At 69.4% G+C, this 87,399-nt stretch carries 83 protein-coding genes; 33 read left to right on the top strand and 50 right to left on the bottom strand.

Features of this window, described 5'->3' with window-relative positions; translation table 11 throughout:
• The coding region (locus tag QZX79_RS10860; RefSeq protein WP_294568295.1) for an SDR family NAD(P)-dependent oxidoreductase at positions 1 to 626 on the bottom strand (626 nt) is incomplete at its 3' end.
• A gap of 405 nt (positions 627 to 1,031) precedes the next feature.
• Here QZX79_RS10860 and QZX79_RS10855 point away from each other — a divergent pair.
• Together QZX79_RS10855 and QZX79_RS10850 are read left to right on the top strand one after the other, a co-directional pair.
• Entirely contained in the window at positions 1,032 to 2,114 is a 1,083-nt protein-coding gene (locus tag QZX79_RS10855; protein ID WP_294568294.1) for an acyl-CoA desaturase, read from the top strand.
• A gap of 162 nt (positions 2,115 to 2,276) precedes the next feature.
• Positions 2,277 to 2,507, top strand: a complete 231-nt coding sequence (locus tag QZX79_RS10850; RefSeq protein ID WP_294568293.1) for a zinc-ribbon domain-containing protein — start codon at positions 2,277 to 2,279, stop codon at positions 2,505 to 2,507.
• Positions 2,508 to 2,531: 24 nt separating this feature from the next.
• On the opposite strand, the gene QZX79_RS10845 is transcribed toward QZX79_RS10850, so the two are convergent.
• Positions 2,532 to 3,377, bottom strand: coding sequence for a CoA ester lyase (locus QZX79_RS10845; RefSeq protein WP_120166385.1), 846 nt, complete (start codon positions 3,375 to 3,377; stop codon positions 2,532 to 2,534).
• A 135-nt stretch (positions 3,378 to 3,512) separates the two neighbouring features.
• Between QZX79_RS10845 and QZX79_RS10840 the strand changes: the two genes are divergently transcribed.
• Together QZX79_RS10840 and QZX79_RS10835 are read left to right on the top strand one after the other, a co-directional pair.
• On the top strand, positions 3,513 to 4,517 hold the full coding sequence (locus QZX79_RS10840) for a helix-turn-helix domain-containing protein (protein WP_294568292.1): 1,005 nt from the start codon (positions 3,513 to 3,515) through the stop codon (positions 4,515 to 4,517).
• A 137-nt stretch (positions 4,518 to 4,654) separates the two neighbouring features.
• A complete protein-coding gene (locus QZX79_RS10835; RefSeq protein WP_294568291.1) occupies positions 4,655 to 4,816 on the top strand; it encodes a hypothetical protein in 162 nt (53 codons plus the stop codon).
• A gap of 163 nt (positions 4,817 to 4,979) precedes the next feature.
• Here QZX79_RS10835 and QZX79_RS10830 read toward each other — a convergent pair whose 3' ends face one another.
• The 5 genes from QZX79_RS10830 to QZX79_RS10810 all read right to left on the bottom strand — a co-directional run bounded on the left by QZX79_RS10830 (position 4,980) and on the right by QZX79_RS10810 (position 11,422).
• Complete coding sequence (locus QZX79_RS10830; protein WP_294568290.1) at positions 4,980 to 6,884, bottom strand: cation:proton antiporter; 1,905 nt, start codon at positions 6,882 to 6,884, stop codon at positions 4,980 to 4,982.
• Complete coding sequence (locus QZX79_RS10825) at positions 6,881 to 8,353, bottom strand: ATP-binding protein (RefSeq protein WP_294568289.1); 1,473 nt, start codon at positions 8,351 to 8,353, stop codon at positions 6,881 to 6,883. Before QZX79_RS10825 ends, QZX79_RS10830 begins: the two co-directional genes overlap by 4 nt.
• Entirely contained in the window at positions 8,350 to 10,050 is a 1,701-nt protein-coding gene (locus tag QZX79_RS10820) for an FAD-dependent oxidoreductase (RefSeq protein ID WP_294568288.1), read from the bottom strand. The genes QZX79_RS10825 and QZX79_RS10820 overlap by 4 nt, the downstream gene beginning before the upstream one ends.
• Positions 10,051 to 10,304: 254 nt before the next feature.
• A complete protein-coding gene (locus QZX79_RS10815) occupies positions 10,305 to 11,060 on the bottom strand; it encodes a MerR family transcriptional regulator (protein WP_294568287.1) in 756 nt (251 codons plus the stop codon).
• Between the two features lie 104 nt (positions 11,061 to 11,164).
• Entirely contained in the window at positions 11,165 to 11,422 is a 258-nt protein-coding gene (locus tag QZX79_RS10810; protein WP_294568286.1) for a hypothetical protein, read from the bottom strand.
• 195 nt (positions 11,423 to 11,617) lie between these two features.
• Here QZX79_RS10810 and QZX79_RS10805 point away from each other — a divergent pair, with 195 nt between their 5' ends.
• A complete protein-coding gene (locus QZX79_RS10805; RefSeq protein ID WP_294568285.1) occupies positions 11,618 to 12,031 on the top strand; it encodes a helix-turn-helix domain-containing protein in 414 nt (137 codons plus the stop codon).
• Here QZX79_RS10805 and QZX79_RS10800 read toward each other — a convergent pair.
• Complete coding sequence (locus QZX79_RS10800) at positions 11,993 to 13,207, bottom strand: CdaR family transcriptional regulator (protein ID WP_294568284.1); 1,215 nt, start codon at positions 13,205 to 13,207, stop codon at positions 11,993 to 11,995. The two genes, QZX79_RS10805 and QZX79_RS10800, sit on opposite strands and share 39 nt — an antisense overlap.
• 310 nt (positions 13,208 to 13,517) lie before the next feature.
• Here QZX79_RS10800 and ald point away from each other — a divergent pair, with 310 nt between their 5' ends.
• Positions 13,518 to 14,630: an alanine dehydrogenase gene (gene ald, locus QZX79_RS10795; RefSeq protein ID WP_294568283.1), complete on the top strand. Its 1,113-nt coding sequence runs from the start codon at positions 13,518 to 13,520 to the stop codon at positions 14,628 to 14,630.
• Here ald and QZX79_RS10790 read toward each other — a convergent pair.
• Together QZX79_RS10790 and QZX79_RS10785 are read right to left on the bottom strand one after the other, a co-directional pair.
• Complete coding sequence (locus QZX79_RS10790) at positions 14,627 to 15,658, bottom strand: Gfo/Idh/MocA family oxidoreductase (protein ID WP_294568282.1); 1,032 nt, start codon at positions 15,656 to 15,658, stop codon at positions 14,627 to 14,629. The two genes, ald and QZX79_RS10790, sit on opposite strands and share 4 nt — an antisense overlap.
• A 75-nt stretch (positions 15,659 to 15,733) precedes the next feature.
• On the bottom strand, positions 15,734 to 16,333 hold the full coding sequence (locus tag QZX79_RS10785; protein WP_294568281.1) for a TetR/AcrR family transcriptional regulator: 600 nt from the start codon (positions 16,331 to 16,333) through the stop codon (positions 15,734 to 15,736).
• A 94-nt stretch (positions 16,334 to 16,427) separates the two neighbouring features.
• Between QZX79_RS10785 and QZX79_RS10780 the strand changes: the two genes are divergently transcribed.
• Complete coding sequence (locus QZX79_RS10780) at positions 16,428 to 16,991, top strand: NAD(P)H-dependent oxidoreductase (RefSeq protein WP_294568280.1); 564 nt, start codon at positions 16,428 to 16,430, stop codon at positions 16,989 to 16,991.
• Between the two features lie 84 nt (positions 16,992 to 17,075).
• Here the strand turns inward: QZX79_RS10780 and QZX79_RS10775 are convergent, their stop codons facing one another.
• The 3 genes from QZX79_RS10775 to QZX79_RS10765 all read right to left on the bottom strand — a co-directional run bounded on the left by QZX79_RS10775 (position 17,076) and on the right by QZX79_RS10765 (position 18,504).
• Positions 17,076 to 17,267, bottom strand: a complete 192-nt coding sequence (locus QZX79_RS10775; RefSeq protein ID WP_120166358.1) for a hypothetical protein — start codon at positions 17,265 to 17,267, stop codon at positions 17,076 to 17,078.
• A gap of 41 nt (positions 17,268 to 17,308) precedes the next feature.
• Positions 17,309 to 18,277, bottom strand: a complete 969-nt coding sequence (locus QZX79_RS10770; RefSeq protein WP_294568279.1) for a lantibiotic dehydratase C-terminal domain-containing protein — start codon at positions 18,275 to 18,277, stop codon at positions 17,309 to 17,311.
• Between the two features lie 86 nt (positions 18,278 to 18,363).
• Positions 18,364 to 18,504 carry a hypothetical protein gene (locus QZX79_RS10765; protein ID WP_294568278.1) on the bottom strand — a complete coding sequence of 47 codons (141 nt, stop codon included), beginning with the start codon at positions 18,502 to 18,504 and terminating at the stop codon, positions 18,364 to 18,366.
• Positions 18,505 to 18,936: 432 nt separating this feature from the next.
• On the opposite strand from QZX79_RS10765, the gene QZX79_RS10760 reads away from it, so the two are divergent.
• The 3 genes from QZX79_RS10760 (at position 18,937) to QZX79_RS10750 (ending at position 22,584) form a co-directional block, all read left to right on the top strand.
• On the top strand, positions 18,937 to 19,905 hold the full coding sequence (locus QZX79_RS10760) for a LuxR C-terminal-related transcriptional regulator (protein WP_159620536.1): 969 nt from the start codon (positions 18,937 to 18,939) through the stop codon (positions 19,903 to 19,905).
• 82 nt (positions 19,906 to 19,987) lie between these two features.
• Positions 19,988 to 21,172 carry an FAD-dependent oxidoreductase gene (locus QZX79_RS10755; protein ID WP_294568277.1) on the top strand — a complete coding sequence of 395 codons (1,185 nt, stop codon included), beginning with the start codon at positions 19,988 to 19,990 and terminating at the stop codon, positions 21,170 to 21,172.
• A gap of 89 nt (positions 21,173 to 21,261) precedes the next feature.
• Positions 21,262 to 22,584, top strand: a complete 1,323-nt coding sequence (locus QZX79_RS10750; protein ID WP_294568276.1) for a PLP-dependent aminotransferase family protein — start codon at positions 21,262 to 21,264, stop codon at positions 22,582 to 22,584.
• Positions 22,585 to 22,641: 57 nt separating this feature from the next.
• Here the strand turns inward: QZX79_RS10750 and QZX79_RS10745 are convergent, their stop codons facing one another.
• The 6 genes from QZX79_RS10745 to QZX79_RS10720 all read right to left on the bottom strand — a co-directional run bounded on the left by QZX79_RS10745 (position 22,642) and on the right by QZX79_RS10720 (position 29,161).
• Positions 22,642 to 24,171: a dihydrolipoamide acetyltransferase family protein gene (locus QZX79_RS10745; RefSeq protein WP_294568275.1), complete on the bottom strand. Its 1,530-nt coding sequence runs from the start codon at positions 24,169 to 24,171 to the stop codon at positions 22,642 to 22,644.
• A 9-nt stretch (positions 24,172 to 24,180) separates the two neighbouring features.
• Positions 24,181 to 25,155, bottom strand: a complete 975-nt coding sequence (locus QZX79_RS10740) for an alpha-ketoacid dehydrogenase subunit beta (RefSeq protein WP_294568274.1) — start codon at positions 25,153 to 25,155, stop codon at positions 24,181 to 24,183.
• Positions 25,155 to 26,336: a pyruvate dehydrogenase (acetyl-transferring) E1 component subunit alpha gene (pdhA, locus tag QZX79_RS10735; RefSeq protein WP_294568273.1), complete on the bottom strand. Its 1,182-nt coding sequence runs from the start codon at positions 26,334 to 26,336 to the stop codon at positions 25,155 to 25,157. The genes QZX79_RS10740 and pdhA overlap by 1 nt, the downstream gene beginning before the upstream one ends.
• Positions 26,337 to 26,465: 129 nt before the next feature.
• Complete coding sequence (locus tag QZX79_RS10730; RefSeq protein ID WP_294568272.1) at positions 26,466 to 27,596, bottom strand: histidinol-phosphate transaminase; 1,131 nt, start codon at positions 27,594 to 27,596, stop codon at positions 26,466 to 26,468.
• 9 nt (positions 27,597 to 27,605) lie between these two features.
• Positions 27,606 to 28,874, bottom strand: coding sequence for a hypothetical protein (locus QZX79_RS10725; protein ID WP_294568271.1), 1,269 nt, complete (start codon positions 28,872 to 28,874; stop codon positions 27,606 to 27,608).
• Positions 28,871 to 29,161, bottom strand: coding sequence for a hypothetical protein (locus tag QZX79_RS10720; protein WP_294568270.1), 291 nt, complete (start codon positions 29,159 to 29,161; stop codon positions 28,871 to 28,873). Before QZX79_RS10720 ends, QZX79_RS10725 begins: the two co-directional genes overlap by 4 nt.
• A gap of 142 nt (positions 29,162 to 29,303) precedes the next feature.
• Here QZX79_RS10720 and purB point away from each other — a divergent pair, with 142 nt between their 5' ends.
• On the top strand, positions 29,304 to 30,737 hold the full coding sequence (gene purB / locus QZX79_RS10715) for an adenylosuccinate lyase (protein ID WP_294568269.1): 1,434 nt from the start codon (positions 29,304 to 29,306) through the stop codon (positions 30,735 to 30,737).
• A 43-nt stretch (positions 30,738 to 30,780) separates the two neighbouring features.
• On the opposite strand, the gene QZX79_RS10710 is transcribed toward purB, so the two are convergent.
• From QZX79_RS10710 to QZX79_RS10695, 4 genes are all read right to left on the bottom strand, one after another.
• Positions 30,781 to 31,302 carry a 2'-5' RNA ligase family protein gene (locus tag QZX79_RS10710; RefSeq protein WP_294568268.1) on the bottom strand — a complete coding sequence of 174 codons (522 nt, stop codon included), beginning with the start codon at positions 31,300 to 31,302 and terminating at the stop codon, positions 30,781 to 30,783.
• A 4-nt stretch (positions 31,303 to 31,306) separates the two neighbouring features.
• The gene (locus tag QZX79_RS10705; RefSeq protein WP_294568267.1) at positions 31,307 to 32,215 is read right to left on the bottom strand and encodes an FHA domain-containing protein; all 909 of its coding nucleotides are present in this window, start codon (positions 32,213 to 32,215) and stop codon (positions 31,307 to 31,309) included.
• 12 nt (positions 32,216 to 32,227) lie between these two features.
• Positions 32,228 to 32,488, bottom strand: a complete 261-nt coding sequence (locus QZX79_RS10700; RefSeq protein ID WP_120166332.1) for a hypothetical protein — start codon at positions 32,486 to 32,488, stop codon at positions 32,228 to 32,230.
• A 117-nt stretch (positions 32,489 to 32,605) separates the two neighbouring features.
• Positions 32,606 to 33,589, bottom strand: a complete 984-nt coding sequence (locus QZX79_RS10695; protein ID WP_294568266.1) for an aldo/keto reductase — start codon at positions 33,587 to 33,589, stop codon at positions 32,606 to 32,608.
• Positions 33,590 to 33,664: 75 nt separating this feature from the next.
• Between QZX79_RS10695 and QZX79_RS10690 the strand changes: the two genes are divergently transcribed.
• On the top strand, positions 33,665 to 35,155 hold the full coding sequence (locus QZX79_RS10690) for an FAD-dependent oxidoreductase (protein WP_366484908.1): 1,491 nt from the start codon (positions 33,665 to 33,667) through the stop codon (positions 35,153 to 35,155).
• Between the two features lie 112 nt (positions 35,156 to 35,267).
• Positions 35,268 to 36,344, top strand: a complete 1,077-nt coding sequence (locus tag QZX79_RS10685; protein WP_294568265.1) for a phosphatase PAP2 family protein — start codon at positions 35,268 to 35,270, stop codon at positions 36,342 to 36,344.
• Positions 36,345 to 36,467: 123 nt separating this feature from the next.
• Here the strand turns inward: QZX79_RS10685 and mscL are convergent, their stop codons facing one another.
• Both mscL and QZX79_RS10675 read right to left on the bottom strand, forming a co-directional pair.
• Positions 36,468 to 36,890, bottom strand: a complete 423-nt coding sequence (gene mscL, locus QZX79_RS10680; protein WP_294568264.1) for a large conductance mechanosensitive channel protein MscL — start codon at positions 36,888 to 36,890, stop codon at positions 36,468 to 36,470.
• The gene (locus QZX79_RS10675; RefSeq protein WP_120166324.1) at positions 36,883 to 37,446 is read right to left on the bottom strand and encodes a TetR/AcrR family transcriptional regulator; all 564 of its coding nucleotides are present in this window, start codon (positions 37,444 to 37,446) and stop codon (positions 36,883 to 36,885) included. Before QZX79_RS10675 ends, mscL begins: the two co-directional genes overlap by 8 nt.
• Before the next feature lie 62 nt (positions 37,447 to 37,508).
• On the opposite strand from QZX79_RS10675, the gene QZX79_RS10670 reads away from it, so the two are divergent.
• Positions 37,509 to 39,062 carry an MFS transporter gene (locus QZX79_RS10670; RefSeq protein ID WP_294568263.1) on the top strand — a complete coding sequence of 518 codons (1,554 nt, stop codon included), beginning with the start codon at positions 37,509 to 37,511 and terminating at the stop codon, positions 39,060 to 39,062.
• Positions 39,063 to 39,174: 112 nt separating this feature from the next.
• Entirely contained in the window at positions 39,175 to 40,785 is a 1,611-nt protein-coding gene (locus QZX79_RS10665) for a peptide chain release factor 3 (protein WP_294568262.1), read from the top strand.
• Positions 40,786 to 40,916: 131 nt separating this feature from the next.
• Here QZX79_RS10665 and QZX79_RS10660 read toward each other — a convergent pair whose 3' ends face one another.
• The 11 genes from QZX79_RS10660 to QZX79_RS10610 all read right to left on the bottom strand — a co-directional run bounded on the left by QZX79_RS10660 (position 40,917) and on the right by QZX79_RS10610 (position 52,289).
• On the bottom strand, positions 40,917 to 41,555 hold the full coding sequence (locus QZX79_RS10660) for a DUF3105 domain-containing protein (RefSeq protein WP_120166318.1): 639 nt from the start codon (positions 41,553 to 41,555) through the stop codon (positions 40,917 to 40,919).
• A gap of 81 nt (positions 41,556 to 41,636) precedes the next feature.
• Positions 41,637 to 42,281, bottom strand: coding sequence for a DUF305 domain-containing protein (locus tag QZX79_RS10655; RefSeq protein ID WP_294568261.1), 645 nt, complete (start codon positions 42,279 to 42,281; stop codon positions 41,637 to 41,639).
• Between the two features lie 168 nt (positions 42,282 to 42,449).
• Entirely contained in the window at positions 42,450 to 43,751 is a 1,302-nt protein-coding gene (locus QZX79_RS10650; RefSeq protein WP_294568260.1) for an ADP-ribosylglycohydrolase family protein, read from the bottom strand.
• A 145-nt stretch (positions 43,752 to 43,896) separates the two neighbouring features.
• Positions 43,897 to 45,177, bottom strand: a complete 1,281-nt coding sequence (locus QZX79_RS10645) for an ABC transporter substrate-binding protein (RefSeq protein WP_294568259.1) — start codon at positions 45,175 to 45,177, stop codon at positions 43,897 to 43,899.
• Between the two features lie 68 nt (positions 45,178 to 45,245).
• On the bottom strand, positions 45,246 to 46,007 hold the full coding sequence (locus QZX79_RS10640; RefSeq protein ID WP_294568258.1) for a ThuA domain-containing protein: 762 nt from the start codon (positions 46,005 to 46,007) through the stop codon (positions 45,246 to 45,248).
• Positions 46,008 to 46,050: 43 nt separating this feature from the next.
• The gene (locus QZX79_RS10635) at positions 46,051 to 46,863 is read right to left on the bottom strand and encodes a sugar phosphate isomerase/epimerase family protein (RefSeq protein ID WP_294568257.1); all 813 of its coding nucleotides are present in this window, start codon (positions 46,861 to 46,863) and stop codon (positions 46,051 to 46,053) included.
• On the bottom strand, positions 46,860 to 47,906 hold the full coding sequence (locus QZX79_RS10630) for a zinc-binding dehydrogenase (RefSeq protein WP_294568256.1): 1,047 nt from the start codon (positions 47,904 to 47,906) through the stop codon (positions 46,860 to 46,862). The genes QZX79_RS10635 and QZX79_RS10630 overlap by 4 nt, the downstream gene beginning before the upstream one ends.
• Before the next feature lie 59 nt (positions 47,907 to 47,965).
• On the bottom strand, positions 47,966 to 48,877 hold the full coding sequence (locus tag QZX79_RS10625) for a carbohydrate ABC transporter permease (RefSeq protein ID WP_120166306.1): 912 nt from the start codon (positions 48,875 to 48,877) through the stop codon (positions 47,966 to 47,968).
• A complete protein-coding gene (locus QZX79_RS10620) occupies positions 48,874 to 49,797 on the bottom strand; it encodes a carbohydrate ABC transporter permease (RefSeq protein WP_294568255.1) in 924 nt (307 codons plus the stop codon). Before QZX79_RS10620 ends, QZX79_RS10625 begins: the two co-directional genes overlap by 4 nt.
• 1 nt (position 49,798) lies before the next feature.
• The gene (locus tag QZX79_RS10615) at positions 49,799 to 51,088 is read right to left on the bottom strand and encodes an ABC transporter substrate-binding protein (protein ID WP_294568254.1); all 1,290 of its coding nucleotides are present in this window, start codon (positions 51,086 to 51,088) and stop codon (positions 49,799 to 49,801) included.
• Positions 51,089 to 51,146: 58 nt separating this feature from the next.
• Complete coding sequence (locus QZX79_RS10610) at positions 51,147 to 52,289, bottom strand: Gfo/Idh/MocA family protein (RefSeq protein ID WP_294568253.1); 1,143 nt, start codon at positions 52,287 to 52,289, stop codon at positions 51,147 to 51,149.
• Positions 52,290 to 52,425: 136 nt separating this feature from the next.
• Here QZX79_RS10610 and QZX79_RS10605 point away from each other — a divergent pair, with 136 nt between their 5' ends.
• From QZX79_RS10605 to QZX79_RS10575, 7 genes are all read left to right on the top strand, one after another.
• Positions 52,426 to 53,640 carry an ROK family transcriptional regulator gene (locus QZX79_RS10605; protein WP_294568252.1) on the top strand — a complete coding sequence of 405 codons (1,215 nt, stop codon included), beginning with the start codon at positions 52,426 to 52,428 and terminating at the stop codon, positions 53,638 to 53,640.
• A 113-nt stretch (positions 53,641 to 53,753) separates the two neighbouring features.
• The gene (locus QZX79_RS10600; RefSeq protein WP_120166296.1) at positions 53,754 to 54,101 is read left to right on the top strand and encodes a metal-sensitive transcriptional regulator; all 348 of its coding nucleotides are present in this window, start codon (positions 53,754 to 53,756) and stop codon (positions 54,099 to 54,101) included.
• A 33-nt stretch (positions 54,102 to 54,134) separates the two neighbouring features.
• Complete coding sequence (locus QZX79_RS10595) at positions 54,135 to 54,359, top strand: heavy-metal-associated domain-containing protein (protein WP_120166294.1); 225 nt, start codon at positions 54,135 to 54,137, stop codon at positions 54,357 to 54,359.
• Positions 54,356 to 56,593, top strand: coding sequence for a cation-translocating P-type ATPase (locus QZX79_RS10590; RefSeq protein ID WP_294568251.1), 2,238 nt, complete (start codon positions 54,356 to 54,358; stop codon positions 56,591 to 56,593). Before QZX79_RS10595 ends, QZX79_RS10590 begins: the two co-directional genes overlap by 4 nt.
• Positions 56,594 to 56,720: 127 nt before the next feature.
• On the top strand, positions 56,721 to 57,848 hold the full coding sequence (locus tag QZX79_RS10585; RefSeq protein WP_294568250.1) for a glycosyltransferase family 1 protein: 1,128 nt from the start codon (positions 56,721 to 56,723) through the stop codon (positions 57,846 to 57,848).
• Positions 57,849 to 57,863: 15 nt separating this feature from the next.
• On the top strand, positions 57,864 to 59,222 hold the full coding sequence (locus QZX79_RS10580) for a UDP-glucose/GDP-mannose dehydrogenase family protein (protein ID WP_294568249.1): 1,359 nt from the start codon (positions 57,864 to 57,866) through the stop codon (positions 59,220 to 59,222).
• Between the two features lie 14 nt (positions 59,223 to 59,236).
• Positions 59,237 to 60,055 (top strand): SGNH/GDSL hydrolase family protein, encoded by an 819-nt coding sequence (locus QZX79_RS10575; RefSeq protein WP_294568248.1) that lies wholly within the window; start codon positions 59,237 to 59,239, stop codon positions 60,053 to 60,055.
• 1,378 nt (positions 60,056 to 61,433) lie between these two features.
• Here the strand turns inward: QZX79_RS10575 and QZX79_RS10570 are convergent.
• On the bottom strand, positions 61,434 to 62,405 hold the full coding sequence (locus tag QZX79_RS10570) for a DMT family transporter (protein ID WP_294568247.1): 972 nt from the start codon (positions 62,403 to 62,405) through the stop codon (positions 61,434 to 61,436).
• A gap of 110 nt (positions 62,406 to 62,515) precedes the next feature.
• Here QZX79_RS10570 and QZX79_RS10565 point away from each other — a divergent pair, with 110 nt between their 5' ends.
• Positions 62,516 to 63,058 (top strand): ABATE domain-containing protein, encoded by a 543-nt coding sequence (locus QZX79_RS10565; protein ID WP_294568246.1) that lies wholly within the window; start codon positions 62,516 to 62,518, stop codon positions 63,056 to 63,058.
• 112 nt (positions 63,059 to 63,170) lie between these two features.
• On the opposite strand, the gene QZX79_RS10560 is transcribed toward QZX79_RS10565, so the two are convergent.
• The 4 genes from QZX79_RS10560 to QZX79_RS10545 all read right to left on the bottom strand — a co-directional run bounded on the left by QZX79_RS10560 (position 63,171) and on the right by QZX79_RS10545 (position 66,581).
• The gene (locus QZX79_RS10560) at positions 63,171 to 63,767 is read right to left on the bottom strand and encodes a DM13 domain-containing protein (RefSeq protein ID WP_294568245.1); all 597 of its coding nucleotides are present in this window, start codon (positions 63,765 to 63,767) and stop codon (positions 63,171 to 63,173) included.
• A gap of 325 nt (positions 63,768 to 64,092) precedes the next feature.
• Positions 64,093 to 64,473, bottom strand: coding sequence for a hypothetical protein (locus tag QZX79_RS10555; RefSeq protein WP_294568244.1), 381 nt, complete (start codon positions 64,471 to 64,473; stop codon positions 64,093 to 64,095).
• Between the two features lie 61 nt (positions 64,474 to 64,534).
• Positions 64,535 to 65,155: a hypothetical protein gene (locus QZX79_RS10550; protein WP_294568243.1), complete on the bottom strand. Its 621-nt coding sequence runs from the start codon at positions 65,153 to 65,155 to the stop codon at positions 64,535 to 64,537.
• Between the two features lie 76 nt (positions 65,156 to 65,231).
• A complete protein-coding gene (locus QZX79_RS10545; RefSeq protein ID WP_294568242.1) occupies positions 65,232 to 66,581 on the bottom strand; it encodes an MATE family efflux transporter in 1,350 nt (449 codons plus the stop codon).
• 208 nt (positions 66,582 to 66,789) lie between these two features.
• Between QZX79_RS10545 and QZX79_RS10540 the strand changes: the two genes are divergently transcribed.
• Positions 66,790 to 67,923 (top strand): thermonuclease family protein, encoded by a 1,134-nt coding sequence (locus QZX79_RS10540; RefSeq protein ID WP_294568241.1) that lies wholly within the window; start codon positions 66,790 to 66,792, stop codon positions 67,921 to 67,923.
• On the opposite strand, the gene QZX79_RS10535 is transcribed toward QZX79_RS10540, so the two are convergent.
• The 4 genes from QZX79_RS10535 to QZX79_RS10520 all read right to left on the bottom strand — a co-directional run bounded on the left by QZX79_RS10535 (position 67,904) and on the right by QZX79_RS10520 (position 71,611).
• On the bottom strand, positions 67,904 to 68,722 hold the full coding sequence (locus tag QZX79_RS10535) for a glycerophosphodiester phosphodiesterase family protein (RefSeq protein WP_294568240.1): 819 nt from the start codon (positions 68,720 to 68,722) through the stop codon (positions 67,904 to 67,906). The genes QZX79_RS10540 and QZX79_RS10535 overlap by 20 nt on opposite strands.
• Positions 68,723 to 68,829: 107 nt before the next feature.
• Positions 68,830 to 69,402 carry an MOSC domain-containing protein gene (locus QZX79_RS10530; protein ID WP_294568239.1) on the bottom strand — a complete coding sequence of 191 codons (573 nt, stop codon included), beginning with the start codon at positions 69,400 to 69,402 and terminating at the stop codon, positions 68,830 to 68,832.
• A gap of 9 nt (positions 69,403 to 69,411) precedes the next feature.
• Positions 69,412 to 70,806 (bottom strand): FAD-binding oxidoreductase, encoded by a 1,395-nt coding sequence (locus QZX79_RS10525; RefSeq protein WP_294568238.1) that lies wholly within the window; start codon positions 70,804 to 70,806, stop codon positions 69,412 to 69,414.
• Between the two features lie 139 nt (positions 70,807 to 70,945).
• Positions 70,946 to 71,611 (bottom strand): hypothetical protein, encoded by a 666-nt coding sequence (locus QZX79_RS10520; protein WP_294568237.1) that lies wholly within the window; start codon positions 71,609 to 71,611, stop codon positions 70,946 to 70,948.
• Between the two features lie 252 nt (positions 71,612 to 71,863).
• On the opposite strand from QZX79_RS10520, the gene QZX79_RS10515 reads away from it, so the two are divergent.
• The 4 genes from QZX79_RS10515 to QZX79_RS10500 all read left to right on the top strand — a co-directional run bounded on the left by QZX79_RS10515 (position 71,864) and on the right by QZX79_RS10500 (position 75,383).
• Positions 71,864 to 72,844, top strand: a complete 981-nt coding sequence (locus tag QZX79_RS10515) for a DUF1996 domain-containing protein (protein WP_294568236.1) — start codon at positions 71,864 to 71,866, stop codon at positions 72,842 to 72,844.
• A 226-nt stretch (positions 72,845 to 73,070) separates the two neighbouring features.
• Positions 73,071 to 73,625: a sigma-70 family RNA polymerase sigma factor gene (locus QZX79_RS10510; protein ID WP_294568235.1), complete on the top strand. Its 555-nt coding sequence runs from the start codon at positions 73,071 to 73,073 to the stop codon at positions 73,623 to 73,625.
• A complete protein-coding gene (locus QZX79_RS10505; protein ID WP_294568234.1) occupies positions 73,612 to 74,337 on the top strand; it encodes an anti-sigma factor in 726 nt (241 codons plus the stop codon). Before QZX79_RS10510 ends, QZX79_RS10505 begins: the two co-directional genes overlap by 14 nt.
• Before the next feature lie 170 nt (positions 74,338 to 74,507).
• Positions 74,508 to 75,383, top strand: coding sequence for an alpha/beta fold hydrolase (locus tag QZX79_RS10500; protein ID WP_294568233.1), 876 nt, complete (start codon positions 74,508 to 74,510; stop codon positions 75,381 to 75,383).
• A 103-nt stretch (positions 75,384 to 75,486) separates the two neighbouring features.
• Here QZX79_RS10500 and QZX79_RS10495 read toward each other — a convergent pair whose 3' ends face one another.
• Positions 75,487 to 76,527, bottom strand: coding sequence for a M14 family zinc carboxypeptidase (locus tag QZX79_RS10495; protein WP_294568232.1), 1,041 nt, complete (start codon positions 76,525 to 76,527; stop codon positions 75,487 to 75,489).
• 60 nt (positions 76,528 to 76,587) lie between these two features.
• The gene (locus tag QZX79_RS10490) at positions 76,588 to 77,184 is read right to left on the bottom strand and encodes a hypothetical protein (protein ID WP_294568231.1); all 597 of its coding nucleotides are present in this window, start codon (positions 77,182 to 77,184) and stop codon (positions 76,588 to 76,590) included.
• Positions 77,185 to 77,460: 276 nt separating this feature from the next.
• On the opposite strand from QZX79_RS10490, the gene QZX79_RS10485 reads away from it, so the two are divergent.
• Both QZX79_RS10485 and QZX79_RS10480 read left to right on the top strand, forming a co-directional pair.
• On the top strand, positions 77,461 to 78,939 hold the full coding sequence (locus QZX79_RS10485) for a glyceraldehyde-3-phosphate dehydrogenase (protein WP_294568230.1): 1,479 nt from the start codon (positions 77,461 to 77,463) through the stop codon (positions 78,937 to 78,939).
• 131 nt (positions 78,940 to 79,070) lie between these two features.
• Positions 79,071 to 79,919 (top strand): class I SAM-dependent methyltransferase, encoded by an 849-nt coding sequence (locus QZX79_RS10480; RefSeq protein ID WP_294568229.1) that lies wholly within the window; start codon positions 79,071 to 79,073, stop codon positions 79,917 to 79,919.
• Between the two features lie 33 nt (positions 79,920 to 79,952).
• Here the strand turns inward: QZX79_RS10480 and QZX79_RS10475 are convergent, their stop codons facing one another.
• Positions 79,953 to 81,761: a hypothetical protein gene (locus QZX79_RS10475; protein WP_294568228.1), complete on the bottom strand. Its 1,809-nt coding sequence runs from the start codon at positions 81,759 to 81,761 to the stop codon at positions 79,953 to 79,955.
• Positions 81,762 to 81,956: 195 nt separating this feature from the next.
• On the opposite strand from QZX79_RS10475, the gene QZX79_RS10470 reads away from it, so the two are divergent.
• Positions 81,957 to 82,313 carry a hypothetical protein gene (locus QZX79_RS10470; protein WP_294568227.1) on the top strand — a complete coding sequence of 119 codons (357 nt, stop codon included), beginning with the start codon at positions 81,957 to 81,959 and terminating at the stop codon, positions 82,311 to 82,313.
• 183 nt (positions 82,314 to 82,496) lie between these two features.
• Positions 82,497 to 83,471, top strand: a complete 975-nt coding sequence (locus QZX79_RS10465) for a DMT family transporter (RefSeq protein ID WP_294568226.1) — start codon at positions 82,497 to 82,499, stop codon at positions 83,469 to 83,471.
• On the opposite strand, the gene QZX79_RS10460 is transcribed toward QZX79_RS10465, so the two are convergent.
• Together QZX79_RS10460 and QZX79_RS10455 are read right to left on the bottom strand one after the other, a co-directional pair.
• Positions 83,437 to 84,555, bottom strand: a complete 1,119-nt coding sequence (locus tag QZX79_RS10460) for a glucose-1-phosphate adenylyltransferase family protein (protein ID WP_294568225.1) — start codon at positions 84,553 to 84,555, stop codon at positions 83,437 to 83,439. The two genes, QZX79_RS10465 and QZX79_RS10460, sit on opposite strands and share 35 nt — an antisense overlap.
• 104 nt (positions 84,556 to 84,659) lie before the next feature.
• Positions 84,660 to 85,805 (bottom strand): ROK family transcriptional regulator, encoded by a 1,146-nt coding sequence (locus QZX79_RS10455; protein WP_294568296.1) that lies wholly within the window; start codon positions 85,803 to 85,805, stop codon positions 84,660 to 84,662.
• A gap of 186 nt (positions 85,806 to 85,991) precedes the next feature.
• Here QZX79_RS10455 and QZX79_RS10450 point away from each other — a divergent pair.
• A partial coding sequence (locus QZX79_RS10450; protein ID WP_294568224.1) for a sugar ABC transporter ATP-binding protein occupies positions 85,992 to 87,399 on the top strand: 1,408 nt, incomplete at its 3' end.

Below are 87,399 nucleotides of genomic sequence, written 5' to 3'. Positions count from 1 at the left end.
AAATAGTCGATCAGCGTCGGTGAGGGCTCGTAGGCCTGGATCGAAGTGCTGTTGACGATCGAGGAACCCGGTGGAAGGAACTTCAGGGCCTCCCGCGTGATCCAGAAGAAGGACTGGATGTTCGTCTTGTACGTGTGCTCGAGCTGCTCGTCCGTCAGGTCCTCGAGGGACTCGACCGCCACTTGCTTGGCCGCATTGTTCACGAGGATGTCGAGGCCGCCCAGCTGCTCGGCGGCCTGCTGCACCATGGAGCGGCAGAAGTCAGCGTCCTTGACGTCGCCGGGGAGCTTCACGCCCTTGCGCCCGCTTTCCTCGATCAGCCGGATCACGGTGTCGGCGTCGGGCTCCTCCTCCGGCAGGTAGCCGATGGCGACGTCGGCGCCCTCCCGCGCGAAGGCGATGGCGACGGCGGCACCGATTCCTGAGTCCGCGCCGGTGATCAGGGCCTTGCGGCCCTCGAGCCGACCGGTGCCGCGGTAGGAGGTCTCCCCGCGGTCGGCGTGGGGCGCGAGGTCCCGGTCCAGTCCTGGCTCCGGCTGGTCCTGCTTCGGCGGAGCGATGCTTTCGAACCGCGTCACAGGGTTCTGGAACGTGTACTGGTCACTGGTTGCAGAATGTGGATTCATTTTTCCTCCGTTGCCGGTTGGGTCCCGGGCCTCCGAGGTGACCCGGACGAAGGCGTTCGCCAGAAGCTAAGCCTGCTTACTACCTTAGGCCGCCCGGCGGGAGGGAGACAAGCAGGCCTAGAAGACGGCGGAAAAGAACCCTGCTCCCACGCTGAGGATCAGGGCCACGACGAGGAGCCAGACGATGGGGGTGCGGTACTTGGCAATGGCGCGCATAGCTCCCCAGTCTAGTGCCCGCCGCGCCGCCGGCACCGCGCCGGCGCACCTCTAACAGCCGGATGGGACAAACGCAACCAAAGTGAATTGGCACACGCTTTACACAGGGAGTACGCGTAGAGTGAAGGAATCTGCGGGGCTCGCCCCCATCGAAGGCTGGGAAGCCGACCCGACCCCCCAGGGATATTTATGAGCGTCACAGCCGCCGGCCGCAAAGTCCGGATCGCCAAACCAAATGACGTTGTTGCGTCCTATTCGGTCCTCCTCAAGCAGGTTCGGAAGGAGGGGCTGCTGAACCGGCGCCGGCGCTTCTATGTCTCGGTGTTCATCCTGCTAGCCCTGGCCATGGGCGCGGCCTGGACCGGCTTCGCCCTGCTGGGCGACACCTGGTTCCAGCTGCTGATCGCCGCGGTGCTCGGAGTGGTCCTGACCCAGACGGCCTTCCTTGCCCACGAGGCCTCCCACCGCCAGATCTTCAAGACCCGCGGCGCCAACGACTGGTCCGGCCGCGTGCTCGCCGCCGGAGTGGTCGGCATCAGCTACGCCTGGTGGATCGATAAGCACACCCGCCACCACAACGACCCCAATACCCGCGGCAAGGACCCCGACATCGAGGTCGACACCATCTCCTTCCTCGAAGAGGACGCCGCCAAGGCCCGGGGCCTGCAGGCCTGGATCACCCGCCGGCAGGGCTACCTGTTCTTCCCGCTGCTCACCCTGGAGGGCCTGAACCTTCACGCCCGCTCCTTCGTGACCCTGTTCCGCCGCGGCACCGTCACCGGCCGCTGGGTCGAACTGGCCCTGCTCGCGGCCCGCTTCACCGCCTACCTCGGCATCCTCTTCTGGTTCCTCCCGGTGGGCATGGCATTCGCCTTCCTCGGCGTGCAGATGGCCGTGTTCGGCGTCTACATGGGCGCCTCGTTCGCCCCGAACCACAAGGGCATGCCGATCGTGCCCGAGGACAGCAAGCTCGACTTCTTCCAGAAGCAGGTCCTCACCTCGCGCAACATCCGCGGCGGAGCATTCGTGAACAACGCCTTCGGCGGCCTGAACTTCCAGATCGAACACCACCTCTTCCCGGACATGCCGCGCCCACACCTGCGCCGTGCCGCCGTGATCGTCCGCGAGCACTGCGAACGCCTCAAGGTCCCCTACACCGAGGTGGGCCTGGCGGCCTCCTACGGGGCCGTGGTCACCTACCTCAACCGGGTCGGCCTCTCCGCCCGCGACCCCTTCGACTGCCCCATGGTCAATAAGTACCGCCGGCAGTAACCTCAACCTTCCAAGGACGTCCCGCACCCTGGTGCGGGGCGTCTTTGGGTTAAGGCACCCGGACAGGCGGCGGCAAGTCAATCATCAGCATGCTTCCTATTTCCTTCGGACTGCGGGTAGCGTTGAGCCCTCGGACCAACCCCGCGCCATCGAAGGAGCACAATGTTTTTCCTGTTCGGCCTCACCACCCGCGAGCGCGTCCTGTTCTCCCGCTCCGCCAGCTGCCACTTCTGCGGGCGCTTCGCCCCGCAGCAGGTTATTCAGCGGGCAACGAAGTTCACGGTGTTCTTCATCCCGCTGCTGACAGTGCGCAAGAGCCGTTCCATGGTGTGCACCAACTGTGGAGGGGCCTCGCCGCTCAGCGCGCAGCAGCAGCGGGCCATGGCCGCCTAAGACACCGGACGGCGACCCGGCGGCTCAGGCGTTCCAGAGTCCGTAGGAGTCGGCGAGCGAGGAGATCTTCTGCGCCCGCGCCAGCCGCGGAAGGTAGGAGCCATCCCCCACCACCGCGCCGGCGGCATGAGCGCTGAGCAGCTCCACGGCCCACTGGATCTCCGACTCGCTCGGCGAGAGCGCCCGGTTGATGGTGTCGGTCGCGTCAGGAGAAAGGCACAGCTTGCCGGTCATCCCCATTGAGGCGGTGACCTTGCTCGCCTGCAGCAGCTCATCACCGAACGCCCCGACGGTGGGGCCGTCGATGGGGCCCGGAAGCTGACCTACGCGTGATGCGACCACAAGCTTCGACCGTGCATAGGCGAGTGCGAGAGGGTCGTCCGAGGCGCCGGTGTCGCGGCGGAAGTCGCCGACCCCGAAGGCCAGCCGGAACGTTCCCGGAGCACTCGCGATGGCCGTGGCGTTTTCAATGCCAAGCGCCGATTCCACCAGGGCGAGGACCGGGGTTCCGGCCTTGAGGCGCATGGCGGTATGGGTCACCTGCTCGGGCTTCTCCGTCATGGCGAGCATGACCCCCCGCAGCCCCGGGAGCCCGGAGAGCGCCGCGAGGTCATCGGCCCAGTAGTCGGTTTCGATCCCGTTGACGCGCACCCAGGCGGTCATGCCGCTGGACAGCGCCTCGACAACCCGGTCCCGCGCCTCAACCTTCGCGTCGGCGGGCACCGCGTCCTCCATATCGAAAATGACGGAGTCCGCCTCGGAGGCAAGCGCCGGAGCGAAGTTGGCCTCCGAGGCCGCTGAAGCCAGCAGCCAGGATCGGGAAAGTTTGGCTGGGAGCGCGGCGGCGCGGCTGTTTCGAAGGGAGGCCATAGGGAAACACTACTGAGGGGAACGGCCCATTATCCAACGGGGACGGAACCGCCCCGGAAAATCCCCCGCGCCGGGGGCTGTTCATCATCGGTCCGGCTGCGGCGGTACGGGTCCGGCGTCGGTAGGCTTTCTGCCATGGCAAAGGATGAGACCGTTCTCGACCTGCTCGGAATCGACGGGGCCAGCGAACGCATCTACCACCTTGTGCTGCGGCAGGGGGCGGCGAGCGTCCCCGTGGTGGCGGAACAACTCGGAATCTCCCACGCGGAGGCCGAGGACCGCCTCGATAAACTGCGCGGGATGGGCCTTGTCGCCCGGCGGGCCACCGCGGACGGCGACTACGCGCCGGTCGATCCCCGCTTCGCCCTGCGGATCCTCACCGACCGGCACAGCGACGGCCTGGCCCGCATCCGCGACCACATCGGCGTGCTGGCGGACCAGTTCGACGCCGGCCGCTCGAGCCCGGCCGACGCGCCCCAGACACAGGTCTTGAGCGGGGCCGATGCGCTGGCCGCCTGGTACGTGCGGCTGCAGCACCAGGCGGGCAGGGAATTCCTTGCCTTCGACCGGCCTCCCTACGTGTCGGCATCCTCGAACCCGCTCGAACCCGTGGTGCTCGACCGCGGCGTGTCGTGGCGGGCCATCTACTCGGCCGCCAGCTTCGAGCACGAGGGCAGCTGGGAGGAGGTCCAGCGCCTTGTCGCCCGCGGGGAACAGGCGCGGGCAACACCGGAGCTCCCCCTCAAGCTGGCCATTGCCGACCGCACGGTCGCCATGGTGTCCCTCACCCTGGAGGGGGAACGCTTCGACGCCCTCGTCACCGAGTCGCCTCCGCTGGTTGAGGCCCTCTGCCAGCTGTTCGAGTTCTACTGGCGCTCGGCCATCCCGGTGCCGGGGAATTCCGAGGCCATCGCCCGAGGTCTCGGGACTCCGGGACGCCGGGCGGAGCGGGCACCGACCCCTGAGGAGCATGCGATGCTCACCCTGATCGGCGCCGGTCTGAAGGACGAGGTCATCGCCCGCCAGCTCGGTATGTCGGCGCGCACCCTGCGCCGCAGGAGCCAGGACCTGATGGCGGAGCTGGGTGCCGCCAACCGGTTCCAGGCCGGAGCGGAGGCAGCACGCCGCGGGTGGGTGTGACGGTTCGACGACGCCATAGGACCGCCGTTCAACCATTTTTGGCCTGCTTCGGCCATGGGCCTCCCGCGGCCATTCATTCGATGCATGGAACCGTAGAGTTGCGGCACGCCAAAAGGCGATCGTGACGAAGGATGTCCATGTCGATACTCGTCACCTGGAAGAACGTGTCCGCCGGACTGGCCTCCACCTCGGTCACCTCGCTTGACGCGAGCGACGACGGGAAGTGGCTGTTCGTCGGCACCCGGCAGGGCGGACTGTTCCGCGCCGACACCGCCGAACTGATCAAGGCCGCCGGCTGATCGGTCCCCGCGCTGAGCAGTTCTCCCGCTGATCGAATCGCGGGCTGATCGGTCCCTCCGCTGATCAGCCCGCACCAGGCCCGTCCGGCAGCCGCCGGGCGGGCCCTTTCGTCTGCGCTCCGCGCGTGCCGGCTTCCCGCAGCGGGCGGACGGCGGCCGGGCATCAGCCAAGCACCTCGTCGAGGTAGCACCACCGCCACGACTCGCCCGGTTCGACGCTGCGCATCAGCGGATGCCCCGTGTTCCGGAAGTGCCGGTCGGCATGCAGGCCCGGGGAGGATTCACAGCATGCGACCTCGCCGCACTCAAGGCACATCCGCAGGTGCACCGGCGTCGTCCCCTCACGGACGCAGTCAAGGCACCGGGGGTCTGCCGGGGCCTGCCGTTCGGGCGCGTCCTGAAGATGCGCGCACCCGTCCCGGACGGGCCGGTCGCGCGGATCCGCCAGGGCGGCCGGGCCCATCGCAGGAACTGTCCCGCCGGGCTCGTCCGCTTCCTCGGCGAGGAACGTCTCGAGCATCGCCTCCTCGGAGTCGAGCCGCTCGAGGACCTCATCGACCACTTCGGCGGCATAGCGGCCCTGCCGGCGCAGCTTCAGCACCTCCCGGCGTTCGGCGTCGAGCATCACCATCCGCAGTTCGAAATACCGCTGGCTCGGTGTTTGGAGCTGCTCCTCGGGAGGTCCGAGGCGCTCCCAGGCCGCGGCGCTCCACTCCTTGGTGCGGCGCCGGAGCATCCCCAGCAGCTCCGGGGAGTCCTCCGCAAGGATGCGCCCCTCAAGCTGCCCCAGGCCGGCCGCGGCGGATTGGCGCACCAGCAGGGCCCGCTGCAGCGCATCCTCCCGGCGGTCGGGGCCGCGCAGCCCGAGCCGGCGCACCACCCAGGGCAGGCTGAAACCCTGGATGGCCAGGGTGCCGGCGGCCACGACGAGGGCGGCGAGGATCAGCACCGGCCGGTGCGGAATGTCCTCCGGGAGGACGAACACCGCAGCCAGCGTCACCACCCCGCGCATCCCGGCCCATGCGACGACGGCCGGGAGCTGCCAGGGCAGCGGAGGTTCGGCGGTCCGGATCCGCGGGAGGAGCCGGGGCAGGTAGCTGGCGGGGAAGACCCAGACCGGGCGCAGCACGATGACCGCCAGCAGGATGATGCCGCACACGGTCCAGACCCGTGCCGGGCCCATCGTATCCATCAACGCGGCGTCGACGATCGAGCGCACCTGCAGCCCGATGAGCAGGAACACCGCGTTCTCAAGGAGGAACTGGACAGTCGCCCAGTTGGTGCGCTGGCTCAGCCGTGAGGCGCTGCCGGGCATCGAGGGCGTCCGGGTGCCGATGATCAGGCCGGCCACGACGACCGCGAGCACCCCCGAGGTGTGGAGGGCCTCGGCGGGCAGGAACGCGACGAAGGGTGCGGCCAGGGACATCGCCGTGTTGATCGGCACGTTCCGCAGGCGCCTGCGGATTCCCAGCAGCACCAGGGCGGCGCCGGCGCCGATGAGAACACCGCCGGCGGCGGCCATCACGAGTTCGAAGGCAATCTCGAGCAGGCTGATGCTCCCGGCGAGCGCGGCGACGGAGGAGCGCAGCAGCACCAGGGCGGTGGCGTCGTTGACGAGGGACTCCCCTTCGAGGATCGCCACCGCCCGGCGGGGCATGCCCACCCGCCGCGCGATGGAGGTGGCCGCGACCGCGTCCGGGGGCGCGACGACGGCACCCAGGGCGAAGGCGGCCGGCAGCGGCACCTCGGGGATCAGCCAGGCGACCAGGAGTCCTATGGTGACCGTGCCGAAGATGACGTAGCCGACCGACAGCAGCGCGATGGGCCGCTTGAGGGCCCGGAACTGCACGACGGGGGTCCGAAGGGCGGCCGCGTACAGCAGCGGCGGCAGGATGCCGATCAGCACGATCTCGGGGATGAGTCGCACCGGCGGGATGAACGGCAGGTAGGACCCGATCACTCCGAGGATCACGAGCAGCAGCGGGGCCGACATCCGCCACCGGGTGGCCAGGGCGCTGGCGGCGCAGATGACGGCCACGACGGCGAGCAGGGTCAGGGCGAGGTTCATCCGTGCGCGGCCCGGGCTTCCTGCGCCGGGGCGGGGCCGGCCCCGTCGTCCTCAGCGGGCTGCCGCAGCGGCAGCCGCACCTGGAACGCCGTGGCCGGGTCGCTGACCAGCTTCAGCGACCCGTGGTGCTTGTTCACGACGATCCGCCAGGAGATGTCCAGGCCGAGGCCCGTTCCGCTGCCCACCGGTTTGGTGGTGAAGAACGGCTCGAAGATGCGGCCCCGAAGCTCCCGGGGAACGCCGGGCCCGGTGTCCCCGATCTCCACGAGGACGGTGTCGCGCTCGCGGACGGCGGTCACGGTCAGCCGGCCCCGGCCCTCCATGGCGGCCACGGCGTTGTCGATGAGGTTCGTCCAGACCTGGTTGAGTTCGGCCGGGTAGCACTGAAGCATCGGCAGGTCGGGATCGTAGGTCTTCTCGACAGTGATCCCGGCACCGATGCGCTGGGCCAGCATGACCAGGGTGCTGTCGAGCAGCGTACGCACGTCGGCCTCCTGGTAGGGCGCGCGGTCGAGCTGGGAGTACTGGGAGGCCGCTTCGACCAGGGTGGAGATCCGGGAGGTCGAATCCTGGATTTCGTTCATCAGCTGTTCGGTGACGATCACGTTGGCCAGCCAGTGGAGCACCCCATTGATGTCACCGTCGGGAGCGGCCGTCGCGGCCTCCTTCAGCCAGTCCTCGCCGACGCCGGCCTGGACGAAGGTCGCGGCCAGCTCCCAGCTGCCCTGGACCCCGTGGTCCTCGAGCCAGTCGGCGAGCGCGTCCTCCCGGTCGGAGACCTCAAGCGGGCCGAGGGTTCCGACGTGCGCGGACCGGCGCAGCGCCTCTTCCTGCAGGTCGACGAGCCGCTCGAGCGCCTCCGGGGCCACGGTCAGGCCCGCCGCGAAATGGATCGTGTCACGAAGGGCGGCAACGCGTTCCCGCAGCACGGAGGTGGCCCGCAGCGCCGACGCCGCCGGGTTGTTGAGCTCGTGGGTCAGTCCGGCGGAGAGGGAGCCCAGTGCCATCAGCCGCTCCCGCTGTGCGATCACCTCGCGGGTGTTCTCCATACCCAGGAACAGTCCCTCGAGCAGGTGCAGCGCCATCGGGAACCAGTCGCCGACGAGGTTGCCGAAGTCCTCGGCCCCGATCTCGAGGAAGCGGCTGGGCCTGCTCGTCCGAAAGGACGTCGAATAGACCTGGGGTACCCGGTCCCCGAGGTAGGCCTGCACCGCGCCGGCGTACACGCCACGCTGGCTGGTGCGGATGAGCTCGACGTCGTCGTCGCCGACCCGGCGGGTCAGCACCACCTCGCCGTCGAGCAGGACGTAAAAAACCTCCGCTGGCGTGTTCTCGCTGTAGATCGTCTCAGCCCCGTAGGAGCGGATGGTGCCGATCTCACAGATCCAGGCAAGTTGCTCCTCGGTGAGCCTTTCGAACAGGAAGAGCGTGCGGAGCTCCTCCGGATCGCACCGCTGGCCCCCGTTCACTGCGCGGCCAGGTATCGATGGGCGAGGGTGACGGCCATGGCGCCTTCGCCGACCGCCGAGGCCACCCGTTTCACCGAGCCGGCGCGCACGTCGCCTGCGACGAACACCCCGGGGATGCTGGTCTCGAGCGGGTACGGCATACGGTCGAGCGGCCAGTCCGCAGGGGGCCTGCCGTCGGTCAGCAGGTCGTTGCCGGTCACGATGAACCCGCGGCTGTCCCGGACGAGAGCCCCCTCGAGGTTTTCCGTGTGGGGATCGGCTCCAATAAAGACGAACAGCCAGTTCGTCGCCACCTCCCGGGTCGCACCCGTTTCCCGGTTCCGCAGGGTCAGCCCCTCAAGGTGGTCCTCGCCGCGGGCCGCCGCCACCTCCGTCTGGAGCAGGAGCTCGATGTTCGCGGTCCCCTCGATCTGGTCGATGAGGTAGGAGGACATCGACGCCGTCAGGCTCGAGGCACGGATCAGCAGCTTGACCGAGCGGGCCGTCCGCGCGAAATACACGGCTGCCTGCCCTGCGGAATTTGCTCCCCCGACGATGTAGACGTCCTCGCCGGCGAGGTCGGCGGCGGCGGCGGTGGCAGCACCGTAGAAGACACCCCTGTCGGTGAGGTGCGGGAGCCCTTCACCCGCCAGGGTCTTGTAGGCCACGCCCATCGCCAGCACCACCGCATGCCCGGCGATTTCCGTCCCGTCATCGAAGGTCACGACGCGCGCCCCGCCCCGCGCCTCAAGCCCGGTCATGTTGCGGGTGGTGAGCACCTCGGCGCCGAACTTGGAGACCTGGCGGCGGGCCCGGTCGGCCAGCTGGGCACCGGACACCCCGTCCGGGAAGCCAAGATAGTTTTCAATCCGGGAGCTCTGCCCGGCCTGCCCGCCGGTGGCGTTCTTCTCAACGAGGACCGTCCGGAGGCCCTCGGACGCGCCGTAGACCGCGGCCCCGAGGCCCGCCGGACCCCCGCCGACCACCACGAGATCGTAGAAATCCTTGAGCGGGGCGGTGCTCAGGCCCACGCGTTCGGCCAGGACGGTGTCGGTGGGGGCGATCAGGGCGTCCCCACCGGCCGTCACCACCACCGGAAGGGCCGAACCGTCGGTGCCTGCCGCCGCCAGGATCCGCTGCGCCTCCGGTTCCGTGACCGGCAGCCAGCGGTAGGAGACCTGGTTCCGGGCCAGGAATTCTCGCACCTCGACGGACCGCGCGGACCACCGGTGGCCCACCAGGGTCGTGGTGTGGACGGGCCGGCGGTCCGCACTCCGCCAGGCCTCAAGGAGGGAATCGACGACCGGGTACAGCTTCTGCTCGGGCGGGTCCCAGGGCTTGAGCAGGTAGTGGTCGAGGTCCACGACGTTGATCGCGTCGATGGCCGCGCTGGTGTCGGCGTAGGCGGTCAGCAGCATCCGGCGGGCCGCCGGGTAGATGTCGATGGCTGCTTCGAGGAACTGGATGCCGTTCATCTCGGGCATCTTGTGGTCCGCGATGAGCAGGGCGACCTCGTCGCCGCGGAGCTTCAGTTCCCGCAGCGCCTCGAGCGCCTCGGCCCCCGAATCGGCGCGCACGATCCGGTACTGTTCACCGAAGCGCCGGCGCAGGTCCCGGGCCACCGCCCGGGAGACGCTCGGTTCGTCGTCGACGGTGAGGATCGCGGTAAGCCCCCTTGTCCCGTCGGCCCTCCGCTGGCCCGCCGCCGGGGCAGTCACGTCCGCCCTCGGGCCGGCCGGCAGCCCGGCCCTGCACCTTCGTGTTGAGCAGCTTTCCTGCTCCCGCCCCATGGAAAAGCTGGTCCCATGACTGGGCCTCCCACGTCCGGTGCGCCTCGGGGCGCACGCGATTATCGAACCATCTGTGCCGGGGAGGGTCAATAGCGCCCGCGCCTGCCCCGCCGTGCCCGTCCGGTTTCCGCGGCGTGGCAGGCGCGGCGCGCTGGAGAGGGCCGGCGGGAGCCGGCCGGGTCCTAGAGGTTGGCGTCAGCGTAGGCCTTCAGCGCGTCGCGGACGAAGCCTGCCTTCTCCGGTCCTCCGTAGACCGCGCTGAAGCGGGGGTCGGCGACATACATCTCCCCGAGCCCGGTGATGTAGTCCTTGGCCGGTCCGCCGTCCTCGCGGGGGATCCCCGGCGCCTCCGACAGCCATTCGACGTGCCGGGCGGCGAGTTCCTGCGCGCGGGGCCCGTCGGGGCGCTCGCCGCCGGACGCCGCGGCCACCCAGCCGTCGGCGAGCCGTTTAGCCGCCGCCGCGTAGTCCTTCCGCTCGGCATCGCTCTTCGCCCGCCACCAGGAGTCTCCGGCGGCGTACGCGTCGGCGCCCCACCGCTGCTCCACCTCCTCCTTGAACTGGGTGTGGTCGAAGCCGTCGAACATGTTCTCGGCCATCAGGGGTTCCCCTCTCTCAAGACTCCGTACGGTGCCCAGCACCGATTCGATCTGTTGTCCGATCCGCTGGTGCTCCCGGCGCAGCTGTCCCAGATGGGTGCGCAGGGCAGCGGCCGGCTGTTCGCCGCCGTCGAGGATGTCCCGGATGGCGGGCAGTGCCAGCCCGAATCCGCGCAGGAGGAGGATGCGCTGGAGGCGCACCAGTGCGTCGTCGTCATAGTACCGGTAGCCGTTGGCGCCTACGCGCGACGGCTCAAGGAGGCCAAGCTGCCCGTAGTGGCGCAGGGCCCTGCTGGTGGTGCCGGCGAGTCTCGCGACGTCCTGGATCGACCGTTCCACGTTCTGTTCTCCCGTTCTGGATTCCGTGCCGGATCCAGCGTAGGAGTTGACGCAGCGTCAAGGTCAAGGCCGGTGCGCGACGGAGGGAAACCGGCCCGGATTGGTCAGCTGTACCAGAACCAGTGGGGCGGGCTCCAGTCCGCCGGCACCGTATGCGCGGCGAATCCCCCGCACTCCGAGCAGGAGTAACCCGCGCTGGCGGGAAGGATCGCCCCGCCGCCGCTCGGGAGCCGGGGCGGTACGTACTCTTCGAAAATCAGGAAATCGTCGGTGCCGCAGCGGTGGCACCACGGGCGTTCGCCGGTTTCGGCGGGGGCCGCCCCCAGCCGGGCTGCGCCGGGTGTTGAGTTGATCGTCGTCATTGCCTTCACCATCTCGCTTCAAGCGGTCGACGTCGGCCGCGAACGGAAGTAAGGATACTGATCGACTTAGGATACTACCGGTCCAGACCACCGGATAGTCCGGGCAGCACATCGGCGCCGCCCGGCCGGACGCAAGCTTTGGGAAAAGGGAGCCCGACGAACCCGCAGGACGCCCATCTTTGGCACAATGTCCCCATGCCGCCACGAGCCCCCCGCACCACCGATGCGCTGCCCTCCGCCGAGGCCGCGAGGCTCGAACGGGGGCTGGCCGGCAGCTCCGACATCACCGTCTTCGTCGACGGGACGGCGTTCCGCCTGCCCCCGGGCGCACGCGAGGCGGTGGTCGACCTGCTCGAACGGTTCGGGGCGGGCGACACCGTGCAGTGCTCCTCGGTGGCCGAGCTGCTGACGACCTCGCAGGCCGCCGAGCTGGCCGGAATCTCCCCCACCTATCTGCGCAACCTCACCGATGCCGGGGAGATCGCCACCGAGTACCGCGGCTCGCACCGGCGCATCCGGCGCAGCGACATCGAGCAGTGGCTCCGCCGCCAGGGCTCCCGCAGTGCCGGTTCAGAACCTCGGACGGAGCATCCAGCGGCGGGCCTTTAGCGCGAGATGCAGTTCGAGCCGCACCGCACCTCCGAGTGGATCGGCCCCGATGATCGCCCGGATCCGGGCGAGGCGGTTGTACACGCTGCTGCGGTGCAGGTGCAGCTGCGCCGCGACATCCTGAACCGACCCGTTCTTGTCGTACAGCAGCTCGAGCACCGGCAGCAGCTCCCCTGCTCGGTCCTGCTCCTCCAGCTCGGCGAAATAGATGCTCCGGGCCGCCGCGGCCCGCAAGCCCACTGCCGCAAGCATCTGGTAGGCGCCGATCGAGCGGTATTCGACGATGGTGCCGAGCTGCGGCTCGACGCCGGCGGCCTGCGCTGCGCAGCGGGCCTGGCCGTAGGACTCGGCGAGGCGGTCAAGGCCCGCGAAGGGCTCCCCCAGGCCCAGGACCAGCAGCGCGGCCGGACGCCCCGCACGCTTGGCCAGGCCCTCCCCGTACCGCCGCAGGACATCGGCGTGTGCGGCATAGCCGACCCCTGCGCGGAGGAGGAGGACCGCATGCGTCGGCGCGCCGGCGCTGAAAAGGAACGGTTCGACGCCGACCGTCGCCTGCAGGGCGACGGACCGGTGCATCAGCGTGCCCGCTTCGGGATCGGCCGGCCGCGCCCGCGGGCCGCCGGCGTCGGCAATCACGGCGAGCTGCCACGGACCGCCCTCGTCGACCTCCGGCCACCCCCGGAGGTCCTCGAGGGCGGAGGCGGTGCCATCGCAGGCGGCCAGGAAGTCGGCCTCCCGGCGCGTGCGGTGCTCGGAGTCGGCCGTATTGCCCTCGAGCAGAAGCTCGGCGAGCCGGTCCAGCTCCGGGCGGACCCGGGGAAGGGCGGTGAGGATATCCGCGGCGGGATCAGCCTCGGACTCCTGCTGCACCCACAGATATCCCACCCGGAAACCCTTGACCAGCAGCGGCACGCACACCCGGCCCAGCATCCCCAGGTCGGCATTCGCCGGGACCGCCACCGGCCGCACCGCCGTTCCGATCCCGTGTCGAAGCTGCCAGGCGCCGACGTCGGCGGGAACCTTCTTGCTCAGCAGGAAATTGACCCGGACCCGGTCCGCGGAACTCTGGTGGCTGCTGTAGGCCACCAACACGCCGTCGAGGTCCTCGAGTGAAAGGCCCCGGCGCAGCGTCCCGGCAATCCGTTCAACGGCGTCCTCGATGGCGGAGGTGTGCATCCCGCCAGCCTAGGGGCTGCACCGGCAGCGGGGCGACATTTGCCGCTCCCGAATTCGACAGATGTCGATTGCTTTCACCGGCCCCCGCTGCTAGTGATCGAGGACACAGGCAGCCGCGGCAGCCCCGGCGTTGCGCGCCAGCGCGGGCACCGTCGGGACCGGACGCCGGCCGGGCGGGCAACGCCCCGCGCTGCATCCCGCAGCTGGCACGCGATCAACCCCGGCAAAGCAGCAGACAGCGGTTTGGGCGCCGCTCATACTTGAAGCACGCCCCACCGGGCGTCTGCCCGAACGACACCTGGAGAACCCCATGATCATCGGCGTCCCGAAAGAAGTTAAGAACAACGAGTACCGCGTCGCCATCACGGCCTCGGGGGTGCACGAGTTCCAGAGCCACGGACACACCGTGCTGATCGAGACGGGTGCCGGCACCGGTTCCAACATCACCGATGCGGAATACCAGGCCGCCGGCGCCCAGATCCTTGAGGACGCCGACGAGGTCTGGGGGCGCGTGGACATGGTCCTCAAGGTCAAGGAGCCGATCAAGGAGGAATACCACCGCTTCCGCGAGGGCCTGATTCTCTTCACCTACCTGCACCTCGCCGCCGAGGCCGAACTCACCCGGAACCTGCTGGACGCCGGAGTCACCGCCATCGCCTACGAGACCGTGCAGGACGGGCGCGCCCTCCCCCTGCTGGCCCCGATGTCCGAGGTCGCCGGGCGGCTCTCGGTCCAGGTGGGCGCCCAGGTCATGACCGCCCCCGCAGGCGGTCCGGGCCTGCTGCTGGGCGGAGTCCCCGGGGTGCGCCCGGCCAAGGTCACGGTGCTGGGCGCCGGTGTCGACGGCACGAACGCCACGGCCATGGCAGTGGGCACCGGGGCGGAGGTCACGATCCTCGACATCAACATCGCCCGACTGCGCGAAATCGACGCCCAGTACGCGGGACGGGTGAAGACCGTGGCCTCGAATGCCTTCGAGATCGAGAAGTCGGTGCTCGAGGCGGACCTGGTCATCGGCTCGGTCCTCATCCCAGGGGCGAAGGCCCCCAAGCTCGTCACCAACGACATGGTCTCGCGGATGAAGCCGGGCAGCGTGCTGGTCGACATCGCGGTGGACCAGGGCGGCTGCTTCGAGGACTCGCACGTGACCACCCACCAGGAGCCGACCTTCAAGGTCCACAACTCCCTGTTCTACTGCGTCGGCAACATGCCCGGTGCCGTCCCGAACACCTCGACCTACGCGCTGACTAATGTCACCCTGCGCTACGCGGTGGCCCTGGCCAACCGGGGCGTGCGCGCGGCGTTCGAGGCGGACCCGGCCCTGGCCCGCGGGCTCAACACGGCCTCCGGCCGGGTGGCGCATTCCTCGGTCTCCGAGGCGCACGGGCTCCAGCTTGCCGAGGACTGGCGGGAACTGATCTAGCCGCCCGCAAGCCGGTGGGCCTGCTCAATGAGGCGCAGGCCCGCCAGGGAATCCTCCGGTTCCACCGGAACGGCTCCGCCGCTGCGGACCGCCCCGGCGAGCTGCCGGTAGAACCCGCCGTAGTCGCCGCGGGCCGTCTCCACCGGCTCCGCCGACGGATCGTGGCCGAGCCGGCCCCACAGTTCCTGCGGTTCGCGCCCGTACAGGGGGTCCCCGGGAAGCATCCCGGCCTCGATCGAAGCTTCCTGCGGATCGACGCCCCACTTCGTGTAGGAGGCCTCCGATCCGGTGATGCGGAACCGGGGTCCCGCCTGCGGGGCGAGGAAATTCATCGCCAGGTGGGAGAGAACTCCCTGCTCATGGCGCAGGACCACGAAGGCGTCGTCGTCGGGGCCGCCGCCGGAGCGGGCCGTGGCCAGCTCCGCATGCTCAAGGGTGGCCGGACCGAAGAGCCGCAGGGCCTGGTCGATCAGATGCGGACCCAAATCGTAGAGGATACCCCCGCCCTGGTCGGGGCCGGCGCTCTTTTTCCACGGTTTGGCGACCTCGGGCTTGAAGAACTCCATGCGTGATTCAAACCTCCGCACCCGGCCCAGGGCGCCCTCCCGGACCAGCCGTTCCACGGTGAGGAAGTCGCCGTCCCAGCGCCGGTTCTGGAAGACCGTCAGGACCCGCGAACCCGAGGAGGCCAGTTCGGCCAGCCGCGCGCCCTCGGCGCTGTCGACGACGAAGGGTTTGTCGACGACAACGTGGAGCGGGGCCTCCAGTGCCGCTGCGGCCAGCGCGGCGTGGGTGGCCGGCGGCGTGCTGATGACGGCCAGGTCAAGGTCGGCGGCGCGGGCGAGGGCCTCCTCCGCCGAGGACACCACGGCGGCCCCCGGGTAGGCCTGCCGGGCGGCCGTGGCGCGCCCCGGATCGGAGGTGACAATGACCTTAAGCTCGAACCGAGGGTCAGCGGCGAGGAAAGGGGCATGGAAGACCCTTCCACCGAGACCAAAACCGAAGAGCGCCGCGCGGATCTTATGCATGGCCCCAGCCTACCGGGGTGCGTCCGTCCACCCCCGGGCAGGCGCGTCCTGCGGCCCGTCCCCGGGCCCGGCGGGTTACCTTGGCAGGAAGCGCTCGACCAGCTCGTGCCAGCCGGCGACGAGGCGCTCGTGCGGCATCCGGCGTTCCTCCTGAAGGTGGATCAGCAGCCCGGCATTGAGGTAGGCGGCAAGTTCGTACGCAGCAAGTTCGAGGTCTCCGGTGGTTCCGGCCTCACGCAGCAGAAGCCCAAGGTGCTGCCGGGCGAGCCGCTGGGTGGGGTGACTGAGCGCCTCCGGACCCTCCTGCGCGGCCCGCAGCAGCTGGCCCTGGAAGTCGCACCGCCGGATCGAGGCCTCGCCGAACGCCCTCAGCCGGTCCACCGGGGCGGCCCCGGGGCCGAGGGGAGGCGGCCCGAACATGAAGGCTGCCTGGAAGTCCCTTCCGGACTGATCGAGCAGCGCATGGATCAGACCCGTCTTGTTCCCGAACCGGCGGAACAGCGTGCCCTTTCCCACCCCTGCGTGGCGTGCCACCTCGTCCATGGTGAGCTTCTCGGGGCCGTACAGCTCCACGATGCGGACGGCGGCCTCGAGCAGGAGCCGGCGGTTGCGCGCGGCATCGGCCCGCTCGCCGTCGTTGCCGGAGAGCCGGAGCACTGAATCGCCGCCCGACATACTCCAAGCATAGTCCGGAATAAAGTGGACTACGGTCCGGTTACACTGGACAGCGGCCCCTAGGCCGGACCCCATGACCCCACAAGGAGTACCCATGACCACGACAATCCTCACCCTCGTCGGAAGCCTCCGCGGAGATTCCCACAACCGCCAGATCGCCGAAGCTGCAGCTGCGGTTGCCCCGGGTGATGTGAGCATCGTGACCTATGACGACCTCACCGCCATCCCGTTCTACAACGAGGACATCGACGTGCCCGGCGCCGTCCCGGCCGCGGCCGCGAAGTTCCGTGCCGCCGTAGCCGAGGCCGACGCAGTCCTGCTCGTCTCCCCCGAGTACAACGGCACCATGCCCGCCGTGCTGAAGAACGCCATCGACTGGGCCTCCCGCCCCTACGGCGAGAGCTCCATCTCGACCAAGCCCGCAGCCGTGATCGGCTCCTCCATGAGCCCCTACGGTGCAGCGCGCGCCCATGACGACGCCCGCCGCTCGCTCGGCGTTGCCGGCGCATCGGTGCTGGAGGACGCGCAGCTCTCAGTGCCCCTGAGCATGAACCGTTTCGCCGAAATCCACCCCAAGGATGACGCCGAGCTCGTCGAGCAGGTCAGCGCGATCCTGAACGCGCTCTCCGGTGCCGCCAAGGAACCGGCCGCCGCATAACGGAGCTTTTTGCTGGTGTGAATCAGGAAGGCCGGGCAGCTGCCCGGCCTTCCTGCCGTTAAGCGGTGGCGGGCGCGCCGGTGCTCAGTGCCACAGGCTGTCGGCCCAGGCTGCGTCCCGGAGGTAGTCCCTCGCCGGGCCCACCTCCCAGAGTTCGCCGGAGCTTGCGAGGACCCCGCTGTCCCTCAGGGACGCAAGCGCCGCGGCGGAACATCCAAGGGCCACTGTCAGATCACGGTCGTCGGCGGCGATAACGAAATCACTGCGGTCGCTCATGGGAACCTTCTTCTGGTGGGGGGCGCTGCGGGTCGTGGCGGTCAGGAGGTACTGTGCTGCCGGCGCCGGGCCCCCGTCGGCAGCGGCGGGCTCCAGGTCCGGGCGTGAAGTCCGAGGGCCGCCTCCTCCCGGGGCAGGAACCCCAGCCGGTTGAGGGTCATGTGGGCCTGGTACACGGTCAGGTGGCGGGCACCGCGGCTCACGCCGGCCTTGTCCGCGCTGCTCAGGTAGCCGTCGAGGGTCGAGAACCACCGCCGGCGCCAGTGCTGGACGGTCGCTTCGGCCGCCGTGGCCCCCATGAGGCTGTGGAACGCCGGGCTCTTGGCGCGGACCTGCTCGGTCATGGCCTGCCGGACGGCCGGCGCTCGCACGCCCAGCTCGGCGGTGCAGGCCGCAAGGTGGTTGTCCCAATAGGAGTCCCAGGAGTCCCGCCGCCGCTCGGGCCAGGTGCCCGAGCGCGGCCCGCGCATCATTGCCTGGGTTGAATCGAAGAGAATCAGCGCCCCCAGTGCCGAGCGGCTCTGCATCCGGGTGAACCGCTGCACGGCCCACAGGGACAGGTCCGAGCTGAGTTCGAAGACCTGCTCGGCCAGTTCGAGCCCGGCCGCGCCGCCGTAGGTGATGAGATCGGACTCGAGCTGCGGATCGGGTTCCCCGACTCCGCCGAAGTAGTAGAGGTCCGCCGCCGGGCTGGAGGTGTGCTGCCGGATCGAGACCTTCGGCCGAGCGGCGCTGCGGTGAATCCGCTGGTCGCGCTGGAGGCCCTGGAGCTTCTCGAGGACGCGGGGGTGGGCCTGGATGTTCACCCGCACCTGGGTGGCCGGGTCGCCGCTGCGGGAAAAGTACCAGCGTTTGGCTCCCAGCGAGCGGGCCTGCGCCACCAGGGGGGTAACCAGCTCTTCGATGATGCCGTCCGCTACATCGAAGCCACCCGTGGTGAAGGTGAGGTGCCACCATTGAGTGCTCCCGGCCGTTCGTGAGGCGGTTCGAACGGTGGTGAGCTGACTCATGGGCCCTCTCCTTCAGGGTTAGTGGTTACCCCGCTGGGGCGGGATCGGGGGGAACACCGCCGCACCAACACGCACGGCGTTCCGTCTTACTTCGGCCAGTCCCAACTGCCGGCGACGAGGTCTCCACGCGGTGACTCGGCGCTGCCTGCCGCGAGGGCCGGGCCCGCCGGTGACACCGTGCCCATGAGGATGAGGATTCCGGCGGCTGTGCCGAGGAGCTTCTTCATGGAGATCACCTTTCGCAGTGGGACTGTTTCCGGAAGGGATGGCCGACGAACCTGTCGGGCCTCTCGATGCCGCCGTTCCACCAGCACCGCCTTTCCGGTCTACCCAGAATGGTCGGAGTGTCCCGGCGTGTCCAGCCTCCGCGATGGCCGCTTCAGGACATGGCCGGAACCGGACTTCCGACCATTCCGGCGGCCGCCGCCGCGGCCCGGATACCCGCGGGATTTCCCGCCAGTACGCGGAATATCCGAGCGCCAACGCTGGCGGGTTGCCGCTCCGTCCCCGGTGTCATTAACTGGACATGCCATGTTTTTCGCATCGTCGGGTCGGCGGGAGCACCGCCACGCGAAAGCGGGGCGGTCCGGACTCCTCTGTACTCTGGGGAAGGGCGGGCCGCCGACGCGCCGCCCGGTGTCCGTCCAGAAGGGGGTCTCATGCTCGACGGTTCATGCCTTGAGTTGTACCGGTACGCCGTCGGCCATCCCGGGTGGACCAAAGAGCAGGCCTCCGAGGCGCTGGGACTGACGCTGCGCGAGATCGACAATGCCATGACCGAGCTTCAGGCCCGCCGGCTTCTCGGCCCCCAGGCCGCCGGCACCGCCGGCTTCGTCGCGGTCTCACCCGATGTCGCCCTCGCGGACCTCGTCGACGCCGACGAACGGTCCCTGCAGGAGCTGAAGATGCGCATCAGTTCACGCCGACGGGAGCTTTCAAGCCTCGTGCCGATCTTCCTCGAGGCGCGCAAGCAGAGCGTGTCGAGCACCTCGGTGGAAACCCTCGAGGATCCCCACCTGATCCACCGGGTGCTGATTGACTACGGCAGGGACGTCTCCGAAAAGGTCCTGATTGCCCAGCCCGGCCAGGGCTCCACCGCCGATGTGCACGAGGAAAGCATCCGCAAGGACCTCGACCTCCTCAACCGGGGCGTCCGGCGCCGCACGCTCTACGACGTGAGCACCCGCGACCACGTCCCTACGCGTAAGGCCGTCACCGCCATCCAGGCCGGCGGCGGTGAATTCGGGGCGCTTCCCTTTGTACCGCTGCGCATGATGATCTTCGACCAGAAGCTCGCCCTCGTGGCCCGGCAGCTCGACGCCGGAGACAAGGCGGCACTGGTGATCCGAGACCCCAGCCTGATCCATATTTTCACCCTGCTCTTCGATGTGGCGTGGGAACTGAGCGAGCCGTTCCTGGCCCCGGATCCGACGCAGACCCCCCTCAACAGCATGCAGCACGCGATTCTTCAGGGGCTGGCCGCCGGACTGTCCGACGAATCGATCGCCAGGCGCCTGGACATCAATGTGCGCACCTGCCGCCGGCACATCGCCTGGATGCTCGAGACGCTGCGGGCCGACAGCCGCTTCCAGGCGGGGGTCAAGGCGCGCGACGCCGGCTGGATCTAGGGCGGGCACGGCGGCCCGGCTGCCGGACGGCTGCGCCCGGGCGTAGCATGGGCCGGCGGAGGCACTGCGGGCGGGGGATGGCATGGCTGGAACCGGACGGGACGCTGTGGTGGTCGGGGGCGGCATTGCCGGGCTGGCCGCCGCCTGCTCCCTGCTGCGCCAGGGCTGGACCGTGACCGTACTCGAGCAGGCACGACGGTTCGCGGAGGTCGGGGCCGGGCTGGCCCTGACCTCCAACGGCCTCTCCGCGCTCGCGTCGCTCGGGCTCGATACACCGGCCCGCGGGGCGGGCCATCCCGTGCAGATGGAGGGCACCCAGGACCACCGCGGCAGGTGGCTGGTGCGTATCCCCTCCGGCAGCTTCCGGCGCCCGCCCCCGACGGCCTACGGCATCCACCGCAAGGAACTTCACCGCCTGCTCCTGGCGTCCGCCCAGGGAGCCTCCCTTCTGCCCGGCGCCCGGATGGTGGGCATCGATCCGGGTCGGCCGGACGGACCAAGGGCAGTCGTGTTCTGCACCTCCGACAAGGGGGACCTGGCCCTCGACGCGGATCTCGTTGTGGGGGCCGACGGCCTGCGCAGTGCCTGCCGGCAGCAGCTCGCGCCGGCGACGGCACCCCGGTACAGCGGGAAGTCCGCCTGGCGGGGCGTCGTCCGTGAATTCCCTGCCGCGGCCAACGGATTCACGGTGCGGTGGGGCCCGGGCGCCGAATTCGGGGCGCTGCGGATCGGGGCCGGCTCCGTGTATTGGTATGGGTACACCTTCTCCGAGGAGGGCCAACGATGGGCCGATGAGAAGGACGCCGCGATGGAGCACTTCGCCGGCTGGGCCGAGCCGGTCCCTTCGCTGATCGAGGCGACGGCCCCGTCGGCAATCCTGCGCCATGACGTCTACGCGCTCGCGCCGGCCCTTGCGACGTACGTCTACGGGCGCGCCGTGCTCATCGGGGACGCCGCCCATGCGATGGTGCCCACCTTGGGACAGGGGGCCAATTCCTCCCTCGAGGACGGGGCGTGCGTCGGTCTCCTCATTGCCCGGGCGGTCGATCAGGGCGGCTCCCTGGCTGCCGCCCTCGGCAGCTATGACGCCCAGCGCCGCCCCCGCACCCAGCGGATTGCCCGCCGGTCCGCCGCAGCCGGCCGGCTGGGAGCGGACCTCCGCGCGCCGGCCGGCGTCGCCGCCCGCAACGCACTGCTGAGGTTTCTCCCCGGCGGCATTGCTGCCCGCGCCGGTTCATCCGTCCTGGCGTGGCGGGCACCGGCCTGAGCGGTCCGCCGCCCGGCCCAGGAGCGCGCGCCCCCACGAAGGGGCAACAGCTGTTGCCCCCCGGTGAACCCGCCGCCTAGACTCGGGGAGTGACGAACTCCAGTGACTCAAGCCACGAAGTGATTCCCGCCGAAACCGAAGCAGCCCTGGAGCGGGTGGCCGACTATGCGGCCCGCCACGACGTGCTCTACTCGGCCCGAGCCGCCAACATCAAGCAGTCGGCGGTCCGCGATGTCTTCGATATCTCGATCCGGCCCGGCCTCGTATCCCTTGCCGGAGGCAGCCCCTACCTGCGTTCGCTGCCCCTCGAGGACCTGGGCCGCACGGCCCAGCGGATCATCGCCGAGCAGGGCCTCGAAGCCCTTCAGTACGGCGGCGGCCAGGGCATGGAGGAGCTGCGCGAACTGATCTGCGACGTGATGGCCGCCGAAGGGATCACCGACGCCGACCCGGCCGACATCGTGGTCACTACCGGCTCCCAGTCGGCTCAGGACGTCGCCGCCAAGGTCTTCTGCAACCCCGGCGACGTGATCCTCTGCGAGGATCCCACCTACGTCGGGGCCCTGAACACCTTCGAAGCCTACGAGGTCGACGTCGTCACCGTTCCGATGGACGACAAGGGCCTCATTCCCGAGGAGCTCGAACGCACCATCGTCCGGCTGAAGGAGGAGGGCCGGTCGATCAAGCTCCTCTACACCATCCCCAGCTTCAACAATCCCAGCGGGGTCACGATGGAGGCCGGCCGGCGCCAGCGCGTCGTCGACATCTGCCGGGACAACAACATCCTGGTGCTCGAGGACAACCCCTACGGCATGCTCCGCTTCGACGGCCACCCCCTGACACCGATGCGGGCGGGCAACCCGAACGACGTCATCTACCTCGGCTCGTTCTCGAAGATCTTCGCCCCGGGGGTCCGGCTGGGCTGGGCGCTGGTTCCCCGCCACCTGCACCGCCGCTTCTACCTGGCGTGCGAGGCCGTGGTGCTCTGCCCGTCACCCCTGACCCAGATGCTGGTGAGCTCCTACCTGACCGACTATGACTGGCGCGGCCACCTCGAAACCATGAGGGTGCTGTACCGGGAGCGGTGCGAGGCGATGCTCGCCGCGCTGGCCGAGCACCTTCCGGAGGGCGTGCACTGGACCACGCCCGAGGGCGGCTTCTTCGTGTGGGTGACCCTGCCCGAGGGGATCGACACCTATCCCCTGCTCTATGAAGCGATCGACGCCGGCGTGGTCTTCATTCCCGGCGCGGCCTTCACCCCCTCGGACGAGGCCTCGAACAAGCTCCGCCTGGCCTTCAGCGCGGTCTCCCCGGAGGACATCGCCGAGGGCGTGCGCCGGCTTGCGCCCATCCTGCAGCGGGCCCTGACGTCGGTGCCGCCGCGGAACGCGGCCCAGTCCACTAGCTCCTGACGCCCAGCGGCTCCTGACCGCGGCTGCCGCGTGACGCGGCAGCCGCGGGCAGGAGGGCTAGTCGAGCAGCAGTGCCGGTTCCTCGAGGATCGAGGCGACGTCGGCCATGAAGCGGGCGCTCAGGTCGCCGTCGACCACCCGGTGGTCGAAGGACCCGCCCAGGGTGGTGATCCACCGCGGGATCACCTCGCCGTCGAGCACCCACGGCTTCTGCTTGATGGTGCCGAACGCAACGATCGCCACCTCGCCGGGATTGATGATCGGGGTTCCCGTATCGATGCCGAGGGCGCCGATGTTGGTGATGGTCAGGGTGCCGCCCTGCATCTGGGCCGGCTGGGTCTTCCCGGCCCGCGCCGTCACCGCCAGGTCGTTCAGGGCCAGGGCGAGCTCCTTCAGGGACAGGTTCTGCGCGTCCTTGATGTTGGGCACCATCAGCCCGCGGGGCGTCGCAGCGGCGATCCCGAGGTTCATGAAGTGCTTCACGAGGATCTCGTCGTCGGTCCAGGTGGCATTGACCGAGGGGTTGCGGGCCGCCGCCCAGATCACGGCCTTGGCCAGGATCAGCAGGGGTGAGACCTTGATGCCCTCGAAGTCACGGGAGGCCTTGAGCCGCTTGACGAACTCCATGGTCCGGGAGGCATCGACGTCGACGAAGATGCTGACGTGCGGCGCGGAGAAGGCGCTCTGCACCATCGCCTTGGCGGTGGCCTTGCGCACCCCCTTCACGGGGATCCGCTCGATCCGGCCGGCGCCGTGCTTCTTCCGGTCGTCCCAGAACGAGTCGGCACCGTCCTGTTCGGCGTCGCGCTGGGCCTGGTAGCTCATCAGGTCCTGCTTCGTCACCTCGCCCGAGGACCCGGTGGCAGGAACATCGGCGAGGTTGATCCCGAGGTCCCGCGCGGCCTTACGCACCGGCGGCTTGGCCAGGACGCGGTTGAGCAGCTGGTTCAGCGGCCCGGGCTTTGACTCCGGCCGGCCCGCAGCGGGACCGGTGCCGTCGGCGCTGACTGCCTGGACCGGGAGTGCCGCCGGAACGGCAGGAGCAGGCGGTGTTTGAGGCACGGGCGGTGCCGTCGGCGCGGGCGCGGCCGCCGGCTCGGGGGTGTTCGCGCCGGAGGCGCGCCGCGGCCTGCGGCGGACCGCATCGGCCTTGGGGCCGGTTCCGACGAGCGGGCCGTTCTCCGGTCCGGCCGCGGGCTCAACGGGGGGCGGAGTGGTCAGCTCACCGGGCATTTCGGGGGCCGGCGCCTGGGCGGCCGGGCCGCCCGGGGCGGGCTTCCCGGGCATTTCGGGGGCCGGCGCCTGGGCGGCCGGGCCGCCCGGGGCGGGTTCCCCGGGAGCCGGGACGGCGTCCTCGACGGCGATGATCGCGGTTCCCACCTCGACGGTTTCGCCCTCGGCCACCAGCAGGGCCGAGACCACGCCGGCGAAGGGCGAGGGCAATTCGACCAGCGACTTCGCCGTCTCGATCTCGACGATGGTGTCGTTGACGGCCACGACGGCGCCGGGCTGGACCTTCCAGGAAACGATTTCGGCCTCGGTGAGCCCCTCGCCGACATCCGGGAGGTGGAAAGTGTTCAGTGCCATTCGGTGTCCTTAGTAGGCAAAGGCCCGCTCAAGGGCCTCGAGGATTCGGTCGATATCGGGCAGGTACTGTTCCTCGGTGCGCGCCACGGGGTAGGGCATGTGGAACCCGCCCACCCGGATGACCGGCGCTTCGAGGGAGAGGAAGGCACGTTCGGAGATGCGGGCGGCGATCTCCCCGCCGATGCCCCCGAAGGTCGGCGCCTCGTGGGCCACCACCAGCCGGCCGGTCTTGGCCACGGATGCGGTGACGGTGTCGAAGTCGATGGGCGAGATGGAGCGCAGGTCGATCACCTCGACGCTGTGCCCGTCCTGCTGCGCCGCCTCGGCCGCCGCAAGGGCCACCGGGACCAGCGGGCCATAGGCGACGACCGTTGCGTCGGAGCCCTCCCGCAGGACCTGCGCCGTGAACGGGCTCGGCGGGGCGTTGACGGTGTCGACCTCACCCTTGAGCCAGTACCGGCGCTTGGGTTCGAAGACGATGACGGGGTCCTGGCAGTCGATGGCCTGCTGGACCATCCAGTAGGCGTCCTGCGGATTCGACGGGGTGATGATCCTCAGCCCCGCGGTATGCGCGAAGAGCGCCTCCGGTGACTCCGAGTGGTGTTCGACGCTGCCGATGCCGCCGCCGTAGGGGATGCGGATGACGACCGGGGCGCCCAGCATTCCGTCGCTGCGGGTGCGCAGCTTGGCCAGCTGGGTGGTGATCTGGTTGAAGGCCGGGAACACGAAGCCGTCGAACTGGATCTCGCACACGGGCCGGTAACCACGCAGCGCCAGACCGATGGCGGTGCCGATGATGCCGGACTCGGCCAGCGGGGTGTCGACGACCCGGTCGGCGCCGAAGTCCCGCTTCAGGCCCTCGGTGATGCGGTAGACACCGCCGAGCTCGCCGATGTCCTCGCCCATGAGCAGCGTCTTGGGATTGTTCTCAAGAGCGGCACGGAGCCCCTCGTTGATCGCCTTGGCGACCGTCATCACTGCCATCAGGACGTTTCTTCCTCTCCAATGAAGCCCGCTTCATAGTCCCGCCACGCCTGCAGCTCCTCCTGCACCAGGGGATGCGGCTCCGCATACACGGTGTTGAAGCGTTCCTCGAGTCCCGGCGGCTGCATGGCCTGCACGTCGCGCCGCAGCTCGACGGCCATGGCCTTTGCCTCGCCGACCAGCTCCTCGAAGAAGGCATCGCCGGCCTTCCCGGTGGTGCGCAGGTGCTTCTCCAGGCGGGCGAGGGGGTCGCGGGGATGCCAGTCCTCCTCCTCGCGGGAGAGCCGGTACTTCGTGGGGTCGTCGGCGGTGGTGTGCGCGCTCATCCGGTAGGTGAACGCCTCGATCAGGACCGGACCCTTGCCGCTGCGGGCGTGCTCGAGTGCCCAGTTGGTGACGGCCTCGACGGCGACGACGTCGTTGCCGTCAACCCGGATGCCCGGGAAGCCGTACCCTTCGGCCCGCTGCGCCAGCGGCACCCGGGTCTGCACCGACGAGGGCACCGAGATGGCCCAGTGGTTGTTCTGGCAGAAAAACACGACGGGGGCGTTGAAGGAGGCGGCGAACACCATCGCCTCGTGCACGTCGCCTTCGGAGCTCGCCCCGTCGCCGAAGTAGGCCACCGACGCCGCCGGCGCCAGGGTGGGATCGGCGGCCTGGTCGCGCTGGAGGCCCATGGCGTAGCCGACGGCGTGAAGGGCCTGTGCGGCCAGGACGAGGGTGTAGAGGTGGAAGTTGGTCTCGCGCGGGTCCCACCCGCCGTTGGTGATGCCGCGGAACAGGCGGAGCATTTCGGAGAGCCGGACGCCTCGGGTCAGGGCCACGCCGTGTTCGCGGTAGGTCGGGAATACGTAGTCCTGGGCCTGGAGGGCCCGGCCCGAGCCGATCTGCGCGGCCTCCTGCCCGGTCAGTGGCACCCAGAGCGCCAGCTGGCCCTGCCGCTGCAGGGCGGTGGCCTCCTGGTCGAACCGGCGGATGAGATACATGTCCCGGTAGAGCGCCTTGAGCCGCTCCGCACCGGTGCCGCTGGAGAACCTGCCGTACTCGGGGTGGTCGAACAGGTGCCCGTCGGGGTCGAGGAACTGGACCATGCCGGGGCCGCCGTCGGGGCCCGGCGGGGCGGAGGCGAGGGCGATCTCCTCCGATTCGAATTCAGCCGCAGGCAAACGGGTGCCACTCATGACCACTCCTCAGTCGACGTATGCCCCTATTGGAATGCTTCGTGGACGCATACACCGGGATACATATGTTCGTTAAACGTACGGCTCCCACACTAGCCAGTGACGGCGGTTAGACCTATTTATGTCTGGTCAGCACCCGCCGGGTGCCACCGGGTATCCTGCGCACAGCGCCAGGAACCGGGTGTTTGCCTCGGGCTCCCCGATGCTGACCCGGACGCCTTCGGTGCCGAAGGCGCGCACGGACAGGCCCTGCAGGTCGGCCTGCGCCGCGAAGTCGGGGGTGGACTCACCGAGAGCCAGCCAGACAAAGTTTCCCTCCGCCTCGGGGATCTTCCAGCCAAGCGCTCGAAGTCCCTCCACCACGCGCATCCGCTCGTCGACGATGCCCTGGACCCGCTCCGCGACCTCGTCGAAGTGCTGGAGCGAGGCCACGGCGGCGGTCTCTGCGATCTGCGACACCGCGAAGGGCACCGCGCTCATCCTCAGGTGCGCGGTGAGTCCGGGCTGGGACACCGAATACCCCACCCGGAGCCCGGCGAGCCCGTGCGCCTTGGAGAAGGTGCGCAGCACGATGACGTTCGGGTACCTGCGGTACATCTCAAGCCCGTCCACGACACCGGCCTCCCGGACGAATTCCTGGTACGCCTCATCGATCACGACGACGACATTGGCAGGCACCCGGTTGAGGAAACCCTCGATTGCGGCGGCCGACAGCGCCGGGCCGGTGGGGTTGTTGGGGGTGCACAGCAGGATCACGCGGGTCCGGTCGGTGACAGCGGCGGCCATGGCGTCGAGGTCGTGGGTGCCGTCGGCGCGGACCGGCACCGGCCGGGACTCCGCACCGGCCAGCCCGACGCAGATCGGGTAGGCCTCAAAGGAGCGCCAGGCGTAGATGACCTCGTCCGGGGCGTCGAAGTCGTTCTGCCCGGCGAAGGCGGCGAGGATCTGGTTGAGGGCGCCGAGGCTTCCCGCGCCGGTCACGATGTCCTCGGCCGGCACGCCGAGGAAGGAGGCGAGTTCTCCGCGCAGCGAGGTGGTGGCCGGATCCGGATACCGGTTGATGTCGGTGCGGTCGCGGATGGCCGCCAGGACGGCCGGCAGCGGCGGCAGGGGGTTCTCATTCGAGGAGAGCTTGTAGCTCTGCACCCCCTCCAGCACCGTGGGCGGCTTGCCCGCGGCGTAGCGCGGAAGTTTTCCCAGCACGCTGCGCGGGGAGATGCCTGCGACGGCCTCGGTGCTCTGGCTGTTGTTCGACGTCATGCCCATAGCCTAGCGCCGGGCCGCCGGTGGAGGGCCGGCCGGCTGCTGCCCGGCCGCGCGGCAGGGGGGGTGTTCCGCGGGGTGCCGGACCGCCCGGTAGAGGCGGCGCTGGGCACCTCCCCCGGTCGCCGCAAGGGTCGCCGCCGCCGGGGCCAGGGACGGCAGGTCGCTGGCGTCAACGAGGGCCGCCGCCTGCGCGTAGGTGGCGAGCTTGTGGGCGGCACCGAGGCCTTTGCCCTCGGCGCCGGGTCCGGCAGGCAGGGCGGGAACGGGGGAATCGGCCCTCACGGTGACGCGGTTCGGCTCGTCCGGGGCAGGGCCACCGTCGAGGGCGGGCACGTTGTCGGCGGCGTGTTCGAGGTGGAGGTACTCGGCCGTCCCCGTCGGTTCCCAGCCGGTGGGGGATCCGAGGGTGACCACGAGGCGGACGTCGTAGGTGCCGCCCACGGCGCCGCCGGCGGCAAGGTTCATTGCGTGCATTCCGCCCTGGCTGTAACCGGCGAGCAGGACGGTCTCACCCGGCCGGGCTCCGGCCTCGCGCAGGGCCTGCGCCACGGCGGCCCCGACATAGCGGCTGTCCTCATTGACGGCCTCCGCGATACCGGTGGCGTCGAAGGGATTGCCGGGCTCGGCGGGCTGGGTGCCGGGGAGGATCACGAGGTAGGCAGGTCCGTTGGGCCCGCCGGTGCGCAGGATCTCGAAGGAACCGGGCGGCGCCGCCTCGACGGCGGCAAGGCGGTCGGCGATCGCCTCGACGGTTCCCCCGAAGGCCACCTGCTCCACCTCGGCCGGCGCGGTGAGGGCCAGCGGGCCCGGCACCAGCAGCCCCTCCCGGGCGGCCGCCGAGGCCGCCGCGCGGGCCGAGAGTTCCACCGATTCCGTGGCGCCGAAGGCCGCGAGCCGCGCCGCGGCCTCCGCGGCGAGATAGGCAAGGCGGGCCCGGGTGATCCGATCGGCGGTCTCCTGAAGTTCGTTGCCGGAATCGAAGGTGCTTCGGCGGGCGGCGTCGAGCGCTTCGGCGGCGGCCCGTCCGGCGGCGCCGGCCTCCCGGCCGCCGGGAAGCCACGCTGCCGCCAGGCGGGTGCGCTCCAGCTCGAGGCTGAGGTAGATCAGGGCGGTGGAGACCTCCCGCACCGCCTCGGCCAGCCCGCCGAGTTCGCCCGCCGCCCGGTCGAGTTCCTCCCATTGGAACCGGATGCCGCCTACGCCGCCGCGCACGCTCAGTCCCGGCCCGGATGCGGGGACCGGGGCCGGATCGTAGCCGCCTGCGGAGCTCACGGGCCGATGCTGCCGGCCAGGGATCCTGCGGCATCGCCGAGTTCGGCGGCGTACACCTCGGCCAGCCGGGCCGCCTGTTCAAGCAGTTCGGCCGCGCTTCCGACCGCTGAGGCGCGCCCGGCCAGGTACTGCCGGAAGTTGCGGCCCGCCGGGGACTCCCAGTCGAGGGCCGCCACCGCGGCCGCCCGGTGGCGGATCTCCTCGAGTTCGCGGGCCTGCCGCAGCAGCCTGCCCCCAAGGTCGGCGGCGTCCCCGGTGGGGAGCCGAACGATCCCCTGAGCTGTCATGGCGGCCTCCCTGTACTGCTGCCCGATGTCAGGATGCTAGTGCCGCCCGCTGCCGGGGACGTCCGCCGGCCGGCTATGTGGATGCACGCTGCGCCACGGGCCCGGTGTCCGGGGCCCGTGCGGGCCGTGAAAGAATCGGAGCATGGCTGATACCTCCCCGACCCGTGTTGACCTTGCTTCCATCCCCCAGGGAGAGGCCCCCTCGCTGGCCCTCGGGCCGCTGGACGGCCGGTACCGGGAGGCGTCCGCACCCCTGGTGAACCACCTGTCCGAGGCGGCCCTGAACCGGGACCGCCTCCACGTCGAGGTGGAGTGGTTCATCCACCTCACCCGCAATTCCGTCGTCCCGGGCGCCGGCCCCCTCGACGCGGGGCAGGAGGAGGCGCTGCGCGCCATCGTCACCTCCTTCGACGCCGCCTCGGCCGCGGAACTCGCGGACATCGAGAAGGTCACCGTCCACGATGTGAAGGCCGTCGAGTACTTCATCGGGCGCCGGCTCCCGGGCATCGGCCTTGAGCGCCTGAAACCCCTCGTGCACTTCGGCTGCACCTCGGAGGACATCAACAACCTCTCCTACGCCCTCGGCATCAAGGGCGCCGTCCTGGACGTCTGGCTGCCCGCTGCGCGCCGTCTGGTCGGGGCCATCGAGGACCTCGCCCGGGACTCCCGGTCCGTCGCGATGCTTTCGCGGACCCACGGCCAGCCCGCCACGCCGACCACCCTGGGCAAGGAGATGGCCGTGACGGCCCACCGGCTCTCCCGGCAGCTTCGGCGCATCGAGGCCACCGAATTCCTTGGGAAGATCAATGGGGCCACCGGGACCTACGCCGCCCACTATGCCTCGGTCCCCTCGGCGGACTGGGAACAGGTGGCGCGCAGCTTCGTCGAGCGGCTCGGCCTGTCCTGGAATCCGCTCACCACGCAGATCGAGTCCCACGACTGGCAGGCGGAGCTGTACTCCGACATTGCCCGGTTCAACCGGATCCTCCACAATTTCTGCACCGATGTCTGGAGCTACATCTCCATCGGGTACTTCGCGCAGGTCCCGGTCGCCGGAGCCACCGGGTCCTCCACCATGCCGCACAAGGTGAACCCGATCCGGTTCGAGAACGCCGAGGCGAATCTCGAGATCTCCTCGTCCCTGTTTGACGTGCTCGCCTCGACCCTGGTCACCTCCCGGTGGCAGCGCGACCTCACCGACTCCTCGAGCCAGCGCAACATCGGGGTGGCCTTCGGACACTCCCTCCTGGCGGTGAGCAACGTACTCAAGGGCCTGCAGCGGCTGGACGTCGCCGGGGCGGCCATCGCCGCGGACCTCGAGGACAACTGGGAAGTGCTCGGCGAGGCCATCCAGATGGTGATGCGGGCCGAGGCCGTCGCGGGCACCGCCGGCCTTGACGACCCGTATGAGCGGCTCAAGGATCTGACCCGGGGACGGCGGGTCGACGCCGCCCGCATGCGCGAGTTCGTCTCGGGCCTCGGACTCGGCCCCGAGGCGGAGCAGAGGATGCTCGGCCTGTCCCCTTCGACCTACACCGGGATCGCCGACCGGCTGGTCGACCACCTCCGCTCCTGACCGGGCGCCGCCCGGCCGGCGCCCGGTCAGGACCCGGGGCGCCCTACCCGCTGAGGTCGACCGTCACCCTGGCGGAGCTGTCCCACCGGCGTGCGGACACCGCGGTGGCGGCCGCCGGTTCGGCCTGAACGGCCGCAACGGCCTGCCCCACCTGGTCGGCGGAAAGGCCACGGGCCAGGGTGACGTGCGGCGTCCAGTTCCCGGTGAGTGTGGTGGCGAACTGCCCCGGCAGGCCGGTGAGGGCGTCCCCCACCCGCCGGTGCAGGTCCGTCAGCGCCGCCGAGACCACGACCGAGCGCACCAGGATGAACGTCCGCCGCCCTCCCCCGAAGAGCAGGAGCCCGGCAAACCGCACCTCCTGCGGCAGGTCCCGGACCGCGCCGCGCAGGGCGGCGTCGAAGGACCCGTCGATGGCCGGTGCAGCCGCGAGGGTGATGTGGGGCCGGTTGCTCTCAGAGGTGTGCCGCGCCTGGCTGGGCAGGCCCAGCTCCAGCAGCCGCACCCAGTCGCGGCGCACCGCCTCCTCCGCGGCGGAGTCCAGGAGCAGTTCGACGCTGTCACTCACGCTCTCAGCGCGGAGGCCGCCGCGGATCGCCGATGCCGACGGATCCGTCCTGTTCGGTCACCCCGGTGCGCGGGTTGCGCTGGGGCCGCTGGTAGGCGAACTCCCCGCCGTTGCGTCCGCCGAAGGGACGGCCGTGGTCGGCGTATTCCTCCCGGAAGAACGCGAGGCACCAGGATCCCAGCTGAACCCGCGCCCCGGTGCGCAGCACCGCCGGCCCGCCTCCGACGCTGCCGGTGACGGCGCCGTGCGGGACCAGCACGTATTCGTCATTGGCGTCGTGGAGGATCTCCGCGTGCAGCTCCTCAAGGCCGGGCAGCTGCAGGTCCGAGTCCGCCGACGCGCCGATGGTGGTCCGATCCTGTCCGAGCACGAATTCCCGCGGCACCTGGCCGTTCCACCGGGCCGAATCCTGGACGAAGATCAGCCGCGGGCGGCCTCCGCCCGGGGCGTAGTGGGTCGTGGTGATCCGGCGGCTGATCCGCCGGTTCACCGTGGGCACGAGCGGCAGCGGCGTGGACGGCGGCAGCAGGCTCGCCGAACCGGAGCGCTCGAGGGACCGCCGCCCGAGGTGAATCAGCGGGGCGAGGACCGACGGCGACCCGAGGCGCAGGTGGGGCGAACGGGTCAGGAGCCGCTGCGTCATCGAGGTTTCGACGGCGCCCAGGCTGATCAGCGGGCCCCGCGGGCCGGTCACGGTCACGTCCAGGCCGGCGTCGGCGAGCAGCTTCGCGAAGGTCCGCACCCCGGACACCGAGGGAAGGTTTCCGCCGAAGGCTCCGGGGTTGTCGCAGAAAATCGAGATGCTTGATCCGGCGGCCGTGACCGTTCCAGAGATGACCTCATCCGGCCCACCGTCCGGGCCGGGTTCGGTCAGGGAGAAGGTGAGGTCGACGTCCAGTCTCAGTTGTGCCACCACAACGGTGCCTCAGCCGCGGTGGGGGTCGGAACCGGGTGCGTCGTTGTCGCTGGTGGTCACGCGCAGGGTGCCGTTGAACTTCCAGGTGGCGCGCGGGGCGTCGGGCCCGACGTCGCGCGGAACCTCGACAGTCATGTCGATCAGGCTGTAGTTGACCGCGGCGCCCTTGCCGGTGAGGTAGCTCCACATTTCCTCGGCGAGGTCCGCCCAGTCGCGGATGGAACGCTCCTCCCGGCCGGCGGCGGAGAGGGACGAGGTGAATTCAGTCATGGTTGATTCCTTAGATGGATCGAACGATGACAGACGTCCTCTAACTCCGTCTGACGGGTGGTTCAACGATAGCCGACCGTGCCGCGGCAGGGAACCCCTTGCCGCGGGCCCTCCGGCTCACCAGCGGGAGTGGACCGTGGGCCGGAAGCGGCGGTCGTACAGCGCCGTGACGCCGTCGTGGATCGCGCGCCCGAGGTCAAGCCGGCCGGCCGCGGCGGCGTTCGCTTTCGCCTGCGCGGCATTGCGGGCCCCGGGAATGACAGTGCTGATTCCCTCCTGGGCGATGATCCAGGCGAGCGCGCCCTGTGCCGGTTCCACCCCGGCGGGAAGCAGCTGCGCGAACTCCTGGGCGGCGGCGAGCCCCGTCTCGTAGTCGACGCCCGAGAACGTCTCCCCGACGTCGAACGCGGCGCCGGAACGGTTGTAGTTGCGGTGGTCGTCGGCCGGGAAGACGGTGGAGGTGCTGTATTTGCCGCTCAGCAGCCCGGAGGCCAGCGGAACCCGGGCGATGATGCCGACCCCGGCGGCCCGGGCGGCCGGGAGGACGGCGTCAAGCGGCTTGAGCCGGAAGGCATTGAGGATGATCTGCACCGTGGCCGTGTTCCCGCGGTCGATGGCGGCGAGGGCCTCGTCGACGCGCTCGACGCTGACCCCATAGTTCCGCACGGCGCCCTCCTCGACGAGGGTGTCCAGCGCGTCGTACACGGCCTCGGTGGTGTAGACATCCGAGGGCGGGCAGTGGAGCTGGATCAGGTCCAGGGTCTCCATGCCGAGGTTGGCGCGGGAGCGGTCCACCCAGGAGCGGAAGTTCGCGAGGGTGTACTGGGAGGGGTCCTGCTCCACCCGCCGGCCCATCTTGGTGCCGATCACCAAATCGAGTGAGGGGTTGGCCCGCCGGAACGCCCCGATCGTCCTCTCGCTCCGCCCGTCCCCATAGACGTCGGCGGTGTCGAAGAAGGTGGTGCCGGCCTCCGCTGCGGCCTCGAGGACCTCGAGTGCGTCCCTCTCCTGGATCTCGCCCCAGTCCGCGCCGAGCTGCCACGTTCCGAGGCCGATCACCGAGACCGGCCGGCCGGTTCTGCCGAGTGTGCGCTGTTCCATCCCTCGACTATAGGGGGTGGCCCTCCCTTGACTGTAAGCATGATTAGTAGTGGGCTGGGAACCACCTACGGAGGGATGACGATGAGATCACTGTGGTTGGATACCGCGCCGGAGATACCTGCAGAGCCGTTCTCCCCCGGGGCCGGATTCGACTCGGTGGTGGTCGGGGGCGGACTGACCGGCATGACCACCGCACTCCTGCTGGCCCGCGCCGGGCACAAGGTGGCGGTGCTTGAGGCCCGCCGGGCCGGAGCGGTCACCACCGGCAACACCACGGCCAAGCTCTCACTGCTTCAGGGCACCGGGCTGTCCCGGATCACCTCCCACCACGACGCCGAGCTGGCGCGGGCCTACGTCACGGGCAACCGCGAGGGGCAGAGCTGGATCCTCCGCTTCTGCGACGAAAACGGCGTGGGGTACGAGCGCCGGGACGCCGTGAACTACGCCGTGACCGACAGCGGCGCGAAAAGCCTCGACGCCGAACACGAGGCCTGCACGCAGGCGGGCCTGGGGACCGAGCTGGGCAATGCCTCGACCCTTCCCTTTCCGGTGCGGCGCACCCTGAGGCTGGCGGACCAGGCGCAGTTCCACCCGCTGGAGGTGCTCGCGGCGCTGGCCTCGGAACTGCGCCGCCACGGCGGGCGCCTCTTCGAGGGGGTGCGGGTCCAGGGTGCCTTAACCCCCAAGTCCGGCGGCGTGGAACTGAAGACGGACGCCGGCGCCGTGACGGCCCGCAATGTCGTGCTGGCCACCGGCATCCCCATCCTCGACCGGGGCGGGTACTTCGCCGTCCTCAAGCCGCAGCGGTCCTACTGCATCGCCCTCGAGGTGACCGACCGGGTGCCCCCGGAGATGTACCTCTCGGTGGACACCCCCACCCGTTCCCTGCGCACGGCCCGGGTGGGCGGCAGGGACTACCTCATCGTGGGCGGCAACGGCCACAAGGTCGGCCACCACTCGAACACCCAGGGCCTCGTTGACGACCTGACCCGCTGGGCCCGCGAGTATTTCCCCACGGCCCGCCCCGCCTACTCCTGGTCGGCCCAGGACTACCAGCCGGCCGCCGCGGTTCCCTACGTCGGCAAGGTCCCGGCCGGCGGCGGACACATCTACGCCGCGACCGGTTACAACAAGTGGGGCATGACGAACGCGGTGGCCGCCTCGCTGGCACTCTCTGCCAAGATCCTGGGCGGGCACATGCCGTGGGCCGACACCCTGTACAGGACCCGGGTGACCCCGGTCGATGCGCTGTCGACGGCGAAGGTCAACGCCGAGGTGGGGCTGGAGATGCTGACCGGCTGGGTGTCGGGCCTGGCGAAGACGGCCCCCGCGTCCCCGCCGGAGGGGCAGGGTGTCGTGGTCCGTGAGGGCCGGAGCCCGGTCGGGGTCTGCACCGTCGACGGCGTCGAGCACCGCGTGTCGGCGGTGTGCCCGCATCTGCGCGGCATCGTGAGCTGGAATACCGCCGAGCGGACCTGGGACTGCCCCCTGCACGGGTCCCGGTTCGCCGCCGACGGAACGGTGTTGGAGGGCCCGTCAACCTCGAATTTGGGCAGCGGAATCTAACCACAAGCGCGGCCTTGGTGCCATAAGGTGGATCGCCTATGGGAAGATGGGGGTAACTGTTAAGATGCCTGTCACCCTACTGACACTGCCGCGCATAGGATAGATATATATAATGACCACCCACGTCGGGCCCGAACGCCCACCATGGCGCCGACTGTTCGGCGTTCCCCTGATCGTGACCCTCGCCTTCGCCGGCCTGATGGTGCTGACGGCCGTGCTGACCGGGCTGCCCCTTCGTGATCCGGAAGGCTTCCTCGGCCCCAGCTACGTCCGGTTGCCCCTGACCGTGCTCGGTGTCATAGCCGCCGACGTCATTCCGCGGGTGCTCCTGCAGCGCCCTGCTCCGCGCGATCTCGTGCGCGTGACCCGCAAGATTTTCCACCAGAGGTGGACCGGGCACCGGATGTCGGTGGCGGCCGCCGGCCTGGCGAGCTTCTACCTCGCCTACGTGGCGTACCGGAACCTCAAGAGCTTCCTGCCCTTCCTTCAGGACCACCTGGTCGACGCCGCACTGGTGGAGACCGACCGCTGGTTTGGCTTCGGCGGCAACCCCGCCGACGTGCTCCAGCAGCTGCTCGGCACCGGCATCACGGCGGAGGTCCTCTCCTTCGTCTACATGATCTTCCTGATCTTCGTGCCGATCTCGCTCGCCGTGGCCCTCGTCTGGTCCAAGGACCTGTCCCTGGGCGCCTGGTATGTGGGAGCCCTCTGCTTCAACTGGGTCATTGGAACGGTGACCTACTACGCGGTTCCTTCGCTGGGCCCGATCTACGTGCAGCGCGCCTCCTTCACCGACCTCCCGGACACTGCGGTCTCAAGCCTCCAGGAGTCGCTGTACCGCAACCGGCTGACGGTGCTTGCCGACCCGCATTCGACCCAGTCGGTGCACGGTATCGCGGCCTTCGCCTCGCTGCACGTGTCCATCGTCTTCACCGCCGCGCTGATCGCCCAGATGGCACGCCTGCCCCGGATGGTCCGCTGGGTGATGTGGATTTACTTCGCCCTGACGGCCGTAGCCACGGTCTACTTCGGCTGGCACTACGTCATTGACGTCTTCGCCGGCCTCGCGGTGGGCGGCCTGTCGGTCTGGCTTGCCGCGGTGTCGGTCGGCCGGGCGCGCATGCGCTTCGGGGCGGGCAAGGACCAGAACCTGCTCGACGCGCGCACCGGGACCGCAGCGCTGCGCTGACGGGCCGCCCCGGCTGCGCCCGGCACCCGGCCGCAGGTCGGGTACATCCCGCTGGCTGACCCGGGAGGGGCGGCGCAGCAGCTGATCCCGAAAGGGCCGGCGCCTTTGGGCGCCGGCCCTTTTTCAGTTCCTGCCGGTGGATTCGGCGAGCTGGCGGAGCAGGTCCCGCATCTCGGTCAGCAGCGCCGTGTCCACGGGGACTGGTTGCTCCTCCGACTCCGCGGCGGCCGTCCGCGCCCGGGCATGGGCGTTGATCCGGTTCATGGGAAGCACGACGCCGAAGTAGACGACCGCGGCCGTGATCAGGAAGGTTACGGCGGCGGTGAACACCGCGCCGAGGTCCACGAAGGTCTCGGGGTTGCCCGGCCAGATGCGGAATCCGAACCCCTCGGCGCTCACTCCTCCGCCGGCGGCGGCGATCAGCGGCCGCAGCAGGTTGTCCGTGACGGACCCGACCAGGGCCGTGAAGGCCGAACCGATGACGACGGCGGTGGCCAGTTCGACGACATTTCCGCGCAGGATGAAGTTTCGGAAGCCCTTAAACATCAGCGGCACCCCGCGGGATGCAGTGGTTGAGCACGATCAGGTCAACCACCGAAAGGACCCGTTCAAGGTCCTTCTCACTGGGGCCCGCAGCGCCCTCGCCGCGGAAGAACGCCGCCTCGTAGTAGAGCCCGTCACCGAGGAGCTTGATGGCCAGGGCCGCCGTACGGTCCCCCAGCCGGTCCTCGAGGGTGGTCAGCCACAGCTCCTGAATGCGCGAGAGCGTCCGCCGGGCCACCGGGTGGCCCTGCTGCGCCAGCCGCGCCATGGAGACGAGCGCCCGGTCCAGCGGGCTGTCCTCATAGACCGAGGTCCGCACGTAGTAGCGGCCGGGGCCCTCCGGGTCGGCCGTCATCTGCTCCCGGTCCTTCTCGACCAGGGCCAGCAGCCGTTCGGCGAGGGCCTCGACGAGGGCTTCCTTGGCCGGGAAGTGGTACAGCAGGCCGCCCTTGGAGACCTCGGCGGCCGCCGCTACGGCCTCCATGGTGGCAGCCCGTTCCCCGTCGCGGATCAGGGTGTCTTCGAAGCTGTCGAGGATGCGTTCTCGTGAACTTGGCATTCCTCCATGATAGGGGTCACTAAAGTTGCACTGTACCGGCTGGACGGTATAGTATGCTCGGTATGACTTCGTCCATCTCCACTTCCGCGTCCCCGGCCGGGGTGAGCTCAGTGCTGTCACCGGCCTCCACCCGCACAGGGGTGAGGGGTTGGATCTCCCTCGCTGTCCTGATGCTCCCCGTGCTGCTGGTAGCGGTGGACAACACGGTGCTCAGTTTCGCCATTCCCGCCATCTCCCTCGCGTTCGCCACCAGCGGAGCGACCCAGCTGTGGATCATCGACAGCTACCCGCTCGTGCTGGCCGGACTCCTCGTGGCCATGGGCAGCCTCGGTGATCGCTTCGGCCGCCGCCGCCTGCTCATCATCGGCGCCTGGGGCTTCGCCGCCTTCTCCATTGCCGCAGCCTTCGCCCCGAGCGCCGGGTTCCTCGTCGGAGCCCGGGTCGGCCTCGGAATCTTCGGCGCGATGCTGATGCCCTCCACGCTTTCCCTGATCCGCAACATCTTCACCGACCGCGACCAGCGCCGCATCGCCATCGCCGTGTGGGCCGCGGGGTTCTCCGCCGGGGCCGCCCTGGGCCCCCTGCTCGGTGGCGCGCTGCTTGAGCACTTCTGGTGGGGCTCGGTCTTCCTCCTGGCCGTGCCCGTCCTGGTGCTGATGCTCATCCTCACCCCGATCTTCGTCCCCGAGTCCCGGGATCCGAATCCGGGGCGTGTCGACATCCTGAGCATCGGGCTCTCGGTCGCTGCGATGCTTCCGGTCGTCTACGCCATCAAGGACTTCGCCATGGAGGGCCCCAACCCGGTGGCGATCTCCGCAGTCGTCGTCGGGCTCACCGCCGGCGTCGTGTTCGTGCGCCGGCAGCTGCGCCGGCCCGGGCCGATGCTTGACGTGCGGCTGTTCACCGTGCGCGCCTTCACCGGCGCCGTGCTGGTGAACCTGCTGGCCATCTTCTCCCTGGTGGGCTTCCTCTACTTCGTCTCGCAGCACCTGCAGCTCATCCTGGGCTACAGCCCGCTTGAAGCCGGAGTGATCCTGCTGCCCGGGCTCCTGATGACCATCGCCGCCGGCTTCGCGGTCGTGCCCGTGGTGAAGCGGGTCCCGCCGCACATCGTGGTCCCGGTGTCGCTCGGGTTCTCCGCCGCCGCGTATGCCTTCGTCGCCTTCACGGGCGAGTCCGCCATGGCCCTGCTGTTCGCGTTCATCCTGCTGGGCATCGGCGTCGGGGCCTCGGAGACCGTCTCGAACGACCTGATCCTCTCCACCGTTCCCCCGGCGAAGGCCGGAGCGGCCTCGGCGGTCTCGGAGACCGCCTACGAGGTCGGTTCGGTATTCGGCACCGCGGTTCTCGGCAGCATCCTGCTCGCCTCCTACCAGGCCCACCTGAGCCTGCCGGCCGGGCTGAGCTCCGGGCAGGTGGCCGAGGCCACCGAGACCCTGGGCGGGGCGGTCAACACCGCGGCCCAGCTGCCGGCGGCGAATGCCGCCGTGCTGCTCGAGTCGGCCTTCTCCGCCTTCGACAGCGGAGTGATCCTCACCTCCGGGATCGGGGCCGTGCTCATGGTGCTGGCCGCCGGGCTCGGCTGGTGGTCCCTGCGCCCGACCACCGCGCGCTGACCGGGTTCCTCCTAAGCGGTCCGCCGGGCGGGCACTGCCCCGCCCGGCGGTCCACACCCCGTGCCCTGCCGGCCCCGGCGGGGCACGGACAGCGGATCAGCGACAATGGAGTGTGCCAGTTCTTACCGAATCCCCCCTCACCGATCCCGCGGCCGTCCGGCGTGAAGCCTCCCGGCGCCGCACCTTCGCCGTGATCTCCCACCCCGACGCCGGCAAGTCGACCCTGACCGAGGCCCTGGCCCTGCTGGCCCGCGCCATCCAGGACGCCGGGGTCACCCACGGCAAGTCCAGCCGCCACGCCACGGTCTCCGACTGGATGGGCATCGAGCAGGAGCGTGGAATTTCGATCAGCTCGGCCGCACTTCAGCTGACGTACCGGGACACGATCCTCAACGTCGTCGACACCCCCGGCCACGCGGACTTCTCCGAGGACACCTACCGGGTGCTCGCCGCCGTCGACTCCGCCGTGATGCTCATCGACGCCGCCAAGGGCTTCGAGCCGCAGACGGTGAAGCTGCTGGCCGTCTGCAAGGCCCGGAACATCCCCATCATCACGGTGATCAACAAGTGGGACCGCCCCGGCCTCGACGCGCTCGGCCTGATCGACGACATCGGCGAGCGGACCGGGATGACGCCGGTGCCGCTGACCTGGCCCGCGGGGATCGCCGGGGACTTCCACGGGCTGCTCGACATTCCGGGCAAGCGGGCGTTCCGGCTCGAGGCCGTGGACGGCGGTGCCCAGGCGGCGACGGAGACCGAGGTGCGGCCGGCGGAGCTCGAGCCCATCGAGGCGGCGCGCTGGGTCGATGCCGAGGAGGAGGCCGGGCTCGTCGAATCCTCGAACGGCGCCTTCGACGCCGCCGAGTTCGCTGCGGCCCGGCAGACCCCTGTCCTGTTCGCCGCCGCCGCGAAGAACTTCGGCGTCTCCCAGCTGCTCGACACCCTCGTCGACCTTGGTCCGGCGCCCTCGCCGCGGGAGACGCTCAGCGATGAGCCCCGCCGGCTGGAATCCCCGTTCTCCGGCTTCGTCTTCAAGGTCCAGGCCGGCCAGGACAGCTCCCACCGCGACCATATCGCCTACCTGCGGATCTGCTCCGGCAGCTTCGAACGCGGCATGGTCATCACCAACCAGCGCACCGGCAAGCCCTTCGCCACCAAGTACGCCCACCGCGTCCTGGGCCGCAGCCGCGAGGTCGTCGACACCGCCTGGCCGGGCGATGTCGTCGGGCTGGTCAACGCCACCAGCCTGCGCGTCGGGGACAGCCTCTTCGCCGAGGAACCCGTGCGGTTCCCCGACATCCCCCGGTTCTCCCCCGAGCTGTTCGCCGTCGCCCGGGCCAAGGATCCCGGCCGGTACAAGCAGTTCCGGCGCGGGATCGAGCAGCTCGAGCACGAGGGCGTCGTCCAGGTGCTGCGCTCGGACCTGCGCGGCGACCAGGCCCCGGTGCTGGCCGCGGTGGGCGCGCTGCAGTTCGAGGTCGCCGCGCAGCGGCTCGGCACGGAGTTCAACGCGCCCACCTCGCTCGACAATCTGTCCTACACCCTGGCCATGGCCGTGGCCCCCGGGAGCACCGGCGTCCCGGAGACGTTCCGGGGCGGGGAGATCCTGCACCGCGCCGACGGCGAAATCATCGCCGTCTTCGGCGACAAGTGGAAGGTCGGGCACTTCCGCAAGGACTACCCGGGCGTGGTCCTCGAACCGATCGGTGCCGCGATCGACTAGGCCGCCATCGAGAACGGCTCCAAGCAGAACGGCTTTGAACGAAACGGCGGGCCCGGTTGTACCGGGCCCGCCGTTCTCTGTCCTGCTACTACTCTGTGCTCTTACTGCTGGGCTGTTCCTATGAGGTGCCGTTACGGGGTGATGCCGCCGGAGCAGGAGGCACCGGGCTCCGGGGTCTGCTCGCCCTGGATGTACTTCTCCATGAATGCCGCCAGGCGGGGATCGTCGGCGGAGTCGACCTCGAGCTGCAGGCCCCAGGCGCTGGCCGCGATCGGGGATTCCTGGTCCTCGTGCGGGCTCAGGACCACGTAGCTGCGGGTGCCGACGAGGTCGGTGAGTGCATCGATCTCGGCCTGGTCCAACCCGGGCTGGTAGCTGATCCAGACGGCGCCGTGCTCAAGGGAGTGGACGGCGTTCGTGTCGGGCACCGGCTCGGTGTACACGCCGCAGTTGAGCCAGATGGGGCTGTGATCCCCACCGACCGGAGGCGACTGCTCGTACGTGACCTCCTCCTCGGTGTGCTCCCGGCCCAGGTCCTCGAAGGTCGCCACGCCCTCGATCGGCTTGGCAGCGGCCTCCCTGGCGGCGTTATTGGCCTGGACCTGGTTGACGATCACCAGGGTCACCGCGATGATGATCGCGAGGATGACAGCGCCGATGCCGCCGAAAATCAGAGCGCTGCGCTTGCGTTCACTGGCCCGCTGCTGGGCCTGGATGGCGGCAAGCCGTGCCTGGCGGTCCGAGTTCTGCTGGGCTCTCTTCTTGTTCAACGGTGATCTGTCCTTCGTGGCGGGATGGGGAGCGCCCTGCGCGGGCGCACCGGCTGTAGTCCAATCTACCGCCGGTGCCGGCTAACGCCGGTCAAGCAGGTCCTGCAGGGCGCCGATTTCGGCCTGCTGCGCCGTGGCCATCTTGGTGGCCAGGGAGCGCACCCGGGCGGTCTCGGCCAGTTCCGCACCGGCCTCGGCCATCTCGGCGCCGGCGGTGTGGTGGTCGATCATGAGTTCAAGGAAGAGGCGTTCGGCCTCGACGCCGGAGGACGACTTCAGCTCCGCGAGCTGCTCCGGGGTGGCCATCCCCGGCATGAGCGCTCCGGCGGTATGCGCGGAGGCGCCGTCCTGCCCGCCGTGGTGGCCGGCGGAGGAGTCAAGCCACGCCATCGCGGGCGCGGAGCTGCTCTGGGGCAGGCCCCATTCCTCGAGCCAGGCGTACATCTGGCCGATCTGGTGCTGCTGGGTGAGGGCGATGTCGTAAGCGACGGACCGCAGGTCCTCGTCGGCGCTGCGGTCGCGGATCAGCAGGGACATCTCCACGGCCTGCGCATGGTGGACCTGCATGTCGCGGGCGAAGCCGGCGTCGGCGCTGGCACCGTTCGGGTGGTCCTGCCCGGCGGACACGCGCCCGGCGGTGAAAACCAGGCCCATCAGGGCCAGCGCGGCCACCCCGGCCAGGATGAGCAGCAGCCGTTTTTGCCAGAACGGCAGGGAGTTCGTCATGGGTTTCCTCGCTGGACGGTGGGTTCAGCCTCCAACCGTAGGCCATCATGCTGGGCGTTGCCTTAATGCCGCCCGGCCCGAGGTGCCGGGCGCCCGGCCGGGCAGACCGTGCGTCCGCGGCTCCCCCGAAGGGGATGCCGCGGACGCGCCGGGCCTGGGCCCGCTGCCCTAGCCGGCCCGACCGGGGACCAGCCGCAGGGTGCGCTCGGCGAGTTCGTCGATGGTGATGTGGTCGTAGCCGCGCACGTCGCTGCGTACGTGTTCGTGCGTGGCGCCCACGAGTTCGGCCGGAACCGCCCGGTCCCCGTGCAGGGCACCGTAGGCGCTGCCCACGGTGGCCGCGGTGGAGTCGGTGTCGCGCCCGCCGGAGATCGCGGTGGCCACGGCGCCGGCGAAGTCGCTGCCCCACAGCAGGCCGATCGAGATCAGGGCGGCGTTGTGGATGGTGTGGACCCAGCTGTACTGGCCGAGCGTCTCGTCCACCCAGTCCAGGGCCTCCTCGGAGGACGCGCCGCCGTCGAAGAGCTCGAGGACCCCGCGGAGGGCCTCGGCCAGCCGGGAGCGGTCGGGGACAACGCGCAGCGCGGTGCCCAGGGCCTCCCGTGCCGAGTCGGTGGTGAAGGCGGCCGCCAGGAGGGCGGCGGCCCACATCTCCCCGTAGGCGCCGTTGGCGGTGTGGCTCAGACGGGCGTCGACCAGGGCCAGGCGCGCGGCCTCCGCCGGGTCCCCGGGGTTCACGTAGCCGAAGATATCCCCCCGGATGAGCGCGCCGATCCACTCCCGGTAGGGATTGGCCTCGGTGGCGGTGGCCGGAGCCTGCAGACCGGCGATCAGGTTACGGTAGGCGGCGCGTTCGGCCGTGTAGATCTGGGTGAACGGAAGCCGGCCCAGCCACTCCGCGGCGATGTGGTCGGTGGTGAGGCCGCGCCCGTGGGTTTCGAGCAGGTTCAGCCCGAGGATGGTCCAGTCGATGTCGTCATCGCGCGGCACCTCGGTGAAGTTCCCCTCCGAGGCCGTCGCGGCCGACGGGTGGAGCCGGCCCACCCCGGCCGGCAGCGGGTCGAGCAGCCGGACGAAGCCGGTCTGGGGCCACTGGCCGGCGGCCCGCAGGTACGTCTCGACCTCGCCGCGGGTCAACCCTTCGATCGGCTTGCCCATGGTGTTGCCCACGGCCCGGCCGAGCCAGGCTCCGCGGATCCTGCCGGGAAGTTCCGATGGCTCGTAGGCCGTCTTTTCCACCCGGCCGGCCAGTTCGAGCAGGACAGCCTCGTCCCCGGGCTCGTCGTAGGTCCAGTCCGGGTCGCGCTGCAGACCTGCGAGGGCCTGCCCGATGGCGGCAAGGCGTGGCAGGTCGGAGGCCTGCGCCGCTTCCCGTGCCTGGTGTTCGAGGTCTCCGACGGCGTAGCCGGAGTGCGCCAGCTGTTCGGCCTCGTCGGGAATGATGTCGCGGGGATCGAGTACGTCGTGCATGGTTTTCCTCGTTGCTGGTCAGGGGTGCGGATTCAGGTGGCGGATCGGTGGGGAGTTCAGGTGGGGAGTTCAGGTGGGGAGTGCGGGTGCGGGGCCCGGGAGGCAGCCCGGGGGGACGGCCAGCCCGGGCCGTCCCCCGAGCGTGTTACTGCTTGAAGGCGGCGTCAAGGTCGGCGGCGACGTCCTTCGCGCTCTGCTGGTTGGTCAGCATGGCCTGCACGCCCTTCCACATGGCGTCGTTGAAGACGTCGGTGGACAGCACGTCGACGTTGGAGCCGAACTCGCCGGTTCCGTCCGAGATCTTCGAGGCGTCCTCGAGGACCTGCGCGAACAGGGGGTCGGCGTCGATGCCCTCGGTGTCCACCGGGAACGGCGGGATGGTGTTGAAGTTCTCAACGGTCCACCGTCCGTGCTCCGGGCTGACCAGGTAGTCGAGGAACTTCTCGGCCGCCTCGGTGTTTTTCGAGGATGCGGAGATATACGGGCCGGAGCCGAGCCCGCCGCTGAAGATGCCCGGGCCGTCCTCGGCCGGGAAGGGGATGAAGCCGACCTCGAAGTCGGTGTTCTTGGCGATCTCGTCGGTGGCCCAGCTGCCGGTGGGCAGGATGGCGGCCTCACCGGAGTAGAACAGGGCGTTCCCGCCGTCGTAGGTCAGGGACGTGGGGAAGTCGGGCAGGTACCCGGCCGCGTTGAAGGACTTCCAGGTGTCCAGGGCCGCCACCACCTCCGGGGAGGTCCAGGGCATTTCGCCGCCCAGCAGCTTGTCCACTCCTTCGGCGCCGATCCGGCTGGACAGGGCCATGCTCAGCAGGTGACCGCCCTGCCAGCCTTCCTTGTCGCTGGCTGCGATCGGGGTCAGCCCCTCCTTGGCGATCGCGGCCGCAGCGGCCTCGAGCTCGCCGAGGTTCGTCGGTTCGCTGATGCCGAGGTCCTCGAAGACCTGCTTGTTGTAGAACAGGCCGATGGTCTCGATGTCCCCAGGGACCCCGTAGACCTTGCCGTCGAAGGTCACGCGCTCCTTGGCGAACTCGTAGACGGGCCAGTCGTGCTCCTCGTAGGCGTCCGTCAGGTCGTGGAGCAGCCCGGCGTCGGCGAGGGCGCCGGCGTAGCCGGGGCCGGATCCCCAGCTGAAGATGTCGGGGCCCTCGCCGGAGCGCAGCTGGGTCTGGAGCACGGTGCGCATATTGTCGGTGGGCAGGACCTCGAGTTCGATGTCGATGTCGGGGTTCTTCTTCTCGAAGACGGCGATGTCCTCGTTGATCAGGTCGACGGCGGCCGGGTCCTCGGGCTGCTCGATGAGATAACGGATCTGCCCGCCGCCTCCGCTGTCCTTCTCCGCGGCCGACGAGGTGCCGGTGCATCCCGTGACGGCGAAGGCGAACGCGGCGGTGACCGCAGGGATCCGGAGAGCTGCAAGGCGTTTCATGGGGTGCTTTCTTGTCGAATCGGTAGGGTGCGTACGGGTGTGCCTGGTGTGCTGGCCGGTCAGACGGGTCAGTCCAGGGGGGCCTGGAACCAGCCGCGGGCCGGGTTGGTGACCGCCGGCGGTGTCCGGTCGGCCGTGGTCTGCGCCGCCCAGCGGACGCCGTTGGCCAGGACCTGCCGGATCTGGGGATGGTGGTAGACGGGATACGCCTGGTCTCCGGGGCTGAAGTAGAAGATGCGTCCGCGCCCCCGGGTGAAGGTCACTCCCGAGCGGAAGACCTCGCCGCCGCTGAAGGAGCTGATGAACACCAGGTCGTCCGGGGTGGGGATGTCGAAGAACTCCCCGTAGGTTTCCTGTTTCTCGATCACCAGCGGACCCTCGATCCCCGCCGTGATGGGGTGGGTGGGGTTCACATTCCAGACGAGTTCCCGCTCCGCCCCGTTGCGCCACAGCAGGGAGCAGGTGGTGCCCATCAGGCGGGTGAAGATCTTGGAGAAGTGGCCCGAATGCAGCACGAGCAGGCCCATCCCGCCCAGGACGTGCCGCTGGACCCGCTCCACCACCTCGTCGGACACCTGGTCGTGGGCGATGTGGCCCCACCACAGGAGGACGTCGGTTTCCGCGAGGACCTCCTCGCTGAGCCCGTGGTCGGGATCGGCCAGGACGGCCGTCCGGATCACAGGGTCCCCGTCGAGGACGAGCCGGAGGCCTTCGGCGATGGCGCCGTGGATGCCGTTCGGGTAGATGGCGGCGACCTCCGGCTCGGTGGCCTCGTGGATGCCCTCGTTCCAGACGGTGATCCGCAGGGGCGGGATGGTGCTGTGCTGCATGAGAATCCGTTCGTCGCGGCTTTCACCTAGTTCTTCAGCAGGCCTAGTTGGCCAGCAGGGCCGGGCTCTTCAGCAGGGCCGAGACCTTCGGGAGGACGTCGCGGACCGGGCCGCTGAGGCGGCACTCCATCGCGAGCCACCCGTCGTAGCCGATCTCCTCCAGCGCGGCGAGCGTCGCGGGCCAGTCGTAGTGGCCCGCGCCCGGCTCAAGCCGGTTGCTGTCGCCGAGCTGGACGTGGCGGATATGCTTCCCGGCGGTCCGGATGGAGGCAGGGATGTCCGCCTCCTCGATGGACATGTGGAAGGTGTCGGCGATGACGGCGACGCCCGGGGACGACACCTCCTCGACGATGGAGACGGCGTCGGCGAGGGTGTTGACCAGAAAGTCCTCGTACCGGTTCAGGGGTTCGAGCAGGACCAGGGCGCCTTCGGCCTCGGCGTGGGCGCCGAGCTCCGCCAGGGCCTCGACGAGGGATGCGCGCGATTCCTCGTCGCTGCGGGGCGGCTCGAACGGGGGGAGCCGGCGGCTGAACAGGGCGTAGGCGTTGGGCGTGACGGCGCCGAACCCTCCGGCCTCGGCGATGCCCGAGAGCAGGTGCTTCATCTGTTCGCGTGCGTCCTTGGCCCGGGCGGGATCGAAGTCACCGATGAAGTGGTCCATGTTGACGCACACGCTGGGCAGGACGACCCCGGCGGCCCGGGCCTCACGGAGTTCCGCGGAGCGTCCGGCGAAGATCCCGTCGCCCTTCCCCAGCAGCTCGATGCCGTCGAAACCGCGCTCCTGCGCGAACTCGAATTTCTCCATGAGGTTCCTGCCCTCGAGGAAGTGTTCCTGGATTGCGAGCCGAAAAGTCACTGGTTCTCCTCAAAGCTGAGGACGACCTGGAGGGCGTCCTGCGGGTTTTCATCGAGCATGCTGAAGGCGGCCGCGGCGTCGGCCAGCGGAACGGTGTGGGAGATCAGGTCCACGAGGTTCAGCTTCCCGGTGACGGCCAGATCGATGGCGGTGGTGTTGAGCCGGTAGGTGTCCCACCGGTGCTGCAGGGCCGGGGACACCCCGGAGATCTGCGAGGAGATGACCTGGATGCGGTTGTGGTGGAACTCCTCGCCAAGGCGCAGGCCCATGCCGTCGCCCTGCAGGAAGCCCGCGGCGCAGACGCGGGAGCTGTAGGCCACCGAGCGGATCGCCTCGTGGAGGGCCCGGTAGTTGCCGGTCACCTCGAGGGCGGCGTCGGCGCCGCGGCCTCCGGTGAGCTCGCGGATGCGCTCGGCGACGTTCCCGTCGGCCGGGTCCAGGACCATGTCCGCCCCGAGTTCCTCGGCGAGCTTGCGCCGGCCGGCGATCCCGTCGACGGCGATCACGCGGGCGCCGTTGAGCCGGGCCAGCTGCGCCACGATCTGGCCGGGAACTCCAAGGCCGAAGACGGCGACCGTCTCACCGACGTGGATGTCGGCGTCCAGGACGACATTCAGGGCGATGGCGCCGATCTGGGAGAAGATCCCGATCCGGGGGTCCGCGGAGGGGTCGAGGATGCGGGCGGCGGCGTATTCCTCGGTCTTCACGGTGGAGGACCGGTGGCCCCAGGTGCCCCAGATGCGGTCGCCGAGGGCAACAGTGGTCACCTCGGAGCCGATCTCGACGACCTCGCCGACCTCCTCGTAGCCCCAGCCGTGGACCGGGTAGGACAGGGTGGATTCGCCGTCGATGAAGAGCCGCCGCTCGGGGCTCCACTGCTTCTGCAGGTAGGGGTTGCTGCCGCGGTAGGCGGTGAGCTCGGTGCCGGCGGAGATGCCGGAGTAGAGGGTGCGGATGCGGACCTCGTTGCCGGCGAGTGCTGCTTCGGACTCGTCGGTGATTTCCGCGACGCGGGGGGAGGTGAAACTGACAACGGATGCCATGGGGGCGGTGTCCTTCGTGTATTGGTGATTCTCGATCTGGTGGGGAAGATGTGTCCGGCTCAGCCCTTGACGGCGCCGGAGATGAAGCCCTCGGCCACCTGGCGCTGCATGAGCAGGAACAGGACGACGACGGGGATGATCGTGATGAGGGTTCCGGCGGCCAGCGGCCCGATGTCCAGGGACCGTCCGCCGGTGAACTGGTAGAGACCGGTGGTGAGGGGACGGAACTCCCCGCCCGGCAGGTACAGCAGCGGCACCAGGAAGTTGTTCCAGTTCTGGATGAAGGTGAAGACGCCCAGGGCGCCGGCGCCGGAGGAGACCAGGGGAAGCATGACCTTCAGGAAGATCTGCCACTCCGAGGCACCGTCTACCCGGGCCGCCTGTTCCAGTTCCAGGGGAAGGTCGGAGAAGAACGCCCGCATGAAGAAGGTTCCGAAGGACACCCCGGTGGAGGTGAGCACCAGGATGGCGCCGGGGAGGGTGTCGAGGAGGCCGAGCCCGCGGAGCTGGAAGTAGAGCGGGATCATGTAGGCGAAGAACGGGACGAGCAGGCCCAGGACCACGAGGTAGAAGGCCACCGAACGCCCCCGGAAGGGGAGGCGGGCGAAGGTGTAGCCGGCCATGGTGGACAGGACGACCACGAGCAGGGTGCTGGGCACGCTCAGCAGGATGCTGTTGAGCAGGTAGCTGCCGAAGTCGCCCACCACCCACGCGTTCTGGAGGTTCTCCAGGGAGAACGAGGAGAACAGCCCGAAGGGGTTGGTGCGCACGTCCTCCTCGGACTTCAGCGCCGTGGAGATCACCAGGATCACCGGGAAGAGGGAGACCGCGGAGAGCACAATCAGCAGGAGGTGCTTGCCCGTCAGCGCAGTGCGCCGGCGGGGCGACATGCCGTTGTCTTCGCGGGGTGCCCCCACCCCGCGCCGGGGTGGAGGTGCCGTTTCAGTGGTGGGTGCAGTTGTGGTGGTCATGCGCCTGTTCCTTGGAGAGAGAGCCGCCGCTGCAGCCGGTTGAGCGCCACGGCGAAGGGTACCGAGAGCGCGGTGATCAGCAGGGCCAGGGTGGTGCCGTAGCTGATCTGGCTGAGCTGGAAGGCATTGGTGTAGGCGTAGGTGCCAATGACGTTGGTGGCATTGGCGGGCCCGCCGCCGGTCATGATGAAGATGATGTCGAAGACGCTGAACCCGCCCACGAGGGTCACGGTGGTGACCATGAGGAAGACGGGCATGATCTGGGGCAGGATGATGTACCACAGCTGCTGCACGGCGTTGACGCCGTCGAGCCGGGAGGCGTCCATGAGCGCCCCGTCGACGTTGCGCAGCGCGGACAGGAAGATGATGAGCACGAAGCCGGTCGTGGCCCAGATCGCGGTGACCAGGACCGCGTAGAGCGCCGTGTTCGGGTTGCCCAGCCAGCCGGTGGCGAGCTGGTCCAGGCCCACCACCTGCAGCGCCTTGTTGACCCAGCCGCTGACCGGGTCATAGATCCAGCCCCACACGATGCCGATGGCCACCTGGGGAAGGACGTACGGGAGGAAGAACGCGAGCCGGTAGAAGATGCCGGCGTTGCGGACCTTCCACAGCAGCAGCGCCTGCGCGAGTCCGATCAGCAGGGGTGCGGCGGTGCCGATCGCGATCCAGATGGCGTTGTTGCCCAGTGCGTGCCACACCTCGGGGTCGGTGAGCAGCCGGGCGTAGTTCTGCAGGCCCACGAAGGCAGGCGTCGGGTCGATTCCGTCGAAGTCGACGAAGGAATAGTAGATGGCGTTCCCGAGCGGGAAGAGGAAGAAAACGATCACCAGCAGCATCAGCGGGCTGATGAGCGCGATGCCCAGGCGGGTCTGGGCCCGCCGGGTGACCTTGGGGGTCGTCAGGGAAATAGGTGTGCTCATGTCACTTGTCCTCGGCAGCTTGCTTGCTTGCGGTCTGGAGGTCCTGGGCGACGGCCTCGGCGGTCTTCTGGCCCGTGAGGATGCCCTGGAAGCCGTCCCACATGGTCTTGTTGAAGGTGTCGGTGGTCAGGACGTCGATGTTGTAGCCGAACTCGCCCGAGCCTTCGGCGATCTTCGCCGTATCCTCGATGACCTGAGCGAACAGCGGGGAGACCTCGAGCCCTTCGGTGTCCACCGGGAAGGCCGGGATGGTGCCGATGGTTTCGACCTGCCAGCGCCCGTGCTCTTCGGACTGGAGGTAGTCCAGGAGCTCGACGGCTCCTTCGGGGTTCTCCGTGTCGGCCGAGACGAAGCTTCCGCCGCCGAGGCCGCCGGTGAAGATGCCGGGGCCGTCCTCGGCGGGGAAGGGCAGGAACCCGACCTCGAAGTCCACCGTCTCCTGCAGTGAGGAGATGAGCCAGCTTCCGGTGGGGTTCATAGCGGCGTCGCCCTTGTAGAACAGGGCGTTGCCGTTGTCGTAGGTCAGGGCGTTGGGAGAATCGGGCAGGTGCCCGTCCTTGGCGAAGCCGCTCCAGGTCTTCAGGGCGGCAACCACCTCGGGCGAGGTCCACGGCATGCTGCCGTCGAGCAGCTTCTCCATCCCGTCCGGACCGACGCGGCTGGACAGGGCCATGCTGAACAGGTGGCCGCCCTGCCAGCCTTCCTTGTCGTTGACGGCGAAGGGGGTCACGCCCGCCGCGGTGAAGGTTTCCGCCGCCTTCTGGAGGTCGGAGAGGTTTTTCGGCTCCTGCACGCCCTGCTTCTTGAACAGGTCCTTGTTGTAAAAGATGCCGACCTCCTCCAGCTGGGTCGGCACGCCGGAGATCTTCCCGTCGAAGGTGACCCGCTCACGGGCGAAGTCGTAGATCTTCCAGTCGTTTTCCTTGTACGCGTCGGTGAGGTCGTACAGGAGGCCCGCTTCGGCGAGGGTGCCGGCGAAGCCGGGCCCCGTGTCGTAGTTGAAGACATCCGGACCCTCGCCGGAGCGCAGCTGCGTCTGCAGGACGGTGCGGAGGTTCTCCAGCGGCAGGACGTCGAGGGTGACCTCGATTCCGGATTCCTTCTCGAACTCCTCCAGGTCGGACCGGATCGCATCAAGTTCCGAGGGGCGTTCGGGCTGGCTGATGAGGTAGCGAAGACCGTCGGACCCGTCCCCCGCGGCATCCGGCGCGGCTCCGGTGCATCCCGTCACTGCCAGGGCCAGGGTTGCTGCGGCGGCTGCCGCCGCCCGGGTCGAAGCTGGTTTCTTCATCGTTGACTTCCTTGTCTCGGTGTTGTGCATGGAGGAACGCTGAGGGAGCTGCGGGTGGCTAACTTTCCGGCTGGGAAGCGCCGGCCGCCGATACGGTGAGCAGCGCCGGGGAGAAGTCCCCGACCCGCACCCAGGTGCCGCGCTCGGCGGAGGCAAGGACCGCCTCGGTGATCGCCGCCGTCCGGAGTCCGTCCTCGAAGGTCGGCATCCGGTCCACGGCAGCGCCGCCGGAGACACTGGCATAGACATCGGCAACGAAGGCCCGGAAGGCGTCGTGGTAGCCCTGGGGGTGCCCGGCGGGAAGCGTCGACAGCTCGGCCGCCTCCGGGGAGAGGATGTTCGGGTCGCGGGTCAGAACCCGGTTGCCCTCGCGTCCACCCACCCACAGGGTCTCGGGCTGTTCCTGGTCGAAGCCCACGCTCACATTCGCCGTGCTGATCTCGAACCACAGCCTGTTCTTGCGCCCCGGTGACACCTGGCTGATGACGACCGAGCCGACGGCGCCCCGGTCGGTGCGGAAGGCGACGCTTGCGATGTCTTCGGTGGAGACCGCTCCGGCCGCACCGGGCCGGTCGGCGTAGGCCGTCTTGGTGAGTGCGGAGACCTCCTGGATGCGGTGGCCGCTGACCCACTCGACGAGGTCGCACCAGTGGGATCCAATGTCGGCAAAGGCCCGCGATGCGCCGCCCTTCCCGGCATCCACGCGCCAGTTGGTGTCCTCCGGGTTGGAGAGCCAGTCCTGGAGGTAGGAGCCGTGGATGAGATGGATGTTGCCGGCCGAACCGGCCTGCACCCGCGCCCGGGCCTCGGCAACGAGCGGGTGGTAGCGGTAGATGAACGGGACGGCCGCGGTCAGCCCCGACGTGCGGGCGCTGCCGGCCAGGGCGCGGGCCCCGGCAAGGTCAAGGGCGAGGGGCTTCTCGCAGACAACGTGCTTGCCGGCCTCAAGGGCCCGCGCGGCAAGCGGCTCATGGAGGTGGTTGGGCACGCAGAGGTGCACAACATCGATGTCCGGGTGGGTGATGAGGTCCTCGACCTCGAGGGCGGCGCTGCCCCCGGCCCATTCCCGCACGGCCCGCTCGGCCGAGGTGCGTGAGGATCCCGCGACGGCAACGACGCGTGCACCGACCCGGCGCGCGGCGTCTGCGTGGATCCGGCCCATCATGCCCGTTCCCACAATGCCAATACCCAGCTGTGTCACATGGCTCCCAAAGTCGAATGGTTTCCCGAAGTATCACTGGTATCACCAGCAACGTCCTGAGCATATGTTCTGTTTGATATGTAGACAAATGGTGAAAGTTTTCCAAATCTTGGCTAAACAGTGGCAGGATACTTTTATGACCTCCCCTTCCGGACGATCCCGCCCCGAGGCCCTCCCATCGGCACACTCCGACCTCAGCACCCTTCTGCATGCCATCGCCCGGCGGCCCCGGTGCACCCGGGCCTACCTGACCCGGCTCACCGGCCTGTCCCGGGGAACGGTGGCGAACCGCATCGAGGAGCTGATCGCCGCGGGCCTCGTGGTTGAGGAGGCCGGCGCCTCCAAGGGCGGCAGGCCTCCGGGGGAACTGAGGCTCAACGGGGCGGCCGGGGTGATCCTGGGGGCGGATCTGGGGTCCTCGCACTGCCGGGTCTCGGCGAGCGACCTCGCGGGCGTCCCCCTCGCGTCCGCGTCCTACGACCTACGGATCGCCGACGGCCCCGCCGCGGTCCTGGGGAGCCTTGACGAGGCGTTCCAGGGCCTGCTGTCCTCCGCGGGGAAGAGTCCCTCGGACGTCCGCGCCATCGGGATCGGGGTCCCGGGCCCGGTGGAGCACAGCACCGGCACCGTGGTGCGCCCGCCGATCATGCCCGGCTGGGACGGATTCGTCATCCCGGAGTTCTTCGCGGACCGATACAGCGTGCCGACGCTTGTGGACAATGACGCCAACCTTGCGGCGCTGGGCGAGTACTGGGCGCGCAGGGAGGACTATGAACACATCCTCTACGTCAAGATCAGCACCGGCATCGGCTGCGGCATCGTCAGCGGAGGCGCCCTGCACCGGGGCGCCCAGGGTGCGGCTGGGGACATCGGCCACATCCGGGTGCCCGGCGGCGAGGACCTGCTGTGCTCCTGCGGAAACATGGGCTGCCTCGAGGCCGTCGCGGGAGGAGACGCCCTGGCCCGCCGGCTGCGCGCCCAGGGGGTGGCCGAGGCGCGGACCAGCCGGGACGTCACCCGGCTGGCCGCCGAAGGCAACCCCTTCGCGCGGCGGGCCGTGCGCGAAGCCTCCGAGAGCATCGGCAGGGTGCTCGCGACCCTCGTGAGCTTCTACAACCCGAATGCGATTGTGGTCGGCGGGCCGTTCGCCGAACTGAACGAGGAACTCCTGGCCGGGATCCGCTCAGCCATCTACCACCGCGCGCTGCCCCTGGCCACCCGGTCCCTGCGCGTTGAGTCAAGTTCCCGTGCCGAGACGGTGGGCGTCCGGGGCGCCGAGGTGCTGGCGCTCCAGCAGGCGCTGTCCCCGGACGGCCTGCAGCAGCTGCTGGCGGCGCGCGTCGGTTCCTGAACGGCTCCGGACGAAGGCACCGCGGCCGGCGCCCCGCGGACCGGCCGGCGGACACCCGCGCACGCTTTCCATCGGATACCCCCTCGGGGTATGATTGACCGGAGGAGGCAGCCATGACCCAGGAAATCACCACAGCATCAACCGACGCGCCGGCCGGCGCACCGACCACGCACGGCTACAGCGGGGAGAAGGACGCGTACCTCAAGCGCCTGAAGCGCATCGAGGGACAGGTCCGCGGCATCGCCCGCATGGTCGACGAGGAGAAGTACTGCATCGACATCCTCACCCAGGTGGCGGCGATCAACAAGGCCCTCCACGCGGTCAGCCTGGGCCTGCTCGAGGACCACATCGCCCACTGCGTCGTGGATGCGGCCCAGGAGTCCCAGGCCACGGGAAACCCCGACCTCGTCCAGGACAAGGTCCAGGAGGCGGCTGCGGCCATCGGCCGCCTGCTGCGCTGAGTCCCACCCATCACCAGCCAAGGAGCACACACCATGACAACCACCACCGTCAGCATCTCCGGAATGACCTGCGGCCACTGCGTCGATGCGGTCACCAGCGAACTGCAGTCCCTCGAGGGCGTCCAGGGCGTTGAGATCGACCTGAACAAGGAGGGAATCTCCACGGCCACCGTCACCTCGGCCGGCCCGCTGGCCCCGGCCTCCATCGGCGAAGCCGTCGCCGAGGCCGGCTACCTCGTGGTCTCCAACGACGCATGACAACCCGCGCTGACAGGCCCGCGCCGGCCGCGGAGACCCGGGTCGTCGAACTGGCCATCCAGGGAATGACCTGCGCCTCCTGCGTCAGCCGTGTCGAGCGCAAACTGGGCAAACTCGAGGGTGTCGAGGCCAGCGTCAACCTCCCGCTCGAGTCGGCCGTGGTGCGGGTACCGGCCGGCGTGCCGGACCAGGTGCTGCTCGACACGGTCAAGGCCACCGGCTATTCGGCCCGCCTGAAGGACCCCGAGGAGCCGGGAGTCCAGGAGAGCGACGAGGGAGCTCCCACGGCCGCCCGGCTGCGCCCCCGCCTGCTCACCGCCGCCGTCCTGACGGTGCCCGTCCTGCTGATCTCGATGGTTCCCGCGCTGCAGTTCCCGGAGTGGGGCTGGATCGTCTTTGCCCTGTCGGCGCCGGTGGCCACCTGGGCTGCCTGGCCCTTCCACCGCGCCGCCCTCGTCAACGCCCGCCACGGCGCCTCCACCATGGACACCCTGGTGTCCATCGGGGTCGCCGCAGCCTTCGGCTTCTCGGCGTGGCAGCTCCTCTCGGTACCGGATCTGACCGCCCACCCCGGCATGGACATGGGGGCGCACGCCCTCTACTTCGAGGTGGCCGCGGTTATCGTGACCTTCCTCCTGCTCGGCCGCTACCTCGAGGCCAACGCCAAGCAGCGGGCCGGGAGTGCCCTGACATCGCTGCTGAACCTCGGAGCGAAGGACGCCCGCGTGCTGCGCACCGTCCACGGCGAACGCATCGAGCTCGGCATTCCGGCCTCCCAGCTCATCCCAGGGGACGAGATCGTGGTGCGCCCCGGGGAGAAGATCCCCACCGACGGCGTGGTGGCGCTCGGGCACAGCGCCGTCGACACCTCCCTGCTGACCGGTGAGTCAATCCCGGTGGAGGTTGGACCCGGTGACCGCGTCACCGGTGCCACGATGAACACCTCGGGCCGCCTCGTCGTTCGGGCCACCCGGGTCGGCAGCGAGACGACGCTGGCGCAGATGGGCCGGCTGGTCAGCCAGGCCCAGAGCGGCAAGGCCCGGATTGCACGCCTTGCCGACCGCATCAGCGCCGTCTTCGTGCCGGTCGTCCTCGGCATCGCCCTGGTCACCTTCGCCGCCTGGATGCTCCTTACCGGGGACCTCCAGGGCGCCTTCACCGCGGCGGTCGCCGTGCTGATCATCGCCTGCCCCTGCGCGCTCGGCCTCGCCACGCCGACGGCCCTGCTGACCGGTTCCGGGCGGGGCGCGCAGCTTGGCATCCTGATCCGCGGCCCCCAGGTGCTTGAGGACACCCGGACCATCGACACCATCGTGCTGGACAAGACGGGCACCGTCACCAGCGGCCGGCTGTCCGTCAGCGGCGTCGAGGTTCTCGGCCGCTACGGATCCGACGAGCTGCTGCGCCTCGCCGGAGCGGTCGAAGCCGCCAGTGAACATCCCATCGGTGCGGCCATCGCCGCCCGGACCACGGCCCTGCCCGCGGTTACCGCATTCACCAGCGCCCCCGGCGGCGGCGTACGCGGCACCGTCGAGGGGCTGGACGTGGTGGTGGGCCGGACCGGCTGGCTTGAGGAGCACGGCATTCTCCCCGGAACGGCCGAGGCCGGGGTGTTCGGGGCGGCCGAGGGCGCGGGTGCCACGGCCGTCTGGGTCGCCGTGGACGGCGCCGCGGCCGGGGTGATCTCCCTGAACGACACCGTGAAGGACGGGTCGGCACGGGCCGTCCGGCAGCTGAAGGAACTGGGCCTGCGGCCGATCCTGCTCACCGGAGACAACGCGGCCGCCGCGGCCCGCGTGGCCGCAGAGGTCGGCATCCCCCCGGCCGACGTGCGTGCCGGCGTACTGCCGGAAGGCAAGGTGGCGGTGATCCGCCAGCTCCAGCAGGAGGGTGCGACAGTCGCCATGGCCGGGGACGGCGTGAACGACGCGCCGGCGCTCGCCCAGGCCGACCTCGGGATCGCGATGGGCTCGGGCACCGATGTGGCCATCGAGGCCGCGGACATCACCGTGATGGGAAGCAGCCTCGAACAGGTGGCCCAGGCAGTCCGGCTGTCCCGCCGCACCCTGGCCACCATCAAGACGAACCTGTTCTGGGCCTTCTTCTACAACGTGGTCGGAATACCGATTGCCGCGCTGGGCCTGCTGAACCCCATTCTGGCCGGCGCCGCCATGGCGGCGAGTTCGGTGCTGGTGGTGGCCAACTCGCTGCGCCTGCGCCGCTTCGGCCGCTGAACCGCTGACCGCGGGCACCCCGGCGGCCGGCCGGGGTGCGCGGCCGGCTCCTGGTATTCACGGGAGCTTCCCCCACCAGCCACCTTCCGGACCCGGACCATCACCGTAGGAGTGCGACGGTGATCCGGTGAGGATCGTGGTCGTCGCCGAAACATTCCTGCCCGCCGTCAATGGGGTCACCCACTCCGTACAGAAGATGCTCGAGCATTTCGCCCTGCGCGGTGACGAGGTCCTGGTCATCGCGCCCTCCGCCGGCGGCCCTCCGGGGCCGGTGCCGGCGGCCGCCCGGGTCGTGCTGCTTCCATCGGTTCCCTTGGCCCGGTACGCCAGCGTGCGGATCGCGGTCGGCGGCGTCGCTCGAATCCGTCGGATCCTCGCCGACTTCGCTCCGGACCTGGTCCACCTCGCCTCCCCCTTCGAACTTGGCTGGCGGGCCGCCCGTGCCGCCGAGCAGCTGGGACTACCGGTCATCGCGGTCTACCAGACCGACATTCCCGGGTACGCGGCCAGGTACGGCGTGCCGTTCCTTGAGAACTGGGCCTGGCAGCGGGTCGAAAACATCCACGGTGGTGCCGCGCGAACCCTCGCACCATCGAGCCCCGCCGTCGCCCAGCTGCAGGACCGGGGCATTCCGAGGGTCCGCCTGTGGCGGCGCGGCGTCGACACACACCGGTTCCACCCCTCTCGACGCAGCACCACCCTGCGGGCCGGCATCGCACCCGACGGGACCCTGCTTATCGGCTACGTGGGACGGCTCGCCGCCGAGAAACAGGTGGAGGACCTGAGGGCCCTGGCCGGTATCGACAACACCCGCCTCGTCATCATCGGCGACGGGCCGCAGCGGCCGGCCCTTGAGGCAATGCTTCCCGACGCCGCGTTCCTGGGGTTCCTGGGCGGAGATGCGCTGGCCGCGGTGATGGCCAGCCTCGACCTCTTCGTCCACCCCGGTGAGCTTGAGACGTTCTGCCAGACCATCCAGGAAGCGATGGCCTCGGGCGTCCCCGTCGTCGCCACGGCCCGGGGCGGCCCGGTGGATCTGGTCGACAACTCACACACGGGCTGGCTCTACGAACCGGGCAACCTCGCCGACCTCCGGCGCCACGTGGAGGACCTGGCCGGAGACGACGCGAAACGCGCGGCCTTTTCCGCCGCTGCGTTCGCGGGCGTCCAGGGGCGCACCTGGCCGGTCCTGTGCGAGCTGCTGGTCCAGCACTACGAAGAAGCCATCAACGATCACGCCCTCCTTCACCTCTGAGCTTGGGGAAACACCATGAAGATCTCCGTCATCGGATGCGGCTACCTGGGTGCCGTGCACGCCGCCGCACTGTCCTCGCTGGGTCATACCGTCACCGGCATCGACAGCGACCCGGCCCGGGCCGCGCAGTTGGCGGCCGGGGCGGCCCCCTTCCACGAACCCGGGCTTGAGCCGCTGCTGCAGGGAGGACTCCGGGACGGAACACTGCACTTCACCACGGACCCCGCCGCCGCGGCCGGCGCCGACGTCCACTTTCTCTGCGTCGGCACCCCCCAGGAGAAGACAACCCGGCGCGCCGACCTAGGCTACGTCACCTCGGCGGTTCGGGACCTCGCCGCCCACCTGCGCCCGGGGTCAACCGTGGTGGGCAAGTCGACGGTCCCCGCCGGGACCGGCGCCATCCTCACCCGCCTCCTCGCCGGAACCGGGGCGGACCTGGGGTGGAACCCCGAGTTCCTCCGCCAGGGCACCGCGGTCGCCGACTCCCTGCAGCCGGACCGGCTGGTCTACGGCGTGCCCGACGGCGCGGCGGGAGCGCGGGTGGCCCGCGTCCTCGACGAGGTCTATGCCCCCCTGCTCCACGACGGCGTGCCCCGTCTCATCACCGGGCTCGTGACGGCCGAACTCACCAAGTCGGCGGCCAACGCGTTCCTGGCCCTGAAGATTTCCTACCTCAACGGCATCGCCGAGCTGTGCGAGAACGCGGGAGGCGACGTCGTCCACCTGGCCCGGGCCCTCGGCCTCGATGCCCGGATCGGTCCGAGGTACCTGCAGGCCGGCGCCGGCTTCGGCGGCGGCTGTCTCCCGAAGGACATCCGCTCCCTGCAGGCCCAGGCCGAGGATGCCGGTGCCGGCTCCCTCGGGCGGCTGCTGGCCCTGGTCGACACACTGAACACTGAAACCCGCCACCGGATCCACGAGACGGCCCGCCAGATGTGCGGCGGGCAGCTGGCCGGGCGCCGCATCACGGTCCTGGGAGCCGCCTTCAAGCCCGACACCGATGACATCCGCGACTCCCCTGCCCTCGACGTCGCCCTTCGACTCGCCGGCTCCGGCGCGGTGGTCACGGTCACGGATCCCCGTGCAGCAGGCCAGCCGTGGTTCCGCTACCCGGAGCTTCGCTTCGAGCCGGACACCGCGGCGGCGCTGCGCGGCGCCGAACTGACGGTCCTGCTCACCGAATGGGCCGAGTACCTCGCGCTCGACCCGCGCGAGGTCTCGTCCCTGGTGGACCGGTCCGCGGTCCTGGACGGACGCAATGCGCTGGACGCCGCCGCGTGGCGGTCTGCGGGGTGGTTCCACCGGGGTGTCGGGCGCGGCCGGCAGGCCGGACTCTCCACCGTCGACGCGGCCCACTCGGGCGTGGGGCCCTGAGGCCGGGGCCGCACATGCACCTCCAGCCGCCGGGTCTCCCGGGGCGCTATGTCGCTCTTGGCGATTCCTTCACCGAAGGGGTGGGGGATCCGAGCAGAATCCTCCCCAACGGCGTCCGCGGGTGGGCGGACCGGGTGGCCGAGCGGCTCGCGAAGTCCGCGCCGGGATGGGAATACGCGAACCTCGCCATCCGCAGCAAACGCCTGCGCCATATCGCCGCCGAACAGCTCGGCCCCGCCCTGGCCATGGAACCCACCCTGATCACGCTGTACGCCGGGGGAAACGACATTATGGATGCGGGGACTAACGTCGTCGAACTCCTCTCTTCCTACGAGCGGCTTGTTGCCCCACTGGCAGCGACGGGGGCACGGCTCCTGCTCTTCACCGGGTACGACGTCGAGGTCTCCCCGGCGCTGCGCCTGCTCCGGAAACGCAACCACGCCTACAACGACGGGGTGCGTGACATCGCAAGCCGGCATGGCGCGGTCCTCGTCGACTTCTGGGCCATGGATGCCTACCGCGACCGGAGGATGTGGGCGGCCGACCGCCTCCACATGTCGAAGGCGGGACACAAATACATGGCCACACAGGTGCTGGACCTGCTGGGGGTGCGGCACTCGCTGACGCCCAAGGAATGGGACCCGGCACCCCGGCGGACGCTGCGGGAATGGGAGTACGCCCAGCGCCGGTGGGTGCATGACTGGGTTCTTCCGCTGGCGCACCGGAAGCTCCGCCGGGTCACCCTCGGCGATTCCCTCCAGCCGCGCTGGCCCGAGCCGGTGCGGGTGCCGCCGAAGGGCGGGCTCCGCAAGCTGGCCAAGGCCGCGCGGTGACACCGCACCGATCTGCCTGCAGACCAAAAGAGGCGTGCTGTTCAACTCCGGGTCGCGCCGCCGTCCGGCCCGGTTGGCCCCGGCCTGGAACCCTGAAGGTGCCCGCCCCGCAGCGCCGCCGCGGCGGAAAGACCCAGCCCGCCCCCCTAGGAGACCGCTGATGAATCTTGTCCTGACCGCCCCGTCCCGACCGCCGGCCCCCGCCGCGGCGCCGCCGTCGACCCCGCCACCCCGGCGGGACCTCCCGCCGCGCATCGACAGCGGGATGTGGCGCGCCGGGCACGTCCAGGGCATCGCCGTGGACCAGGACCAGGGTTTCGTCTACTTCTCCTTCACCACCCTGCTGGTGAAAACCGACCTGTCCGGCACCGTCATCGGTTCGGTCACGGGGTTCACGGGCCATCTGGGCGACGTGGCCTTCAACCCGCACGACGGCCGGGTCTACGCCTCCCTCGAGTACAAGGCGGCGGCGTCCTTCTATGTGGCCGTCTTCGAGGTGGACCGGGTGACCCGCCGGGGAATGGATGCGGAATCCGACGGGGTGGTCACCGCCGTGTACCTGAAGGAGGTCGTCGACGATTTCACGGCGGTCGTCCGGACCGATGACGGACGGCACCTGGCGCACCGGTACGGCTGCAGCGGGATCGACGGCATCTCCTTCGGCCCCACCCCGGGCGATCCCGGCGGCCCGTGGCAGCTTATGGTGGCCTACGGCGTCTACTCGGACACCAGCCGAAACGACAACGACCACCAGGTGCTCCTGCAGTACGACCCGGCGGTGTTGAGGGCCTACGAGCGGACGCTGCGGCAGGACCGGCCCCACCGGAACGGACCGGACCGGCCCCAGGACAAGTTCTTTGTCCGCACCGGGAACACCCGCTTCGGGGTGCAGAACCTGAAGTACGACCCGCACACCGGGCACTGGTTCCTCGGCGTGTACCAGGGGGCCAAGGCCGGCTTTCCCAACTACCGCCTGTTTATGGTGGATGGGACGGTGCCGCCGGTGCGGGCTCCGCTCGGTACGGGCGCCGGGCCGGAGCACGGCCGGATGCTGCAGCTGCACCGCTCCGGGCTCCGCGATCCCGCCTCGGGCATCAACGGCTGGGATTTCCGCGCCGACGTCGGGTTTGAGGCACTCGGAGGCGGGTACTATTACGTCTCCGAGCCGCGCACGGGCCCGGCGGGCAGCGGAAGCCTCCTGCGCCTTCACCGGTGGACGGGCAACTCACCGGCGCCCTTCGACCCGGTGCCTCTCGATCGCTTGGACCGGACGGCCCGACCTGCGCCGGTTCCGGCCGGACCTTCGGGCCCCCTGCCGGCCCGGCCGTCGGTCCGGTCCTCGGAACAGGTCCGGTCCGTGGTGCCCGTCGACGGGGGCTCAGGCGCGCGGCACCGGCTCCACAACATTCGGCTGGTTGAGCGGATCGCGCGCCGCCCTTCCGGCGGCACGCAGTTCATCGACCCGGACGCACACCACGCCGGCGACGATCAGGGCGCCGCCGGCGAGCTGGATCAGCCCGGGGAGCTCGCCCAGGATCAGCCAGGCCGCAAGGACGGCGAAGACCACTTCGGTGAGTGCCGCGAAGGACGCCACCTTGGAGCCAAGCCGCTGGGCGGCGACGATGCCCGCGACGTACGCGGCCACCGTGGAGATGAGCACCAGCCCGGCCACCGGCACCAGCCAGGACGTCTCCCAGCCCGCCAGCACCACGTCGGTGAACACGAAGTGGAACGGCATCAGGCCGGTCAGCCCCAGGACCAGGATGGTGAGCGCCCCGGCCACCATGCCGCCGCCGGCCATGACCAGCGGCGGGAGGGAGTCCTGCACCCGGGCCGACATCAGGAAGAAGACGACGAGGCACACCGCCGCAGCGAGTCCGAAGAGCACCCCGACAGGGTCAAGCCGTTGCTCCGCGCCCAGGTCGAGCACCAGCAGCAGGCCGAGGACGGCGACGACGGAGCCCAGGGCGGTCAGCCGGTGCGGTGCCCGCCGCGAACGGATCCACAGCCAGCCCACCAGCAGCACCGGAGCCAGGTATTCGAGCAGCAGTGACACGCCGACCGACATCCGGGCGACCGCGTTGAAGTAGAAGAGCTGGCACAAAGCGATCGCCGTGACGCCGTAGATGGTCAGGGTCAGGGCGTTGCCGCGCAGCGTCGACCAGCGCCCCCGCAGGGAGAGGAGCACCGGCACCAGGAGCACCAGGGCAGCACCGCCGATGCGCACACCGACCGCCGCGCCCGGACTCCAGCCGATCTCGAGCAGGGATTTGGCGAACGGCCCGGAGACCCCGAAGGTTGCAGCGGACAGCAGCGCCACCCAGATGCCGGACGGTGGACGCTGTGCCATACGCTTGCCCCTCAGGTGACGATCCGCGGGATGTCCCCGCCTACGATGGTGTAATGACCAAAATATGGTTATGGTCGTGACACTAGCGGGCCGATTTGTCAGGAGTCAAGATGTCTTTCGCCTATGACACGGAAGTTGCGTTGGTGTCCGCTGCGGCGCTGATCAACACGGCAGCGGAGGACCCGGACGGGCTTTCCACACTGGCCGACCTCGACGCGTTCCTTGCCGCCCAGCAGTTCTCCGGCTCCCGCACCCACTCGCAGGCCGAGCTCGACGACGTGCGCGCGCTCCGCACCGAGCTCGAGGCCATCTGGCATGCCCCCGAGGACGAGGCCGTCGAGCGCGTCAACCGCATCCTCCGCGCGGCAGGCGCCCTGCCGCAGCTGGTACGCCACGACCACTGGGACTGGCATCTTCACGCCACGGGGCCGGAGGCGCCGCTCGCGGACCGGATGGCCACCGAGGCAGCGATGGCCCTCGCCGATGTCATCCGCGGACACGAACTCGAGCGGCTGCGCACGTGCGCCGCGGAGGACTGCGCGGCCGTGGTCCTTGATCTCAGCCGCAACCGGTCAAAGCGCTTCTGCGACACCGGAAACTGCGCCAACCGGACGCATGTGAAGGCCTACCGGGCCCGCCGGGCGGGGGCCTGAACCGCGGGCGGAACCGAAGGAGACGCCGAAGTCAGGCCAGGGACCCCGAGCCGGGCAGATGGCGGCTCGCCCCTCGGGAGCGGGCGTCGCAGGACTCGCGGTGGCGGCGGCGTCAGGACAGGAGTTGTGCTGCGCCGAAGGAGACGCCGAACTGAACGCACCACAGGTCGACGGCTACATATCGGGAGAGGTCGACGTCGGGCGGGATGTTGTAGAGCTGGTCGCCCTGATTGCCCTTGATCGGGCCCAGATCAACGAATTCAGCACCGCCTGCGGTGTACCAGCCGTCGCGCCCCTCGACGACGTCCGCGGCGCTGAGCCAGACGTGGACGTCGGGACCGGTCGTGGTGTCGAGGCCGGTGATGGCCAGGAGACGGCTGCCGTCGGGTTGCTCGATGACGCTCACCGCGCCCGTCGTTCGGTGCTCGTGGCTGACGAAGGTGCCGGCGCTGAGTTGACGTGGCTGCGCTTCGGCGGTCTTCGCTTGTTCCGGGCTTCGGGTGGCATCCGGGGTGCCGGGCCGCTCGGGGGCGGCAGAAGCCGGCCCGGGCAGTGCCTCGCCGGAGCCGAGGGGCTGGGCGACCTGCGGGATGGTGTCGTTGACGCGCGTATCGACGAACAGCAGCCACGGCTTGAAGACCAGGCCTGCCGCCGCAAGGGCGAGGACGCCGACAAGGACCACCAGCAGGGTGACGCGGCGGCGGGTCACCGGTTGGCCCCGTCCCGCGCAGATTCAATGGGCGGAAAAATCAGCAAGGCGGCGGCATCGAGGGCCGGGCGGAGCGCCCGTGGTGAACACTTCCCCCGAGAGCAGGAATCCGTCCGTGTGAGCGAAGGGGATCCCGGGCGGGCACTGGGCACCGGGTGTGCCGGGCTGGCTGCACTCACAGCGGTCCTCTTGGTGGATGGGCCCGCCTGGAGCGACGCGGCGGTCGGTGGGCTGCACCAGTCGCAAGATTAGCAGTGGATACCGGATTCCGACAGAGCCGTAGCCTGGCCGTCAATCGCCACCCGCGTCCGCGATGCCTTTAGTTTTAGGCGTCGGGGCTGCGCTGCCCGTAGCGCGGCTCGTCTGTGCCGGGCTCCGGCGTCGTCGGCGTGCCCGCGGCGCCTGACATTCCGGGTCCGCCGGCCGCGGCGGAGGACCGGTTCACGCCGGAACCCTTGCCCAGGTGTTCCGGGTTGGGCTTCGCGGAAATCATCAGCATCGCGCAGATGACCAGGGACACGATGAAGGCGATGCCCGCCGCCGTGAGGCCGAGATCGACGCGCAGGACCCTGCTTCCCCCACCGGTCGCGAAAACCGTCGTGGCGGCGCCTGCCACCACCGCAAGGACCGCCGAAAAGACGAGGGGCCCCTTCACGCCGAGGCGCTCGCTGCCCTGGCCGGGCTGCCCCGGTTGGCTCTTAGCCACTGTCAATCCTTCCGGTGGAGCATAGATGGTCCGGCTTCTACGACCAGTAGAAGCACCCCTCCTAGTTTACGGCGTTCCCGGCGGGGCGCGCACCGTCATCCCCCGACGCCGGACGGCCGGCCTCCTGCCGGTAACTCAGGGCGGCAATGCCGAGCACGACGGCGGTCAGCAGCGCTCCCCCACCGGCCACGCCGAGGAGGGCATGGGCACCGAGCGGCACGACGAAGGGCAGGCCCACCGCGGTGAGGACGGAGACCGCGCCGACAAGGATCAGGTCGTTACCCGCTGGCCGGGTCCGCCGCAGGCGCGCCCCGGTGACGAGCTCGACGACTCCCGCGGCGGCCAGGGCAGCCCCGGCGGTTACGGTGAAGAGGAGTTCGTCATGGACCACAAGGTTTCCGAGCCCCGCGGCGGCGAGCAGGCCGCCGGCCACCGCCGCGGCGGCACCGCGGATCCCGGAAACCCCGGTGGAGCGCGCCGTCCATGGGAGGCCCGTGCCCAGGACCAGCAAGTATGCCCCGCCGGCGATGGACAGGACGTGGACGGAGGGCTCCTGCCAAAAAATGGTGAGCAGGCCGAAGACGGCGGCCGCGGCGGCCCTGAGCAGGAAGGGCTTCCAGACGGAGGAACCGGACCGGCTGTTCGGCCCGGAGGCGCCGTCGGCGCGGGAAGTCGCGGTCATCACGCTCTGCCTTTCAGGGGGAACCAGACGGGAACACCTCCGGCACGGACAAGTGTAGAGGGCAGGGCGGGCCCGTTCACGCCGGACGGCCGCCGGGGCCGGTGACCATCCACCGGTCATCGCGCACGCGCCAGCCCAGGGTGGCGGCCCGTGCCGCCATGTAGCCGAGGGCGAAGGCGGCCCACAGCCAGACCAGGCCGGCACCGCCGGTGAGTCCGGTGCTGTGCAGCCAGGCGAGCAGTGGAAGATAGACGATCAGGTTGAGGACTCCGGCGAGGGCGAGGTACCGCGCGTCGCCGGCTCCGATCAGGACGCCGTCGAGCACGAACACGAATCCGCACACCGGCTGGGAGGCGGCAAGCACCCAGAGGCCCGCGGCGAAGGCCGCCTGGACCGATTCGTCGGGGGTGAAGATCCAGCCGGCGAAGGGCGCGGCCAGGGCCAGCAGGGCGCCGGTGAGCATGCCGAAGCCGACACCCCACACGATCATGCGCCGGGTCAGGGCGCGGGCGAGGGTTTTGTTTGCCGCGCCGAGTTCCTTCCCGATCAGCGCCTGGGCCGCAATGGCCAGCGCGTCGAGGGCGAAGGCGAGGAATGTGAACACCGTCATGACCAGCTGGTGGGCCGCGAGGGACACCGGCCCCTGGGCGGTGGCGACGAAGACCGTGGCCAGGATGGCCAGGCGCAGGCTGAGGGTGCGCAGCATCAGCCATGAGCCGACGGTGGCGGTGGACCGCACCCCGCGCCAGGACGGCCGCAGCGGCACCGCGCCGGCGCGTGTGGACCGGAAAATGATCGCCAGGAAGGCCGCTGCCATGCCGCACTGGGTGATGCTGGTGCCCAGGGCGGATCCGGTGACTGACAGTCCCGCACCGTACACGAGCAGCAGGTTCAGCACGATGTTGACCCCGAAGCCCACCGCGGCGACGATCAGCGGTGTCCGGGTGTCCTGCAGGCCGCGCAGCACCCCAGTGGCGGCCAGGACTACGAGGATCGCGGTGAGCCCGGGCATGGACCAGCGGAGGTAGTCGACGGCGAAGGCGTGCACCTCACCCCGGGCGCCCAGGCCCGCGGTGAGCGCCGGAGCGAAGATCCAGCCGGCGGCGGAGAGCACAACGCCCAGGAGTACCGCGAGGCCGATGCCATCGCGTCCTGCGGCCAGGGCTTCCTCGCGCCGGCCGGCGCCGAGGAGGCGGGCCACGGCCGGGGTGGTCGAGTAGGCGAGGAAGATCATCAGGCCCACCCCGGTCTGCAGGACGGTGGAGGCCAGGCCGACCCCGGCGAGCTCGGCGACGCCCAGGTGCCCGACAATGGCCGAGTCGGCCAGGAGGAAGAGGGGTTCGGCGATGAGCGCGCCCAGCGCGGGCACGGCCAGCCGAAGGATGCTGCGGCTGAGCTGCCGGTTTCCGGGGAGGGTTTCACTCACCGGCTCAGCCTATAAGCCCGGCTGGTTCCTTAGCGTCCCACTAGCACCCGGACAGTCTCCTCCGACAGCCCGTTGGACCGATACACTCAATCTGCTGCGTTCTGGGGCGACGGGTGCGCCACGAGCGTGTATCAGCGCACACAGGCGGGGTGCAGGCCGAATCGGCGCAGCCAAATGACACGAAAATGAAAATAGTGGGGGTAGAGCAGTGGTGTATCCGGTCGGCCGGCGCAGGCTTTTCGTAGCGGGAGTGGTCACCGCGGCCCTGGTGGGAGGACTGACCAGCTGCTCGGACTCTCCCGATGCAGAAGCGGGAAACGTCGTTCGCGTCGTCGACGGGGACACGCTTGTCATCGAGGTGGGCGGCGATGAAAAAACCGTCCGCCTCCTCAATATCGACACTCCCGAGACGAAACATCCTGACAAGCCGGTTGAGTGCCTCGGCCTTGAGGCGACGGAATTCCTCAAGGAGTTGACACCGCCAGGCACGCAGGTCGGTCTCGACTTCGATGTGGAGCGGGAGGACCGGTACGGCCGGACCTTGGCAGCAGTGTTTCTGACGGACCGGACTTTGGTGAATGCCGAAATTGCCCGCCAAGGGCTCGGCGTGCCCGTGGTGTTCGAACCGAATCGGAAGTACCTCGACGAGGTTGAAGCCGCGCACAGTGAAGCCAAGGCAGACCGTGCAGGACTCCACAGCCCGCAGACCGGATGTTCCCTTCCCACCCAGGTGGACGATGCCACCCACGCTCTGGCTGAGGCGTCAGCGGTGCCGGTGGGCGGAACGGCGGCGACAGCAGCAGCGGCGGCAGCAGGTCTCGCTGCCGCCCTGGCCACTGCTAAGGCCGTGCAGGAAACTCTCGCGCTGGAGAAGAAGTCTGTGCTCTGGCTCGCCCTCGGCAGTGCCAAGGCGAGTTCCCTAACCGCCGACCTGACCGCTGCGATCAGTACCGGAGAGTCGGAACTGCGCGCTAGGGAGGAGGCCGGGAGGGAGTTCGCTCGGGCAGAGGCGCGGGCGGTCCAAAAGGCCAAGGAGGCAGCTGAAGCCAAAGCCGCGGCGAAGCGCCAGCAGGAGGCCGACCGGATCGCGGAGGCGGAACGAGTTGCGGCCGCAGCGGCCGCAGCAGAGGCCGAACGCATCGCGGCTGACGCGGCGGCCGCCGCGGAACGCGACCGGATCGCGAATCTTCCACCAGCCCCGGATCCATATGTTCCGCCGGCACCGGCACCCTATGTTCCCGCCCCTGCTCCAGCGCCGGCTCCCGCACCTGGCAACCCGTACCCGGGGTACAACGGCCCCCGCTGCTACGCGCCCGGGGGCCTCACCTGGAAGCCTTGCTGATCGGCCATAGCCGCCGCAGCCAAGCGAATCGACGTCGTGCGGACCCGGCCAGAACCTCCGCCGCGAGCGCGGGACGGTTGGTGATGATGCCGTCGGCGCCGAGCTGAATCAGTTCGCGCATGCGGCGGGGGTTGTCGACCGTGTAGGGCCACAGGACCATCCCGCCGCCGTGGACGCGGCGGACCAAAGCGGCGGTGACCTTGGTGTTCTTCGGGTTGATGCAGTGCGCCCAGCCCGCCGCCCCGTCGATCTCCGGCGGTGGCGGCGGCCCGCCGAGCAGACCCACCGGCACCTCCGGCAGGAGCAGGTGGAACTCCTCGACGAAGGTCCAGTCGGCTGACTGCACCACCAGCCGCCCGGCCGGGGCCTCCCCAAGCCAGCCTGCGGCGTCGAGCACCGACCGAAGGTCGCCGGCGATGCCCGGGGCGGACGCGGGATCCTTGACCTCAAGCAGCAGGCCCGCCCGGCCGGCCAGGGCGGCGAGGACCGCCCGGAGGGTCGGCACGCGCTCCCCTGCGAAGCCGGGTCCGAACCAGCTTCCCGCGTCGAGGGCGCGGATTTCGGCCAGGGTGAACCCGGCGACGTCGTACCGGGCGCGGCCGGGGAACACCCGGAGCACATCTGTGGTCCGCTGCAGGGTGGGGTCGTGGATGACGACCAGCTCCCCGTCCAGGGTCCGGCGCACGTCGATCTCCACGAAGTCCGCGCCGTGATCGAAGGCGAGGGTGACGGCCGCAAGAGTGTTTTCGGGGGCATCGGCGGACGCGCCGCGGTGCGCAATGACCTTAACTTTTCCCACGAAGCCGCTGTCCTCCCGCCGTACGCGAACCGCCGGGCATAGCCCAGCCCGGACAGGCACAGCCTACCCGTCCGGCCGATGGCGGACGGGTAGGTGGCCGTGCGGGGTCAGGGCAGCCGGGTTGCCCGTCGGAGGGCCGGAACGTGCGCCTGCCCGGGCTCCAGCGGGACGGGGCTGACCAGCACGGCCGGCCCGCGGTGCAGCACGCCGTCCGAGAGCACCTGGCAGCGGATGCCCCCGCGCCCGCGCATCGCGGGATGCACGCCGGGGGCCATCACCCGGTCCATCCAGACACAGGGGTGCGCCGGCCGGCCGCCTCGAAGCCTCACTGTGTCGCCACCGGATTCGAGCGCAAACTCCTCCCCGACCAGAGGTGCCAGCTGGGCGCCCCGAAGGATCACGTTGCGCCGTGGAAGCAGCGGGTCGAAGTGCTCGACCCCCAGTTCGTCGGCGATGGCATCGAGGGCCTCGACCGCCATCAGCGTCACCGCCGCATCCATGTGCGCCGCCTTGCCGAAGAACCGGTCGCCGACGATCCCCTTGCCCGCCACGAGGTCAACCCTGTCGGCGTCCGTCGTCGGGACGTCAGCCGCTCCGTCGCGGGCGCGGCCGAAGTAGGCGTGCGCGGGCGACACGAGCAGGTGCAGCACCTCCACGTCGTACCGAAACGATGTCGTCATGATCTCAAACTATCTCCGCGAGCCCGCCGGCACGGCATATGAGGCATCGCGGCCGAACATGCCCTGCGGATCCACCCGCCGGCGGACCGCCTCGACCTGCTCCGCCACCGAGGCGTCGAAGGAACGCTGCGGTCCATCGAAGCGGTCAACGAAGCTTGGAGCGGTCAGGCCGGTGTCCCAGGGCTCAAGCACCGCACGCAGTGCGGCCAGTCCGGCCTCCACCCCCTCCGCGGCGTCAGGGCCGGCAAGGATGCCTATGCTGAGCGAGCCGTACGCGCCGGACAGGGAATTCACGATGCCGCCCCGGGGATCGGGGACGGCCAGGGCCCCGCCCAGCTGCCGGAGCTCAACGATCGTCAGGTGGGCTCCAGCGGCCGTGCCTGCGATCGACAGCAGCGCCTGGCGCCCGGCGGCACCGAGAGGCTTCAACATCTGGTGGTCGCCCACGAACGGCGCCGGGTCCGGGGGATCCATGTGGGTTGCGGGCACGTCGGTGGGCACCCCCGGGTGCCAGGTGTCGAGGATCGGTTCGACCCGCCGGCGGAGGGGCTCCAGGAGGTCCGCGGCGATCTCCGCCCCGGAGCGCCCCTCCCCGCCGAGTACGGCTCCGTCAATGCACACGACCGGGCCCGCCGTGAGCGCCGGCGGGAGCCCGGGCAGGGGTGGCAGGTTCATGATCCGGAATGCCGTGGAGGCCTCGGGCGGGGCCGTCGCGGCCCATTCCTCCCACGCCTGAAGCAGGAACGGGGCCACGGCGGCCGGCCAGAACGCGGCACCGGTGAACACCGAGTCGATGGCGAAGAGGGACACCGTCACCGAGACGACGACGCCGAAGCCGCCGCCACCGCCGCGCAGTGCGTCGAACAGTTCCCGGTCGTTGTCGTGGTCCACCGTGACGACGGCACCATCGGCGGTAACGAGCGTGATCGAGGTGAGCGAGTTCGAGGCGAGGCCGTACCGCCTGCCGTAGAAGCTCAGCCCCGTCCGCAGCAGGTAACCGACCGCCCCGACCGTCGGCGAGGACCCGTGCAGCGGAACCAGTCCGTGGGGAGCGGAGGCGGCCAGCACCTCCCCCCAGGGGGTGCCCGCCGGAATCACCGCCGTCCGGGCGTCCGGGTCGACGGCGACCCCGCCTTCCATCCGCACCCGGATGAGCACGTCATCCGCCCCGTAGGGCAGCACCGATCCGGAGCCATGCCCGGTGGCATGCACCCGAACCGACAGGTCCTGAGCCGCCGCCTCCCTGAGGATGGCCTGGACTTCGGCGACGGTGGTGGCCGTCGCGGCGAACTGCGGGCGGATCTCCACCGCAAGGTTGTAGCTGGCGGTGGCGTCTGTGTAGGCGCTCTCCCCGGCGGCAGCCAGGATGGGGCCGGGGGCGGCTGGATTCGGTTCTGCGGTCACTATGGTCTCCTGAAATTTCTGGTTCCTGGGTTTCCTGGGTCCCCTCGGAAGGGCACCCGTGCCCGGGCAGGCCGCCACCGACGCCTGGTCGATTCGCGGTCTTGAGGGGGAATGGGTTCAATCGGCTCGGGATGCCGGCTTAGTATCCCGGGACCTCCGACGGAGCAGCCGTCTGGGCGGCCTTCTTGCCTGTTCCGTCGATCGTGAACCAGGTGCCCCCAATGCCCTGGCCAAGCGCCTGACCCGGGGCTGTATCCCCGGCGAAGTAGTAAACGGGCCATCCGCCAAGAGTCACCTGGCAGGTCCCGTCGGACCGTTCGACGTAGCCGATCAGGCTGGCGTCGACGTTCTCAGTGTAGATTTTGGCCGTGCCGTCCACCAGTAGCGGCGGCCAGTTCACGGCGCAGTCATCGACACAGGTGGTCGTGGAGGGGTTGGCGGTGTCGTTGTCGAAGCGGTAAAGGGAGAATCCGCCCGCGTCCGTCACGGCGTTGCCAGCCGCTGGTCCAGCCGTGAGCTGGATGGCGCTCTTGGCGCTGTATCGATCGGCGGTGTCCAGCAGGGTCGGGGCGGCGCCGTCGAAGATCTGCACGGCCCCTTGGGTGCGCACCAGCGTCGGAGCCTTCGCGGGCGCCGGAGATGCTTCGCCCGCTTCGGGTGCAGCCTCCGCCGGGGCGGGCGCGGCCGTGGAGGACGGCGCGGCGGAGGCGGTCGAGGCGGGCTCGGCGGCCGTGCTGCAGCCGGCGAGGGTCGCCAGGAGAACGGGGATCAGTGCTGCTTTGAGGGCGGTGCGGTTCAGGGTCATTCGATCGTCCTTCGACTGGGGGTGGGGGCGATGGCGGTCCATCACATCCACCACACGGACCGTGTCGCCGAACGGTTCACTGGCAGGGCTCCGGCCGGTCCGTGGCCGCGAACCGGGTAAAGTAGTGGGGTCCCGGGCACGCAGTTTCCGCATCACCGCTTCGGGTCTTCGTTCGGAAGGCGCACCACCTGAATTCCAGATTTTTCCGGCACAACGGAACAAGCGTTTCACCGTCTGCCGTGGGTCGACTCCGTGTTCGGTGACCCGGGAGGGAAGTTCAAGGCTCCTGCCCTTGCCTTCCTCCTTGCCGTTCTCGCCTCGCTCACCGCGGGGTTGTTGCTCCTCCCGGGGGCCGCAGGGTCGCCACCGAGCGCCGCTGCGTACGAGTCGATTTCGAAGGCTCCCCCTGCCGCTGCCGCCCCGGAGGTGCAGCCCGGGGCCTCCCTCGGGTCGTTCACCGTCGACTGCGGAGTGAACAGCGGCAAGGTGCGGAACTCCGACAACCTCGTCGTCAGCCCCGGCGAGCGCGGCGCTGCGCACCACGTCCACGATTACGTCGGCAATCTCTCCACCAACGCCTTCTCCACCGAGGAGAGCCTCACGGCGGCCGGGACCACCTGCACGAACGGCGACCGGTCGTCCTACTACTGGCCCGTGCTCAGGGTCGATCCGGGGGCCGGGTACGGCACGCACGGCGCAGCGGCCGACGACGACGCCATCCTCACCCCGCGCTCTGTCCGCATTGAGTTCCGGGGCAGCCCTGCAGCCAATGTCGTGCCGCTGGCCCCGAATGTCCGCACCGGCGCGGGAAACGCCCACGGGTACACCCAGGCCGGGGCGGGGACGGACCACCTGCGGTGGTCCTGCTCGGGCAGCCCCGACCTAGCCAGCCGGCACTATCCGCTCTGCCCCACTGGCGAAGACACCGTGCGCATCTTTGATTTCCCCAGCTGCTGGGACGGACGGTCGGTCGACAGCCCCAACCACCGCTCCCACCTCGGCTACCCGGACGGCGCCGGCTTCTGCCCGCCGGGCACGTTCCCGGTGCCGCAGCTCCACCTTGAGGTGGCCTATGCCGTGCCCGACGGCGCCCGGTACGTTGTCGACGCGTTCCCGGAGGAACGCTCCAGCCCGGTGAGTGACCACGCCCACTTCATCAACCTGATGTCCGCCGGGCTGATGGACAGCGTGGTCCGGTGCCTCAACGAGGGACGGCACTGCGTCCCTGAGTAGGGCCTTTCCTTCCGCGCCCAGGCGCGGATCCGGAGTAGCTCACAATCCGCCGGCCGTCCATTGAACCGGTTCGGCCCGGGGCACGTGTTCCCCTTTGTACCGCTGAAAAGAAGCTGAGGAGGGACATGCACGCGTCTGCGCGACAGAACGCTGCTCCCGGAGTGGGTAGGGGCCGGGCTTGGGGGCATTCCGCCTGCCGGTCGATCCCGATGAATGGACAGGGCGAATGATCCTACGACGGCGGGCCCAGGTGGACCCCGGGGACGAATTCATCCGCGCCCTCTTCCAGGAGCACGGCAACGCGATGCTCGCGTACGCCACCCGCCTCACCGGCGACCGGGCCGCCGCCGAGGATATTGTGCAGGAAACCCTGATCCGGGCGTGGAAGCACGAGCAAACCCTCGGCAACGGCAAAGGGTCAGTGCGCGGATGGCTCCTCACGGTGGTCCGCAACATCATTACCGACCGGATTCGGGCGCGTAATGCCCGGCCGCTCGAGGTTGCCGAAAACGAAATGACCGTGCCGCTGGAGCCCGACCATTCGGCGTCGGTCGTGACCACCATGGTGACAATGGATGCGCTGGCACAGTTGTCCTCCGACCACCGTGATGTGCTGAGATGCGTCTACCTTGAGGGGCGGACGGTTGGAGAGACGGCGGAGCGGCTCGGCATTCCACCGGGCACCGTAAAGTCCCGAACGTACTACGCCCTGCGCACTCTGCGGGAGCGCTTCAATGATCTGGGGCTCAACATGGAAGGAGTAGCCCATGAACATGTTTGATGCCCACCTCGATGTCCAGGCAGTGTGGATGGACGAGCTGACCGGCGAGGAGGAGAGGCGCGCGCGGGACCATCTCGCGGCGTGCCAGGCCTGCCGCGATGAGCTCGCCTCCCTGCGGGCGCTCGAAGGCTCCCTGCGGTCCCTCCCCCCGGAAGCCCTGCTTGAAGGGCCGCCGCCCGACGCGGACCTGCTGCTGCAGCGCACCCTCCGGCAGAGCCGGACCCTTGCGGCACCGCAGGCACGCGCCGGACGGCGTCGGGTGGCCACCTTCGCGGCGGCCGCAGCACTGGTGGCGCTCGTCGCGGGAGTCAGCGGGACGGTGGGTTACACGATGAACGCCCCGCAGGCGTCCACCCCCGTTCCGTCCGCCCCACCGGCGGCCACCGCTCCCGCAACCGAGGTGCCGGGAACCCGGTATGCGAGCACCGTCGACGCGGCCACCGGCACGCGGCTCACCGTGAGCGTCCAGCCGGCGGCCGGGTTCGTGAAGGTCAATGCTGCTGTGACCGGCATCCCCGCCGGAGAACGGTGCCGGCTCATCGTTGAGGGCATCGACGGGAACCGGGAGATCGCCGGGAGCTGGGTCATCTCCGAAAAGGGCGCGGCCGAAGGAGCAACGATCAACGGAAGCGCGATTTTCGATCCTTCGAAGGTCCGGGCCGTCATGATCGAGAACTCGGACGGCAAGCGGTTCGCGGCGGCGACACTCTGATGTCCTTTCGACAGCCGCCAGGTCCGGGCCGGGGCTGCAGGCAGGATCCAGGCCCGGCCCGGCGGTAATAATCCGGCACTGCCCCGTCTCCTTCAGTGCGGATCATTGACACGGCGGCGCACCGGCGTGTTCGCTGTGGTTCACCCGCTTGGACCGCACGGGAGGTCACCATGCCCATCCATCACCGCAATGCCGACGTCGAGGGTCTCAATGTGTTCTACCGTGAGGCGGGGGACCCGGCCGCGCCCGCGGTGGTGCTCCTTCACGGTGCCCCGACGAGCAGCTTCATGTTCCGGAACCTGATTCCCCTGCTGGCGGACCGCTTCCATGTGATTGCCCCCGACCTGATCGCCTACGGCCACTCTGCTGCCCCGTCTGTCGAGGAGTTCTCCTACGACTTCGATTCCCTTACCCGCTGCGTCGACGGGCTCCTGGAGCAACTGGGCGTCGACCGGTATGCGATCTACGTCCAGGACTACGGCGCCCCCGTCGGGTGGCGCCTCGCACTGAACCATCCCGAGCGGATTACCGCGATCATCACGCAGAACGGCAACGGCTACGAGGACGGCTTCGACGACGCCTTCTGGGGCCCGGTCTGGGACTTCAACGCCGATCCGACTCCTGAAAAAGCCGCGGCCATCGGCGAGGTCCTCGGCCTTGAGGCGATTCAGTGGCAGTACACCCACGGGGTGCCGGATCCCTCGCTGATCAGCCCCGACACCTGGACCCAGGACTTCGCACTGATCAGCCGCCCCGGGGTCCTCGACGCTCAGGTGGCCCTGCTGGGCAAGTACTCCACCAACCGGGACCTCTACCCCAGACTCCACGAGTATTTCCGGGACAGCCAGGTGCCGCTGCTGGCGGTGTGGGGCAAGAACGACCTCATCTTCATCCACCCCGGGGCCACCGCGTTCGGCCGGGACCTGCCGGACGCCGAGATCCACCTCCTCGACGGCGGCCACTTCCTGCTGGAGAGCCACCTTGAGGAAGCCGGAGCCCTGATCCGGGATTTCCTCTCCCGCACCCTCCTCTCGAACCCCAACTGAGACGAGCATCCGTTCAGCCGCCCCAGCGGGCCGGCCGGACGCCTGGGCGAGCAGGCCCCGCCAGCGGGTTCGCCAGCCGGCGGGGCCTGAACGCCGGCGGCGGCTACTCGGTCGGACGGGTGGTCTGCTCCGCGAGCGTGTCCCAGAAGGAGGTGTCGGCGGAATTGATCGAGCCGTCCGCGATGGCACGGGCCGTTGCGTCGAGGGTCAGCACGGTCTGCCGGATCAGGTAGCCGTTGCTCTTCTGGCCCAGCACCGCGGATTCGGCGGTGTTGTCCGACATGCCGCGCATCTCGAAGAGCAGCGTCGAGATGCCGTACTCCACGGCGATCCCGTTGCGGCTGATCGTCTCCGCCGTGCCGCCGACATACCGGCCCAGGTGTCCCCACCCGGTGGAGTCGACGGCGTCGAACACCACCGATCCGAGCCGCTTGGAGCCTTCAAGGACAGCAGGGGCGACATTGGCGGTGGTCGGGTAGAGGATCGAGCCCGAAACCAGCCGCCCGTCGCGTTCGCTCTGGGTTCCCTGATGGTGAAGGTCGATCATGTAGTCGATGTCGTAGGCCCGCATGACGTTGTTGTGGAGGGCCTGGGTCTCGGGCTGGAGTTTGTTCACGTGATCGCGGTTGAGGTCGACCCCGTTGGCGTTGGCCCGCGTCAGTGTCCTTCCGCCGTCGGCGATGTAGCCGTCGAGCGGGAAGTTGACGTCCCCCATGGCACCGTCGGGGTTCAGCATGGGCACCACCAGGATGTTCACGCCCTCAAGCACGCCGCGGGACTTTCCCGTCCCCAGGTGCTTGATGAATTCCAGGGCACCCTCGGTGGTGAGCTGCTCGTTGCCGTGCTGCTGCGTCAGGTAGAGGATCGTGGGGTTGTCCGGATTGCTGATGTACTTCGCCACATACAGGTCCCGGCCCTTGACCGACTGACCGATCACCTCAAGTTCAAGCGCGGGCTGGCGGGCATCCTGGTTCTTCAGCTCCGCGACGACCTCGTCATAGGAGCGCAGGATCGAGGTGTTGATGGTCTCGTGGCCGCCGTAGTTCGGGCCCTCGCCCACAGCGAAGGCCGGAGCCGCGGCCGTTGCCCCGGTGGTGAGCAGGACGGCCAGCGAGAGGGCGGCGAATTTTCTGGATGACGTCATGGTGTTCCTCCCCAAGGAGCGAATGTGGTGTCCTGAGTCAACCGTTACCGGTTGCTTGTGTCAACCTTTTCTGCGGAAGCCGAGCCACACCAGGAATTGGTGCCAGATCGTCCTTCCCGTATAAACGACCCACGCGAGCATGGGCAATGCCGTGGCGGAGGCGACCGAGTGCCCCCATGCCATCAGGACCAGGGAAAGCCCGAGCGCGATCAGAGCCGCCACCAGTACACGGGTCCACCACTGCATGCGCCGCAGGCGTGCAAGGCGAGCCCAGAAGGGCGGTGTCCGCTGGGGCCCTACGCCGGGGTTCGCATCCTGTACGGCCCGCCCCAAGCCGGCGAGCGCAGCCGCGCGCGCCGGACGGTCCTCCTGGAGCCACCGTTCCAGTTCCTCGCGGGATTCGACAATGCCAAGGGCCCGGGCGGCAACCGCCGGCGAGGAATACCCCCTCTCGTGGTGGACGGCGGCGAGGCCGAGCCACACATCGTTGTCCTTCTCGCCCCTGGAGAGCGCGAAGGCCCTGTCAACGCCGAAGTCGTTGCGGATCCGGGCGGTGGCCTCCTCCAGAGTGGCCCCTTTCGCAAGGTGGTCCTCGAACTCGCGCCGAACGTCCGAAGCGTCGGTATTGTCGAAAATTTCCGTCCCCCAGGAGCCCATCCGATGAGCCTAAGGGCGGGAAATCCTTCGGCGGCCCCGATGGGTGAAAAATTGCGCAAATACTGCGGGACGCGGCCCGGCAGCGGACGGCGCGCACCTTCGGGTCGGGTGTCCAGCATCGACGGCGGCATGCAAGGCGGTACTTCGAGTTGGCCGGCACCCACCGGACGCGGTGTAATGAGTCAAACGACCAGTCGACGATGCCTGGCGCTATCCCTGCGTCCCATCCGGCTGGATGAGTACGCGCCGGTGCTCCCGGCGCAGTGAGGGACACAGTTGACGCACCACGATCCGACCACGAGCCGCGGGACCTGGATGGACCGCGAGGCGCTCGCCGAAGCGATGATTCCGCTGATCGGCCGCCTGTACCGCACCAACAATGTGGTCACCAGCATCCACGGCCGCAGCCTCATCAATAAATCGACAATGAACATCCTCAAGGCGCACCGGTTCGCGCGGCGGATCAGCACCGAGGAACTCCGGCTCGAGGACACTCTGCCGATGCTCGAGATCCTCTCGCGCCTCGATCTCGGCGCGGCGGCGATCGACATCGCAAGGCTGCGCTCGCAGTACGACCTCGAGGGCGGGAGCCGCTCACTCGAGGACTTCCTCCGCGACGAACTCGCCGACGTCGTCGGGAAGGGCGGCCGCGACGAGCGGACGAGTACCGACGTCGTCCTCTACGGTTTCGGCCGGATCGGCCGCCTTCTGGCCCGCCTGCTCATCGAAAAGGCCGGTGGCGGGCATGGCCTGCGGCTACGCGCCGTCGTCGTCCGGCGCGGCTCCGACAACGACCTCATCAAGCGGGCGAGTCTGCTGCGCCGCGATTCGGTCCACGGCTCCTTCGAGGGAACCATCCAGGTGGACGAGGAAGCGGAGATCATCACCGCGAACGGGATCCCCATCCAGGTGATCTACTCGAACGACCCCGCGACCATCGACTATACGCGCTACGGCATTAAGGATGCGCTCGTCGTGGACAACACCGGCCGGTGGCGCGACGCCGAGGGGCTGTCCCAGCACCTGCGCAGCAAGGGTGCGGCGAAGGTCCTGCTGACCGCGCCGGGCAAGGGCGCACTGAAGAACATCGTGCATGGCATCAATCACGGAACCATCAGCGGGGACGACACCATCATCACGGCGGCGTCGTGCACCACGAACGCGATCACGCCCGTGCTGAAGGCCGTCAATGACCGGTTCGGGGTGGTGCACGGGCACGTGGAGACGGTCCACTCCTTCACCAACGACCAGAACCTCATCGACAACTTCCACCGCGGAGACCGGCGGGGACGGTCGGCGGCCCTGAACATGGTGCTCACGGAGACCGGCGCGGCGAAGGCCGTAGCCAAAGCGCTGCCCGAACTCGAGGGGAAGCTGACCGGCAGTTCCATCCGCGTCCCCACCCCGGATGTCTCCATCGCGATCCTGAACCTCACCCTGCGCACCGGCACGACGAAGGAGGAGGTGAACGCCTACCTGCGGGAGATGTCGCTGCAGTCGGACCTGCGCAAGCAGATCGACTACATCGACTCGCCCGAGGTTGTCTCAACCGACTTCGTCGGCTCGCGGCGCGCCGGAATCGTCGACGGCCTGGCGACCATCGCCAATGACACCTTCCTGGTGCTGTACGTCTGGTACGACAACGAGTTCGGCTACAGCTGCCAGGTGGTGCGGGTGATGGAGGAAATGGCCGGGGTCCATCCTCCGGCCTTCCCCGCGAAGGAAACCGACGCGCGGGTCGCCGTCGGGCGCTGAGCCCGGGGAGCCGGACGGGCGGGCGGAGACCTTTACAACTCCGCCCGCCGCGCGCACAATGGCTCGCATACCAGCCTCCACTGCCTCGACAGCGCGCTGTCACGTCCACCTGCAGAGCAGAAGGCATCGACATGAATGAGGTACAGAACGCGTCCGACGCGGACCGGGCGCTCAAGCAAAAGCACCGTGCCATGTGGGCCCAGGGCGACTATCCGACCCTGGCCAGCGACCTGATCTCCGAGCTCGGAGCGGTCCTCGTCGAAGCGTGCGGAATCCGGCCCGGACAGCGGGTCCTTGATGTGGCAGCCGGCGCGGGCAACGCGGCCATCCCGGCGGCCATGATGGGGGCGGAGGTGATCGCCAGCGACCTCACCCCCGAACTGTTCAACGCCGGGCGCGATCACGCCGCGGCCCGGGGCGCCACCCTCGAATGGCGGGAGGCCGACGCGGAGGCCCTGCCCTTTCCCGACAATGAATTCGACGTGGTGATGTCCTGCGTGGGGGTGATGTTCGCACCGCACCATCAGGCGGCTGCCGATGAACTGGTGCGGGTGTGCCGGCCCGGCGGCACCGTCGGCCTGCTGAGCTGGACCCCCGGCGGGTTCATCGGCAAGATGTTCGCCACCATGAAACCGTTCGCTCCCCCGCCCCCGCCCGGCGCGCAGCCGCCGCCCCTGTGGGGCAGCGAGGACCACGTCCAGGAGCTCCTGGGAGCGCAGGTGACCGATCTCCGCGCCCTGAACCAGACGGTGGTCATCGACAGGTTCGCCGGGCCGGAGGAGTTCCTCCACTACTTCAAGGACTTCTACGGACCGACGATCTCGGTGTACAAGTTCATTGCCGAGGACCAGGAGAAGGTCGACGCCCTCGACAAGGCCCTGATCGAACTGGCCCGCACCTCCAGCACCGCCGGCCAGGGGGCGCCGCTGTTGATGGAGTGGGAGTACCTGCTGCTCACCGCGAGGAAGGTTGCCGTCTAGCTGGGACGTCCGACCACCCCATCCCTGGCGACCCTAGGGCAGCCACCTCTGGGCGGAGTAGCGCGCCGTGGGAAGGTAGCCGGGCTTCTGGAAGACGACCTTCACCTTGATGAAGGCATTGCGGTCGTAGCGGGTGAGCTTATAACTCGTGCCGGTGGCGCCGGGAATCGGTTTACCGTTCCGCAGCCACTGCCAGCTCGTCGCCGGGGCCGGATACGGCGTGCTGACCGTTGCCTTCAGTACGTTGCCCACAGCCGTCGTCCCTGTTATCACCGGAGACGCAAGCCGGGTGAACAGGGCCATCGGCTTCACCGCCGGTGAAGTCCATACGCCCGTGTGGTAGCCGGCGCGGCTGTGAGTCTCACGGAACGTGATCTGTCGCCATTGATCTGAGGCCGTGAGCCGGTAGCTGAGCCCGGTGGCTCCGGCGATCGGCTTGCCATCCCGCATCCACTGGTAGGTGGATCGCGTGGGTCTGGGCGAGATCATGTCCACCCAGATTTCTGCGTGGACGGTATGGCCTACCGCCGCCGTGCCCCTGATGTTCGGTGCATGGGGAAGGCTGAAGTATCCCGGCGGCGTGACCGGTGCGGCGAGTGCCGTGACGCCAGTCTCGTAGTTGTTCCGCTCGTACCGGGCACGGACTGTGATTTTGTGGCCACCATCGTCAGGGGTGAGCCGGTACGTCGGGTCCGCACCCCAGGCTGTCAACCGGGTGCTGCCGCGGTACCACTCATAGGTCACCGATTCGGCGGTCGGAACCGGCGCCGTCCCGGGTACCGCGGTGAGGATCTGTCCGGGCATGGGCGTGCCCTTGATCACCGGTGCGGTGAGACCAGAGAAGGTGCCATTCACGAAGGGCCCGTGGCCGAAACCTGTCTCGCTTGTCTTGCCCTTGTAGTTCGGCGCAACCGGCGTCACCCGTACGCCGATCCGCTTGCCGATATTCTCGGCGCTCGCGGTATACGTGGCACCGGTCGCGCCCGCGATGGGCCACTGCCAGGAATCCCGCTCGAACCACTGATAGGCGTAGGTGAGGCCCGCCGGGGCAGGACCGACCACCGGCGGCGCCGAAGCGCGCAGCACAGTCCCTGTAGCCGCATAGTAAGTGGAGTTACCAGCCCACGTGATCACGGGCGAGGAGTTCAGCTCGAGGTATCCCCGGATGCCAACGCCATGCTCGGTTGTGCCACTCCAACTCCGGTAACCCGGCGCCGACACCACGACCGTACTTGTAAGCTCGGCTCCCATGTCCTCCTCTGTGACGACGTAGGATCCCGAATCTGCTCCGGGTATCTGCACCCCGTCGCGCGACCAGGTATAGGCTCGCTCGGGTTCAGAGTCCAGGGCGGGGTAGCTGCTCACTGACGCACCAGCCGATATGGTCATGCCCAGTACGGCGACGGGCGCGTGATCCACCAAACCCCTTATCGCCCCCTGGACCGGTGCGGTCTCACCTGAGGCATAGGAGACCGGCTCTTCCCCGTACGCCTTGAGGGTCAACCGCACGGAGATGCGGTGTCCCAGATCGCCGGGCCGCACCGAGTAGGAATCGGAGCCCCACATGTCCGGATCCGGTTGTCCGTCCAGCAGCCACTGGTAGGAAATTTTTTCCCAGCGCTTGCTCCAGTCGACATCGGATTTCACTTTCAGATATTCGCCCACCACCGGATCGTTCAGGAAGGTGAGGGAAACAGTAGGTGCAGGTTCACTGACGGCAGTATCGGCCGTCGTGGCAACTGCTGGAACCGCCGCGAATGAGCTGGTGAGTATGACCAGAGCAGCGCTCAGGGCAGCGATGGCGCGCCGCCGACGGCTTGGAAAGCCGGAAGAAGTTTTCATGCGTGGGTCCCCTGATCAGCGTGAAGCCGATCCCAGCCGCACGTTCTACCGCTGAAGATACAACAGCGTTTGGAAGAGAACCAAAAGCGGATCCCAGTCGCGCAATAAGCTGCGGAAGCCCGCCGGGGCGGCGCTGCTGGAAATAATATCAAGATTGGTGTCGAGTCCCCTCCCGACGCGGACTACGCTTTGCGCATGCTGACATTCATCCGTGCCCTACCGCAGCCCGCAAAAACGTTATACGTACTTATCGGTATCGCCTTCATTGTGCAATTCGCGTCGGTCCTCATCGGCCAGCAGGAAGTCAGTCGCGTCAACCTGACCATTATCGGCGGTCTCTTCGCGGCGCTGGGCGTCGTCGTAGCGCTCAATATCAACGGGACCGCACAAGGGATGGCGGACACGATGAAGGACTACAAGCCCATGGGTGTTGATTATTCAAAGTCCTTCCTCGCCACTCCCGGATATGCACGGCTTTTTGGGGTTGGCGCTTTCCTGGTTGGCTCCTCATTCGCCCTCACTGGCATATTCAACCCGGAAATGATGCAGTAAGTTTCCTAACTGCCGGAAGCCCGTAAAAAGGCTTCCCGCAAGACCAGTCAGCCGTGTCCCGCAATGGCTCTTTGGATAGACTGGCCTACCTAGTTCCGTCTCAGGGCTATGGAGGCCGATGATGAACGCTTGGGGAACCGCCGAACACATCCCTGCCCGGCACGCCCTCGACGCGGGCAGCGCGTGAGCCGCGGTCTGCCGTTGGGGGCTGCCGCAATCCTCGTGACCTCCTTCCTGTGGGGCACCACCGGCACGGCCGCGACTTTCGCCCCCGGCGTGGGGCCCCTGGCGATCGGGGCCGCCGCCCTGGGTATCGGCGGACTCCTGCAGGCGGTGATCGCCGTGCCGGCCCTGCGCCGGGCCCGCACCGGCCTGCGCCGCCATGCGCCCCTGGTCGCCGCCGGCGCGCTGTCCGTCGCCGTCTACCCGCTGGCCTTCTACAGTTCGATGCACCTGGGCGGGGTGGCAATCGGCACGGTGGTGTCACTCGCCTCGGCGCCGCTGGCCTCGGGCGTGCTCGAACGGGTCCTTGAGGGCCGCTCCCTCAGCCGCTGGTGGATGCTTGCCGCGGCGCTGGGCGTCGCGGGAAGCGTACTGCTCTGCCTGTCCAGGCTGGAGGGCTCACCGGCCGCCGTCCTCCCGCTGGCCGGAAGCATAGTGCTCGGCCTGGTTGCCGGCGCGACCTATGCCACCTACTCCTGGGTGGTTCACCGCCTGATGGCCTCCGGCGTGGAACGGGCCGCCGCCATGGGCTCGGTGTTCGGCGCCGGCGGGGCCCTCCTGCTGCCGGTGCTGCTCCTTACGGGCGCGCCGCTGCTCGCCACCGGGCAATCCATCGCAGTTGCGGCATATATGGCGCTGGTGCCGATGTTCCTGGGGTACCTGCTGTTCGGTTACGGCCTCACCCGGGTGCGCCCGAGCACCGCCACCACGCTCACCCTGAGCGAGCCGGCCGTCGCGGCGCTCCTTGCGGTCCTCGTCGTCGGCGAGCACCTGACGGCGGCCGGGTGGGCCGGACTGGCGGCCATTGCCGCGGCCCTGGTGGTGCTCGCCGTCGCCCCGGCCACCAGCGGGCCCCGCCCGGACGCCGCCGACCCGATGGGCCGCCGGGATCCGGAGGGAATCAGGGGTGTTCCTGCCCCGCCCCATCGACGGTGATGATGCTCTCGCTCCCGTCGATCCTGCGGCCCGCCTCAATGGAGGCACCGGCGTCGACGATGGCCCGGGTGACCTCCGCCCCGGCAGCGACCGTGACGCCCTCGAGCAGCACCGAGTCCCGGACCACGGCGCCGGATTCCACCACGGTATCCGGGCCGATGACGCTGCCGGAGACGTGGCCGCGCACCGTGGATCCGGGGGACAGCAGCGAATTCTCGATGCGTGCGCCCGCGGCCACGAAGGCCGGCATCCTGCGCGGAGCCCCGGTGAGCATGGGCCATTTCGGGTCATCGAAGTTCAGGCCCTTGCCTTCGAGCAGGTCCATATGGGCGCGGTGGTAGTTCTCGGGCCGCCCGAGGTCCCGCCAGTAACCCTCGAGCCGGTGCTCGGCAACCTTGGCGTTCTTCACCAGGTGGGGAACCAGCTGGTGGCCGTAGTCCTTCAACTCCCCCTCCGTCTCCTGCAGCATCGCCAGGGTATCAAGGAGCGTCGAGGCGTCGTAGAGGAAGATCTCGGCTGCGACGAGGTCCGTCGCGGGCTGGTCCGGCTTGTACTGGAACCCGGTGACCAGTCCGTCCTCCGCTTCGACGACGCCGTGCTGGGAGGCGTCCCCGTCGAAGCGGGTGGTGACCATGGTCAGCACCGCCCCGGAGTCGAGGTGGGTCTGCACCACCTCCCGGTAGTCCAGCTGGTAGAGGTGATCGGCGCTGAGGACCAGCACGAGGTCCGGGGCGTACTCGCGGATGAAGTCCGCCTGCCGGTAGATCCCATCGGCGTTGCCTTCGGCGAATCCCTCGCCGTCATTGCCCTGGAAGGGCGGCAGCACCCGCAGGCCCCCGTTGGTCCGGTCGAGGTCCCAGGGCCGGCCGCTGGCCAGGTGGTCGTTGATCGATTTGGGCTGGTACTGCTCGACGATCCACACGTCGGCATAGCCGCTGTGATAGAGATTCGACAGGGGAATGTCGATCATCCGGTAGGTGCCCCCGACGGGCAGCACCGGTTTGGCCCGGTGGTCCGTCAGGACACCCAGCCGGCCGCCGGCGCCTCCGGCCAGGATGAGGGCTAGGACCCTGGGCTGATGCATATGCTTTTCCTCCCGCTTCGATCCCCCATCGCACGATTCCCCATCAACAGTTCAATTGCACCAAACGGGGGCCGATAACGGCACCCCCTTTCCCGCGGAACGGCTCAGGTGAGTGCGGCGCTGGCCGCCTCGATGGCTTCCGGCGAGAGGACATGGGCGATCGCCATGACCGCGGCACCGAGCACACCGGCGCGCTGGCCGGCGATGGAGGGCACCACCCGCAGGTGTTCTGTGGCCAGCGGCAGGGACCTCCGGTACACCACCTCCCGGATTCCGGCCAGCAGGTGTTCCCCTGCCTGCGCGAGGCTGCCGCCGATGACGATGACCGAGGGGTTGGTCAGGTTCACGCAGGTCGCCAGGACGTCCCCGATGTCCCGGCCGGCCTGCCGGATCACCTGGATGGCGGTGCTGTCCCCGGACCGGACCAGCCGGATGACGTCCGCGCTGGAGGAGAGCGTCAGCCCGGTCTCGGCGTTGAGGGCCGCGGCGAGCGCGGGCCAGCCGGCCAGTGCCTCCAGACAGCCGGTATTGCCGCAGCGGCACCAGACCTCCCCACCGCGGGGCACCCGGACGTGGCCGAGGTCCCCGGCCGTGCCCTGGGCTCCACGCTGGAGGGAGCCGCTTGAAATAATGCCCGCCCCGATCCCGGTGGCCACCTTGATGAACATGAACTCGGTGATGTCGGGCCAGTGGAACCGCTGCTCCCCCAGGGCCATGATGTTCACGTCGTTGTCCACAAGCACCGGAACGGAATAGCTCCGCTGCACGAGGGCGGGGACATCGATGCGGTCCCAGCCCGGCATGATCGGCGGGTTCATGGGCCGGCCCGTCTCGTGCTCGACCGGCCCCGGGAGCCCGATGCCGATGGCGGCGAGCTCGGCCACGCTGCGGCCGGCGCGCGTGAGGAGGGCCCCGATGGTCTCCGTGAGCCAGCCCAGGACGCGCTCCGGCCCGTCGGTGATCGGCAGTTCCGCCTGGTCGCTTTCGAGCTCGGCGCCGGAGAGGTCGCTGAGGATCACCCGGGCGTGGGTGGCGCCGAGGTCGGCGCCGATCACCATGCGCGCTCCGGGGTTCAGGGCAAACAATGACGGCGGACGGCCGCCGGTGGAGGCAGCACCTCCGTACGGGGCGACGAGTCCGAGCCGGATCAGGGTGTCAACGCGCGAGGCGACGGTGGAACGGGCGAGGCCGGTCAGCTGCGCCAGTTCGGCCCGGGTGCGCGGCTGCCCGTCCCGGAGCAGCTGGAACACTTCGCTCGCCCCCGGTGCGGGAACCGTTGAGGGGCGGGCTCCCGTCCATGGGAGCGCTGGAAAAGATGACACGGCTTCAGTAAAGCACGCCCACTTTCGCTAGTCACTTCAGCAGGTATCGAGCAAGTAGTGCGCGACTTTTGAACGAGTATCGACAGAAGTTGTGAGCTCTGTCACAGTGATTCCATGAACGGGATTCTCCAGCGGCCGGTACTCCGCGTGACCGGCCTCTCCAAGGCCTTCTTCGGGGTGCCGGTGCTCCAGGAGGTGGGCCTCGAGCTGCGCGCCGGGGAAGTCCACGGCCTCGTCGGCGAGAACGGGGCCGGCAAGTCGACGCTGATGAAACTGCTCGCCGGGGTCTACCAGCGCGACGCCGGAACCATCGAGATCGACGGAGAGCCGGTGGAGTTCCACCACCCCACCCAGGCCCACCTCGCGGGCCTGTCCACGGTGTTCCAGGAGTTCAACCTGCTTCCCGACCGCACCGTGGCGGAGAACATCTACCTGGGCCGGGAGCCTCGCCGGGGCCTCCTCGTCGACACCAAGGCGATGAACCTCAGGACGGCCGAGCTGCTCGACCAGCTCGGCATCGGCAACATCCGGCCCACCGCGGCGGTCAGCTCCCTGTCGGTGGCCCAGCAGCAGATCGTCGAGATCGCCAAGGCCGTCAGCTACGACGCCCGCATCATCTCCATGGACGAACCCACCGCCGCCCTCGCCGGCGCGGAGGTCGAACTCCTCTATGCCATCGTGCGCCGGCTGAAGGAGCGCGGAACGGCCATCCTCTATGTCTCCCACCGGCTCAAGGAGATCTTCGATCTCTGCGACACCATCACGGTGCTCAAGGACGGGCGGATCGTCGGCACCCAGCCGGCCGCCGAACTGAACGACGCCGCCCTCGTGCGCATGATGGTCGGCCGCCCCATCTCGGCCTACTACCCGGAGGAACACCCCGGCACCACCGTGGGACGGATCCTGCTGAGCATCGAGGGAGGCGGCAACCACCAGCTCGATGCCATCGACCTCGACCTGCGGGCCGGGGAGATCGTCGGGGTGGCCGGACTGCAGGGCTCGGGGCGCACCGAGCTGGTCGAGGCGATCTTCGGGGCAGCACCCTTCACCCGCGGCCGGGTGGAGCTGGACGGCCAGCCCTTCACCGCCACCTCCCCGCGTGAGGCCATCCGGCGGCGCATTGCCCTGATCACCGAGGACCGCAAGGCGCAGGGGCTGAGCCTGAACCAGTCAATCCTCAACAACGCCCTGGGCGTCATCCGCTCGGTTTTTCCGCGGAGCACCCCGGAGGCGCGCGCCGCGACCCCCGGCATCCTGTCCTCCCTTGAGGTCGTCGCGCGGGACCTGGACCAGGAGGTGCAGTACCTCTCGGGCGGCAACCAGCAGAAGGTGGTGCTGGCCAAGTGGCTGGCCATCGACCCGCTGGTGGTCCTGCTCGACGAGCCGACCCGCGGCATCGACGTCGGGGCCAAGCTCGCCGTCTACAACCTCATGCGGGCCCTCGCCGCCGAGGGCAGGGCGCTGCTCATGGTCTCCAGCGAACTGCCCGAACTGCTGGGCATGAGTAGCCGCATCGTTGGGG

The sequence above is a fragment of the uncultured Arthrobacter sp. genome, assembly GCF_902805515.1.
Taxonomy (GTDB): domain Bacteria; phylum Actinomycetota; class Actinomycetes; order Actinomycetales; family Micrococcaceae; genus Arthrobacter_D.
Note: the sequence above shows the minus strand (reverse complement) of the source record. Positions and strands in the feature narration are given on the sequence as shown.

Excerpts from the sequence above, each read along its gene's own strand:
- QZX79_RS10855 (WP_294568294.1), top strand. The coding sequence starts at position 1,032 with ATGAGCGTCACAGCCGCCGGCCGCAAAGTCCGGATCGCCAAACCAAAT.
- QZX79_RS10850 (WP_294568293.1), top strand. The coding sequence starts at position 2,277 with ATGTTTTTCCTGTTCGGCCTCACCACCCGCGAGCGCGTCCTGTTCTCC.
- QZX79_RS10845 (WP_120166385.1), bottom strand. The coding sequence starts at position 3,377 with ATGGCCTCCCTTCGAAACAGCCGCGCCGCCGCGCTCCCAGCCAAACTT.
- QZX79_RS10840 (WP_294568292.1), top strand. The coding sequence starts at position 3,513 with ATGGCAAAGGATGAGACCGTTCTCGACCTGCTCGGAATCGACGGGGCC.
- QZX79_RS10835 (WP_294568291.1), top strand. The coding sequence starts at position 4,655 with ATGTCGATACTCGTCACCTGGAAGAACGTGTCCGCCGGACTGGCCTCC.
- QZX79_RS10830 (WP_294568290.1), bottom strand. The coding sequence starts at position 6,884 with ATGAACCTCGCCCTGACCCTGCTCGCCGTCGTGGCCGTCATCTGCGCC.
- QZX79_RS10810 (WP_294568286.1), bottom strand. The coding sequence starts at position 11,422 with ATGACGACGATCAACTCAACACCCGGCGCAGCCCGGCTGGGGGCGGCC.
- QZX79_RS10805 (WP_294568285.1), top strand. The coding sequence starts at position 11,618 with ATGCCGCCACGAGCCCCCCGCACCACCGATGCGCTGCCCTCCGCCGAG.
- QZX79_RS10800 (WP_294568284.1), bottom strand. The coding sequence starts at position 13,207 with ATGCACACCTCCGCCATCGAGGACGCCGTTGAACGGATTGCCGGGACG.
- ald (WP_294568283.1), top strand. The coding sequence starts at position 13,518 with ATGATCATCGGCGTCCCGAAAGAAGTTAAGAACAACGAGTACCGCGTC.
- QZX79_RS10790 (WP_294568282.1), bottom strand. The coding sequence starts at position 15,658 with ATGCATAAGATCCGCGCGGCGCTCTTCGGTTTTGGTCTCGGTGGAAGG.
- QZX79_RS10785 (WP_294568281.1), bottom strand. The coding sequence starts at position 16,333 with ATGTCGGGCGGCGATTCAGTGCTCCGGCTCTCCGGCAACGACGGCGAG.
- QZX79_RS10780 (WP_294568280.1), top strand. The coding sequence starts at position 16,428 with ATGACCACGACAATCCTCACCCTCGTCGGAAGCCTCCGCGGAGATTCC.
- QZX79_RS10775 (WP_120166358.1), bottom strand. The coding sequence starts at position 17,267 with ATGAGCGACCGCAGTGATTTCGTTATCGCCGCCGACGACCGTGATCTG.
- QZX79_RS10770 (WP_294568279.1), bottom strand. The coding sequence starts at position 18,277 with ATGAGTCAGCTCACCACCGTTCGAACCGCCTCACGAACGGCCGGGAGC.
- QZX79_RS10765 (WP_294568278.1), bottom strand. The coding sequence starts at position 18,504 with ATGAAGAAGCTCCTCGGCACAGCCGCCGGAATCCTCATCCTCATGGGC.
- QZX79_RS10760 (WP_159620536.1), top strand. The coding sequence starts at position 18,937 with ATGCTCGACGGTTCATGCCTTGAGTTGTACCGGTACGCCGTCGGCCAT.
- QZX79_RS10755 (WP_294568277.1), top strand. The coding sequence starts at position 19,988 with ATGGCTGGAACCGGACGGGACGCTGTGGTGGTCGGGGGCGGCATTGCC.
- QZX79_RS10745 (WP_294568275.1), bottom strand. The coding sequence starts at position 24,171 with ATGGCACTGAACACTTTCCACCTCCCGGATGTCGGCGAGGGGCTCACC.
- QZX79_RS10740 (WP_294568274.1), bottom strand. The coding sequence starts at position 25,155 with ATGGCAGTGATGACGGTCGCCAAGGCGATCAACGAGGGGCTCCGTGCC.
- pdhA (WP_294568273.1), bottom strand. The coding sequence starts at position 26,336 with ATGAGTGGCACCCGTTTGCCTGCGGCTGAATTCGAATCGGAGGAGATC.
- QZX79_RS10730 (WP_294568272.1), bottom strand. The coding sequence starts at position 27,596 with ATGACGTCGAACAACAGCCAGAGCACCGAGGCCGTCGCAGGCATCTCC.
- QZX79_RS10720 (WP_294568270.1), bottom strand. The coding sequence starts at position 29,161 with ATGACAGCTCAGGGGATCGTTCGGCTCCCCACCGGGGACGCCGCCGAC.
- purB (WP_294568269.1), top strand. The coding sequence starts at position 29,304 with ATGGCTGATACCTCCCCGACCCGTGTTGACCTTGCTTCCATCCCCCAG.
- QZX79_RS10700 (WP_120166332.1), bottom strand. The coding sequence starts at position 32,488 with ATGACTGAATTCACCTCGTCCCTCTCCGCCGCCGGCCGGGAGGAGCGT.
- QZX79_RS10695 (WP_294568266.1), bottom strand. The coding sequence starts at position 33,589 with ATGGAACAGCGCACACTCGGCAGAACCGGCCGGCCGGTCTCGGTGATC.
- QZX79_RS10690 (WP_366484908.1), top strand. The coding sequence starts at position 33,665 with ATGACGATGAGATCACTGTGGTTGGATACCGCGCCGGAGATACCTGCA.
- QZX79_RS10685 (WP_294568265.1), top strand. The coding sequence starts at position 35,268 with ATGACCACCCACGTCGGGCCCGAACGCCCACCATGGCGCCGACTGTTC.
- mscL (WP_294568264.1), bottom strand. The coding sequence starts at position 36,890 with ATGTTTAAGGGCTTCCGAAACTTCATCCTGCGCGGAAATGTCGTCGAA.
- QZX79_RS10675 (WP_120166324.1), bottom strand. The coding sequence starts at position 37,446 with ATGCCAAGTTCACGAGAACGCATCCTCGACAGCTTCGAAGACACCCTG.
- QZX79_RS10670 (WP_294568263.1), top strand. The coding sequence starts at position 37,509 with ATGACTTCGTCCATCTCCACTTCCGCGTCCCCGGCCGGGGTGAGCTCA.
- QZX79_RS10655 (WP_294568261.1), bottom strand. The coding sequence starts at position 42,281 with ATGACGAACTCCCTGCCGTTCTGGCAAAAACGGCTGCTGCTCATCCTG.
- QZX79_RS10650 (WP_294568260.1), bottom strand. The coding sequence starts at position 43,751 with ATGCACGACGTACTCGATCCCCGCGACATCATTCCCGACGAGGCCGAA.
- QZX79_RS10645 (WP_294568259.1), bottom strand. The coding sequence starts at position 45,177 with ATGAAACGCCTTGCAGCTCTCCGGATCCCTGCGGTCACCGCCGCGTTC.
- QZX79_RS10640 (WP_294568258.1), bottom strand. The coding sequence starts at position 46,007 with ATGCAGCACAGCACCATCCCGCCCCTGCGGATCACCGTCTGGAACGAG.
- QZX79_RS10630 (WP_294568256.1), bottom strand. The coding sequence starts at position 47,906 with ATGGCATCCGTTGTCAGTTTCACCTCCCCCCGCGTCGCGGAAATCACC.
- QZX79_RS10625 (WP_120166306.1), bottom strand. The coding sequence starts at position 48,877 with ATGACCACCACAACTGCACCCACCACTGAAACGGCACCTCCACCCCGG.
- QZX79_RS10620 (WP_294568255.1), bottom strand. The coding sequence starts at position 49,797 with ATGAGCACACCTATTTCCCTGACGACCCCCAAGGTCACCCGGCGGGCC.
- QZX79_RS10615 (WP_294568254.1), bottom strand. The coding sequence starts at position 51,088 with ATGAAGAAACCAGCTTCGACCCGGGCGGCGGCAGCCGCCGCAGCAACC.
- QZX79_RS10605 (WP_294568252.1), top strand. The coding sequence starts at position 52,426 with ATGACCTCCCCTTCCGGACGATCCCGCCCCGAGGCCCTCCCATCGGCA.
- QZX79_RS10600 (WP_120166296.1), top strand. The coding sequence starts at position 53,754 with ATGACCCAGGAAATCACCACAGCATCAACCGACGCGCCGGCCGGCGCA.
- QZX79_RS10595 (WP_120166294.1), top strand. The coding sequence starts at position 54,135 with ATGACAACCACCACCGTCAGCATCTCCGGAATGACCTGCGGCCACTGC.
- QZX79_RS10590 (WP_294568251.1), top strand. The coding sequence starts at position 54,356 with ATGACAACCCGCGCTGACAGGCCCGCGCCGGCCGCGGAGACCCGGGTC.
- QZX79_RS10580 (WP_294568249.1), top strand. The coding sequence starts at position 57,864 with ATGAAGATCTCCGTCATCGGATGCGGCTACCTGGGTGCCGTGCACGCC.
- QZX79_RS10575 (WP_294568248.1), top strand. The coding sequence starts at position 59,237 with ATGCACCTCCAGCCGCCGGGTCTCCCGGGGCGCTATGTCGCTCTTGGC.
- QZX79_RS10570 (WP_294568247.1), bottom strand. The coding sequence starts at position 62,405 with ATGGCACAGCGTCCACCGTCCGGCATCTGGGTGGCGCTGCTGTCCGCT.
- QZX79_RS10565 (WP_294568246.1), top strand. The coding sequence starts at position 62,516 with ATGTCTTTCGCCTATGACACGGAAGTTGCGTTGGTGTCCGCTGCGGCG.
- QZX79_RS10550 (WP_294568243.1), bottom strand. The coding sequence starts at position 65,155 with ATGACCGCGACTTCCCGCGCCGACGGCGCCTCCGGGCCGAACAGCCGG.
- QZX79_RS10530 (WP_294568239.1), bottom strand. The coding sequence starts at position 69,402 with ATGACGACATCGTTTCGGTACGACGTGGAGGTGCTGCACCTGCTCGTG.
- QZX79_RS10520 (WP_294568237.1), bottom strand. The coding sequence starts at position 71,611 with ATGACCCTGAACCGCACCGCCCTCAAAGCAGCACTGATCCCCGTTCTC.
- QZX79_RS10510 (WP_294568235.1), top strand. The coding sequence starts at position 73,071 with ATGATCCTACGACGGCGGGCCCAGGTGGACCCCGGGGACGAATTCATC.
- QZX79_RS10505 (WP_294568234.1), top strand. The coding sequence starts at position 73,612 with ATGAACATGTTTGATGCCCACCTCGATGTCCAGGCAGTGTGGATGGAC.
- QZX79_RS10500 (WP_294568233.1), top strand. The coding sequence starts at position 74,508 with ATGCCCATCCATCACCGCAATGCCGACGTCGAGGGTCTCAATGTGTTC.
- QZX79_RS10495 (WP_294568232.1), bottom strand. The coding sequence starts at position 76,527 with ATGACGTCATCCAGAAAATTCGCCGCCCTCTCGCTGGCCGTCCTGCTC.
- QZX79_RS10490 (WP_294568231.1), bottom strand. The coding sequence starts at position 77,184 with ATGGGCTCCTGGGGGACGGAAATTTTCGACAATACCGACGCTTCGGAC.
- QZX79_RS10480 (WP_294568229.1), top strand. The coding sequence starts at position 79,071 with ATGAATGAGGTACAGAACGCGTCCGACGCGGACCGGGCGCTCAAGCAA.
- QZX79_RS10475 (WP_294568228.1), bottom strand. The coding sequence starts at position 81,761 with ATGAAAACTTCTTCCGGCTTTCCAAGCCGTCGGCGGCGCGCCATCGCT.
- QZX79_RS10470 (WP_294568227.1), top strand. The coding sequence starts at position 81,957 with ATGCTGACATTCATCCGTGCCCTACCGCAGCCCGCAAAAACGTTATAC.
- QZX79_RS10460 (WP_294568225.1), bottom strand. The coding sequence starts at position 84,555 with ATGCATCAGCCCAGGGTCCTAGCCCTCATCCTGGCCGGAGGCGCCGGC.